Annotated in this window: 96 protein-coding genes (1 of these 96 cut by a window edge); 45 read left to right on the plus strand and 51 right to left on the minus strand. The window is 38.5% G+C overall.

Going from position 1 to position 107,189, the window contains the following annotated elements; translation table 11 throughout:
• From ABJQ32_05770 to ABJQ32_05780, 3 genes are all read right to left on the minus strand, one after another.
• Window positions 1-1,695, minus strand: the 5' portion of a protein-coding gene (locus ABJQ32_05770; protein ID MEP5289137.1) for a BspA family leucine-rich repeat surface protein. 726 nt of this gene lie to the left of the window's left edge; 1,695 of the gene's 2,421 nt are visible here — the first part of the coding sequence; its start codon is at window positions 1,693-1,695; its stop codon lies off the left edge, out of view.
• 355 nt (window positions 1,696-2,050) lie between these two features.
• Complete coding sequence (locus ABJQ32_05775) at window positions 2,051-4,354, minus strand: BspA family leucine-rich repeat surface protein (GenBank protein ID MEP5289138.1); 2,304 nt, start codon at window positions 4,352-4,354, stop codon at window positions 2,051-2,053.
• Between the two features lie 595 nt (window positions 4,355-4,949).
• The gene (locus ABJQ32_05780) at window positions 4,950-10,058 is read right to left on the minus strand and encodes a DUF5018 domain-containing protein (GenBank protein ID MEP5289139.1); all 5,109 of its coding nucleotides are present in this window, start codon (window positions 10,056-10,058) and stop codon (window positions 4,950-4,952) included.
• A 339-nt stretch (window positions 10,059-10,397) separates the two neighbouring features.
• Between ABJQ32_05780 and ABJQ32_05785 the strand changes: the two genes are divergently transcribed.
• On the plus strand, window positions 10,398-12,341 hold the full coding sequence (locus tag ABJQ32_05785; GenBank protein MEP5289140.1) for a hypothetical protein: 1,944 nt from the start codon (window positions 10,398-10,400) through the stop codon (window positions 12,339-12,341).
• A gap of 400 nt (window positions 12,342-12,741) precedes the next feature.
• Here the strand turns inward: ABJQ32_05785 and ABJQ32_05790 are convergent, their stop codons facing one another.
• Both ABJQ32_05790 and ABJQ32_05795 read right to left on the minus strand, forming a co-directional pair.
• On the minus strand, window positions 12,742-14,133 hold the full coding sequence (locus ABJQ32_05790; protein ID MEP5289141.1) for an aldehyde dehydrogenase family protein: 1,392 nt from the start codon (window positions 14,131-14,133) through the stop codon (window positions 12,742-12,744).
• 82 nt (window positions 14,134-14,215) lie between these two features.
• The gene (locus ABJQ32_05795) at window positions 14,216-15,871 is read right to left on the minus strand and encodes an acetolactate synthase large subunit (protein ID MEP5289142.1); all 1,656 of its coding nucleotides are present in this window, start codon (window positions 15,869-15,871) and stop codon (window positions 14,216-14,218) included.
• Window positions 15,872-16,055: 184 nt separating this feature from the next.
• On the opposite strand from ABJQ32_05795, the gene ABJQ32_05800 reads away from it, so the two are divergent.
• The 3 genes from ABJQ32_05800 to ABJQ32_05810 are packed head-to-tail and all read left to right on the plus strand — an operon-like array spanning window position 16,056 to window position 19,198.
• The gene (locus ABJQ32_05800; GenBank protein ID MEP5289143.1) at window positions 16,056-16,433 is read left to right on the plus strand and encodes a response regulator; all 378 of its coding nucleotides are present in this window, start codon (window positions 16,056-16,058) and stop codon (window positions 16,431-16,433) included.
• Window positions 16,411-17,772: a sigma-54 dependent transcriptional regulator gene (locus tag ABJQ32_05805; GenBank protein MEP5289144.1), complete on the plus strand. Its 1,362-nt coding sequence runs from the start codon at window positions 16,411-16,413 to the stop codon at window positions 17,770-17,772. Before ABJQ32_05800 ends, ABJQ32_05805 begins: the two co-directional genes overlap by 23 nt.
• On the plus strand, window positions 17,762-19,198 hold the full coding sequence (locus tag ABJQ32_05810; protein MEP5289145.1) for an ATP-binding protein: 1,437 nt from the start codon (window positions 17,762-17,764) through the stop codon (window positions 19,196-19,198). The genes ABJQ32_05805 and ABJQ32_05810 overlap by 11 nt, the downstream gene beginning before the upstream one ends.
• 167 nt (window positions 19,199-19,365) lie before the next feature.
• Here the strand turns inward: ABJQ32_05810 and ABJQ32_05815 are convergent, their stop codons facing one another.
• From ABJQ32_05815 to ABJQ32_05825, 3 genes are all read right to left on the minus strand, one after another.
• Window positions 19,366-19,524, minus strand: a complete 159-nt coding sequence (locus ABJQ32_05815) for a DUF1328 domain-containing protein (protein ID MEP5289146.1) — start codon at window positions 19,522-19,524, stop codon at window positions 19,366-19,368.
• 162 nt (window positions 19,525-19,686) lie between these two features.
• The gene (locus ABJQ32_05820) at window positions 19,687-19,965 is read right to left on the minus strand and encodes a hypothetical protein (protein MEP5289147.1); all 279 of its coding nucleotides are present in this window, start codon (window positions 19,963-19,965) and stop codon (window positions 19,687-19,689) included.
• 16 nt (window positions 19,966-19,981) lie between these two features.
• Window positions 19,982-20,590, minus strand: coding sequence for a porin family protein (locus tag ABJQ32_05825; GenBank protein MEP5289148.1), 609 nt, complete (start codon window positions 20,588-20,590; stop codon window positions 19,982-19,984).
• A gap of 226 nt (window positions 20,591-20,816) precedes the next feature.
• On the opposite strand from ABJQ32_05825, the gene ABJQ32_05830 reads away from it, so the two are divergent.
• Genes ABJQ32_05830 through ABJQ32_05855 form a run of 6 tightly spaced genes read left to right on the plus strand, consistent with a single transcriptional unit; the run spans window position 20,817 to window position 23,878 of the window.
• Window positions 20,817-21,212, plus strand: a complete 396-nt coding sequence (locus ABJQ32_05830) for a hypothetical protein (GenBank protein ID MEP5289149.1) — start codon at window positions 20,817-20,819, stop codon at window positions 21,210-21,212.
• A gap of 59 nt (window positions 21,213-21,271) precedes the next feature.
• Window positions 21,272-21,466 (plus strand): CsbD family protein, encoded by a 195-nt coding sequence (locus ABJQ32_05835; protein MEP5289150.1) that lies wholly within the window; start codon window positions 21,272-21,274, stop codon window positions 21,464-21,466.
• Window positions 21,467-21,470: 4 nt separating this feature from the next.
• Entirely contained in the window at window positions 21,471-22,379 is a 909-nt protein-coding gene (locus ABJQ32_05840; GenBank protein MEP5289151.1) for a mechanosensitive ion channel, read from the plus strand.
• 16 nt (window positions 22,380-22,395) lie between these two features.
• The gene (locus ABJQ32_05845; protein MEP5289152.1) at window positions 22,396-22,791 is read left to right on the plus strand and encodes a hypothetical protein; all 396 of its coding nucleotides are present in this window, start codon (window positions 22,396-22,398) and stop codon (window positions 22,789-22,791) included.
• 8 nt (window positions 22,792-22,799) lie between these two features.
• Window positions 22,800-23,198 (plus strand): AI-2E family transporter, encoded by a 399-nt coding sequence (locus tag ABJQ32_05850; protein ID MEP5289153.1) that lies wholly within the window; start codon window positions 22,800-22,802, stop codon window positions 23,196-23,198.
• A gap of 20 nt (window positions 23,199-23,218) precedes the next feature.
• On the plus strand, window positions 23,219-23,878 hold the full coding sequence (locus tag ABJQ32_05855) for an AI-2E family transporter (GenBank protein ID MEP5289154.1): 660 nt from the start codon (window positions 23,219-23,221) through the stop codon (window positions 23,876-23,878).
• Window positions 23,879-24,179: 301 nt separating this feature from the next.
• Here the strand turns inward: ABJQ32_05855 and ABJQ32_05860 are convergent, their stop codons facing one another.
• Window positions 24,180-25,250, minus strand: a complete 1,071-nt coding sequence (locus tag ABJQ32_05860) for a DUF748 domain-containing protein (protein MEP5289155.1) — start codon at window positions 25,248-25,250, stop codon at window positions 24,180-24,182.
• 10 nt (window positions 25,251-25,260) lie between these two features.
• A complete protein-coding gene (locus ABJQ32_05865; GenBank protein ID MEP5289156.1) occupies window positions 25,261-25,608 on the minus strand; it encodes a hypothetical protein in 348 nt (115 codons plus the stop codon).
• A gap of 349 nt (window positions 25,609-25,957) precedes the next feature.
• Here ABJQ32_05865 and ABJQ32_05870 point away from each other — a divergent pair, with 349 nt between their 5' ends.
• From ABJQ32_05870 to ABJQ32_05910, 9 genes are all read left to right on the plus strand, one after another.
• On the plus strand, window positions 25,958-28,318 hold the full coding sequence (locus ABJQ32_05870) for an FtsX-like permease family protein (protein MEP5289157.1): 2,361 nt from the start codon (window positions 25,958-25,960) through the stop codon (window positions 28,316-28,318).
• A 242-nt stretch (window positions 28,319-28,560) separates the two neighbouring features.
• The gene (locus ABJQ32_05875; protein MEP5289158.1) at window positions 28,561-29,121 is read left to right on the plus strand and encodes an AraC family transcriptional regulator; all 561 of its coding nucleotides are present in this window, start codon (window positions 28,561-28,563) and stop codon (window positions 29,119-29,121) included.
• Between the two features lie 626 nt (window positions 29,122-29,747).
• A complete protein-coding gene (locus tag ABJQ32_05880) occupies window positions 29,748-29,933 on the plus strand; it encodes a hypothetical protein (protein ID MEP5289159.1) in 186 nt (61 codons plus the stop codon).
• Between the two features lie 105 nt (window positions 29,934-30,038).
• On the plus strand, window positions 30,039-30,389 hold the full coding sequence (locus tag ABJQ32_05885; protein MEP5289160.1) for a cupin domain-containing protein: 351 nt from the start codon (window positions 30,039-30,041) through the stop codon (window positions 30,387-30,389).
• Window positions 30,390-31,093: 704 nt separating this feature from the next.
• Window positions 31,094-31,276: a hypothetical protein gene (locus tag ABJQ32_05890; GenBank protein ID MEP5289161.1), complete on the plus strand. Its 183-nt coding sequence runs from the start codon at window positions 31,094-31,096 to the stop codon at window positions 31,274-31,276.
• An 84-nt stretch (window positions 31,277-31,360) separates the two neighbouring features.
• A complete protein-coding gene (locus ABJQ32_05895; GenBank protein MEP5289162.1) occupies window positions 31,361-32,443 on the plus strand; it encodes a DUF1611 domain-containing protein in 1,083 nt (360 codons plus the stop codon).
• Window positions 32,430-33,569, plus strand: coding sequence for an alanine/ornithine racemase family PLP-dependent enzyme (locus ABJQ32_05900; protein ID MEP5289163.1), 1,140 nt, complete (start codon window positions 32,430-32,432; stop codon window positions 33,567-33,569). The genes ABJQ32_05895 and ABJQ32_05900 overlap by 14 nt, the downstream gene beginning before the upstream one ends.
• A 16-nt stretch (window positions 33,570-33,585) precedes the next feature.
• Window positions 33,586-34,185: a M15 family metallopeptidase gene (locus ABJQ32_05905; GenBank protein MEP5289164.1), complete on the plus strand. Its 600-nt coding sequence runs from the start codon at window positions 33,586-33,588 to the stop codon at window positions 34,183-34,185.
• Window positions 34,186-34,655: 470 nt separating this feature from the next.
• Window positions 34,656-36,440, plus strand: a complete 1,785-nt coding sequence (locus ABJQ32_05910; protein MEP5289165.1) for a glycoside hydrolase family 15 protein — start codon at window positions 34,656-34,658, stop codon at window positions 36,438-36,440.
• Here ABJQ32_05910 and ABJQ32_05915 read toward each other — a convergent pair.
• Window positions 36,434-38,614: a bifunctional alpha,alpha-trehalose-phosphate synthase (UDP-forming)/trehalose-phosphatase gene (locus ABJQ32_05915; protein ID MEP5289166.1), complete on the minus strand. Its 2,181-nt coding sequence runs from the start codon at window positions 38,612-38,614 to the stop codon at window positions 36,434-36,436. The two genes, ABJQ32_05910 and ABJQ32_05915, sit on opposite strands and share 7 nt — an antisense overlap.
• Window positions 38,615-38,793: 179 nt before the next feature.
• Here ABJQ32_05915 and ABJQ32_05920 point away from each other — a divergent pair, with 179 nt between their 5' ends.
• Window positions 38,794-39,396: a methyltransferase domain-containing protein gene (locus ABJQ32_05920; protein ID MEP5289167.1), complete on the plus strand. Its 603-nt coding sequence runs from the start codon at window positions 38,794-38,796 to the stop codon at window positions 39,394-39,396.
• Window positions 39,397-39,414: 18 nt separating this feature from the next.
• Here the strand turns inward: ABJQ32_05920 and ABJQ32_05925 are convergent, their stop codons facing one another.
• Both ABJQ32_05925 and ABJQ32_05930 read right to left on the minus strand, forming a co-directional pair.
• The gene (locus ABJQ32_05925; protein ID MEP5289168.1) at window positions 39,415-42,150 is read right to left on the minus strand and encodes an outer membrane beta-barrel protein; all 2,736 of its coding nucleotides are present in this window, start codon (window positions 42,148-42,150) and stop codon (window positions 39,415-39,417) included.
• A complete protein-coding gene (locus ABJQ32_05930) occupies window positions 42,147-42,557 on the minus strand; it encodes a hypothetical protein (GenBank protein MEP5289169.1) in 411 nt (136 codons plus the stop codon). Before ABJQ32_05930 ends, ABJQ32_05925 begins: the two co-directional genes overlap by 4 nt.
• 265 nt (window positions 42,558-42,822) lie before the next feature.
• On the opposite strand from ABJQ32_05930, the gene ABJQ32_05935 reads away from it, so the two are divergent.
• Complete coding sequence (locus ABJQ32_05935; GenBank protein ID MEP5289170.1) at window positions 42,823-45,432, plus strand: ABC transporter permease; 2,610 nt, start codon at window positions 42,823-42,825, stop codon at window positions 45,430-45,432.
• Between the two features lie 156 nt (window positions 45,433-45,588).
• Here the strand turns inward: ABJQ32_05935 and ABJQ32_05940 are convergent, their stop codons facing one another.
• A complete protein-coding gene (locus tag ABJQ32_05940; GenBank protein ID MEP5289171.1) occupies window positions 45,589-46,431 on the minus strand; it encodes a universal stress protein in 843 nt (280 codons plus the stop codon).
• Between the two features lie 14 nt (window positions 46,432-46,445).
• Window positions 46,446-47,360: a universal stress protein gene (locus ABJQ32_05945; protein ID MEP5289172.1), complete on the minus strand. Its 915-nt coding sequence runs from the start codon at window positions 47,358-47,360 to the stop codon at window positions 46,446-46,448.
• 175 nt (window positions 47,361-47,535) lie between these two features.
• On the opposite strand from ABJQ32_05945, the gene ABJQ32_05950 reads away from it, so the two are divergent.
• Window positions 47,536-48,066: a cysteine dioxygenase family protein gene (locus tag ABJQ32_05950; protein ID MEP5289173.1), complete on the plus strand. Its 531-nt coding sequence runs from the start codon at window positions 47,536-47,538 to the stop codon at window positions 48,064-48,066.
• On the opposite strand, the gene ABJQ32_05955 is transcribed toward ABJQ32_05950, so the two are convergent.
• The 18 genes from ABJQ32_05955 to ccoS all read right to left on the minus strand — a co-directional run bounded on the left by ABJQ32_05955 (window position 48,063) and on the right by ccoS (window position 64,972).
• Complete coding sequence (locus ABJQ32_05955) at window positions 48,063-48,395, minus strand: cupin domain-containing protein (GenBank protein MEP5289174.1); 333 nt, start codon at window positions 48,393-48,395, stop codon at window positions 48,063-48,065. The genes ABJQ32_05950 and ABJQ32_05955 overlap by 4 nt on opposite strands.
• Window positions 48,396-48,402: 7 nt before the next feature.
• Window positions 48,403-49,185: an ABC transporter permease subunit gene (locus tag ABJQ32_05960; GenBank protein MEP5289175.1), complete on the minus strand. Its 783-nt coding sequence runs from the start codon at window positions 49,183-49,185 to the stop codon at window positions 48,403-48,405.
• Entirely contained in the window at window positions 49,182-49,880 is a 699-nt protein-coding gene (locus ABJQ32_05965) for an ABC transporter ATP-binding protein (GenBank protein ID MEP5289176.1), read from the minus strand. Before ABJQ32_05965 ends, ABJQ32_05960 begins: the two co-directional genes overlap by 4 nt.
• Window positions 49,877-51,103 (minus strand): nitrous oxide reductase family maturation protein NosD, encoded by a 1,227-nt coding sequence (locus ABJQ32_05970; GenBank protein MEP5289177.1) that lies wholly within the window; start codon window positions 51,101-51,103, stop codon window positions 49,877-49,879. The genes ABJQ32_05965 and ABJQ32_05970 overlap by 4 nt, the downstream gene beginning before the upstream one ends.
• Before the next feature lies 1 nt (window position 51,104).
• Window positions 51,105-52,496, minus strand: coding sequence for a nitrous oxide reductase accessory protein NosL (locus ABJQ32_05975; protein MEP5289178.1), 1,392 nt, complete (start codon window positions 52,494-52,496; stop codon window positions 51,105-51,107).
• A gap of 13 nt (window positions 52,497-52,509) precedes the next feature.
• Complete coding sequence (locus ABJQ32_05980) at window positions 52,510-53,544, minus strand: nitrous oxide reductase accessory protein NosL (GenBank protein ID MEP5289179.1); 1,035 nt, start codon at window positions 53,542-53,544, stop codon at window positions 52,510-52,512.
• A gap of 69 nt (window positions 53,545-53,613) precedes the next feature.
• Window positions 53,614-55,575, minus strand: a complete 1,962-nt coding sequence (gene nosZ, locus ABJQ32_05985; protein MEP5289180.1) for a Sec-dependent nitrous-oxide reductase — start codon at window positions 55,573-55,575, stop codon at window positions 53,614-53,616.
• Between the two features lie 20 nt (window positions 55,576-55,595).
• On the minus strand, window positions 55,596-56,162 hold the full coding sequence (locus ABJQ32_05990) for a fasciclin domain-containing protein (GenBank protein MEP5289181.1): 567 nt from the start codon (window positions 56,160-56,162) through the stop codon (window positions 55,596-55,598).
• A gap of 18 nt (window positions 56,163-56,180) precedes the next feature.
• Entirely contained in the window at window positions 56,181-56,645 is a 465-nt protein-coding gene (locus ABJQ32_05995) for a cytochrome c (protein MEP5289182.1), read from the minus strand.
• A gap of 44 nt (window positions 56,646-56,689) precedes the next feature.
• The gene (locus ABJQ32_06000; protein MEP5289183.1) at window positions 56,690-57,112 is read right to left on the minus strand and encodes an Rrf2 family transcriptional regulator; all 423 of its coding nucleotides are present in this window, start codon (window positions 57,110-57,112) and stop codon (window positions 56,690-56,692) included.
• Window positions 57,113-57,208: 96 nt separating this feature from the next.
• On the minus strand, window positions 57,209-58,552 hold the full coding sequence (gene hemN / locus ABJQ32_06005) for an oxygen-independent coproporphyrinogen III oxidase (GenBank protein MEP5289184.1): 1,344 nt from the start codon (window positions 58,550-58,552) through the stop codon (window positions 57,209-57,211).
• A gap of 180 nt (window positions 58,553-58,732) precedes the next feature.
• Entirely contained in the window at window positions 58,733-59,413 is a 681-nt protein-coding gene (locus ABJQ32_06010; GenBank protein MEP5289185.1) for a sulfite exporter TauE/SafE family protein, read from the minus strand.
• Complete coding sequence (locus ABJQ32_06015; GenBank protein MEP5289186.1) at window positions 59,410-59,832, minus strand: FixH family protein; 423 nt, start codon at window positions 59,830-59,832, stop codon at window positions 59,410-59,412. The genes ABJQ32_06010 and ABJQ32_06015 overlap by 4 nt, the downstream gene beginning before the upstream one ends.
• A gap of 100 nt (window positions 59,833-59,932) precedes the next feature.
• Window positions 59,933-61,360, minus strand: a complete 1,428-nt coding sequence (ccoG, locus tag ABJQ32_06020; protein ID MEP5289187.1) for a cytochrome c oxidase accessory protein CcoG — start codon at window positions 61,358-61,360, stop codon at window positions 59,933-59,935.
• Window positions 61,361-61,451: 91 nt separating this feature from the next.
• Window positions 61,452-62,429: a cbb3-type cytochrome c oxidase N-terminal domain-containing protein gene (locus ABJQ32_06025; protein MEP5289188.1), complete on the minus strand. Its 978-nt coding sequence runs from the start codon at window positions 62,427-62,429 to the stop codon at window positions 61,452-61,454.
• Window positions 62,416-62,607 (minus strand): hypothetical protein, encoded by a 192-nt coding sequence (locus tag ABJQ32_06030; GenBank protein MEP5289189.1) that lies wholly within the window; start codon window positions 62,605-62,607, stop codon window positions 62,416-62,418. Before ABJQ32_06030 ends, ABJQ32_06025 begins: the two co-directional genes overlap by 14 nt.
• An 11-nt stretch (window positions 62,608-62,618) precedes the next feature.
• Window positions 62,619-64,787, minus strand: a complete 2,169-nt coding sequence (gene ccoN / locus ABJQ32_06035) for a cytochrome-c oxidase, cbb3-type subunit I (protein ID MEP5289190.1) — start codon at window positions 64,785-64,787, stop codon at window positions 62,619-62,621.
• Window positions 64,763-64,972 (minus strand): cbb3-type cytochrome oxidase assembly protein CcoS, encoded by a 210-nt coding sequence (gene ccoS, locus ABJQ32_06040; protein ID MEP5289191.1) that lies wholly within the window; start codon window positions 64,970-64,972, stop codon window positions 64,763-64,765. The genes ccoN and ccoS overlap by 25 nt, the downstream gene beginning before the upstream one ends.
• Window positions 64,973-65,185: 213 nt before the next feature.
• On the opposite strand from ccoS, the gene ABJQ32_06045 reads away from it, so the two are divergent.
• The 3 genes from ABJQ32_06045 to ABJQ32_06055 all read left to right on the plus strand — a co-directional run bounded on the left by ABJQ32_06045 (window position 65,186) and on the right by ABJQ32_06055 (window position 66,838).
• Complete coding sequence (locus ABJQ32_06045) at window positions 65,186-65,629, plus strand: hypothetical protein (GenBank protein ID MEP5289192.1); 444 nt, start codon at window positions 65,186-65,188, stop codon at window positions 65,627-65,629.
• A gap of 69 nt (window positions 65,630-65,698) precedes the next feature.
• Window positions 65,699-65,992: a thioredoxin gene (trxA, locus tag ABJQ32_06050; protein MEP5289193.1), complete on the plus strand. Its 294-nt coding sequence runs from the start codon at window positions 65,699-65,701 to the stop codon at window positions 65,990-65,992.
• 9 nt (window positions 65,993-66,001) lie between these two features.
• Window positions 66,002-66,838, plus strand: a complete 837-nt coding sequence (locus tag ABJQ32_06055; protein MEP5289194.1) for a sulfurtransferase — start codon at window positions 66,002-66,004, stop codon at window positions 66,836-66,838.
• On the opposite strand, the gene ABJQ32_06060 is transcribed toward ABJQ32_06055, so the two are convergent.
• Together ABJQ32_06060 and ABJQ32_06065 are read right to left on the minus strand one after the other, a co-directional pair.
• Window positions 66,831-69,203, minus strand: coding sequence for a heavy metal translocating P-type ATPase metal-binding domain-containing protein (locus tag ABJQ32_06060; GenBank protein MEP5289195.1), 2,373 nt, complete (start codon window positions 69,201-69,203; stop codon window positions 66,831-66,833). The two genes, ABJQ32_06055 and ABJQ32_06060, sit on opposite strands and share 8 nt — an antisense overlap.
• On the minus strand, window positions 69,184-69,630 hold the full coding sequence (locus ABJQ32_06065; GenBank protein ID MEP5289196.1) for a universal stress protein: 447 nt from the start codon (window positions 69,628-69,630) through the stop codon (window positions 69,184-69,186). The genes ABJQ32_06060 and ABJQ32_06065 overlap by 20 nt, the downstream gene beginning before the upstream one ends.
• 122 nt (window positions 69,631-69,752) lie before the next feature.
• Here ABJQ32_06065 and ABJQ32_06070 point away from each other — a divergent pair, with 122 nt between their 5' ends.
• Entirely contained in the window at window positions 69,753-71,033 is a 1,281-nt protein-coding gene (locus ABJQ32_06070) for a PAS domain-containing sensor histidine kinase (protein MEP5289197.1), read from the plus strand.
• On the opposite strand, the gene ABJQ32_06075 is transcribed toward ABJQ32_06070, so the two are convergent.
• Window positions 71,008-71,208 carry a PLD nuclease N-terminal domain-containing protein gene (locus ABJQ32_06075; GenBank protein ID MEP5289198.1) on the minus strand — a complete coding sequence of 67 codons (201 nt, stop codon included), beginning with the start codon at window positions 71,206-71,208 and terminating at the stop codon, window positions 71,008-71,010. The genes ABJQ32_06070 and ABJQ32_06075 overlap by 26 nt on opposite strands.
• Window positions 71,209-71,331: 123 nt before the next feature.
• Between ABJQ32_06075 and ABJQ32_06080 the strand changes: the two genes are divergently transcribed.
• Complete coding sequence (locus ABJQ32_06080; GenBank protein ID MEP5289199.1) at window positions 71,332-72,378, plus strand: response regulator; 1,047 nt, start codon at window positions 71,332-71,334, stop codon at window positions 72,376-72,378.
• A gap of 64 nt (window positions 72,379-72,442) precedes the next feature.
• Here the strand turns inward: ABJQ32_06080 and ABJQ32_06085 are convergent, their stop codons facing one another.
• Window positions 72,443-72,811 (minus strand): ester cyclase, encoded by a 369-nt coding sequence (locus ABJQ32_06085; protein ID MEP5289200.1) that lies wholly within the window; start codon window positions 72,809-72,811, stop codon window positions 72,443-72,445.
• 180 nt (window positions 72,812-72,991) lie between these two features.
• Between ABJQ32_06085 and ABJQ32_06090 the strand changes: the two genes are divergently transcribed.
• A complete protein-coding gene (locus tag ABJQ32_06090) occupies window positions 72,992-75,604 on the plus strand; it encodes a glycoside hydrolase family 2 protein (protein ID MEP5289201.1) in 2,613 nt (870 codons plus the stop codon).
• Between the two features lie 36 nt (window positions 75,605-75,640).
• Here ABJQ32_06090 and ABJQ32_06095 read toward each other — a convergent pair whose 3' ends face one another.
• Entirely contained in the window at window positions 75,641-76,387 is a 747-nt protein-coding gene (locus tag ABJQ32_06095; protein ID MEP5289202.1) for a copper homeostasis protein CutC, read from the minus strand.
• 2 nt (window positions 76,388-76,389) lie between these two features.
• Entirely contained in the window at window positions 76,390-78,588 is a 2,199-nt protein-coding gene (locus ABJQ32_06100; protein ID MEP5289203.1) for a family 20 glycosylhydrolase, read from the minus strand.
• An 82-nt stretch (window positions 78,589-78,670) separates the two neighbouring features.
• Between ABJQ32_06100 and ABJQ32_06105 the strand changes: the two genes are divergently transcribed.
• Entirely contained in the window at window positions 78,671-79,444 is a 774-nt protein-coding gene (locus ABJQ32_06105; protein MEP5289204.1) for an AMP nucleosidase, read from the plus strand.
• Between the two features lie 65 nt (window positions 79,445-79,509).
• On the plus strand, window positions 79,510-79,902 hold the full coding sequence (locus tag ABJQ32_06110; GenBank protein MEP5289205.1) for a hypothetical protein: 393 nt from the start codon (window positions 79,510-79,512) through the stop codon (window positions 79,900-79,902).
• 626 nt (window positions 79,903-80,528) lie between these two features.
• Here ABJQ32_06110 and ABJQ32_06115 read toward each other — a convergent pair.
• A complete protein-coding gene (locus ABJQ32_06115; protein MEP5289206.1) occupies window positions 80,529-81,410 on the minus strand; it encodes a DUF72 domain-containing protein in 882 nt (293 codons plus the stop codon).
• Window positions 81,407-82,270: an SDR family oxidoreductase gene (locus tag ABJQ32_06120; protein MEP5289207.1), complete on the minus strand. Its 864-nt coding sequence runs from the start codon at window positions 82,268-82,270 to the stop codon at window positions 81,407-81,409. The genes ABJQ32_06115 and ABJQ32_06120 overlap by 4 nt, the downstream gene beginning before the upstream one ends.
• Window positions 82,271-82,289: 19 nt before the next feature.
• On the opposite strand from ABJQ32_06120, the gene ABJQ32_06125 reads away from it, so the two are divergent.
• From ABJQ32_06125 to ABJQ32_06145, 5 genes are all read left to right on the plus strand, one after another.
• Window positions 82,290-82,850: a nitroreductase gene (locus ABJQ32_06125; GenBank protein MEP5289208.1), complete on the plus strand. Its 561-nt coding sequence runs from the start codon at window positions 82,290-82,292 to the stop codon at window positions 82,848-82,850.
• A 117-nt stretch (window positions 82,851-82,967) separates the two neighbouring features.
• On the plus strand, window positions 82,968-84,296 hold the full coding sequence (locus ABJQ32_06130) for an aminotransferase class I/II-fold pyridoxal phosphate-dependent enzyme (GenBank protein ID MEP5289209.1): 1,329 nt from the start codon (window positions 82,968-82,970) through the stop codon (window positions 84,294-84,296).
• A 137-nt stretch (window positions 84,297-84,433) separates the two neighbouring features.
• Window positions 84,434-85,165 (plus strand): hypothetical protein, encoded by a 732-nt coding sequence (locus ABJQ32_06135; protein MEP5289210.1) that lies wholly within the window; start codon window positions 84,434-84,436, stop codon window positions 85,163-85,165.
• The gene (locus tag ABJQ32_06140; protein MEP5289211.1) at window positions 85,162-86,937 is read left to right on the plus strand and encodes a CHASE domain-containing protein; all 1,776 of its coding nucleotides are present in this window, start codon (window positions 85,162-85,164) and stop codon (window positions 86,935-86,937) included. Before ABJQ32_06135 ends, ABJQ32_06140 begins: the two co-directional genes overlap by 4 nt.
• A 1-nt stretch (window position 86,938) precedes the next feature.
• Window positions 86,939-87,370, plus strand: a complete 432-nt coding sequence (locus ABJQ32_06145; GenBank protein ID MEP5289212.1) for a response regulator — start codon at window positions 86,939-86,941, stop codon at window positions 87,368-87,370.
• Between the two features lie 77 nt (window positions 87,371-87,447).
• On the opposite strand, the gene ABJQ32_06150 is transcribed toward ABJQ32_06145, so the two are convergent.
• From ABJQ32_06150 to ABJQ32_06165, 4 genes are all read right to left on the minus strand, one after another.
• Window positions 87,448-87,993 (minus strand): DUF2911 domain-containing protein, encoded by a 546-nt coding sequence (locus ABJQ32_06150; protein MEP5289213.1) that lies wholly within the window; start codon window positions 87,991-87,993, stop codon window positions 87,448-87,450.
• Window positions 87,994-88,187: 194 nt separating this feature from the next.
• On the minus strand, window positions 88,188-88,685 hold the full coding sequence (locus tag ABJQ32_06155) for an HD domain-containing protein (protein MEP5289214.1): 498 nt from the start codon (window positions 88,683-88,685) through the stop codon (window positions 88,188-88,190).
• A 63-nt stretch (window positions 88,686-88,748) separates the two neighbouring features.
• On the minus strand, window positions 88,749-91,370 hold the full coding sequence (locus tag ABJQ32_06160) for an FtsX-like permease family protein (GenBank protein MEP5289215.1): 2,622 nt from the start codon (window positions 91,368-91,370) through the stop codon (window positions 88,749-88,751).
• The gene (locus tag ABJQ32_06165) at window positions 91,367-91,702 is read right to left on the minus strand and encodes a helix-turn-helix transcriptional regulator (GenBank protein ID MEP5289216.1); all 336 of its coding nucleotides are present in this window, start codon (window positions 91,700-91,702) and stop codon (window positions 91,367-91,369) included. Before ABJQ32_06165 ends, ABJQ32_06160 begins: the two co-directional genes overlap by 4 nt.
• A gap of 153 nt (window positions 91,703-91,855) precedes the next feature.
• Between ABJQ32_06165 and ABJQ32_06170 the strand changes: the two genes are divergently transcribed.
• The 4 genes from ABJQ32_06170 (at window position 91,856) to ABJQ32_06185 (ending at window position 94,934) form a co-directional block, all read left to right on the plus strand.
• The gene (locus ABJQ32_06170) at window positions 91,856-92,551 is read left to right on the plus strand and encodes a hypothetical protein (GenBank protein MEP5289217.1); all 696 of its coding nucleotides are present in this window, start codon (window positions 91,856-91,858) and stop codon (window positions 92,549-92,551) included.
• Between the two features lie 179 nt (window positions 92,552-92,730).
• On the plus strand, window positions 92,731-93,144 hold the full coding sequence (locus ABJQ32_06175) for a hypothetical protein (protein ID MEP5289218.1): 414 nt from the start codon (window positions 92,731-92,733) through the stop codon (window positions 93,142-93,144).
• Window positions 93,145-93,153: 9 nt separating this feature from the next.
• A complete protein-coding gene (locus ABJQ32_06180) occupies window positions 93,154-94,191 on the plus strand; it encodes a sensor histidine kinase (GenBank protein MEP5289219.1) in 1,038 nt (345 codons plus the stop codon).
• A complete protein-coding gene (locus ABJQ32_06185) occupies window positions 94,188-94,934 on the plus strand; it encodes a LytTR family DNA-binding domain-containing protein (GenBank protein MEP5289220.1) in 747 nt (248 codons plus the stop codon). Before ABJQ32_06180 ends, ABJQ32_06185 begins: the two co-directional genes overlap by 4 nt.
• Before the next feature lie 7 nt (window positions 94,935-94,941).
• Here the strand turns inward: ABJQ32_06185 and ABJQ32_06190 are convergent, their stop codons facing one another.
• The 4 genes from ABJQ32_06190 to ABJQ32_06205 all read right to left on the minus strand — a co-directional run bounded on the left by ABJQ32_06190 (window position 94,942) and on the right by ABJQ32_06205 (window position 98,983).
• Window positions 94,942-95,328 carry a DUF4174 domain-containing protein gene (locus ABJQ32_06190; GenBank protein ID MEP5289221.1) on the minus strand — a complete coding sequence of 129 codons (387 nt, stop codon included), beginning with the start codon at window positions 95,326-95,328 and terminating at the stop codon, window positions 94,942-94,944.
• Window positions 95,329-95,520: 192 nt separating this feature from the next.
• Window positions 95,521-97,059: a hypothetical protein gene (locus tag ABJQ32_06195; GenBank protein MEP5289222.1), complete on the minus strand. Its 1,539-nt coding sequence runs from the start codon at window positions 97,057-97,059 to the stop codon at window positions 95,521-95,523.
• Between the two features lie 31 nt (window positions 97,060-97,090).
• Window positions 97,091-97,855: a LytTR family DNA-binding domain-containing protein gene (locus ABJQ32_06200; GenBank protein ID MEP5289223.1), complete on the minus strand. Its 765-nt coding sequence runs from the start codon at window positions 97,853-97,855 to the stop codon at window positions 97,091-97,093.
• Window positions 97,856-97,954: 99 nt separating this feature from the next.
• Window positions 97,955-98,983: a histidine kinase gene (locus ABJQ32_06205; protein ID MEP5289224.1), complete on the minus strand. Its 1,029-nt coding sequence runs from the start codon at window positions 98,981-98,983 to the stop codon at window positions 97,955-97,957.
• A 238-nt stretch (window positions 98,984-99,221) separates the two neighbouring features.
• Here ABJQ32_06205 and ABJQ32_06210 point away from each other — a divergent pair, with 238 nt between their 5' ends.
• Window positions 99,222-101,654: a TonB-dependent receptor gene (locus tag ABJQ32_06210; protein MEP5289225.1), complete on the plus strand. Its 2,433-nt coding sequence runs from the start codon at window positions 99,222-99,224 to the stop codon at window positions 101,652-101,654.
• A gap of 311 nt (window positions 101,655-101,965) precedes the next feature.
• Complete coding sequence (locus ABJQ32_06215) at window positions 101,966-103,108, plus strand: lycopene cyclase family protein (GenBank protein ID MEP5289226.1); 1,143 nt, start codon at window positions 101,966-101,968, stop codon at window positions 103,106-103,108.
• A 1-nt stretch (window position 103,109) separates the two neighbouring features.
• On the opposite strand, the gene ABJQ32_06220 is transcribed toward ABJQ32_06215, so the two are convergent.
• Complete coding sequence (locus ABJQ32_06220; GenBank protein ID MEP5289227.1) at window positions 103,110-104,090, minus strand: DUF6268 family outer membrane beta-barrel protein; 981 nt, start codon at window positions 104,088-104,090, stop codon at window positions 103,110-103,112.
• A gap of 24 nt (window positions 104,091-104,114) precedes the next feature.
• On the opposite strand from ABJQ32_06220, the gene ABJQ32_06225 reads away from it, so the two are divergent.
• From ABJQ32_06225 to ABJQ32_06240, 4 genes are all read left to right on the plus strand, one after another.
• Window positions 104,115-104,495 carry a nuclear transport factor 2 family protein gene (locus tag ABJQ32_06225; GenBank protein ID MEP5289228.1) on the plus strand — a complete coding sequence of 127 codons (381 nt, stop codon included), beginning with the start codon at window positions 104,115-104,117 and terminating at the stop codon, window positions 104,493-104,495.
• Window positions 104,496-104,570: 75 nt separating this feature from the next.
• Window positions 104,571-105,107, plus strand: coding sequence for a hypothetical protein (locus ABJQ32_06230; protein ID MEP5289229.1), 537 nt, complete (start codon window positions 104,571-104,573; stop codon window positions 105,105-105,107).
• Window positions 105,108-105,542 carry a DUF1801 domain-containing protein gene (locus ABJQ32_06235; protein MEP5289230.1) on the plus strand — a complete coding sequence of 145 codons (435 nt, stop codon included), beginning with the start codon at window positions 105,108-105,110 and terminating at the stop codon, window positions 105,540-105,542.
• A gap of 25 nt (window positions 105,543-105,567) precedes the next feature.
• Window positions 105,568-106,068, plus strand: coding sequence for a ClbS/DfsB family four-helix bundle protein (locus ABJQ32_06240; GenBank protein ID MEP5289231.1), 501 nt, complete (start codon window positions 105,568-105,570; stop codon window positions 106,066-106,068).
• Window positions 106,069-106,091: 23 nt separating this feature from the next.
• Here ABJQ32_06240 and xerA read toward each other — a convergent pair whose 3' ends face one another.
• Window positions 106,092-106,925: a site-specific tyrosine recombinase/integron integrase gene (gene xerA, locus ABJQ32_06245; GenBank protein ID MEP5289232.1), complete on the minus strand. Its 834-nt coding sequence runs from the start codon at window positions 106,923-106,925 to the stop codon at window positions 106,092-106,094.
• Between the last annotated feature and the right edge of the window lie 264 nt (window positions 106,926-107,189).

Below are 107,189 nucleotides of genomic sequence, written 5' to 3' on the forward strand. Positions count from 1 at the left end.
ATGAATTCCCTGTACTATGGTCCCGCCATTAAGGAACTTTTGGGCAAATAAAAACATCCCGCTCATGTCTCTTACTTGACTTACATTCCAGGCACTTAGGTCTTTATTGAATCTCTCAGTCAAAGCAAACATGTTACTCATGTCCGTAACATTACGCACGTTCCAATCTTTTATCTTTTTATTGAAAAGGCTAGCTGATTCGAACATGCTACTCATGTTGGTCACTTTGCTTACGTTCCATGTGTTTAGGTTAGAACCGCCACCGTTGAATTCGGATGCGCCCTTAAACATGGCACTCATATTGGTGACTTTGCTTACATTCCAGTTTTTGAGATTGCGATCGAAAGAGAAGGCTCCAGCAAACATGTTACTCATATCGGTAACCTTACCGACATTCCAATTCTTCACTTTCTGATTGAATGAGGAGGCTCCAGCAAACATGCGACTCATATTGGTAACCTTACTTACATTCCAGTCCTTTAAGTTGCCGTTATCATTATTACTATACGGGTTATCCTCATTATTGAACGAAGTAGCTCCTTCAAACATACTGCTCATATCGGTGACTTTTGCCGCATTCCAGGAGCCAATATTTCTGTTGAATTTGGATGCCCCAGCAAACATGCTACTCATATCTTTGACATTGCTCACATTCCACGTGTTTATCTTTCTGTTGAACGAGGACGCCCCTGCAAACATATGACTCATGTCCGTTACACTGCTTACATTCCATGATTTCAGGTCATGACCATCATTATTATATGCAGTAGCCTCTTCAAACATGCTACTCATGTTGACGACATTACTGACTTTCCATTCACTTATATCTTGATTGAAAGAAGTGGCTCCCTCAAACATGCTACTCATATCAGTGACGTTATGGACATTCCATTTATTTAGGTTGTAGTCGTTATTATTAAATGCAGTGGCTCCTTTGAACATCTTATTCATGCTGGTGACTTGACTTACATCCCAGTCACCTAGCAGACGATTGAAAGAAGTTGCTTCTTCAAACATGCTACTCATATCCTTGACATTGCTCACGTCCCAGGTGTCTATCCTTCTATTGAACGAGAACGCTCCAGCAAATAGGTAGCTCATGTTTGTTACGTTGCTTACGTCCCATGTGAATAGGTCAGCCCCGTTATTATCGTATGACTCGGCACCTATAAATGTGCCATACATGTTGGTGATGTTACTAACGTCCCAATGACTTAAGTCGCCATTAAAGTTGGTAGCGTCAGCAAATGTCAAAAACATATCTGTCGTCATACTTAGGTCAGGTGCATCCGTGGCACTAAATGATTCTCCTTTCCATAAAAAGAAGCTTAGTGCAAAATTCTTCCATTCAATATCTCCCCAATTGAGTACATCTACTAATTGTTTTTTATTGTGATCGCATCTAAAGTATGGGAAAATTCCACTGATAGCTAACGTGTACGTGTCAGCTGTTGGAAGTGTCGTGGTAAAATCTCCTCCTGCCGAGGTGTGTACACCAGATGTTAAGATGGAATCATTGGCACCTTTCCATTCATAACTGAAGTCATAGTCATAATCTGTAAACAGTTGGATGGTGACCTCTTCTCCATCAGATAAAGTGATCCACTCGGTGATAAAAGGGTTTGATTCTTGTGCACGCAGGGGCAGCAACGAAATGCAACCCAAGAAAAAAGTGAATAGATATTTCTTATCCATAGCTGATAATATTTAGTTTAAAAAAAGTTGAGATATAAGGTGAATAAATCCACCTGCTCTGGAGGGTGACATGCACCATGGGGCAGATGGATTTTAACCCGGATAATGTGGGTTTATTAAAAAAATCTGGTAACCTGAAACTCGATTTTAAAACTTATTAAAACCCTCCAAATTCTTGTCTTTTCGACGTTAGGAGAAATATTTATATTGTTTTAGCTGATACTTAAATGTTTAAATCGGTTCTTACATGAAAAAAGAAATCTCAATTCTTCGATTTGACCGGGTCACGTTGACAAAAATTTGGAGGTCTGTTTTCAAAAAAATAAATCGAGTTTCAGGTTTGTAGGCTACTTGCCTATTCTGGTTTAATGATTCTTCTCACCTCTACCTCTGCATCGTCTTGAATGTAGAGCAGATACGTTCCTGATTTGACAGTGCTCATGTCTAGGGTTAGGTTCTTGCCTTTTACTTCTGAAATAATGGTCTTACCCGCAAGATCTGTGAGATAAATACTCACCGCTTCGGCAGATTGGACTGACAAAACATCTGAGGTAGGGTTTGGATACACCAATAAGTATGCTGCATCAGCAACTTCACCTTCTACCTCGAGGGTCTCTACCGTATCTGTCTCTTCTGCTATTCTTGCGTTAGTGCTGGAATTGCATGACCCGCTGATTCCTCCATCGTCAATCCTCCAACCAAACTCATTGATGAGCTTGCTACGGGCTTCAGCTCCTGCACAAAACTTATGCTCTGTAGGGCCAAAGCTCACACCATTTTGTAAGACATCTAATTCTGCCCAGCCAATGAGTAACTGATTATAAAACTGGAAATCTTCAGTTTGTTCAAGCATCTGGGACATATTTGTAACACTACTCACGTCCCATTTACTTATGTTATTGTTAAATTTTCTGGCGCCAAAAAACATACTGCTCATGTCACTTACTTTACTGACATCCCAGTTTTTCAGACTTTCATCTTTTCCTTTAAAGTCAACTGCCTGAGCAAACATGCTTCGCATATTTATAACACTTCTTACTTCCCATTCGCTTAGATTCTTATTAAAATCAGTCGCTAACTCAAACATGCCTCCCATGTCTGTTACATTACTTACATCCCAGTCTTCTATTTTGGCATTAAAATCAGTGGATCTGAACATATTAGACATATCGGTTACATTACTGACATCCCATTCATTCAGGCTATTGGGGTTAATATCTATGATCCCAAGTCCAGTATCCCCTGTATTGAAAAAGAAGGCCTCTCTGAACATACTGGACATATTGGTAACATTACTTACATCCCAACGTGCTAAATTACGATTGAAGTTTCTTGCCAAATAGAACATACCGCTCATATTGGTCACACGGCCAACATCCCAATCATTTAATTTTTGATTGAATTTGGAGGCAAGAGCAAACATATTACTCATATTAGTTACTTTACTTACGTCCCACCTATTGAGCTTTTTGCCAGTACCTCTGAACTCTCCTGTGCCACCGGCGTTGAATTTGGATGCACCGAAGAACATGTGGTTCATATCTATCACATTTCCCACATCCCAACCTTTTATTCTTCTATTGAAACTCGTTGCATGTTCGAACATATGACTCATATCTGTGACTTTGCTCACATCCCAATTGTTCAGATTGTCACCGCCCCCATTGAAATCATAGGCGTTATAAAACATGTTATTCATATTTGTGACCTTGCCAACATCCCAGTTACTGATGTCTTGATCGAATTTTTGAGCGTTTCTAAACATGCGACTCATATCTGTGACTCTATCTACATCCCAGCCCTTTACTTTTTGGTCAAATGAAGTGGCTCCTTCAAACATGCTACTCATATTCCTGACCCTACTTACATTCCAGTCATTGAGGTCGTTACCGTATCCATCGAAATTAGAAGCACCTTCAAACATGCTACTCATATCTGTAACCCTGCTGACATCCCAGTCGGTTAGATTTCCATCAAAAGCTGTAGCGCCTTTGAACATGCTACTCATATCGGTGACCCTTCGCACATCCCAACCAGACAAGCGTTTTGCAAAAGAGGTGGCATCTTCAAACATGTGACTCATATTCGTCACCCTACCTACATCCCAAACGACCATGTTTTGGTTGAATTTGGCCGCTTCCTTGAACATACTGTTCATATTTCTAACATTACTAAAGTCCCAGTGGCTTAAATCACCATTAAAATTCCTTGCAGACTCAAACATGCTACTCATATCTGTAGCTTGTGAGAGATTGGGAGCATCTTGAGCGCTAAAGGTTGCTCCATTCCACCCTCTGAAACTACCAGCGAAACTCTCCCAAGCGATATCTCCCCAGTTTATCACATCCAATAATGCAATTTCTCGGTAGTCAAACAAGTGAGGGAAAGCCCCACTGATCAATAAGGTGTGAGAGCCTCCTCTTGATACTCTTGTGATAAAATCCCCATCTGATGAGGTGTGCCTACCCGATTCAACCACATCACCATTCTCATTTTTCCACACATAACTAAAGTTGTAATTGAGGTTTGGGTTTAGTTCAATCGTCAAGCTGCTTATTATTCTCCATTCGGTAATAAAAGGGTTTGATTCTTGTGCATAAATCAGTGTACTACCCAAAAGTATGAGGGAATACAAAATAATCGTTAGGTAATTTTTCATAATTATAATTTGTCCATAGTTGTAAATTCTTAAGTCGTCATCGTTTCCGATTTAAGTCCCTAAAAGGGGTTGTTTTATGATCAAGGAATGACCTTATTTGAGTTCCAAATTATTGGCATCCAAGTAAAATTTTAACACAGTAATTATGTTCGGTTTTGACTCTCTGAAGACTTTTTTGTAGCAAATCAAAAAGTGTCTTCTCCCCAAGTAGACTGCATTTCATTGCCATTTCAGCCTTCCTTTTTTTCTTGACAAAAAAAGGAATCGCAACGGCGAACCGTCAAAAAACTCAACAGGAACGCCTGCCCGGAAATTTGAAAGCTGCCTCCACAGTAGCCTTCCCGCGCCCGCCAAACTTTCATTCCCGCCCTCCTACATGCAATAAGGTCGGAGATATTTAGTTGGATTTTAATCATTTTCATATAGGTAATTGCCAAGATCAAAAAGTGTGTCTGTCGTCCTTTGTTATCACTTTTGACAATAAGGGACAATGAAAGGGGACTGATAACAGCCCCCTAGCTGCATTCCGCCTTAGTGAAATGCTTCCTTAGTTGCTTTTTAGCTGTTGGCAATTGGCCTTTGGCTATTTTGCTTTTTAGTTGGTTTTGATTATTCTGTGTGAGCTAACTTGACCATCAGATTTTATCATGAGGAGATACGTTCCGTTTCGCAGTTGGCTCAAGTCCATCTGGAACAGGCTTCCTTGTTTCTCCCCAATGATCACTCGCCCATTCAAATCTGTCAGACTGATGGATACTTCTTCCTTCGTTTTCACTTGAAGTACATCGCTCACTGGATTGGGATATATTCTGAGATCTATCTCATTATCCAGCCCTAAAGGACTGTCAACCACCGTGACTGTCACTGTCCAATCTTGTGTGGTAACTCCATCTTCTGCTGTAACGACGTAGGTCACTGGATCGGTAAAATCTTGTGCTACACCGCTTACTGGATTGCTCGTCGCGCCTTCCGACAAAGTGATCGTCGGAATAAGCGAACTTACTTCTGTGCCAAACTCCACTTCGATAGCCACCGTGTGGTCTATGGTATTGATCGCTGCATCTTCGGCTCTCTCTGCAAGTATGAATGTCAGGATATCCGTATCGGTATCTGGTTCCTCGCTATCTATGGTTACTGTAACTGTCCAGTCTTGGGTGGTCACTCCATCCTCTGCCATAACGACATAGGTCACCGGATTAGTAAAGTCTTGTGCTACACCGCTTGCTGGATTGCTCGTCGCGCCTTCCGATAAAGTAATCGTCGGAACAAGCGAACTTACCTCTGTGCCAAACTCCACTTCGATAGCCACCGTATGGTCTGTGGTGTTGATCACTGCATCACCAGTTCGTTCTGCGAGTATGAATGTCAGGATATCTGTATCGGTATCTAGATCCTCACTACCGATGGTTACCGTAACTGTCCATTCTTGTGAGGTAGTGCCGTCTTCTGCTGTAACGACATAGGTCACTGGGCTGGTAAAGTCTTGTGCTACACGGCTTGCCGGGTTGCTGGTAGCGCCTTCCGATAAGGTGATCGTCGGAACAAGCGAACTTACCTCTGTGCCAAACTCCACTTCGATAGCCACCGTATGGTCTGTGGTATTGATCGCTGCATCTTCGGTTCTCTCTGCAAGTATGAATGTCAGGATATCCGTATCGGTATCTGGTTCCTCGCTATCTATGGTTACTGTAACTGTCCAGTCTTGGGTGGTCACTCCATCCTCTGCCATAACGACATAGGTCACCGGATTGGTAAAGTCTTGTGCTACACCGCTTGCTGGGTCGCTGGTTGCCCCTTCCGATAAAGTAATCGTCGGAACAAGCGAACTTACATCTGTGCCAAACTCCACTTCGATAGCCACCGTATGGTCTGTGGTGTTGATCACTGCATCTTCGGTTCTCTCTGCAAGTATGAATGTCAAGATATCCGTATCGGTATCTAGCTCCTCACTATCAACGGTTACCATAACTGTCCAATCTTGTGTGGTAACGTCATCCTCTGCCGTAACGACATAGGTCACTGGACTGGTAAAGTCTTGTGCTACACCGCTTGCTGGATTGCTCGTCGCACCTTCTGATAAGGTGAACGTAGGAGTAAGGGCACTTACATCCGTACCGAAAGCTACTTCGATAGTCACTTCGTGATCGATTATGTTGATCATCGCAGCATCTGTTTGTTCTGCGAGTGTAAATGTCAGGATATCGGTATCGGTATCTGGTTCCTCACTATCTATGGTTACCATAACTGCCCAATCTTGTGTAGTAACTCCATCTTCTGCTGTAACAACATAGGTCACCGGACTGGTAAAGTCTTGTGCTACACCACTTGCCGGGTTGCTTGTTGCGCCTTCCGATAAAGTGATCGTCGGTGCCAATGCGGTTACATCTGTACCAAATTCTACTTCGATTGCTATCGTGTGATCTACTACATTAATTAAAGTAGCGCCTGTTTGTTCGGATAGTTCAAACGTTAAAATATTTGTCTCCATATTTGGAGCTACTGCTACTTCAACCGTCCATTCTTGTGTGGCAATACCATCTTGTGCTGTAATGGTGTAGACTACAGCATCGCTAAAGTCTGCTTCTTCACCACTTACTGGATTACTGGTAGCACCCAGCGATAAAATAAATGTCGGTACGAGCGCTGAGACATTTGTTCCGAATCCTACTTCGATAGCGATGGTGTTATCGACTGTGTTGATCACCGCAGCACCTGTCTGTTCTGCGAATTCAAAAGATAATATATCTGTTTCCTCACTAGGTGGAGCCACGCTAACAGAAATGATCCAATCTTGTGTGGTAGTACCATCTTCTGCGGTAACGATGTAAGTTACCGGACTGGTAAAATCCACTTCCTCACCGCTAGCTGGATCAATTGTAGCTCCTGGCGATAAGGTAATGATCGAGGTAAGGGTATCCAGTACATTCGTAAAAAGTACTTCGATGGATATGGTATGATCATCCGTATTGATCACCGCATCTCCTGTTTGATTCGTCAAAACAAATGAGAGGATGTCCGTCTCATCAGAGCAAGATTCATCTGCGTCAGTGATGCTCCACCCAAAATCATTAGAAAGCACTGACCTTGCAGCGGCAGCCTTGCAAAACGTAATGCCTCCTGCTCCTAAACTGACACCCTCTTGCAGGCTGGGTAAAGCTGCCCAGCCGATTAATATCTTATCGTAATTCTGTGAGGTAAGTGAAGTTCCATTAAACATGTTGTCCATCCTAGTTACTTTACTCACATCCCAAGTGCTTAAATCATCATTAAAATTGGTCGCACCTCGAAACATATCTCGCATTAACGTGACATTACTCACATTCCAGGAACTTAGACCACTATTGAAACTACTAGCGCCATTGAACATGCTAGTCATAGTGGTTACACTACTCACATCCCAAGAGCTAATATCAGAGGTAAAGCTTACAGCCCCAGAAAACATAAATCCCATAAGTTGTGCATTACTCGTATTCCACCGGCTCAGATCGGCATTAAAACTGCTTGCACTCCGAAACATTTCAATCATATCCGTTACATTACCAACGTCCCAAGAGCCTAAATCAGCATCAAAATTACTTGCACTCTGAAACATACTTCGCATAGACGTGACATTACTCACGTTCCAGGAACTCAGATCAGCATCAAAATTGCTTGCACCCCGAAACATATTTTGCATAGACGTGACGTCTGTGAGGTTAGGTGAATCGGGTGCGCTAAAACTTTCACCCGGCCAGTCCCGAAAACTTTCTCCAAAGCTTCCCCAGACTATATCTCCCCACTGCTGTACATCTAGCAGTTGATCTTTCGGGTAGTTTCTGAAATGCGGGTAGGTACCTGTGATTTCCAGTGTATAATTACCTGTTGTTGGCAATTCCGTATCGAACGAGCCATCGCTTGTCGTATGAGTACCCGATGTCACTTCATTCGCTAATTCGTCTTTCCATACGTAATTGAAATCGTACGTAAAACCTCCATTCAATGCAATGGAAATGGTCTCCTCATCTATGGTCGTGGACCAGGAGGTGATGAAAGGACGTTGATCGGATAGATTTACATTGATGGTCCAGTCTTGTTCGGTAATTCCATTCTCAGCTACTACTGTGTAGATTACCTCATTGGTAAAGTCTTGCTCCACGCCACTTTCTGGACTGATCGTGGCCCCTTCCGACACGGTCAGCGTTGGCACAAGGGATGTCACATCTGTATTTTCAGTTACAAGCAAGTCTACCGTATGATTGTCTGTATCTATGGTTGAAACTCCCACTTGCCCTGGTACACTAAAACTTAAAATATCTGTTTCGACGGGCTCTACAACTACCGTCACTTCCCAGTCTTGCACGGTAATCCCGTCTTGGGCTGTTACTGTATAAACAACCGGACTGGTTTCCGACTCGCTAAAGTCAACAGCATCACCACTGACAGGCGAAATAGTTGCCAATTCCGACACAGTGATCATCGGCACCAATGATTCAATGGGTGCATCAAAAGCTACTTCCGCACGTATCGTATGGTTTTCTTTATCAATCTCTGGGGTACTTATCTGCTCTTCTAAGGCAAAGGATAAAATATCTGTTTCATCATTGGCTTGTGCTTGAGCGGATACCGTCACTTCCCAGTCTTGAACGACCGTAGTTTCTGCACCGTCTACTTGGTAAGTGACCGTATAAGTAACAGCACCTGAAGAAAAGTCTACTTCTTCACCATCTGCTGGTGAACTAATAGCCCCAGCAGCTAGCTCAATAGCCGGAGAAAGTGCTGTAAGATCCGTACCAAGAAGCACCGTGGCAGCCACAGTAAAATCGTCCGAATCGATGGTAGTTTCGCCTACTTGCTCTTCGAGACTAAAGGATAAAATTCTGGTGAATTCTTCACAGGATTGACCTGCATCTGTGATCGTCCAGCCTAAGCCTTCCAATATATTTTTTGCTTCAGTTGCTATGCAAAAAGTGATGTCACTTGCTCCAAAGCTTACGTTTTCTTGCAAGCCTTCCAACGCAGACCAACTGATTAATATCTTGTCATAGTTAGCCGTAGACAGATTCGAAGCGTTAAGCATGTTACGCATACTTGTTGCCTGCCTAACATCCCAACCACTTATATCTTGATTAAAGGCCAATGTACTTTCAAATACACGCTCCATGTTGGTGACATTTTCCACATTCCAGTTACTAACATCACCGTTAAATAAATCCGCTTGTCTGAAAAGGGCCTGCATATTGGTGATATTGCTCACATCCCAGGAATTCAGGTCCTGATTGAAATTATCGGCATCACGAAACATTACAGACATATTTTTAACTTGACTCAAATCAGGTACATCTGTCGCACTAAAGCCTGTACCTGTCCAGTCTTGAAAACTTGCACTCATACTTCCCCAGACGATGTCTCCCCATTGCCGCACATCTAGCAGTTGATCTTTTGGGTAGCCTTGAAAATGTGGGAAGGCACCTGTGATTTCCAGCGTAACTGTACCTGTTAGACTAAATGGCTGTACTATATCTCCGGTCACTTCTATAGCGGAAGCGATCTCCGCCCCGGTATCGTCTTTCCAGACATAGCTAAAGTCGTAAGTGAGACTGTTATTTACTGGTATGGTAATTTCATCACCGTCAGTCACCGACCAGGAAGTGATGAACGGGCTTTGCGCCATGCCCTGAAAGGCTAGCATAACCATGAAAGATATGGTAAAGTAAAATTTTTTCACAGTGCTAAGGTTGAATTGACTCATCGTTGACTTAAATCTTTTTACAAAGGATTTTGAGATAACATCATCCGCACAATCACGGATTAGTTTAATTTATTCTGCAAATAAGTATATTTATGGACTGTAAAATGACAGGGTGGCTACCTACATATGCCCTACATGGCTATATACATATGCCCTACAAAAAGAACACTGCTTAATAAAAAAGCGTGGAATAGACCTGACTTAAGCATGTAAATGTTTTGTATTGTGGAGAGGGGAATAATCACATTATCTCTACTCTAAAAACAACCGTCAATTGAAATAATACGATTCTTAAGCTTGAAATGAGAAGACACCATGAAAAACCCATCTATTAATCTATTGTTATTGAGCTTAATCTTTTCTTTTGGGAATCTATATTCTCAAGAAAAGAACAAGATTGATGAATATAAGACACAGTTGTTATCTTCAAACGACTCTGTCAGGTATCATGCGCTAGTCAACCTAATCCAGAATTTTAATGGTAAAAATGTCGATGATACAACTGCAATGTATCTATCGGAACTAAAAAGACATATTGAGAAAACGAGCAATGATGAATATCGTGCTACGATGCACAAACTATATGGCTCCTTGTATGCCAGACTTAAGGAATTTGACTCAGCTAACTATCATTTTAGGAAGTCCATCGATTATGGTTTAATAACGAATAATGATATCAGTCTTGCAAATACCTATTCATCTATGGGTAATATGTTTTTACATTATGCAAGAAACAAAGATTCCGCACTACACTATTACCAAAAAGCAGAATTACTGTATCTCGGTAAAAATGATTCTTCCCTTTTGGATGGGATCTATAACAACCTGGGCACACTGTATTGCGACTACTTCGGTGATTATCCAAAAGCACTGGAATATTATAGACTAGCACTGAAATATCATAAAGAAGATATTGAAACTCGTTCCATACTCATTACAAATATTGCAAGTGTCTTACTTGACGTAGGACAACCAGAAGAAGCAGAAAAAGAGTTGATCAAAGCAATTGAACTACAAAAACAAACTGAATCATGGAGAATGCTAGCCAAAAACTACAAACGTTTAGCAAGGATCTACCAGATTTTTGGTGATACGAAAAAAGTTATTGAATCTTCAGAGCTAAGTTTCTCTTATAGTACAAAGATCGGCAGTATTGAGCAAAATTTTCAAGCAAGACAAAGCCTGGCATTAGCTTATGTTGCTTATGGTTACCTAGATAAAGCGATTTTACTACTTGAAGAAAATCTTCAATCTTTTGACCAAATTTCATTTAACGAAGCGAGAAAAATCTATCTAGGTAGGTATTTACACTTACTACTGGCTCTGTGTTACCATAAAACAAATAAACCAGCTACAGCAGCAGACCAGGTAAAGGTTGCAGATAGCTATGATATCTTTAACGCTACCCTCACTTCGATTGAATCTAACAACCTTATAACCATAAGCTATGAGGTATTTGAAGAGATGGGGCTGTATGAAAAGGCTGTTTTCTACTACAAAAAAAAGCTTGAATTGCAAGATAGCTTGTTTAGTAAGCAGAACAGGCGAATGATTTCTGAGTTGGAAACCAAATACAAAACAGAAAAGAAAGAACAGGAAATTTTAAACTTACAGCAAGCTGCAGAGATCCAGGCCTTAGCGATCACACGAAAAAACTACCAAATCATTTTAGCATTTTTAGTCATTCTCCTATCCATTGGAGCGGTGTATTACTACAAAAAACGTTTGAAATTCCAAAAGGAAAAGCTCAGGCTGGTAGAGGACAAGAAAGAAATTCTTGAAAAAGAACTAAATGAAAAAGCTCGGTTGCTTACCACTTCTTCGGTCCAGTGGATTAATATGACCGAAAACCTTGATAACTTAAAACGTGACTTAAAAGACGAGCTTGCGGAAATAGATCAAAAAAAGAAGAAGAGTCTTCTTAGACATGTTGATAAGGTTAAAGGCTTTGAAAGTCATTGGCAATCCTTCAAAGTACATTTTGAGAGTGTACATCCTGATTTTTTTGAAAAGCTGGAAAATGAATTTCCCGACCTGACTATGAAGGATCTAAAGATTTGTGCGTTTTTAAGAATGAAAATGCATAATGCAGAAATGGCTCAAATCATGGATGTCGCAAAATCTTCCATCCAACAAACCAAAAGGCGTATAAAAAAGAAAATGAATCTAGGCCCATATGCAGATCTGCATGTGTTTCTAGATGCATTTAGCAAAGGTGAAGCATATAAACCTGCCTTATCAGTAAATACGATTTCATAAGGTGAGTCGACTCACCTTTATAAAAGAATTTCAAACGGTGATTGGTGGTTGACGATATCAGTCATCTTCTTAAGGGTCTCCTCAGTGATACTTATGTCTAAATCTTTTAATACTCATTCAATCATTTCGTTAACAAAAAGAGGTTTAAAATGCATTTACGAGTAATGAGTCATTCACAAGAATGCAAATTGAATTAATATCACATTATTCATAAAGATGTTAAAAGATTACAGGCTAGCCGCATTAAAAGTTCAGCCTCTTTCTAAAGAAACAAATAACAAGCGATCATTACTCCCAGGAGAAGGGCCATAAATACATAAATAAAAAGATTACTTTCCTGATTTGATTTTTTGCTATTTTCCATTAGATATGTATCAATAAATACTCATTTCCTTTAAACTTAAAGAGCTGCACTCTTAATCACCATTAGCTTTTGTCTGGAAACATCGTGCATGGTATCCGGAATACTCCCAATTCCCAATCCGCTCTCGTCTCTTCCCGCAAAAGGCATCCAATCTACCCTAAATGCGGTGTGGTCGTTGACCATCACAGCTGCAGCATTCAATCGATGCACGGCATCTAGTGCCTGATCAATGTTCTTGGTAAAGACAGAAGCTTGAAAATGATAGGGTATATCATTGGCTCGCTTAATGGCCTCTTGCATGTCTGAATAGCTATATATACAAACTACCGGACCAAAAATTTCTTGTTGTGAAACTTTGGTATCTGTTGGTGGATTTAAAATCAACGTTGGCTCATAACACGTATCAGAGATTCGCTTGCCTCCACATAGCAGCTTAGCGCCTTTTTTAACTGCCTCATTTACCCACTCCTCTACCCGATCTACTTCTTTAGGTAAGATCAATGGGCCTGCTTCTGTATCTTCATTCAATGGATCGCCTGTCTTCACTTCTTTGACCTGCTTTGTCATTTCTTCGGTGAATTGATCCAAGATAGATTCATGTACAAATACACGCTGAACGGAAACACAAACCTGACCTGCATGATAATACCCTCCTTTTACTAAGGCAGGCATCATACTTTCAAAATCTGCATCGGGCTCTACGATTACTGGAGCAGCACCGCCATGCTCCAATGCACACCGGGTGCCGGGCGCAAGTTTCGACCTCAAATACCAACCCACCTTTGAAGAACCTATAAAAGAGAAAAAGTTGACTTTTGGATCTGTTACCAGTTCTTGTGCAACTTCATTGTCACAGATTAATGCCTCACACCAGCCCTCTGGCAACCCTGCTTCTTTGAAAATATCTGTGAGTAAAAGACACGTAAGAGGCGTAGTAGGTGCTGGCTTAATGATCACCGGACTGCCCACAGCAATCGCTGGAATGGTTTGGTGAATAATCAGATTGATGGGATGATTAAAAGCGCTGATAGAAGCTACTACACCAATAGGCTCACGGAAAGTAAATCCCATTCTACCAACAGAAGCCGCCGTTTGTCCCATGGGTACTTCTTCCCCCTTATGATGACCTATGTTCTCAATGGCTAATTTCACTCCATTGATCGCTCTGTCCATTTCTGCTTTGGTATCGTTCCAGGGTTTACCACCTTCTTGTGCTGAGGTCCTGATAATTTCCTCTGATCGCTCTTCCATCAATCTTGCAATCTTTTCTAAAATCGTAATGCGTTCATGCTTTTCGAGCCATTTGGACCGATCGAGAAATAGATTGTATGCTTTTTTCAATAATGCATGCATCTCTTCAGAAGATTGAAGTGGCAATTCTTTGATCAGCGATTGATCGTAGGGCGCGTATACTTTAAGAGTGCTCATTTTATTTGGTTGAAATTTACAAATGGTTTTGTTTTGATGAAAGAGTGTTTACCAACTAAAGTGCTGTTAACTATCCGTGGCTTTAAGGCATCAATTCTTTGGCTTTTTCTTTAATTCTTACATTAAGTATTTCGTGATTGAGTGAATAATCTACCGGACAATCGATCAGATGTACCCCTTTAGTAGAGGCCAGGCACTTTTCCAATGTCTCTGTAAAGTCTTGGCAGCTATCGATTCGATAGCCATTTGCACCGTAGCTTTCCGCATATTTTATGAAATCAGGATTGTTATAATCCAACCCAAAATTATCAAAGCCCATTCCTTCTTGTTTCCATTTGATCATGCCGTACGCATTGTCATTGAGGATGATAACCACCATATTCAGATTCATTCTCACAGCAGTTTCCAGTTCTTGGGAATTCATCATAAATCCTCCATCTCCGCAAACGACCACTACTTTTTTATCAGGATTAATTAGCTTGGCTGCCATACCAGATGGAAGTCCAGCACCCATGGTGGCTAGTGCATTATCCAAAAGCAAGGTATTTATCTGGTGTGCTTTATAATTCCGAGCGAACCATATCTTATAGATTCCATTGTCCAAAGCCACGATACCATCAGAAGGCATAGCTTTTCTTACTTCATTTACCAATCTCTGAGGTAAAAGAGGAAACCTCGTATCATCAAAATACTTCGTAATGTGTGTCTCTACTTCTTCTTTCACTCGATGGTAGAAACTAAAATCCCAATGAGATTGAGGCGATATGCTTTCATTGATTGCCAAGATGGAGGAAGCAATATCCCCTACTACGTTGAGGTCAGGAAAATATACCTCGTCAATTTCTGCTGAGAAGAAATTGACATGAATGACTTTCTTTCCTCCATGCTCCATGAAAAATGGAGGCTTTTCAATGACATCATGTCCTACATTAATGATCAAATCCGCTTTATCTATGGCGTAATGAATGTAATCGTCACTGGAAAGTGCTGCGGTACCAAGACATAGCTCATGAGCATCATCTACCACTCCTTTTCCCATTTGCGTATTGAAAAATGGAATTTTCGTTTCATCAATGAATTTTCTAAGTGCTTCACTTGTCCTGTTTCTATTGGCACCTGCGCCAACGAGAATCAGTGGCATTTTTGCTTCGGAGAGCATGTTCACCGCTTTTTCAATGGATCTTTGATCTGGAACAGAACGCCAGTGAGTGTCTACATCAAAAAGATGAGCATCGGTATCTTCAGCAGCAATATCCTCCGGGAGTTCCAGATGTACAGCTCCCGGTCTTTCCTCTATTGCTAACCTGAAAGACTCTCTGACGAGGGATGGAATATTGTTTCCACTGATAATCTGTTTTGTGAATTTGGTCAGCGATTGGAACATATCTACCACATCAATGATCTGAAAACGACCTTGCTTACTTGTTTTAATGGGTTTTTGCCCAGTAATCATCAGCATTGGCATGGCGCCCAGCTGAGCATAGGCCGCTGGTGTCACGAGATTCGTTGCTCCTGGCCCAAGTGTACTCAAGCATACGCCAGGTTTGCCGGTAAATCGACCATAAGTTGCTGCCATAAATCCCGCTCCTTGTTCGTGGCGGGTGATGATGAGCTTAATGCTTGACTTTCTCAATGACTCGAGTAGATCAAGGTTTTCTTCTCCTGGTACTCCAAAGATGTATTCTACACCTTCATTTTCCAGGGCTTCTACAAAGAGGTCGGATGCTTTTTTGGACATTTTTTTCGTTTAAATGAGACAAGAGAATAAGAGATTTAATATTAAATAAGTTTCAAGAATTCTAATTCTCTTAGTTTGGCACTTTGACATCAAAGTAATATGAAATTGTGGGGAAATAATCACACACTTGACATGTCCCCATCAATAGTTCTGGTAAATTGTAAAAAAAATAAACCACTTAAGAATGAGTGTTCTGATCGTTGATGATGAAGAAGACATTGGTTTAATGATTTCAGTTTTTCTCAAGAAACAAGGATTAAAAACCGATTTTTCTGCAAGAATTAATTCCGCGAAGGAAATGATTGAAAAAAATAACTATTCAATATTCTTTCTGGATTTGAACTTGCCAGACGGTACTGGATTTGACTTAATTCCATTGATTAAACAAAAAGATCCGAATTCTGGAATTATTGTAATCAGTGCATACGATAGTGCAGATGAAATGAAAAGAGCTACGGATTTAGGCTCTGATCTATTTATAAAAAAGCCATTCTCAAGAAATGAAATTATTGGCGCAGTAAACACCTTGTATAAAAAAGATGAGAAAAATCTTAATCATTGATGACGAACAAGATATTTGCACTTTACTGAAAAAGTTCTTTAGCAAACATGACTTTGAATCTTTTTCCGCTTCAACAGGGAAAGAGGGTATTAAGATAATTGAAGGTGATGAGATTGATCTTGCAATTTGTGATTTCAGGCTTCCTGATTATACAGGATTAGAAATTCTTCAAAAAATCAAAATAATTAATCCATCTATTCAGGTCATCATTATCACAGGCTATTCAGACGTTCGAATTGCTGTCGAGGCTTTAAAAAAAGGAGCATTCGATTATGTTACTAAACCAATTTACCCAGAAGAAATTCTTCTAACTGTAAAGCGAGCACTAGAGGTGGAGCATACAGATAAATTAGCCTCTGGCAAAAGAAAAAAGAAACCCTCTGAAAGAAAATTCATTTCTGGTACAAGTCAGCAATCTCACACTGTCCAAAAACACATTGAATTGATTGCACCTACAGATATGTCTGTGATTATTCTGGGAGAAACGGGAACGGGTAAGGAGTATGCGGCTAGAGCAATTCATCAAAAGAGCAAGCGAGCAAAAAGTCCTTTTGTAGCAGTCGATTGTGGGGCTTTGCCAAAAGAATTAGCTGCGAGTGAACTTTTCGGACATGTGAAGGGAGCATTTACCGGAGCATTGAATGACAAGAAAGGATACTTTGAAATAGCTTCTGGAGGAACATTATTTCTGGATGAGGTAGGTAACTTAAGCTATGAAAATCAAATTAAACTTTTGCGAGTGTTACAGGAACGAGTGGTGAAAAAAGTTGGCGGATCTTCAGACATATCTGTAGATGTGAGAGTAATTGCTGCTACAAATGAAGACCTCAAGAATGCGGTAAGGGAGGGTGATTTCAGGGAGGACCTATACCATCGGGTAAATGAATTTAGCATAAAGCTTTCTCCCTTGAGGGAACGTAAAGAGGACATTGTCTTGTTTGCTCGCTATTTCTTACAGGTCGCAAATGAGAAGCTAGAGAAGAATGTGATAGATTTCGAAAGAGATGCCTTAAACCTCCTAAAGTCCTATCATTGGCATGGAAATCTGCGGGAACTTGGAAATGTGATTAAGCGATCAGTCTTGTTATCTCAGAATGAAACTGTTTCAATTGGTCAGCTTCCGGAAGAAATCATACATCCTAATTTGCAAGTTACCAGCACTGATATAGATGCTTTATCAGGCACTTCATTGAAAGAGGTTGCAGAGATGGCTGAGAAACGGGCGATCTTGCAGGCATTAAAGAAAACGAATAACAATAAATCCAAAACAGCAGAAATGCTTGATGTGGATAGAAAGACATTATACAATAAATTAAAAAGTTACAACATTGATTTCTGATGGATCTAATGAACATCTTCTGAAGAGCATTTTAGATAGTGCTTTCAATGGTATCATGACTTTTAAGTCAGTGCGAAGTGAAACCGATGAAATTATAGATTTCGAATGGACTTTTACCAATGATATAGCTAGTGATATGGTGGGAATTCCATCAGATAAACTTATTGGATCAAGACTTTTGCAATTAATGCCTGGTAATGAAGAGGTAGGCCTGTTTGATAAATACAAAGAAGTAGTGAAAACTGGTAAGTTTTCAACTTTTGAGCAGTACTATCCAGGAGAGGAAGTTAACAAATGGTTTCGAGTTTCTGCCGTTAAATTAAACGATGGTTTCACTGTTACATTTCAAGATGTATCTGACCTGAAACAAGCTGTTATGGAAGTAGAAACCAGGGGAAAAAAGTACAGGAAGCTCTTTGAAGAATCTATAGATCCTATTTTCCTCGCGAACGATCAATTGGTATTTATTGATACTAATTTGGCGTTTCAAAGACTATTTGTCTATGCAGAAGATGAGTTAGTTTGTATGTCATTGGAAGGTTTGTTTGCTGACAGAGGTCATTTCAATTTATTTCAAAAGAAATTTCTCGAGCAAGGAAAAGTAGAAGAATTCGAAACTATTTTACTAGATAAAGAAGGACGAAAAAAGGATTGCTTGATCAACTGTGCTCGGCTAGAAGATGAGGAGACTCGTGAGAAATCATTCATAGGAGTAGTAAGAGACCTTACAAAAAGAAAGCGCGCAGATCGAGAACTCTTGGTTGCTGAAAAATTATCCATGACGGGCAAAATATCACGAACCATCGCTCATGAAGTGAGAAACCCACTCACCAATCTCACATTGGCTATGGAACAGCTCAAAGAAGAAATACCTGAAGACGTAGAAGATGCCGAATTGTATTTTGATATCATCAAACGGAATGCAAATCGCATTGGAAAACTCATTTCCGACTTGCTAGATTCCTCGAAACCCAAAGAACTGAAACTAGAGACACAACCTCTTAATCAAACGGTGAAGGATGCACTTAATCTCGTGAGAGATCGCATCAACCTACTCAATATGACTCTTAAAGAGGAGTACGAAGCGGACTTACCAGACATATCTCTCGACGCGGATCAATTAAAAGTAGCACTTCTCAATTTGATGATTAATGCTATTGAAGCAATGAAAAAGGGTAAGGGAATACTAACTATCAAAACCTATTCAGAGGATGGATATCTGCATCTGGAAATAATTGATAATGGAAAGGGCATATCGATAGAAAACCTTGAAAAGCTTTTCGAACCGTTCTATACCTCAAAAGAAGAAGGTACCGGTTTAGGACTTGTAACTGTTCAAAATATCATACAAAGTCACAAAGGGGAGATCAAAGCAGAAAGTGAGGATGGCAAAGGCACTACTTTCAAGATCAACTTTCCTGTATGACTGGATTACTGAAGAATGGAGTAATCCTGTGTTCAAATTTTTAGCAATAGAACCATTGTACATCATATGACCATGCTCTAAGTAATGAGTATAATTCCTCTTATCATTATGAATAAAAATGCCAGATGATCTACAACCACCTGGCATTTCCTCAATTGAGTAAAAGGCTATGAGAATACATCTGTCACCAAAGAAAGAATTAAGAGCACAATGAATATGAAAAAGAATATTCTCGCAACTCCTGCCGCTCCTCTTGCTACTTTAGTAAAGCCTAGAATTCCAGCAACGAATGCCACAATGATGAAAATAATTGTCCATGTTAACATAGTAATTGTGTTTAGTGATTAAATTAACTTTATTGATTTTAGAGCCTTAGAAAGAGCTAGTCTCTTATTCTGGTCAAATACTTCTATCCATTTCACTTCCATTGATTTCAAATATTCTTGACCAGCCAGAGGTGTACAAAAACCATAGATCTGAGCTATTTTTTACAGGAACTCTCTGTCTTGAGCACGATCTCCACGTACTGTCTTTTGTATGTCTTGAAGCACCGTATCAGATTCTTTTACAAATGAATGACTGTGATCATTAGTAGAGAAAACAAATAATCCTTTAAAGTCATAGAATCTTCCCGTTTCATTAAGGAGTGTCTTGATTCCGTTTCCTTTTCTAAAGAAAACCTTGACCGGATAACCTCTGTTTTTCATTTTATGCTTCAATAATTTGATTTCAGAAAGAACAGATTGTTTTGCATAAGGAAATGACATTCTTGATAGATTATAATTAAAATCCAAGTGCGATATACACCTGTCCTACAACATTTTTGGAATCCCCAAGAAGGTCTTGTGCTGAAGAGGATTTAGCTATTTCAGTCAAGCCAAGATTATACCTTAGCCCAATTTGCAGAGCGCTCAAATTAACTCCTACTCCTGCCGCCACTCCAAAATCTAAGGACTCAAAATTATCTCTATCTAATTCCTGAAAACTGGATCCGAAATCTCCTTCAGAAGAAGTATTTGCTCCTAGGAGTAGGGCAGCATAGCCACCGGCGTGTATCTCAAGGATATCAGCCACTTTAAAATTTAACAAGACGGGTAATTGCAGATAATTCAAATTAAAATCTACTTCGCCATCAAAAGGACCACTATTGTACGTTGTACGATTTCCTGCCGTGGTGTACAGTAACTCTGTTTGAAGAGCAGTTGCTTCACCTAATGGTGTTTGGCCAAATACCCCGATATGAAATCCTGGCCTAATTTTTCGGTCTTCAACATCATCTACATATAAACTGCTATAGTTAAATCCGCCCTTTATACCAGATCTAAAGTTTTGAGCATGTGCGCCGATCACTAGAACAAGGCAAGAAGTGAGTAAAAATAATTTTATTTTCATAACTAATTGTTTGGTTTTGCTAGTTGTATTGAGAAAACCATTCCAGAAGCTATATTCTCTCTCGGAGACCTATTTCAAGATCAATCTGTAGAGAATTCTACACACCTGTGTGGACAATTGACCTCAAAATATTTCAGATTAATGTGAATACTGCGAATTGGCAGTGTGGCATGAATATTCCACTGTACAAGAAGAATTTAATAATATTAATGCAACTAATAAAGCTATGATTTTGAATAGAATGACAACAAGTTTTTCAGTGATTATGATGATTTTCATCTTCTCATGCTCTACCCAAAAGAAAAGTGATTTATCTGAAGAATTTCGACAACAAAAAGAAGAGATGGTAGAGGAATTTGAAAAATTAGAAGCCAACATTGATGATGCTATCGATGACATTGAAGATAAAATGAATATCAATGAAGGTCCGGTTGAGAGAAATCTGGAAGAAGCCAAAGAAGATCTGGAAGAAAAGAAAAAAGATATTCAACGCTCCTTGTCTAAAGCAAAGAATGCGACGGAAGAAAATTGGAAAGAAATAAAGAAAGAGACAGGTGATATTTTTAATGATATAGAGTCAGAATTCAATGAATTGAAGAAAAATATTGATTCAAAACTTTAAGAAATCACTGAATAATTCTTGCCTGCAAGTAAAAATATTTATAACAAAAATTGATAAAAATGGATCTTACATTAAAAGGAAATTGGAACATTATACAGGGAAAATTGAAAGCTAAATATGGTGAACTCACCGATGATGATTTAGTTATGGTAAAGGGTGAAGAAGATCAAATGATTGGAAGACTACAAAAAAGACTCGGTAAAACCAAAGATGAAATTGTGAGAGAGTTGAGTAGTTTAATAGAAGTAAAATAATACCATGAAATTCGATTTAAAAGAAGCTTGGAATATAGCAGTAGGCAAAATCGAAAATTGGTTTGAATCTTTAGCTGCCATGGTACCTAATTTGGTGGTGGCAGCTATCATATTCATTCTCTTCTTTATTCTAGCGCGTTTTGCGAGAAGACTCTCAGGGAAAGTTATAAGAAAGTTTTCTAACAGGACGGCCGTCAATGCTCTTGCCACAACAATATTTCAGATACTAATTCTCGGAGCTGGGCTAATCATCGTCTTAAATGTTTTAGACTTGGAGCAAGCTGTCACCTCTTTGCTTGCAGGTGCCGGTATCATTGGATTAGCACTTGGTTTTGCTTTTCAGGACATTGCTGCAAACTTTATTTCAGGTATTCTAATGGCATTCAGGCAGCCCATTAAGGTTGGAGATATTGTGGAAACCAATGACTATATGGGTGAGGTGGAGAAGATTGATTTAAGGGTTACCACAATTCGTACTTTTCAGGGATTACATGTATTAATCCCCAATAAGGAAGTCTTTCAGAATCCATTAAAGAACTATACTAAAACTCATGAGAGACGAATTGACTTATCAGTTGGTGTTTCATACGCTGATGATTTGGAAAAGGTCAGGGACATAGCCGAAAAGACAATTAAAAAACTTCCTTTCCTATTGGATGGAAAAGAGGTTAATCTTTTTTATAATGAATTTGGAGATAGTTCTATAAATTTTGAAATCATGTTCTGGATAAAATATCCAGGGCAAGCTGGGTTTCTCAAGGCCAGGAGTGAAGCGATCATCGCCATTAAGAAAGCATTTGATGAAAATCAAATTACAATTCCATTCCCCATCCGCACATTAGATTTTGGAATTAAAGGAGGTGAGAGGCTCTCAGAGATGGAAATTTTAAAAGAAAATCAAGAATCTTCATAATTTCAATATTCGAGGTATGGGAGAAATAAAAAAGGGAATCTTTCGATTAATCCTTGGTTTGTTAATTGCTAAATCTAGGTATACTGAAGTGATGACTCAAAGCAACGAAAATGATGGATTAAAGCCACTTTTAGAAGAGGCGAAAGACCAGAAAGATCTTCAAGCCCTTGAAATATGTCGTCTTTTTAATATCGATCAGTCTAAAGCTATATCCCCTGAAATGATCAAGCACGAAATATCAAAAAAGGATAGTGAAGACTCTATAGAACAATTGATCATAGCGAATGAAGAGCTATTGAAAGATTTATATCAAGCTGCCTTAATGGATAACGAAATGAATGCATTCGAATCTTTTGTGCTTTCCAATCATTTAAAAACTGAAGAGATTCTTTTAAAGAAAATAATTTCTTAGAATAAGCTATGACTGTAGAAAAATCAAACAAAGAACAATCGATGGATCTGTCTTTTCAGCAGATTTTTCTAGGTATAGGATGTATGGTGGGCATTGTCACCATTCTGTATTTTGGTAGTGCTATTTTAATTCCCATTTCTATTGCTTTACTTATCTCTTTCATCTTGTATCCCATCTGTTTAAAAATAGAATCTTGGGGAATAAAGAGAATTTTGGCAACCACATTAACTATGGGCATTATCACTGCTGTGTTAGCAGGATTAGTATTTCTTCTGTCTTCTCAAATTGCCTCTATTGCTGAAGAACTCTCAAATTTTGAAGTGAAACTAAAAGAAGTTTTCAGTGCTACCGTCAAATATTTAAACAGAAATATTTCTCTTATTCCTGATATAAATCAAAAAAAATAATTGATCAGGGGGAGGATTTGATGAAAGAGTCTGAGGGATCTATTGTGACCAGTACGTTGAGTCAAACAAGTACTATTTTCTCGGGAGCATTAATGTCTTTTGTTTATACGTTCTTGCTACTCATCTATCGTGGCGGGCTCAAGCAAGTCGCACAGCGGTTTGCGAAAAAAAACAACAAAGAGTTGGTAGGAAAAATGCTAGGTGAGATGCAAAAGGTAGGTCAATCATACTTATTTGGAATGGGTATCATGATCTCGATTTTAGGTGTAGCCAATACGATCATTCTATTATTATTTGGCTTAGATAACGCTATCTTTTTTGGTTTCCTAGCTGCTCTTTTAGCAATTATTCCTTACGTAGGAACCACTATTGGTGCGGCCATCCCAATTATCTATGCGCTCATGACCAATGATTCTTTATGGACTCCTATAGGTATCATGATATCTTTTTGGGCGGTCCAGGTAGTAGAAAGTAATTACCTAAGTCCTAAAATTGTTGGTGGTAACTTAAATGTCAATGCATTAGCGGCAATTGTTAGCTTAATTATTGGAAATTCTCTATGGGGAGTTGCTGGTATGGCTCTATTTCTACCATTTACTGCCATATTTAGGGTTTTCTGTAGTTATCATCGCCCATTAAAATCCATTAGTCTTCTTCTAGATGAAAAATTGAAAGTTTAACAAAAGATATTGATATTTCTGCAGGCTGAATTTTTTTACATAAACTAAGATTACTTAGCATATTACAGAATATTCTTTCCCTTATAAATGTTACGTTTGTTTTCAAGTGACCTTGTTCTTCCAGATTGGCCCATATAATAAAATTATATTTGATGTAATCTGTAAAATTCACCAGGTCTTTTCCCATATTTTCACTATCCCCATCTTTTCTATTTTTGTCAAAACAATCGGACTGTTTATTCAAAGTTATCTTGCTGCAGAATAGTTGTTTGCTACTCATAGTGTTGTTAAAAGAAATGTTTCATACTTCTTCCTTTGCTTTTTCTTTCGAACCAAAATCAATTGTGCCATCAGTATTTTTCTTAAATGCTTCTATAAATGCATTGGAGAAAATATTCAATACAGTAGGAATAACTTTTGAATTGGGATTTTCAACACTTCCAGTCAATGGTACCTTTGTCGCAAATTGATTTTTCTTTTGATTTTCGAAAATTTCAATAATTAGTCCTGCAAATGATTCCCATATCAATTCAAGTGGTTGTTCCTTATCCTTTTGGAAATCAACCAGCTTAATGTCTCTAACGATTGGCTTTACGTATCCTTCTAGTTGACCATCGTTGACAACTATCTCACTATATAAATTGAACGTCCCTTCCTCTGCATCAATTTTTGCATAAGCCTTTAAGAAATCGTTTAAGTCCTTCAATTGTACATCTTCGAACTTTAATTCAATATCCATGTCAGGGGTCTGCTTTAATACATTCAAATCTCCAGAAAGACTCAGTCTACCATTTCCAATAGACACTGCTGAACCTTTAATCTTTGAAGGCAGTAATTTTTCTTCAGAATCAGTATTAGAGAGATTTGTTGCTTCGATATTTACACTTTGCATATATAGATTTATCTGAGGCTCACTTTGAAAGTTTTTGAAAAAAATGCGACTATCACTAACTGCCAATTTGTTAATCTGGAGAGGAATTAACTTCTTGAGCGGTACTGTCCAATCCACATCTTCACCGTATTGTGTTTCATTGGTATTTTCTGCCCCCACCATGGTGAGTGTACTTTTAATCAAATCTACTTCTCCTACAATAGCTCCATCAAGTAATGCATTCCATTGAAGGGATAGTTCAATCCGATGTGAAGAAAAAAGAGGTACATGAACACTGCTATCAGATTTAAATATTTGTAAACTGTCTATAGCATAAGCTCCTTTATAAAGTTGTAGGTCCACATCCTTTATTGAACCAGAATAGCCAGGCAAGTCATTCAAAACTTGATTAACATATCGTGTAAGGAAGTAAGGAAGAGAAATTCTAACCAGAATTAGAAAAATGAAAATACTGAGTGTTATTTTAAATACCTTCTTCATTTGTTCAAAATTATTGGGAATCTGAAGTTTCTAATTCTTGAAGTGATTTCATTAAGTCCTCACTTTTTTTAAGATTTCTTCTAAGGTCTCTAACAACCAATTTAAGTGAGTCAAGCTTTAGAGACTTTAAATCAAGTGCTTCTTCTTGCTTGTAAAGCAATCCATCTTTTTCAAATTCCGTATTGGTCAACTTGTATTCCTGAAACGTGCTGTCAACACTTAAACGAGCAATCTCTTGAAGTGCTGCATCATATTTTTTCTGGCTGACACACCCTATAACTAAAACCAATAGAAAAAGGATAATAGAAATCGAAAAAAAAGTCGAACCAAAGAATTTTTTATATGTGTATTTCATCATTCAAATGTTTTTAGCATCTAATGAAAAAAATAAGCCAAACAAAAATTGTCTTGAAATGAGATTATTTGTAGTTGAATTGGGGAATGAGTGTGTTCCTATTCCTCAATGTGTAGAATTATTGCTACACATTCTTTTCTGTATTTGTTCATTGAATGTTTTTCATTATTAGTATCCTTTTTTCTACTTAATAAGGTAGATAGAACAATTATGAAAAATCTATGTACGTATGAGTAATTCACTTTTTTCCGAAATAAGCAACCTTTCACTCGAAGATGTCATCTATTAGAGCGCAGCTCTATTTCAATTATCGAATAGAGATCAATCGTCAGGACTAAAAAAAGGAAACCCAATGTTCAAAAACTACCTCAAAACCTCCCTAAGAAGCCTATTAAAAAATCCATTAAGCTCATTCATTAATTTATTTGGACTAGCCGTAGCAATAGGCGTATGTTTAATCGTCTACTCATTCATGGAATTCGATTATACCATCGATGACTTCCATGAAAATAAGAATGAGGTTTATTTAACTACATTTTTTGTAGATCGAGATGGCACAGAGCGCCATTTGGGCTTATCTCCAACACCACTTGGCGCAATGCTTAAAGAAGACTTCACACATATCAAGAAAGTCTGCCGTGTTGAAGATTTTGGAACCGTCATAAAATATGAGGATAAAGTATTTAACCAAGGAGTTCGATTTGCCGATCCTGAGTTCTTGGAAATGTTCACTTTCCCGCTAAAATGGGGACAGGCTAGTTCCCTAGCTGATATGAACAGCATCATTTTCAGTGAGAAAATGTCTATCAAGTACTTTGGAGACGAAAACCCTTTGGGAAAAAATGTTCTCTTAAAATTTGGAGACATACGAAAAACATTCACCATATCTGGAGTCGCTGAACCTTTTCCTCTAGCGCATGCTATTGACTTCAATTTTCTGGTAAATTTTGAAAATATTAGTACCACCCACCCTGATTATGATTTGAACAACTGGCGAGGGTTCGTCAACGCCACCTTAATACAAGTAGAGCAGCCTTCTGATCTAGCTATCATCGAGAACGGCATGGAAAAATATCGTACGCTTCAGAATAGTGTGCGAGAAGACTGGGCTATTTCAAAGTTTGAGTTTATCAAGCTTGCTGATTTGCACAATAGGTCTGGAGATATCAGCAGTGATATTTCTTCGGGGGTTGAGGATGAGGCACGATTGATTCTACCCATCATCGGTTTGTTTATGCTTCTGTTGGCATGCTTCAATTATATCAATATCGCCATTGTCTCTGCATCTAAAAGGTTAAAGGAAATTGGTGTAAGAAAGGTAATAGGTGCTAACAGACGCTTGGTAATCATTCAATTTATTGCTGAAAATATCTTTATTACACTATTCGCTCTACTCTTTGGACTCCTCCTTGGTGCCTTTGTTTTTCTCCCTTGGTTTAACAACCTTTTTAACATCAACCTTGGTCTTCGACTCACCGATAGTAATCTCTGGTTATTCCTTGGATCAATACTTCTTTTTACTGGAGTTGCATCAGGGATCTACCCTGCTTTCTATATCGCCAAATTTGAAGTCGTCAGAATTTTCAAGGGATCTGTTCAGTTTGGAAAGAAAAATCCACTCACTAAGATATTCCTTGGCTTCCAGTTAATTCTGGCGTGCATCACAATCACTTGTGGAGTGATCTTCAGCCAAAACACGACCTACCAATCCAATCGAAGCTGGGGATATGATCCATTAAAATCGATGTACGTCAGGGTGCCGGATCAGTCTGCGTATGAAAAAATGAGTGCGGCTATGTCACAAAATCCTAACGTTCAACAAGTTTTTGGATCACGGAATCATCTTGGAGAAAGTTCACTTACAAGAGTCATTGAAACCCCCGAACGTCAATATGAGGTTACAGAATTAGCTGTAGATGCTAACTATGTTGAATCAATGGGCCTGGAATTGTTGGAAGGTAGGTTATTCAGGGATCGATTTGAAAGCGATAAAAAGGCTATTGTAGCAAATGAACTCATGGTTAAGAGTATGTCGCTTGAAGATCCAGTGGGTCAGTTCTTCAAAATAGATAGTGTCCAGTATGAAATCATCGGCGTGGTGAAAGACTTCCATATGTACAGCTTCTTCAATGAAATCAGACCTACCATGTTTAGAGTGGCAGAAAAAGAAGACTACCGCTATCTATCTATGAAAGTAATGGCTGGTACAGAAGAGGAGACGTATGACGCTCTTCAAGAAAAATGGGCTGAGTTATTCCCTGAAACACCTTTCAATGGTGGGCACCAGGAAGATGTATTTGGCAATTATTTCGAACAAATTGGAAATCATGCAAAATTCATGAAGGCGGTCGCTTTTATCGCCGTAATGTTGGCAGCTCTGGGCTTATATGGATTGGTCACGCTGAATGTAACAGGTAGAGTGAGAGAGTTTAGCATCAGGAAAGTCCTTGGTGCAGAGTTAAAGAACATTGCGTCTAATATCACGAAACAATATGTACTGTTGTTTGCAATTTCTTTAACAATCGGTGGCCCGATCAGCTATTTTTTGATGGGAGCCCTGATGGATGAAGTGTATGAATATCACATACCAATGACCGTATCGGGTGTAATGATTGCTGTTATACTTTTGATATTCGTGCTACTTGCCACCGTCTCAACTCAGGTCAGAAAGGTCTCAAAAGCCAATCCTGTAGTCGGCTTGAAGGTGGAATAGCTTTTGACATTGATGATTTAATATGAACTGAAGCTGCCTCGAGCAGCTTCAGTTGTTCCAACACAAACAAATGAACCTTCGGTGAGAGGTCTTTACAGTACTCATCTTTTAGCAAACCAATATCTGAGTAGCGGAGGCTAAAAGAGATACCTTTACTTTCTCGTATTCCTGTAAGACGTCACACTGTTCGAACGTCATCAATACTTGACATCACTAGTTAGGTGTGTTTTAAAAGATTCTCAATGAAGCTCTATATCAAATACATGGTCAGTCTGCGCTGCAAAATGATGGTGAGGGAAGAATTAAAAAAACTGGGACTTCAATATGTAACGGTGGATCTTGGCGTAGTAGAAATAATGGAAAACATTACATTGTCGCAGCGAGATCAATTGCGAAAAAATCTGCTTGTATCTGGATTAGAACTGCTTGATGACAAGAAGAGTATTTTAATTGAAAAAATCAAAAATGTAATTACGGAAATGATTCATTATTCAGATGAAATTCCAAAAGTGAATTATTCGGATTACATAAGTGAAAAACTAGGGTATGATTATACTTATTTAGCCAATACTTTTTCAGAAGTCAAAGGTATTACGATTCAACAGTTCATCATTATCAATAAAATTGAAAAGGTGAAAGAACTGTTGTTGTACGATGAATTAACTCTTTCAGAGATTGCCTTTAAACTTCATTATAGTAGCGTTGCTCATCTATCTAATCAGTTCAAAAAAATCACCGGACTAACACCAACCTTTTATAAGCAATTGAAGGAAAAACGAAAGGGAAACCTCGAAGATCTATAAATCTATTAAGGATCAACTCAATAGTGCCTGGATGTTTAGAAACATGAGATATATGTAATACTCTCTTGCGCTTATGTAACACAATTGAAGAGTGTGATTTCACCTTTGCAACTAAAGAAAATTTTCATGGATAATCAAGATATTGGCAATAATGCTCGTGCTCTGTCATCCTAACTGCTTTGATATTTTCAACGTTTTTAACATTTAGGTGGTCATGAGGTGGCTCTTATTCTATATGGGTTTGACCATGCTATGGACAATTGGCTTTCTAGATTATGGCGAGAGAGCTATTACTCATATTCTTATCGTTACAGGATCGATTATTATCATGTTAATTGTGATACTCATACGAATTACAATAAGAAATAAATTTTTATAGAAAAACGACCTTAACCAGATCAAGAAACCTTAGTTAGTGTTCTGGTGCTAGTTAATTATTGGATAGTCTTATCACAAGATTACCTGAATATCTTCGAGCAGTTGTTAGTATTTGACTTCCTTGAAAAAAGCCAAATATGTGGGATATATATAAATATTTATCATGGTTATGTAACGTACGATAATCACAACAGCTTCTCTTTTGTAACCACCGTTTCAAACAAAAGCATCATTGACATACCAAAAAAATGGAAATAACCAGAAGTTGGAGAGAACAAAAAGTAATGCTAAAACGAAGGTTCTCGATTTTGAGTGATGAGGATTTCGAATTTCAAGAAGGACAGAAGGAACATATGTTGGACAAACTTTCTCTCAAACTTGACAAAACCAGAGCAGAGTTGAATTTACTTTTAGCCAAGCTACAAACCTATTGAGCTCAGAAAATCGATCTCATCATTAAAATCATTCTATTCTAGAAAGCAATTGGCACTATACCTTAATCAAGTCCATTAGATAAGAATAGCAACTTGAATTAACAAATGAAAAATATTGAGGAACTAGAAAAATCCAAAGTGTTTAACGTCAATGAGATCATTGATTACAAACCGAGTTCTATCGGAATTAAAATTGTGATGAAGAAAAACACAGGAAGTGTAACCTTCGCCTCACTTGATTCAGGTGAAGCAATGTCTGAAAAAACTTCTCCATTTGATCATTTTATCCAAGTGATCAGTGGAAGTGCTGAAATCTTGATAGGGGATCAGAAATATACGATTGAAAGTGGTCAGTGTATTGTCCTACCTGCTTATACCAGAAACAGCATCAAAGGGATCAGCAAATTCAAAATGATATCAGTAATAATCAAGAGTGGATACGAAGAGGTGATCTAAGATCATGTGACTAAGGCATTCTCGTCTTAATTTTTAAACATGTGATATGTGTAACAATCTGTCAACTCAATGTAATGCTTCAAATCAGGAAAAACTCATCTTTACAAAGAATTCTAACAGGTTCGTATCTCTTTAGGTTTAGATGATACAGGGCAAGAATACTCAATCTTGCCCTTTTTAATTTTTACATTGTAAAGCAATTAGTAGAATGTCAAAAGAAAGAGAGGGGAAAAAGAAAACAGGAAAGAAAGCTCCTGAAAAAACCCTAAAAGAAAAAAGAGCTGCAAAAGCCGCTAAACGTAAGGAGAAGGGGGAAAACGATGTTTGATCTTTAACTTAAAAGCTAAAGATCAATCTCTTTATTGGAGTCATCTCTTCAGATCTATTTCGTATTACCATGGGGATTCTCGTAGGTAATACTCGCTTCTTATTCATGATTTAAGTTATGCCTTTGTAACCCAAGGTCTCACAAACCTGTGATTTATGTAATCCTTATCCCTAGATGTGTAACACGAAGCATTAAGAACTTCAGAACTTACAAGGTAGATAATAACCATAGTGAAATTTGAGGTACGCTGGATATTAAAAAATCCTCAATATACTGTTGTGTGATTCACTGTAGGCATCTCCTTTCTCCTAAGTTGATCAGGTTCTTTGATGCAGTTTCTTTCAAATTTAAAACTACCAGATTTTAATCGAAAATTATGGCCAGGATACTAAAACCAAACATTTACAAGGAAGGAGATACAGTATCCCCCAGATCAAATCTAGCATTAAGACTGATCATCAGAAGATACGTTGACAGAATTTACTATTGCCGGAATCCGGAGAATCCTTCAGGAAAAGAGTTTGCTTTTTTCGAAAGAGAGATCACTACTTCTCTCTAATTAAAGAACCACTTCCTTTAAAACCATCTCCTTCAAGAGTGGCTATATTTTTTTAATCCATAATTTAAAATCTGAGGCATGAAAATGACTGCATTAGTATACAGCGAAGATGAGTTGGGAAAGATCGATGGAAAAGTCGCGAATGGTCTTGTCAGGCATTCTGAAAAATATGACATTGTTGGTGTCATTGATAGCTCAAAAAAAGGACTTGATGCCGGTGAATATCTAGATGGCATAAAGAACAACATTCAGGTTTTTGGCAATATCGATGAAGCAGTAGAATCTTTGAGTGAGATTCCAGAATACTTCATTTATGGCATTGCGCCACTAGAATCTTTTTTGAACGAAAGACAAAGGGGAGCAATCATCCGCGCAATGAAAATGGGTATGAACATTGTCAACGGGTTGCCTGAGTTCTTCTCGGAAGACAAAGAGTTTGTTCAAACAGCTAATAAATATGGTGTTAGTATAAGCGATATACGGAAACCACCGGCCAGAAAAGACCTGCATATTTTCACAGGACATATCAATGACATTAAAACTCCAGTAATTACCGTTTTTGGAACCGATTGTGCCGTAGGAAAAAGAACAACTGCAGTAAAGTTGGTGGAGGCACTTAAACAAGAAGGAAGAAACGCAGTATTCATTTCCACAGGTCAAACAGGCCTTCTACAAGGTTCAAAATATGGTATCGCAATTGACGTATTAAGTTCAGGTTTTTCAACCGGTGAAGTGGAAAATGCCATTTTACAAGCTGTAGAAAAGGAAGATCCAGATATTATCGTTGTAGAAGGACAGGGTGCGTTGAGCCATCCTGCATTTACTTCTTCATCTGCTATCATTCGTGGAGCTATGCCCGATGCGTTCATTCTTCAACACCCACCTAAAAGAATCAATCATTGTGATTATCCACAAATACCTATGCCCTCGATTGAAAGTGAGATTAAATTGATCGAATCCTTTTCAAAATCGCGGGTCATTGCTATCACCCTTAATCATGAAGATATGACTGATGAAGAAGTGGACAATACGGTTTTAGAATATCAGAATAAATACATGCTTCCTACCTCAGATGTACTGAAGCATGGATGCGACAAGTTAGTAAAAGAGTTATTCAAAGTGTTTCCTGCACTTGCACAGCAAAAGAGGCAACATGCCGACTCCTGAAATAAGCATCGATCTCGAAAAGATCGCCCATAATGTCCGCACTCTTAAAAAAGGCTATGGTACTAAAGGAATCCATATCATGGGTGTCACTAAAGTTATTTGTGGAGATCCACATTTAGCTAACATACTGATAACGAATGGGCTGAATCATCTCGCAGATTCCAGGATCACCAATATCAAGAGAATGCAACGTGAAAATGTAGAAGCTAAATTTCTTCTGCTCAGAACACTATTAAGTGAAGTAGAGTCTGTGGTGAAATATGCAGACATAAGCTTAAACACAGAAATTTCGATCATTCAAGCACTTTCAAAGGCTGCAGAAAAAAATAACACTATTCATAAAATCATCTTAATGATTGAATTGGGTGATTTGCGAGAAGGGATAATGCCTATTGATCTCAACCGTACAGTTCGTAGTATTCTTAAGCTTCAAGGAATTCAATTGGCAGGGATTGGGACCAATTTAGCCTGTTTTGGTGGCATAAAGCCTAACGAACGAAAAATGAAACAGCTGTCTTCGATGGCAAATGATCTCGAAAAAAGATTCAAGATTTCACTGCCTATCGTTTCCGGAGGTAACTCTGCTAATTACAACTGGTTTGAGTCCACAGGTGACTTAGGAAGAATCAATAATCTACGTTTGGGGGAGTCTATATTTCTTGGGTGTGAACCATTGGAAAAAGAGCCAATACCTGACCTATTTACTGATGCATTTATCTTGTATGCTGAGGTAATGGAGTCTGGAATCAAACCTTCTGTACCATATGGTGAAATAGGACTGGATGCTTTTGGGAATGAGCCCGCATTTAAGGACTATGGTCAAATACAGAGAGTCATTTTAGGGATCGGGAAACAGGATGTGAGAATCGAAGGCTTAATTCCTCCTTTTGAGATGACCATACTCGGAGCAAGTAGCGATCACTTGGTACTTAAAACAAACAAAACAAATCTTAAAGTAGGTGACACAGTAGCATTTGGTCTAAATTATGGCTCGCTGCTGTCCGCTATGAATTCCAATACTGTATCCAAAAAATATGTCCAAACAAATATCCACCGAAGAATATTGCCAAATGGTAGAAGCGAAAGACCTTCAACACAAGGAGCTTTTCCCCACGGTGCAGATTAGAGAGAATAATGCTCCTATGAAGAGCCTCCGAGACACTGCATTTAATTTGATTTATGAGCCCTCCATCAAGAAAGATTACAGATATCTTGTGAGAGAGCCGATCTTCGAAAAGATAGGGAGAATAAGCAAGGCTTTGGATAAAGAAAGCAAAAGATTGATCATTCGATCAGTCTGGAGATCCTTTGATCATCAACGAATGTTATGGGATGACTGTGTAGATCTCCAAAGAAAGAAGCACCCTGAAATGCGAATGGATGAAATTCATAAAATTGTATCTTATTTCATTGCTCCCGAAAAGGAATCAACCCATACCACAGGAGGAGCAGTAGATGCGTTAATATTCGATATGAAGGCGAACCAAGTAATGGATTTTGGAACAAATGACGGGCTGAAAATTGATCTTAATAAGAAATGTTATCCCTATCACCCAGAGATATCCAGTGAGGCAAAAAAGAATAGAGCCCTACTTATGGGCTTGTTTGAAAAAGAAGATTTTGTGGTCGATCTAAAAGAATATTGGCATTTCGATTACGGAAATGCAGGGTGGGCACTGGAAAAGGGGAAAGATCATGCCATGTATGGAATTGTTGAAAATGAGCCTGTAATCATTCTATAACATTTCAGGTTCTCAAAATCAAGTTTTTTTCAGGTATCCTTTTACTTATGCCCCCCTTGTTCCGCTGGGGCTGATGTAGTATGCTTATTCAATGTGATCCAGTCTGTTCGCTTATTACAATCGTGACAGAGGGGGACGATACGCCAAGTATTATCCCCAGACTTACGCTTCACATGTGCACCAACTTTTGAGGGATTGGTACAGCTCTTCGTTCTACAGGTGCCCACATCTTCTTTGGTGATCTTTTCCCAATGCTTAAGCCAGGAACTGCAACACTCGCAAGCCCTAGCCGAATTTCTGTGTATAACTTTTACTTCCATAGCGAGACTAAGATACATTGGAAAGTGATATGTACCCACAATTATTCTTTCATTATTGCGGGTGGTATGTGATAGCTCTAAAACATTTTCTTTTATCCTTAATATCTTCCCTATTAGTCTCTATTTTGCTTTATTAAAATAGAGACTCGAGTGAATAAAAGACATACTTACGACTATGGTGTAATTGGCAATTGTGCCTTCACTGCTCATATCCATAAAAATTCATCTATCGACTGGATGTGCTGGCCAAGATTTGATAGTAGTTTCATCTTTGGAAATCTTTTGGATAATGATAAAGGCGGTGATTTTTCGATTTTACCCGTGGATGGAATAAAACATTCCAATCAATATTATCTCGAAAATACCAATGTGTTATGTACAGAAATTACAAGCGCATCGGGCACCTACAAAATCACTGACTTTGCTCCTCGCTTTTATCAACAAGATCGATACTTCAAGCCTCTAATGCTCATTAGAAAGGTGGAATGCATCTCTGGAACACCTAGACTGTCTGTCACATGCCAGCCCAAAGGGGATTACGGACAGGTTGTGCCTGAACCAAGTCTAGGAAGTAATCACATTCGATTTTTGGGACTGGATGCTTCTGTTCGTCTCACCACAAATATCTCGCTAACCAATGTTCTGAACTCACAAAGTTTCGTTTTAAACGAAACCAAATATCTGGTTTTGACATGGGGACCTCCACTAGAGGCTGCCCTGGAGGAAACCTGCGATATCTTCCTTTCCAAAACCACTAAATATTGGCAGAACTGGATCAAATCTGCCAACATTTCAAATTTCTACCAACGCGAAGCTATTAGATCGGCATTGATTTTAAAGATTCACCAATATGAAGATACTGGAGCTATCGTGGCTGCTACTACCACAAGTCTTCCTGAAAGCCCTGGGAGTACCAGAAATTGGGATTATCGCTTTTGTTGGATGAGGGATACATACTATACCCTCAATGCTTTTAATAACATTGGCCATTTTGAGGAGTCAGAAAAGTACTTTCATTACATTCTGAATACAACCATTGAAGAGTCCAAAAGGTATCAACCTCTTTATGGCATAGATGGCAAGAAAGCCCTTGTAGAAAAAGAATTAGATCTAAAAGGGTACCAGGATAATCAGCCCGTTCGGATTGGCAATGATGCCTACACTCATATTCAGAACGATGTGTATGGTCAAGTGCTGGTGTCACTGCTCCCTTTGTTCAATGATCAACGTATTATTTTCAATGAACGATTCGATGCTCCAGAATTGATTTTCAAAACGTTAAAAATGATTGAGCGAACTTTTGATGAGCAAGATGCCGGGTTGTGGGAGTTCAGGAATCTTGCGCAGCACCATTGCTATACTTATCTATTTCACTGGGCAGGAAGTAGTGCAGCCATCAAGATTGCAAAAACACTAAAAGATGAAAAAATTGGTGAATTGGCAACCACTTTGAAGGAAAAATCCAGAAAAGTTATTGAACAATGTTATGTGAGTTCCAAAAAAGGATATGCTCAAGCCAAAGGCGTAGATCGGATGGATGCGAGTAACCTACAGCTTATTCTGATGAATTATTTACCAGGGAATTCTGAACGAGCAAAAGATCACTTAAAAGCCATGGAAAAAGAACTTCACGCAGGTGATGGTCTATTCTATAGATATAAACATCAGGATGATTTTGGCACACCTGAAACTACATTTCTTATCTGTGCTTTTTGGTATGTGGAAGCGTTGGCTTGTGTAGGTCGAGTAGATGAAGCTGTTCGGCACTTTGAAAAAATTGCGAGTTACAGTAATCATGTCGGGTTGTTGAGTGAAGATATCCTCGCTACAGATGGAAGTATGTGGGGCAATTTCCCGCAAGCTTACAGTCATGTAGGACTGCTGAATGCTAGTAGCAGAATCTCCAGAAAACTAGACTTACCAGATTTCTATTGACCCGTAAGGTCTATTAAGATTTTTCGAACATCTCTGAAGCTTTCCACTCTGTATTTTGCTGTGGAAGATGAGGAACCAACTTTGATAGTATGAGCCTGATCAGGCATTGCTTTGAACGTATCCTCATCCGTCCAGTCATCCCCTGCAGCAAAGAAAAAATCATAAGGTTGTCTCTTCAGCCAAGAGGCTGCAGCCGTACCCTTGTTGACACTAGAGTTCTTGATTTCAATAACCATATCTCCTTCCTGCACTTGCAAGTCTCGCTCTGCAGAAAGGTACTTCAGATGGCTGGTTAGCTCTCTGGATCGCAAATCACCCAGCCCTGTTTCTACTTTTCGATAGTGCCATACCAACGAATAGTCTTTCTTTTCAATGAATGAACCTGGTGTTCTATCCACATACATTTCCAGCACCTTATGAAATTCATCTTGCCAGCTATTGTCAAGATCCACGAAGCGTTTCCATTCTTCTCCTCTCTGTTTGTGCCAAACTCCATGCTCAGCAATGAAGTCAATTTTAAACTTGGAAAGCCATTCTTCCAGTGTGTCTTTTCCTCTTCCACTTATCACGACGACATGGTTGCGTTCATCCTTCGTCAACTTTGTGAGTATTTGTTCCAGTTCTGCATCAGGCTTAGAGTCATTGGGATTGGCATGAAATCCGACCAAAGTACCATCATAGTCAAGGAGAATGATTCGCTTATTTGATTTTGAATATGCATCGAGGAGTTCCTCTCTCACATCCACAGTAAAAGGCTTAGTTTGTAAGTTTTCCTGCTCTTGTTTTACTGAATTTAATTGCTGCATGAACAAGCTTACCCATGAATGAATATTGTAACGCTTAATGGAGTTTTGCATGATATCCATTCTTGCTTGTTGCTCTTCGATTGGCATAGTCAATGCCTCTTTTAATGCAGAAACCAATTGATTTTTATCATTAGGGTTGATCAGGATAGCATCTGATAATTCTTTGGATGACCCGGCCATTTCACTCAAGATCAACACGCCTTTTTGATCAAGTTTACTTGCTATGAATTCTTTGCATACTAAATTCATCCCGTCCCTCATTGGTGTGACCAATGCCACATTAGCCATGCGATAAAAAGCACTTAGAGCGCTGAGCGGAAAGCTTCTGTAGAAGTAGTGAATGGGCGTCCAATTGATCCGACCAAACCGACCGTTAATACGGCCCACGAGTAGCTCTATCTCTGCTTTTAAAGAAGCATACATTGGTACTGTATCACGTGATGGAACTACGATCATCAATAGGGATACTTTACCAATAAACGATTTGTTTTCTTCGAAAAAAAGCTCGAATGCTTTGAGTCTTTCAGGTATTCCCTTTGAGTAATCAAGTCGATCGATAGAGAGTATCAACTTCACATCTCCTAAGGATGTTCTGTAACGAACTTCTCGATCTAATGTCTCTGGTGCCGATGCAGAACTTGCGTACTTGTCATAGTCTATTCCCATAGGTAAAGCATCAGCTTTGACCAATCGGTTGCCCACGTTCATTTGACCATTTGTATTTCCGATACCAGCAAGCCTATTTACCGAGGATAAGAAATGCCTCATATCATCGTAGGTATGGAAACCAATAAAATCAGCGCCAAGCATTCCATTCAAGAGCTCACGCCTCCACGGGAGCAAGCGAAATGATTCATAAGATGGAAATGGAATATGTAGGAAAAAACCAATACTACTATTGGGGTGCGTCTCCCGTACAAGCGCTGGCAGGAGTAATAGCTGATAGTCATGGATCCAAATGGTATCGCCATCTTCCATAACCCCCTCTAATTCTTTCGCGAATTTCTTATTTACCTTTTTATATGCGATCCAAAAATCTTCATTATAAACAGCATGCTGATTGAAGTAATGAAAATTTGGCCACAAGGTTTCGTTGCTAAATCCCTCGTAGTATTCTTCAATTTCATTTTTGGTGAGGAATACAGGTCGCATGTTCTCCTCTGACAGTTTAGAGGTGATTTCTTCTTTCGCTTCTATTTTATTTACTGCTAACCCAGGCCAACCTAGCCAAACGTTGTTCCCCTCCTTGTAGATTGATCCAAGGCCGGTTGCAAGGCCACCTTCGCTTGTCTTATATTCAAAAGTCCCAGAGGATGTCTTTTCTATTTTGACTGGAAGTCTATTGGATACAATAATGATTTTTGACATTGACAAGCGTGTTTAATAATTCCAGATGAATGTAAGGCAAATACTTACTTATTTGTTCTCGCAAGAAGTTAGTATGAAAGAAGTAATTTTCTAAGAGTTTTCTTGCAAAACCAAATGAGTATGAAAATCTCCAAGGTTAACTTCCAAACGATTTGGTAATCTTTCTTGTTGACTCGATAATGAATGAAGTTGAAAATCAGGAAGCATACTGGACTAACAGATATCGTGAGAATCTTACCGGGTGGGACATTGGTAACCCATCTTTCCCTTTGCAATCGTACATTGATCAATTGACAGATAAAGATCTCAAAATCTTAATTCCAGGTGCGGGAAATGCTTATGAAGCTGAGTATCTGTTTCATCAGGGGTTTACCAATGTTTTTGTACTGGATATATCCAACGTTCCGCTTCAACAATTCAAAGAACGAGTTACTGATTTTCCTGAATCACATTTGATTCATGGTGATTTTTTTGACTTAAATGACACCTACGATCTGATCTTTGAACAAACCTTTTTTTGTTCATTTGAACCTACTCCCAAGAACAGATCTGCTTATAGCAACCAAATGCATAAACTACTAAATCCGGAAGGAAAACTTGTGGGTGTATGGTTTAAACATCCATTGGCAAAAGATTCTAAGCGACCTTTTGGAGGAACCAAAGATGAATACCTCAGCTACCTCACTCCTCACTTTGAAATACACGTTTTTGAGGATTGCTATAACTCAATTCCTCCTCGCATGAGCAATGAACTTTTTGGGATTTTTAGAAGAAACTCGTAACTGAAAGCAAAAAGACTTCTAGTTAAAGTTTCGAATCTGATAGGTGAAGGTCAACATAAAATAACGTTGCAATACTTGTGTCTGGCTCTCCTGCACATACTGGGGTGTAACCGTTTGACTAAAGCTTTGATTTCTCCCTAACAGATCAAAAACAGACAACTCCAATTCTCCTCTATTCTTTTTTAAGAATTTCTTTGCTACCGCCATGTTCCAAAGTGTATAGCTAGTATCGAATGAATCATTAAGGCCAACGTATTTCTGAAAGTAGGTTTCGTTTCTGAACACAATTCCTTTCCCAAATATCAAGTTTAGTTTGGTTCCGATTGTCTGAGTATAATATTTATTGTTAGTCTCTGATTGGATGGAATTAGATACTCGACTCCCGTTTATCTGATAGTAGACATTATAATCCACCTTTTCACTAATGTTACTAACAAGGCCTAATTTCAAATTAGCCGAATACGTACTGGAGATGTTTAGAATATCATTTGTTAAACCTGGCAATCTTTGATAGGTCAATCCTAAAGAGGCATTCAAATTGTTTTTGATTGATGGAATCAGTATTCCATAGGTTGAGTTGTTTCTCACGGACCAAAATCCATCTAAATTAACAGGAGTATTTACCTGTGCTCCTTCTACAAAAGTGACACCTCCTTGTGCTACTGAGTCTGCTGCAATAATTGATGTCCCGGTGGTAATGTAATCACTACTGGCCTGCACACGCGTCAGGTTTGAAAATGTGATGTTTTTGTCAAGATTATTTTTCTGCAATCGCATGGTCAGTGAATGCGAGTACGTTTGGCCCAGATTGGGATTTCCTAGCGACAAAAAGAGTGGGTTACTATTATCAATCACATTCTGCAATTGACTAACGGATGGTTCTGTGGTTGATGCAGCATATCTAAAGAAAAAATTGCCGCTTTTAGATAATTCAAATCTTCCAGAAATAGAAGGAAGAAGGTTTCCGAAATTTCTATTAAAACTACCTGTTTCAGGAAGTACCTGATTATTATTCAACTGGGCATTTTGATATGCCATCGAAACGTCGAAATGATTTCCGAATTGATTATTAGAATAACGAATGGAAGGCGTGTGTTTGGTGTAGCCGCTTTCGAACGTATTGGATAAGGACTCATTCAGCGTCATTAGTCCATTAGTCCCCTCCAGTACAAATGTTTCCTTTTCTGATTCCCTAGCTGTGTGGCTTACTTCATATCGTACCGCAACTTGACCTGATATGCCAACAGGCTCGGTAAAGGTCGCTGTTGATCCTATAGTAAACTGATCTTCATTCGTATAATAATCAATCAACGAATCTAATTCAAGATCCTCATAGAAACTCTCTCTTGTAGTTGGGTTTATCCTTGTATTCAAGTCTAAAGAAAGTGTTCTCCCGACCTTTTCAAATTTGTGTTGAAAGATGAAATTATTACTAAAGTTCAGTGCTCGATTTAGGCTGTTGTATTGATTAAACGTGCTATTCAACACCTCATTAGTCGATCGAGTGGTTTGTCCTGTGGTTACTTCATCGCCTTGATTGTCTTGATAGCTTACTGACGTTCGCACCAAAAGATTGTTATTGTCATTGATTTTATAACCAATCCTCATGTTCAATCGATGGTTGAAATTATCCGTGGTTGATTGCTGATCTTCTTCGTATAACTGACTACCATTTGCTAAAAACGATTCTCTAGTAAGCAATTGATCGTTGTTGTTATTCGATTGATTGAAGAAATAGCTTCCTTCAAATGTTGCTTTGGTTCCCCATTCATCAGTAAAGTTGGTGCCTATTGAATTTGTCTTCGTGATTCCATCTTGTGTACCAGTAATAAAATTCTGATTTCCTCCTCTTCTAAATCCACCTCGACCACCCCCTCCACTTATACCGATTAGGTCCTCACTCCCAAAGTTTTGCTGATTTATGTTATTACTCATTCCTAGAACGGTGAGTCTCTTTTCTTTACTAAATGAGTTTAATGCGACACCAGATTTGTACAATTCATTTTCTCCAAGTCCGGCATAAACCTTCCCAAATTGCCCATTACGTTTGTCTTCTTTAGTGATCACGTTCATGGTTTTGGTTGTATTGCCATCATCAAAACCTGTAAATTGGGACTGATCACTTTCTTCGTCATAAACTTGCACTTTATCAACCACATCCGCAGGGATTGTATTTAAGGACAATAACGGATCTTGCCCGAAGAAACGCTTTCCATCAAGCAACACTTGCTCTACATTTTCTCCATTAGCAGTGACTCCATCGCTATCCACTACAATGCCTGGCATCTTACTTACTAAATCACTTGCTGAAGCATCTGGGTTAGTTTTAAATGCCGCTGCATTGTATTGAGTCGTATCTCCTATTTGCTGAACAGCTATCACTTCACCCTCTACTGTCACTTGCTCTAGCAGGGTTAGATCAGGCTTAATAGAAATAGTCCCTAGGTTGATTTCTGGAATACTAACTCTCATGAGTTTGGTGTACGAGATATATCCTACACTGGAAACTCTAAGCTTATAAAATGCACGTTCCAGCTTGTCAATGATGAATTTTCCATCTCCATCTGCTACGGCAAATTGTGAGCGGGTAGAATCCTTAATGTTTACCATAATCACAGTGGCACCTACTAAAGGAGACATATCTGAGTTGTCAATCAAAATTCCTTCTACTCTGTATACTGGCTCTTGCCCAAAAGAATAGAATGTGATAATTAAAAAGCTGAGTACTAAAAGAGTGCTTGCAATGTTTTTCATTGCCCATCTCCATTGGGATTGCCTTCTTGATTCCTTAGCCCCCTTCGTGGAGCACGAATACTTGTATAAATCTTGTACTGTTCCTCGTTGAGTACATCTTTGACTAAATCATCTTTTTCCTTTCTTAACGCCAGCATTTTTTCTCTTCGTCCCTCACGATCATTGCTTGCTCTCAGTTCTTCTATTGATTCCTTGAGCGTAATGGTGAACTCATCATAGATGCCATCTAACAACAGTTTTTGGTCTTCGCTTAAGTCTGTGATTTTTTTGTAGAGCGTTTGCTTTTCCCTTTTCACCATTTCTTCTGGACCTCCTCCATTTCTCCTCCCTCCTGGTGGCTGGCTAAATGAGATCAATGTGATCATGATTAAGGAAGCATAGAGTGAAATTCTAAATGTATTCTTCATAACAATTTTGATTTCCTCTTTAGACTCGGTTTCTCATTAAATCCCTCATTCATCATGAAATTTCTCTAAGTGATAGGGAACTACGCTATTGTAGATCTTGGGATCAATCCATTTAGGTAGTAATCAGAATGATTCCATCCATTTTACTTACAAAAGTGAAACTTTATCTTAGTAATTTCGATATAATACTTACAATTGTGAAATTTATAATAGAATTGACCTTTAAAGACATCTTTTCTTAGGTTGTTAAATCAAAAACCACTAGATGAGCATTAATTCGAAACCTCAGCCACCTGAATTGGCTGTCCGTGTATTCCGATGGTATTGCAATGCTGATAGACTGGAAGAACTGGAAGGCGATCTTGAGGAATTATTCTATTCAAGACTTAGAAAGGGCAATTCATCCTGGAACGCTAAACTCTTCTTTTGGTGGAATGTTCTGCGCTGCTATAGAGCATATTCCAAGTCACAAACTCAAAAAACACCAAACACTATGATCCCTCTTTTCAAATCATACTTCAAGCTAGCTTTGCGTCATTCATGGAAAAATAAAGGTCCTGTTGCAATCAACATCGTGGGACTTGGGGTAGCTCTTAGTATGTGCATGTTTGTATACATGCTTTATGCCTTCAATCTGGAATACGACTCATTCTACAAAGACACTGGTAATTCATATAGAGTACATGCTGTCACTTTACACAATGGAAAGGAAAAACGAAACGAATTTTCACCAATCGCATTAGATGATAAACTGCGAAATGAGATAAGTGGGATTAATCAGGTGAGCAGCTACTTTTCGGAAGGAATCACTATAAAAAAAGATTCAGAATTTTTCAAAGAAAGGTTGGGTGTCGCATCATCTGATTTTTCTGAAATGTTTGAGCTGCCTCTCTGGTATGGTTCATTTGCTGAATTTGGCAATAAGCCTGTCGTATATCTTACCAAACCACTTGCTATTAAATACTTCGGAGATAAAGTGGCCCTAGGTGAAAAGCTCACTTTGTATTTAACCGATGAAAATAAAATTGAGGTGACTGTAGGTGGAGTTTTCGAGAAAATTCCTTCTAATTCAAGTTTTAGATTTCAACTATTGATAAGTCAAGGTGATTATTTAAGAACACTAAAGATTGACCCAAATGATTGGTCAAGTGAAAGGCTAGTAGGTCATTACCTAAACCTCTCAGCTTTACAAAAAGATCGTATCACATCTGAGATTAATCGTCATATTGCTCGTCAAAATGAAAGCCGTAAGGAATTGCGAATTAAACGCTTTGAATTGGTTCCCTTCTCTTCTCCAATGCCAACGGACCTTATCATTGGTGCCACCTATGTTGGCCGACGTGCTGGTACTGAGGTATTGATCATTTTTACCACACTTGCTCTTATGGTATTTCTGATAGCATGTTTCAATCTTGCGAATACTTCAATGGCCTTAATTGCTCGCCGACTCAAAGAAATTGGCATTAGAAAAACACTAGGATCTGGAAAAAATCAGATCCTGATTCAATTCTTGTTCGAAATGAGTATCGTAAGTTTCTTTGCTTTCATCATTGCCATATCTACAGCTAACCTCACTTCGAAATCCATCATGGGTCTTTTCGGTTCCAGTTTCCTTTTGCAGGATATTGACCTTATCGGTATTATCCTTTTTGTTGCTGGATTTTTGGTTTTCACAACGCTTGTTGCGGGTTTGTTACCTGCTTTATATGCTTGGAAATTTCAGCCTGTAGCTATCATGCGCAAGTCTGTTAAATTGAAAGGAATAAACTGGCTCAATAAAGGGCTGACCATTGCTCAGTATAGCTTTTCAATAGTTGTATTGATGCTAGGAGTAACTTTTTCGCAAAATGCAGACTTCTTAAGTGAACTAGATCTGGGATATCAGGAAGAAGGAATTTTTGACATCCCGATAGAAAATGAATATTTCACTCAGGTGAAAGGAGAAGTAGATCAACTTCCCGGTGTAGTCACAGCAGGGGCAACAAATCATCTTGGAAATTTCGGTCAATATAGCAGGCAAGTTTCACTTCAGATTGATACTTCACTACATGAGGTAAGGTACTACGCCGTTGGAGAAAATTATTTGGATCTTATGGAAGTTAGAATTGTTGCTGGAAGGAATTTCCTCAAAGGAGGTGGTAACGAGAAAGGCACCATCCTGGTGAGTCAGTCATTTGCAAATCAATACTTTGAGGGTGAAAACCCCATAAACAAGGTGGTGAAAATTGAGGGGGAACGTAAAACCATCGTGGGGATTACAGTAGATGTAATCGACGATGTAGTCAAAGCAGCAGAACTTCTACCCACCGTCGTTGCGCTTTCTGCAGAAGAAGATTTTAGACATCTGATTGTCAGAACCTCTAATGAAGACCTGAATGAAGTAGAGGATCAAATAAAAACGATTTGGAAACAGTACATTGATCAACCTTACACTGGAGTGCTTCAAGCGGACTTTGCACTGGGGACGGCTGGACAGGAATCCAAGAATCTTCAGAAAGTGTTTCTTGTCATGGCAAGCTTGAGTGGATTACTCAGCATTATTGGAATTTTCTCTTTAGCCAAACTCAATGTAGCCAAACGAATCAAAGAGATCAGTATCCGAAAAGTTCTTGGTTCTTCTTTGAGCGATTTGTTACTCACAATCAATAAATCTTTCACGATTACACTAGTTCTCGCATTGACATTGGGAACGGGATTAGGCTACTTAATTACAAATGCTGTTTTAGATCTCATATATAAATATCATGTAGAAGCCTCTTTGCTGACTAGTTTATTGAGTGCCACTTTCATCATTGTGGTTTCATTGATTATGATCTCAAGTATTGCGCTGGTTCCTGCAAATTCGAATCCGATCAATGGATTGAAAGATGAATAGTGATGGTCTGTCTTGCAAAAAACAAAGGCTAGGGTATATACAAGATAATCATTAAGGAAAAGCAAAAAATGAGCCTTCAGGTTTAAAAATCGTTGAATGAAGAAGAACGGGGAACTAGTCAGAAGGCTCTAAAAATCACTAAAAGCTTGAAATCAATCAATCCCAAATTTTATATACCAGAATAGGGATCTTTGATTCGTTAACCACATCTTCTGCAATTGATCCTCCAATAAGATGAGCAATCCCCTTCTTTCCATGTGTTCCTAAAACGATTAGACCTGCTCCTACTCCTTCTGCAAACTTAATGGCTCCTTCATCTGCAAAGTCTGCTTCGATCGAATTGAGCGTAAAATCTTTTAGGTGGTTTCGTTCTGCAAAATGATCAAGCTGTTTTTTTACCTGAACTTCATCAAGCCAATTGTAAGGAGTTTTAACTTTCACAACATGCATATTCAACTCCAGCATGTCTTGCATATCTTTTACATGATCAGCTATCAAATCTTGTTCCTCGCTAAGGTCTGTTGCAAAGGCTAAGCTTTTCATATCATTTAAATGGGTCTCTCCTTTAACTATTATTACTGGACACTTTGCAAAGCGAATCATTCGTTCAGCATTAGACCCTATAAAAACCTCTCGTAAACCAGACGATCCTTTAGATCCCATGACGATCCAGTTTGCTTTTTCCTCGGAAATCAGTTTACTGATATTCGTAAATGCATTTCCGTACTTCATATGCATTGAAACTTTCTGACCTGCATCAATCACTCTTTTGGACCACTCATCGAGCTTATTGTGAGTCGCTTTCACAAACTCACCTGTATAGAAGGTCTCCATACTTGAAGTGTTTACCTCACCTGAAAAGCTTAGATGACCTACAGGTAGCTCAATTACATGTATGAGGACAATTTCGCCTTTCACTTTTTCATTAAACTCAACAGCGAAATTGAGTGCATCAGATGCTTGATCTGAAAAATCTACAGGAACTAATATTTTTTTCATCTTATTCTTTTTAGCTAATCAACCGTTAAAACTTCTATCTTTTTATATTCAGGTTTACCGTGTGCATTTCTCACACTATTCAGTACGATCGGTTTCTCTTTTTTATCCAGCTTAAATGTCCAAACAGGAATGTCTATATGATTGACAGTATCTTCGGTAAGGCTTCCTGAAAACCAATGTGAGAGTCCTCTTCTTGCATGTGTAGCCATCGCTATCATATCAGCCTTAATATCATCAGCATGCCAGATAATACCATCCGATGGAAACACACTATTTTCTATTGTCAGTGTTGATCTTTTTATGCCATAGGAAGCAATAATCTTTGACAATTCTTTTGACACAACTTCTTCATTTTCAATGTTATGTGGTGTTTTTACCCACAGGAAATCAAATGTCGCATCGAACTTCTCCTGGAGCTTGGCTACTTCTTTCAAGAAAGAATCTTTGATCTCTCTGATGTCAATTGGAACCATGATTTTTTCAATCTTTTTTAATGAAGATTCCTTAGGAACAGAAATCACAGGACATGGAGCGTGTCTCACAATCTTTTCCGTGTTAGAACCAATGAATACTTCTTCAAGTCCTGAGCAACCGCTGGTTCCTATCACCACAAGATCATACCCTTGATTATTCACCATCTCCTTAACAGCTGTAACCAGGTATATCGAATCGACTACTGTATTGATTTTTATTTTGGCATCTAAACTTTCTACAAGCTTCTCCATCTTTTCTTCCATGGCATCTTTCACATCTTCGAGTAGTGATTTTGCAGCAGAAAATGATGCAAATTGGTAATCCACGGAATAGTTAAAATGAACACTATTCAACAATGTTACTTCGGCATCATTCCTCTCGGCAATGTCAAGAGCAAACTGTGCTGCTTTCACACTTACATCTGAGAAATCAACGGGTACAAGAATCTTTTTCATGGCTTTATCTCCTTTTGGTTGAATATCTCAAAAGTATTTCTACCCTTTCATCAGTCTTATGACAAACGAAAGCTAGCCACTTGATTTTCATCATTCTACTGACTTAAATCAGTCTGATCACTGTTAACGATCAACATGAAGAATGGGTAGAGACGCTACCTTGAAATCAAAAATCATGGATATAATAGTTACAGTAAATCAGTTGGTATCTGCATTAGATGAGTGTACAAGAAACAAGTCGCATATACTTGATGTGATGAGTAAAACTGCAATTCAACGAACAGAATTTGAGCGCTACTATTCATGGAATGATGATAGATATACACGGAATGTACTTGCTAGAAATAAGGAATTTGAGGTTTTATTAGTTTGTTGGGAGAGAGGTCAATCTTCTCCTATCCATGATTTCAATGCACAGGAAGCATGGATTCATCCAATAGAAGGAATGCTGAGGGAAGAAAGGTACAAAATCAATTTTGACGATGAAAAATTAGAAAAAGTAAGCAGTGTACTACTTGGCACAAATGAGTTTTCCTATATGAAGCAAGTAGGCATTCATAAATATTCGAATGCCTATAGTAACAGATCAGTGACTTTGAATATTTACAGAAAGCCTGTAACTCAATGGCATGTATACAAAGAAACTAGCTCAGACAGTACTCTGATGAAAACATGGGAAGATAAAAATCATAATTTACTGGATTAAAATTCAGCATCCTTGACCATTATGAGCATCATCTTAAAAGCCTCAATGGCTTCTAAAGCATGAGGAATTGTTGCTGGCATAAGGATCATTTGTCCCTCTTCAAGCTCAAAATTTTTACCATCAATCGTAATGCGACACCTACCATCTACAATGGAAGCTATAGCATCATATGGTGAGGTGTGCTCGGCCAAACCTTGTCCCTTATCAAAAGCAAAAAGTGTGGTGCTCCCATTCTTATTTTTAGTTAGTGTTTTACTAACCACAGCATCATTTGCATAGCTGATGTACTCCTTGATAGTAAACACACTGGAAGGTTTGATTGAATCCATAATATTATTAAAAATCTTTCTGAGCAGCTTTTCTAAGTATTAATCCAAATGGGATAGCTATCCAAACCACAAGAATCCCAACAGATGCAAAAAAACCTAGATTTGTTCCAAAGAACTTCTGAAAAAGGGCACCAGTATAGCCTAACAGAGCTGAGATCTCAAGTTTCAATAGAATCATTATTCTACTGAGGTCAATTGGATTAAAAAGCGATGCGCCTAATGCAAACTTATCCAAAGGATAATCTCCAAATACTACCAAAGAAATCATAAACAAACCATCATAGATCACTGCGAAGAAAAGCCAGAGCAAAATGGCATAACCGAAACCCTTGATTTTGTTTGAATTGCTGAGGCCGATATTGAGCGACAATGCAACGAAAATGAAGGTTAGGAAGGTTCCTGACATGAGTAAGGTGACAAAGTTGCCAACAGCATCAGATTGACCAATACCATACACAAGGAATGGAATACCTAGTCCTACAATCAAGCTCATAGATAATGAAAGCGAGAGTCCTAGGTATTGTCCTGCAAAAATGGTCGACCGTTTAATTGGTTGTGAAAGAAGTAGTTCTGTAAACTCTCTGGAGTTGTAGAAATACATGATGCCGAAGATGGTACCGATCATAGGTGTGAGTACCACAATAATATTCATTAGGGTAATGGTCGCTTTGGATAAGTCTGAATTGAGGAAGAGTAAAACAAATCCTAAAAGCATATAGAAAGCGAGATAAACGTAGCTCCACCTACTCCTGATCAAATCATAAAAGCTATATTTTAGAATCTTAATCATTGCTTTAGCATTGCTGCGATTGCGTGTTCCAAATTTGTCTCGTTGGTCTGCTTAGTTAGCTCATCAATCGATCCCTGAAAATGGATTTTTCCGTCAAGCAAAAAAATTATCTGCTCGGAGAGCTCTTCCACTAAACTCATAATGTGAGTAGTGATTAGAATGACCTTTCCCTTCTGTCTTTCTTCCTCTATCAATTGCTTAAGTTCAATAAGAGCTACAGGATCTAATCCCGCTGTTGGCTCATCTAAGATGCAGATCTTTGCATCAAACATAAAAGCAAGTACAATATTTACTTTCTGTCTTGTACCTCCTGAAAGATCCGAGAGCTTTTTATCTAAAAATTTCTCCAGCCCAAAGCGTTTAATCAGTTCTGCCTCTCTTCCCTTCTGATTACGAATATCTAAGATCATGTTGATCAATTCATTCACTGTTAGGTTATCAGGAAAGCGTGCGATTTGCGGAAGGTATGCGATATCCTTCCGATACTCCCAGCTCTTTTTGATAGTCTCACCATTTACCATTAAATCACCACTATTAGGCATCACCATTCCAAGAATAATCTTTAGCATGGTAGTTTTACCTGAGCCATTGTGACCAAGTATGGCGAACACCCCAGGTCTGTCTACTGAAAAGCTTACTCCTTTAAGTACTTCAAGCTTTCCAAAGCTTTTATTCAGGTTGGCTACTTGTATCATTTAAAGGATTTCATTGATGGTGATTGATCCACCAGATTATCGGGTGTAAAAACTGGAGAGACCCTCTCTGAAAAATTCATGATATCTACAAACAAGCTTCTGAGTAAGATGATCGTCTCGGGCGTTTTATTGACTATGTATGAAAACAGTTTTACCGGACGATAAGGTACATCTCCTACTCCATCCTTGTCTAGGTCATAGCCTGTATAGTCTCCCCAGTAGTTTCCGTCAAACGTGTTGTCATTCATTTTTGAATTGTAGGATACATCGAAGGAATTACCTAAGAAATCATTACCATAAATACGATTGGCATAGCATCCACCTGATACTTTGATAGCCCAGCCATTTCGCTTGAAAACATTCTCAGTGTAGTTGATTCGTGTAGTGCCATCAATGAAAACGGCCATCGTGTTTTCAATAAATTCATTGTCGATTACCTCTGCATCATAAATTTCCTTTAAAAGCAACCCGTAACTAGCTGGCCCCCAGTTATTGACAAATTGATTCTGCTTCATCACAATGAACTTAGAAAACATCACTGCCACACCTGCCCCATTCCTCTCAAATCTATTGTTCAAGTATTGATCATGATTTGAAAACATGAAGTGCAGACCGTAGCGAATATTATTATGTGAGTGATTGCTTTTGATTTCGCTTTCATCTACAAACTCGAGGTAAATCCCATCTCGCATATTATAGATTTCATTGCTATATATCTGAAGGTCCGAGCAATGCCATCCATGAATGCCATTCCCGGTTTCATCTTCTTTAACAGAGGTACCATAGACCACATTATTCCTGACTATTCCATGTTTTGACTTCTCAATGAGCAAACCAAAGAATGGATCTACTATTACGTTATCTTCTATCAAGAAATGATTAGCTCTGAAAGTATAGATAGCAGCAAAATCTTTCGTATAGCTCCTTCCTGCATTAATGATTTTCACTCCGGAGATGGTAATGCTGTCAGCTAACAACTTTAGTACATAGCCAGTCATATTTCCATCCAACACAGCTCCTTCTTCACCAATGATTACCAGTTTTTTGGTCAGCTCTAGGTTTTCGCATAGATAGGTACCCTTTTCAATGAATATGGTATCTCCAGAAATTGTAGCAGCTACTGCTTGCTCTATGCTAAGATCACAGCTTTCACAAACACGAATGGTCTTTGCATTTCCTAAACTGAACCATACTAGCAATATAGAAACAAACAATAATCGCATGTCAAATAGAGTACCGTAACCCTGCAGTCAAAGTATTTTTTTGCTTCATTTGAATCCCTTCCATTTTTTGATAGATCGGCATTCCATATGATATGCCTGCCTTGAAAGCACGTAAGATTGGGCTATCTCCAAAAGAAAAGTTTAGCGCCAAATTAGAATTAATTGTTGTGAAACCCGTATTCCTTGCATCTGCTGTGGTTACCATCATTGGATTAAGCATTTCATCACTTCCTGTCATGATTGCTTGATTTTTTCCACTTATCTGAATTGCTGTACTTACCCAATCAGTGAGTTTGTAACCTACCCATGAATTTATTGTGAATTCATTACCCCATCTATAATCTTCTGAGGACTCTCCTGTTCGTATGGTAAAAAGTGGTTGTGCTCCCCAACTGACTGCTTCAAAGGTTCCTTTATAGGTTCCTCCTACAGTAAAGTCTATTGTCCCGCTACCAAGCTGCATTGGATAAGGTAATCTTATTCCTTCAGCCATAGGGGTATCGTCTTGACTCTTGATGCTCCCCGTTGGAAAACTCACTTTTGCATTCAAATGCAAAGAGGAATTTGATTCACTAATAATTCCATACAAAGCACTCACCTTTAGATCGCCTATGCCTTCGCTTTTCGTACTGAAATTCATCCCCATTCTGGTACGTAGATCCATTTCATTTCGCCTGAAATTTTGCATAATCATGAGTGTCAAGCGATCTGAAGGGGCGTACATCACACCAATCATCAACATGTCCATGCGCATTGCTTGGGGTGCCACCATATAGCTTTCGAAAATTGTAGCATTATCAATGTCATTCGATCCCTGAAGATTCCCTTCCATTTCCATTCGCATATATCTGGTAGAAAGCATGAATCCGCCCTTATGATGGAGGTGATCGCCCATAATACCAATAGGTGCATAAGCATCTGGTCGATTATGATGATGGGTTGGGTGATCGAGTAGTCCAAACTTTGAGTCTTTGAAAAGTTTTTTTAGTTCATCCCAATCATATAAATCACCACCTTGCGTTTTTTGGACTCTCTCTGCAACTTCTCTTGTAGAATAAGCAGACAGGTATGCCCCCATTGGACTAGCGATGTTCTTACTTTTTAGGTAGACTGCTGATTGAGCCTTTATCAGGGAACCATTTTTTTCATAATCCGCTACCAACAACTTGCTGAAAGTAGATTCATCTTCCTCTTTTAAATAATTAACCAAGCATTCAATGGCGTCAAACTTTTGAGATGAGTTATTTTGATCGACAGCTACTGCTACAAACTGTTGATCTTTGATATACATATTACAATGAGCGCAGGCATCCTTTCCAAGGTTTATAACATCTTGAGCCAAAACTGACCCACACATTACTAGACAGGTGATTAGAGAAATAAAAGATTTCATATCAATATTTTTTTTATTGTAATTCAAATTCAGACTTGAGTTCTGTCCAATCCAGTGATCGCCCTGAAACATCCTTCATTATTTTATTTCGTTCTTCATCGCTACTAAATGCTGTCAAGAACTCCCCCATTGGGCTGGGGATCGATTGAGATATGAGATATGAAGCAGCTGTTGCATCTGATAGTTGTCCTGGGTTCATATAGTCAGCCACCAAATAATGTCTCACTTCCGGATGCTCCCATTCTTTTAAGTCATTCAACATGCATTCGATGGCATCATACTTAAAAGCTTTTCCTGTTTCAGTGACCAATTGACCGGAATGCTGCTTGTCCACAATAGTCATCATACAAAAAGCACATGCATCTTGTCCATAATTGATCGGTTGCGGACCAGAGGAACAACCCGTAACTAACCCGACTATAAGTAATGCTGTAGCCATTTGTATGGTTGGTTGTTGTATGGCTATTCGCTCCTTTTTCGCCTGTATAAAGGCGAGTACCGATAGTCCCATTCCAAGAAACATCAAGTAAGCACCGAGTCTAGGCATAGAGATTGCCTTGAAATTCAGAATCATTTTAGCGCCAATCAACGGTGGTTGATACGCCATAGGTTGACCTTTATCGTCCGTGAATTTGATGGCCGCATTTTCTTTAAGGTCATGACCATAATCGTACTCCCATTGATAAAAATCATACATGGCAATAGTTCCTAAAACTAGCATTATTGCAAACCAACTTATGTATAGTGATCTCCTTCCAATAAAGGCGATAATTATCCCAAAGACTATCATACCTATTGCCACTTTGGGGAAGATGCTAAACTCAGGAATGGTCTCAGGGATATCTTTCATCCCCACATAGTGATTCATGATATTGATATTCTTAATATCATTAGGGTTGGCATCCTCAAACTTATTGATATGAATATCCATCCCTATTGCATCTGGATACTGCGGTGCTTCAAGTGTGATATTCCAAAGTGGCCACACAAAGAGCCCTCCAAGCAGGATCGCTCCCACCAACATATATAGTTGAGATCGTTTCATCATATTTTCTACTTTAATGGAAATGGTGGGCTGCCTTACGAATCGTAAGGCAGCCTCATTAAAACCTAACTGCTACTCTCCGTCCAGACTCCACTTCAATGGTACGTCTGCACCTTTTGCAGAAACCCTGACGTATCCCTGCATTTCCTGGTGCAGAGCAGAGCAGAAGTCAGTACAGTAGAAAGGCCAAACGCCTTCTTTTTTCGGCTCCCAGATAAACGTCTCTGTTTGCCCCGGCATAATTAGAAGCTCAGAAGTGTTCGCTCCAATCATACTCACCCCATGAGGTACATCATAATCTTGCTCTAGGTTGGTTACATGAAAGTAAACTTTATCTCCAGTTTTGATTCCCTCAATATTATCCGGAGCAAAGTGACTTCTAATCATTGTCATATAGATGTGTACTTCATCGCCATCTCTCTCTACACGTGCTTCTTTCTCATTCTTAGCTGCATATGGATGCATGTTTTCCTCCAGCTTGTAAAACTTGGTTTGATTTGGTTTGATCAAATCGGCCGGCGCGCCTGCTGCATAGTGAGGCTCTCCAATAGTTGGGAAATCAAGGATCAATTCCATTTTGTCCCCAGAGATGTCATAGAGCTGAGCTGAGTGTGCAAGCTCTGGTCCTGTTGGCAAGTATCTATCTTTTGTAATCTTGTTCATGGCTACCAAGTATTTACCAAAAGGCTCCTGAGAGTTTCCTCCAGGTATCATCAAGTGGCCTACTGAGTAATAGGTAGGTTGACGATCTAGTACTTCCCACGTACCTAATTTCCATTTCACTACCTCAGAACTAATAAAGAACGTGGTGTACGCATTTCCTTTGGCGTCAAATTCTGTATGCAATGGACCTAAACCAGCTCCTTGAACCACTCCAGCTACTACATCTTCATAGTTTAGTACTGGAATACCGTAAGCTTCACCATCAAATTTCTCATTCTCAATTGCATCCAACATTTTAGTAAATGAGTGAGCTGTCAATGCGGCAGCAAGCTTACCACTACCGATGATGTATTCTCCTGATGGGTCTACATCGCATCCATGAGGTGACTTTGGTGTAGGTAGAAAATAAACTAGTCCTGGATACTTAGAAGGGTCTAGAATCTTCACTTCCTTCTTCATGGTCGTTGTAGCCATGTGAGTAGACTCACTGTAGATGTTATGTGCATACTCTGTTTCCATTGTTTCGAATTGACCACTCGCGATTAGCTCCTCTGCTTTTTTCCAGTTAATCGCAGCGATGTAATCCTTATCATTTTGAGAGGCGTTTACTTCCAATAGTGAATTTGCTTCTTCCGTATTGTAGGTAGAGAAGAACATCCATCCATGAGATTTTTTTCTTCCAGGGTGAGCCAAATCAAAATTAAAACCAGGCATCATTACTTGAAATGCCAGATCCATTTCACCACTTTCCTGATCTACGCTCAAGAATGTTAATGCTCCTTTGAAATTGCCTTTATATTCATCGATCGGTAAATCTCGCTGAGGTACGGGAACAGAAAATCTAGTTCCTGCCACAACATATTCGGTATTTTCAGTTACAAAAGATGAACTGTGATTACCAGCACTATTCGGAATTTCAATGATCTCTTCTGTCTCAAAAGATGACAGACTAATCCGCGCGATACGTGGCGTGTTGTTGCCATTGATAAAACACCATCTACCGTCCACTTTACCTTTGGTTTGAGAAAGGTCAGGGTGATGGGCATCATCCCATGGCACAGGGCCAAAGGAAGTGTTTAGCATTGGCTTGGTTTCTTCATTGAAACCGTACCCTTTTTCTGCATCCACAGAGAATACAGGAACAACTCTGAAAAGTCGTCCTGATGGAAGTCCATATATGGAAAGTTGGCCGCTGTAACCACCAGAGATGAATGCATAAAACTCATCATGCTCACCTGGAGGGACAAAAGATCGCTCAGCCATGTTGCTACTTAGTGCTCCTGACTGATTACCACCCTGGCCACATGATGTGACAATAAACAGCGTGGCGATCACCAATGCTTTTAATAAAATATGCATCTTAATCTTCATGATTGATAATTGTTATTTGTTTAGTTAGGTAAAATCACTTTGTCCACTACATTGATCACTCCGTTGGAGGTTTGTATGGTGCCAATCACTTTGGCTCCTCCCACGGTAATCTCATCGCCATTAACGACTACTTCCAGATAGTCTCCGGTAGCCATATAGAGTTTCCTTCCTTTTCTTGCTTCCTTCTTCAGCCCTTCTACATCATATGATCCAGGAGCTGCATGACGGGTAATGATTGTGGCCAGATCGCTTTTATTCTCTGGCTTCAAAAGGTTCTCTAGTACACCTTCAGGTAGCGCATCGAAAGCATCGTTTGTTGGTGCAAAAACAGTTAGCGGTCCTGCATTAACCAGTACATTTTCTATCTCTGCTGCCTGAACACCTGCAACAAGTGTTGTATGTGCGTCTGACGACATGGCTACTTGTAAGATGTTTTTTGCTGATTCGTCATCCTGAACTGAAGCTTGCCCCATTGGGTGGCTAGATGGTTGTTCTTCGGTGCTCGCCGTATCGTCTGACGGTGTGGTACATGATCCTATCATGACTGTCATGAATAGAATCATCATTAGGTTATTGAAGTATTTCATATTCCTGGTGTTTGGTTGCTAAAGGGTTCGGAAGTATTCGAGAACTGCTCGTGCCTCATCCTCCGTTAAGTTCTGGTTGGCCATTGGTGATCCATTGAAATCTATCAAGAGCTGTTTAGCCATTGGATCATTCTTTACCATTTCTTCCGGGTTTAAGATCATATTCATCGTCCACGCAGGAGTCCTTCTTTCAAGAATTCCCTTTGGAGACGGTCCTATGAAACGCTTTTCTGCTTTATGACAAGCTGTACACTTGGCGTCATACACTTCTTGTCCTTTTAGGGCAAGGTCTTGATCAATTTCTGTCGGGAGAGTAAACGCTTTGATTGGTCCAACGCCATGGTTTTCCTTCCAGTTTTCATAGGGATCAGCAGGTTCCATTTTCGACTGTTCCTTGATTTGATCGATTTTACTTTTACCATCACCTCCCCCGCATGAAAACAGAAAAGATGAGATTATTGAGATATAAAGTAGTTTTTTCATATTAAAGATATTAAGATCATTTTATCCGTTATTAGTTTAAAAAATTAAGCTTTTAGCTTACTTATGTCCTTTAATAAATTCTCATCTCTCAAATCTGTTGATAGTAGGGTTTCTTTTAATTGGTTTCTTATTAAAAGAAACTTATCATGTACTGGGCAAGGATTTCTGCTCGAACATGAAGGCAATCCTAAAACACACTCTTCTAGCAATTTCTCTCCATCAACCGCAATGACAATATCTATCAATCGTATCTCCTGATTCTGCGCCAACTCAAAGCCTCCTGCAGGCCCTTTGAAAGAATTTAATAATTTACTTTTCACTAACTGCTGCAAAATTTTTGCTGTAAATGCCTCTGGTGAATCAATTGCCTCAGTGACTTCTTTAAGTCCTGTGCGCCTACCCTCCAGTTCTTTTGCTGCTATATAAATCATAATTTTTATAGCGTATTCGCAAGCTCTTGAAAACATTCCTACCCTTTAATTTCTGCTAATTTACTATTTAAATAATATCGGACAAAAATATCCTTTATTATTTATTATGATTTAAATCAGTCAAACACTCATTTACACAGCTTTGCTAAATTGATGTTCTCTCTTACTACTATTCATGCGAGCGTCTAGTGCAGAGCAAATCACTCGAATTACTTCTTTTCCTTCAGGTAGTACCATCATTCCTTCATCGCTATAAGTGATTAGCCCTTCATCTTGAAGTTGATCAAGCATTTCATAATTCAATAAGATGCCATACTCCAGAAACTCTGCCTCGTGCCATCTGGTCTTAAAATCACACATGAGATGGAGTATATGCTTCCTGAAAAATAAATCTGCTTTCGTGTGAATATGTCCTCTTTCAATTGGAAGTTGGCCTTTATCCAGAATCTCATAGTATTTAGGAATACTCTTTTCATTTTGAGCAAAACCAGACCAGCTATCGCTAATCGCGCTAACTCCCAAGCCGACCAAAAGCTTACTGGTGAATGGTGTATAGCCCATAAAGTTTCTATGTAACTCTCCTTCCTCTCGTGCTTCTAAAAGCTCGTCACCAGGCAATACATAATGATCCATACCTACTTCTTCGTATCCAGCTGCTTTAAAAGCTTCTTTACCCAGTTGCATAAACTCCCATTTTTCATCAGCGTTAGGCAGATGGGATTCATATGATTTTTGAGCAGGTCGTAATACTGGTACATGCGCATAACTATAATAAGCAATACGCTCTGGTTTTAGCTCAATGATTTGATCGAGTGTATTTTGAACAGACTCAGGTGTCTGACCAGGAAGGCCATAGACTACATCGTAATTCACAGACGTGTAACCAATTTCTCTAGCTTTTTCAGTAATTGCTTTTACCTGCTCAAAAGATTGCATACGATTGATGAGCTTTTGTACATTCAAGTCAAAATCCTGAATACCAAAACTTACGCGATTGAATCCAATGGCATGCAAAGTCTCCAGATGGCTGGTTCTGGTATTTGCAGGATGTCCTTCAAAACTCATTTGAAATTCTTTTGACAAAGTTGCTTTGCTGATGATGCCTGACAGCAGCTTATTCAAATTTTCAGAAGCAAAGAATGTGGGGGTTCCTCCTCCCAGGTGAATCTCCCGGATCAATGGTTTTTCCGGCAACATTTCAAGATACAGCTCCCATTCTTTCAATACATGATCCAAGTATGGACCTTCAACCTGATGGTTTTTGGTGATACGTGTATTGCAGGCACAATAGGTACACAAACTTTCGCAAAATGGAAGGTGTATGTAGATACTTACTTCTTTACTGCTCTCCCAATAGGCAGACTGAAGTGTTTTTTTGTAGGCTTCTATGGTGAAGCTTTCTGGCTCCCAAAAAGGAACTGTCGGGTAACTTGTATATCTAGGAACAGGCTGATTGTATTTCTTTAGGTCTTGCATTGATCGAAATTTGACCCAAAGCTAGAGGGATAAAGAAGGGTGTGGTTTGATGAATGGAAGGGGTGAAGATGACTTATGTCATGAAAACTTATTTATGTGTCATCCTGAGTGAACGAAGGATCTCTTACCCATCGCTCAAATGCTTCGATAGACTCAGCATGACAGCCAACTCACGAGCACCTACAATCCACATACGGTGATCAAACCTGCAGCATTGGCCTGCACCATCTGATTGAACTGAGGAAAAGTGGTCAGCAATCCTCTCATGATAAGCAGCGAACCAGAAAGAATAGCAATGATTGAAACCGATCGTGGGATTAGCGATTTTAGTTTTTGCGAAAATATGTTTCCTGCAAAAGATAAAGTAACGAGAGCCGGCAATGTACCCAAACCAAATAGTATCATGAATAAAGCCCCTTCCACAGGGTTAGCCAAAGCAACAGCTCCAGCAGCCGCAACATAGGTGAGGCCACATGGGAAAAAGCCATTTGCCACTCCACTTAAAAACCAGCGCTTTCTCATGGAAAGATTTCTGGACATGAATGATTTCAGGATTTGATAGAATCTGGATTCATAATAGAATTTCTCCAAACTATGGCGAACGGATGGAATTCCGTAAAGAAGTATAAGTCCAAAACCCAAAACAAAAGCCATGATCTTTTGAACTTGAAAGAGAGCTGCTGTAGCTCCGATTAATCCAAGTAAGGTTCCAATCAAAACGTAGGTTAGAATTCTCCCTAAATGATAAAGAGCAAACCCGGATTTGGGCTGTCTGGGTCCCATGAATGCCATCATCACCGGTCCACACATGCCAACGCAATGTAGACTACCGAACAACCCGATGATGAAAGCTCCAATCATTGGATATAAATACTTGACTGTTGATAGAAATCTTGCTCATCTGTTTGCCAGGTAATATTCACACGATAGTTACCTGCAACAAGCTCAGAACGATCTATTTTTTGTACTTGATCAGTCAGGGAGATTTCAAATGTGCGATCAAAAATCTTTCTTGAAGGGTGATAGAAATGGATATTACCTGTTGCTTCCTGATCCGGAAAAGTCAATAAAATTTCTCCCCCTTTTTGTTTCACGAGTACAATCTTTTCTGCTTCTACTGCATTTGAAAGCTTATTGAGCTTTTGTTGATAGTTGATTTCCTGTGCATAGTAGTCCTCTGCAACCAAATCAAAGTCTTCTTGAAATGCTCTGACTACCATATACCCAATGAATGTTGCAAAGAGTATAAATGCTATTACGATTTTATGTCCCCAGTTCATGTTTTAAGTATTTAGGAGTCAGGATTTTTGCTCTTGTTTCCAAATGCTAACCCTTTACTCATTTTGTCTTTTTAACTATTCATTGTCAATTGCCAATTGACTAGTTGGTTGGTCCTAAAAATTTAGTTTCTACAGTCTCTACCAATTCATCTCCTGAATACACACCAACGGAGATCATTGTACTCATTTTTGAAATATCAGATGGATCTATGATCACAAAAAAAGCGCCTTCTCCTATGCCCTGTTCAGCTAAATCAATTTCACCGCCTACCATTTCTATCTGCCCCTTAGGTTCCAAAAGCTCAAACCTTACATCCATAGCATTATTGGTCTTATTCACCATTTTCACCTGATATAGGTTAGTGATCATACCATCATCTCGCTCTTGATAGAGAATACCAGGAGTTCTCAATATGGTAGTTTCAAAATCTGAACGTACAAGTAATAGTGTAATAAGTACACCAACCAATACAATCAATACACCTGTATAAGCCTTCATCCTTGTTGTGAACTCAAAAGGCTTTTTCTCTGCAATATTTTCTTCTGAGGCGTAACGTACCAAGCCTCTGGGTTTACCAATCCGATCCATGATGGAATCACACGCATCTATACAAGCAGTACAGTTCACACATTCTAGCTGAGTTCCGTTTCGAATATCTATGCCGGTTGGACACACAAATACACATTGCTTACAGTCAATACAATCTCCTTTATCTAATGCCTCGCGATCTTCATCTTTTCTGAATTTACCACGCTCTTCTCCTCGCACGTGATCATAAGCCACAACCACACTTTGCTTATCTAGCAAAACACCCTGAAGCCTTCCATACGGGCAAATGGTTGTGCATACCTGCTCTCGCATCTTGCTGAATACACCATAAAAGAGACCTGTAAAAACGACCATGGCTATAAACCCACCCGTATTCTCCGCTGGACCGCCCTGAATAATACTCCAGACTTCATTAACCCCAACCAAATAAGCCATGAAGGTGTGCATGATAATTATGCTGACGAAAACAAAGAGTGTATGCTTGATTGTTTTCTTAGTCACCTTTTCTTTATTCCATGGCTGCTTATCTAGCTTTTTTTGAGCCATATAATCTCCCTCTATCCAATACTCAATTTGGCGAAAAACACCTTCCATGAAGATGGTCTGTGGACAAATCCACCCACAAAAAATGCGTCCAAAAACAACTGTAAATAGAATAATGAAAACCAAAGAGGTTAACATTCCTATTACGAACAGGAAGAAATCCTGAGGCCAGAATACCTGACCAAAGATGATGAACTTTCGTTCGAAAATATTGAATAATAAGAATGGTTGTCCATCAATCTTAATGAATGGTGCACCTAATAAAAATAAGAGCAGTAAGTAGCTCACAAGTGAGCGATAGTTGGTAAATCTACCTTTTGGTTTCTTAGGATACACCCACACCCGCTTTCCATCCTTATCTACTGTTGACAGGTGATCACGAAAGGTCTCCTCAGCACTTTCTTGCTCCTGATATATGTCTTTTACATCTGTCATGCTAAACATCAGCCATCTAAATTCTCATCAGAATTGGCATTAATGAATTTAGGTTAACTATTATCTCAACTATTTAATCCCAAATATGCAGTTAGCAACATTCACCATCTTCTAGTGCAGCTTCATCATCTACAAAATCAGGATTAGATTCTGCGTCTTCTTCACTATGTTCTTCATCTACTTCCACGCGTTCAAATAGCTCCCCTTGTGAATCCTTCGGATTTGCAGCTGTGTTGCCTTCCATCATGTAGATATAGCTAGCTACTTGCTGCATTTTCTTAGGCGAAAGTTGAGTTTCCCAGGCAATCATACCTTTTGCCGGAACACCATACTTAATAGTCTTAAAGATGGATGCCATATCGCCACCATGCAGCCAGTACTGATCGGTGAAGTTTGGGCCTACCCCGCCACCTCCATCTGCAGCATGACATACAGAGCAATTTGATTCATAAATAGCCTTTCCTGCATTTATATCTGCAGTTTCTGTTGCAAGCGTCACATTACTTTCATCAATTAGATCACCCAGAGATGCTAAGTATACTTTTACGTCTTCTTCAGCTTGCATCATCTCAGCTTGAAACTCCTCATCTTGATGTTGTCCTGTACCAAGAACTTCATAGTTAATCAGGTAGACAACACCGAATAAAATAGAAGCATAAAATCCATAAAGCCACCATGGAGGTAACCTATTATCAAGCTCACGAATACCATCATACTCATGATCAGTCGCAACTTCATGTTCTTTAGCAACGGGTACAGAATCATTAAATCTGTTCCAGAATTTCCTCCAGAACCCCATGCCTTCTTCACCTTCGATAGCAGGAATTAACTCTTTCTCTTCCTCCTCTATCCCCATTTCGGCACGTTTGAGCTTAAGCACTACTTTTAGTGCAATCAATAGCACGTACATCGCTGATACAGCAATAATGCTTATGAGAACAGTCAACCCCAATACAATCTCCACTTTGTATTGTTCAAAAAAACTCTGTTGTTCTGCTGCTTCTTGCCCGAATGAAAGTACAGGTAAAGCAACTATTAAGGCTATAATAATATACTTAAGCTTCGTCATGGTCAGTATCGTTTGAGTCTAGAGGAATGTTTGAAATGTCATTGAATAATTTCTTATCTACCTTAAGAACATACACTGTCAGTGCAATAAAGAAGACAAAGAATATGACAAAGGAGATCACAGGAAAGATTTCTATCCCTGCGATGGTCTCCATATGATGTTTAATAAATTTCAGCATAGTTGTATGTTTTAGTTCCCTTCGGCTACTCCTTCTACATTCTTAATATCAGTTCCAAGTCTTTGCAGGTAAGCAATCAAGGCTATGATTTCAGCATCACTCGCCATCTTGATTCCTTCCAGCTCTAGCCCTTTGGAAATCAATGCTGCCTGATTTTCCGCATCTGTTACGGCTTGTTCATCATATCCTTCTGGGTATGGCACACCTAGCGTCTGCATAGCTCGGATCTTCTTTGGAGTTCGTGCTTTATCCCACTCCTGCTCAAAGAGCCAAGGGTATGGTGGCATAATTGATCCTGGCGACATACTCGTTGGGTCAAGCATGTGATAGAAATGCCAGCTATCCGGGTACTTCTTACCTACTCTGTGAAGATCTGGCCCTGTTCTCTTAGATCCCCATTGAAATGGATGATCGTATACGAACTCGCCTGCCTTGGAGTATTCTAAATCCACAGGATCATATCTCATCACCTCTGATCTAAAAGGTCTAATCATTTGTGAGTGACAGGTATAACAGCCTTCTCTCACATAGATATCACGTCCGTTTAATTCAAGTGGTGTATAAGGTTTTACTGTTGAAATTGTAGGAACGTTGCTCTGAATAAGGAATGTAGGCACAATCTCAATGACGCCACCAATAGCTACCAGAACCAAACTCCAAACTAGCATTCGCATCGGTTTCCATTCAAATATTCTTCTATGCCAGTGTTCGCTCTTCTCTGGCTTGTAATCTTTCATCAACGGTGCTGCTTGAGCCTCAGTTGTTGGTTGGAAGCTACCAGCCCGTGCTGTTTTCACCAGGTTATATACCATTACAAACACACCAGATAAATATAACAGTCCACCAAATGCTCTCAATGCATACATTGGCATGATCTGAGTGACTGTTTCCAGGAAGTTGCTGTAAACAAGTGTCCCATCAGGATTGAATTGTTTCCACATTAAACTTTGAGTGAAACCAGCCCAATACAATGGAATCGCATAGAAAAGGATGCCCATGGTTCCGATCCAGAAGTGAACATTAGCGAGTTTCTGTGAGTGAAGCTTTGTTTTGTATAGCTTAGGAATAAGGTAGTAAAGCATCGCGAACGTCAGGAAGCCATTCCATCCCAATCCCCCTATGTGCACATGACCTACAATCCAATCCGTAAAGTGACCGATCGCATTTACGTTTTTAAGTGACAGCATCGGACCTTCAAATGTGGCCATACCATAACAAGTGATTGCCACTACCATGAATTTCAGGATAGCATCTTCTCTAACCTTGTCCCAAGCTCCTCTTAATGTCAATAATCCGTTCAGCATACCACCCCATGATGGAGCAATCAGCATTACAGAAAATACCACCCCTAAAGATTGCGCCCAATCCGGTAGTGAATTGTACAATAAGTGATGTGGACCTGCCCAGATGTAGATAAAGATTAGGGCCCAGAAATGAATGATTGAAAGCCTGTATGAATAAATGGGACGACCAGATGCCTTAGGGATGAAGTAGTACATCAAACCTAAGTATGGAGTGGTGAGAAAGAACGCTACTGCATTGTGTCCATACCACCATTGTACCAATGCGTCCTGCACTCCAGCATACCATGAGTAGCTTTTCATGAAGTCAATGGGAAGCTCAAATGAATTTACAATGTGTAGCATAGCTACCGTCACAAACGTGGCAATGTAGAACCAGATGGCTACATAAAGATGACGCTCTCGTCGTTTGATGATAGTCATGAACATGTTTAAGCCGAATACTACCCAGATCAAAGCGATCGCAATATCAATAGGCCATTCAAGCTCAGCATACTCTTTGCCGGATGTCATCCCCAATGGGAGTGTTATAGCAGCTGAAAGAATGATTAGCTGCCATCCCCAGAAGTGAATCTTACTGAGAAGGTCACTATACATACGCGTTTTACACAATCGCTGAAGAGAGTAGTATACTCCAGCAAAAATCCCGTTCCCTACAAATGCGAAAATCACTGCATTGGTATGCAATGGTCTCACACGCCCAAAGGTGGTATACTGTAATCCGAAATTGGCTTCTGGCCACACAAACTGACATGCAACAAGAAGCCCCACCGACATACCGATAATTCCAAAAATCGTGGTAGCGATCAGGAAGTTTCGGACCGTGGTGTTGTCATAATGAAAGGTCTCAAGACCTACTTTTTGGTTGTTTTCTGACATTGGTCACTAGGTTTAGTACTTGAATCGTTTGCAGAAATCTGCGCCTCTTCCTCGTCGAAGAGGATACGGACCGATGGTGTATAGTCATCCTCAAACTGCCCCGAACGAGACGCCCAAAGGAATGCTCCTAGGAAGCTGCCTGCTAGCAGTAAACTGCACGCGATAAGGATAAAAATGACACTCATAATCCGAAGACAAGATTAGTGGAGCATCGTAGGTTGGCTAATGAGAGGTGTTAGTGGGAAGGATGATTTTTGTCAGGTAATGATCTGTGGCAAGATCATGAATTGAGACATCTCTTATAAAAAGGACTACTTTGAAACCTTGGCAGAAAGAACATTAGTGTGGAACATAAACCTTAGTTTAAGGTCATCAAATATCAGCTGGTCTGCTGATGAATGTCATTCAAGGTTGAAATAGGAATTGAGACATTTGATACAATCAAAATTCACGTAATCATGGATGTCTCGATCATTATCGCACGAGTTATTTGCATTTTATACCTTTCACTAGGAACAGGTTTTGCCTTTAGCACTTCGTATTATAATTCTGCTTTTAAGAAAATTGTAAATGATACCACTTATCTTTTTTTAGGGGGATGGATTGCTACCTGCTTAGGTGCTCTACTTGTTCATATTCATAATTTGTGGGTTAATGATTGGCGGTTGATGATTACCTTAATTAGTTGGAGCATTTTATTAAAAGGTATCGCCCTTCTTGCATTTCCGCGAGTCATCAACGTTTTTGAAGAATGGTTTACTCCCAAAGGGATTCAGAATTATTTTTTACCCATGGTTATAGCCCTGGGGATGATTTTCGGATATTACGGATTCTTCGCTTAAAGACATAGAGCTATCCATTTACATATAAGAAACAAGAACTAAATAAGCTATCATTAGTGTTATATCGATATGTCTAAGTTCGATGAATTAATTAATAGTGATCAACCGGTTTTGGTTGATTTTCATGCTACCTGGTGTGGCCCATGTCATACAATGGCTCCTATTCTTGAAGAGTTAAAAGCAGAGATTGGGAGCAAGGCTCGGATCATTAAGGTAGATATCGATAAGAATCAAGCTGCAGCTCGAAAGTTCAATGTAAGAGGTGTGCCTACCTTTATTTTATTTAAGAACGGTCAGCAGCTTTGGAGGCAGTCGGGTGCTATTCCTAAGCATATGCTAGAGCAGGCTATTGAAAGTGCCTAATTTGCAGGTATGTCAATACCTTCCATCGTATCTCCAGAGTGGCTCCATGAAAACTTAGAAAAACCAAAGTTTATTGTTTTAGACGCTACACTTGCAAAACCTAAAGCTGCCGGTGAGGTACCCTATGAGAATGTGCAGATTCCAGGAGCTCAGTTTTTTGATATTGATGGTGCCTTCTCAGATGCCTCTATTGATCTTCCTCATATGATGTGTAACGCTGATCAGTTTGAAAGAGAAGCTCGAAAGCTTGGAATAAATCAAGATAGCCTGATCATTGTCTATGATAGCCACGGAGTGTATTCTGCTCCTCGTGCTTGGTGGATGCTGAAATCCATAGGTCTTGAAAATGTAGCCGTACTAAATGGTGGATTGCCGAAGTGGATTGAAAAGGGATTTCAAATAGAAAAGAAGAAGAAATCTCTCCTAAGAGAAGGTGAGTTCACATCCAACGTTGAATCAACTTGCTTTGTGGATTCAGCATATGTTTTAAATCACATCAATGATAACAAGGTTATTGTCTTGGATGCAAGATCTGAAGGACGATTTATGGCGACCGAACCTGAACCACGACATGGACTCAGAGGTGGACATATCCCGAATTCCATTAACCTTCCTTTTACAGAAGTGATTGATGGTCAACAGGTAAAAGATCATTCCGAGTTAAAAAAAGTCTTTGATCGACTCAACATAAAAGACAAAAAACTAGTCTTTTCTTGTGGCTCTGGGTTAACTGCATGCATCATTCTTTTTGCTGCACACTTGGCGGGTTATATAAACCATGCCGTGTATGACGGTTCCTGGAGTGAATGGGGACAGCCGTCTGATTTGCCTGTAGAAACTAATTAATTCTACGCCCTACCCATGCCACCATCAAGGTAACGAAACCAACGACGGTCACAGAGCTGATTGGCATCAGTATAGCCGAAATAAGTGGAGTAAGATGCCCGCTCATCGCAAAGGATAAACCCACAATGTTGTACAGAAACGAGATACCGAATGCGATGAAAACTATATTTATTACCCGCTTGGAAAACGAAAGGACCTTTGGAAGGTCCGTTACTTTATCCGAAGTAAGAATAGCATCACAAGCAGGAGAAAATTGATGTATATCCTCAGACACTGCAATACCTACAGATGCCTCTTTTAAAGCGCCTGCATCATTTAATCCATCTCCCACCATCAACTGATTCCAATCACTATTTTTGAGATAATCTAGTTTATCCATTGGTTTTTGCGCAAAGTGAACTTCATCAAAATGAGGCTCAAGCTTAGTTTTTTCAGCCGCGTTATCTCCCGACAATAGCGTCAATAGATAATTTACTTTCAAGCTTTTAAGCATTTCAAAAATGCCTTTTCTATAAGAAGACTTGATTGTAAATCGTCCAAGCTTACTACCTACTTTCACATAAACGTTAGATTCATTGATGGCTGAATTATTGTCAGTGATTTGAAGAAATTCAGCTGAACCTATTTTGAGCAAAATACTATTTATCTCTGCAGTAAATCCTCTTCCTGTCTCTTCTTGAAAATTGACAATCGGAAATTTTTCACACGCTGGAAGTTCATGGTGAATCATTCTACTTAAAGGGTGAGCCGAATTGCCAATAGCCGATTTAAGATATGATAGATCTATTTCACTTAAGACATCACCTTCATATCTAAGTCCAGCTTCAGTAGATGTAAGCGTTCCGGTTTTATCAAAAACGATGGAATCAACATGAGCCAATGATTCAATTACTTCAGCATTTTTTAGATATAGTCCCTCTTTGCCTAGCTTTCTCATTGCATGACCGTAGGTAAATGGAAGGACAAGTGCTAGTGCACATGGGCATGCAACGATTAAAACAGCGGTGACCGAATTCCATACGAGTGTTGGGTCATTGATCCACCAATAAAGTGCAGTATATCCTGCTAGTAGGATAATTGTCAGCGTAAAGTATTTGCTTATTTTATCAACCCAGGTGTGTAAGTCCGCATTTGTCTTTTTCTTGAATGAATCAGTATTCCAAAGTCTCGTAAGTTCACTATTATCAACAGTTTGTATAAGTTCAATTTCTAACTCCCCTCCTTTCTGTCTCCCTCCTGCATATACCTGCTGTCCTATCTCTCTATACTCTGGCTTAGATTCTCCGGTAACAAAACTGTAGTCAATGTTTCCTTTTCCTCCTCTAATGACGCCATCAGCAGGGATTAATTCATCATTATGAGTAAGCACTAAATCTCCTTTTTTCAATTCTTTTAGAGGTCTTTGGATTTCTTCACGCTCTACTTTACATGTCACAGAGACCGGAAAATACGAGGAGAAATCACGATCAAAAGAAAGCGCCTGATAAGTCTTGCTTTGATACCATTTTCCTATTAGAAGGAAGAAAACCAAACCAGCGAGTGAATCCACATATCCCATTCCCAATCCTGAAATAATCTCATAAACACTTCTCCCAAACAACGTAAGAATTCCTAAAGCAATGGGTACATCAATATTTAGATTTCCATACCTGATGCCTTTGCAGGCTTTTGTGAAATAATCGTTAGCTGAATAAAAAACCACTGGAAAAGCCAGTATAAGGTTTATCCAGTTAAATACTGTTTTGAAATCTTTGGTAAGCAGAAAATTCTGATCCAGATACTCAGGCATGCTCATCAGCATGGCATTACCAAAACAAAAACCAGCCACCGCTATTTTTGTCCCAATATTAGATTTAGAAATCTGTTTTTTGGTTTTATCTAAACTATCAAGCGAAATTCCAGGTGGGTAACCCAACTGAGACAGTAGGATTACAAGCTCTTTAAGTGACTTTTGCTTGTGATCAAATGTGATCACTACTTCTCTTTTCACAAAGTTTACTTCTGAACGAAGCGCTGCTTTCTCCAGTTTTGGTAGATGCTCAAGTAAATAAATACATGAACTACAGTGAATTCCTGGTAAAAACAATTTCACCACGGATACTTCTTCACTTTTGAATCTCAATAGCTGCTTTTGAATATCCTCATTATCCAGGAAAGCATATTTTCGCTCCGCCTTTATTTCAGATAATGATCTATTCTCTTGGGAAGTTTCAGAGTAGTATTGATTCAAATTGCTTTGATCCAAAAGCTCGTAAACAGCTCTGCAGCCATAGCAACAAAAAAGATGATCCTCGATAGCTATAGAGTCATCACATACATCACCACAATGATGGCATTTCAGTTCTTCAGCTTGCAATAGCTCCATTCTCAGAACGATTTGGGACAATCATGACTGGAACTCCGCTTTCTTTAATCACACTGACAGTATGACTTCCAAGCTCATTATTTCTTCCATTACTATTGATTCCTACAATGACTAAATCAAATTGATGTTCCTTGATAAACCGAAGTGTTGTATTTTCCACATTCCCTGATAAAACCACATTCCGGATTTTTTCTTCCGCACGATCCAATAAGTTCTGTGCCAATTGGTTCATACGATCTTCTACTTCCTTAATTTTTGAATCATGAGATATGAGTTCGTTTGTATATGCATATTTTGCTGATACGGGGAATACATGAAGAAATGATATGATAGCCTCATCATTTAATCTTGATATCTCCAACCCAAATTGGGCGGCACTCCAAGAGGCTGGGGAAAAATCTGTAGGGATAAGTATACTCGAGATCACAGGTATTCTAGTTTAAACATCAAAAGTAGATATGACCTACATGCTGTAAATTGACATTTGTCAATTGCGCTATTGAATTTTGTCACTATAGCTATGCTTGGCTTACTTTGAGCGATAATACTATGAACAAATCAGATTCAGTGGAAGGATTAGAGGTCCTTGAAAAACTATTCCAAAGCTCAGGTGAAGGAATCATGCTTTTTAACGGGCAGGGAGAAGTTGTAATGGTGAATCCTCGAGCACGAGAGATGTTTGGCTACTCAGATGGTGAGCTTTTGGGCCAAAAAGTAGAAAAATTTGTCCCTAAAGAGGTACAGCCTAATCATGAAAACTATCGAAACGAATACCTAAAAAAACCTGAACCGAGGCGTATGGGTATAGGACGAGATCTATCTGGTCTGAAGAAGGATGGAAGCACTTTTCCATTAGAGATTAGCTTAAGCTACATGCAGCATAACGATAAGAAACTCGTAGTTGCCTTTATCACAGATATCTCCGTAAGAAAGGAGAATGAGAAGAAACTTGAGGAGCAACGAAAAAAACTCGAAGAATACACATCTAAGCTTGAGAAGAATGTGAAAGCCAGAACGAGTGAGCTTGAACATATGAATCTTGGTCTTCAAAGTCAAATCCAAGAAAGAAAACTAGCAGAGGAAGCTCTCAAAAAAAGCTTGGAGGATCTAAAAAAAGCGGAACAAGAAATACTTAAGTCATTGGAGAAAGAAAAAGAACTTGGAGAACTGAAATCCAGATTTGTTTCTATGGCCAGCCATGAGTTCAGAACACCTCTAACAACTGTACTCTCCTCAGCAAACCTCATTGCGAAATATACAGAGTCTGAACAGCAAGGGGCGAGAGACAAACATATAGAGCGCATAAAAAATAGTGTTCAAAATCTAACCAACATTTTGAATGATTTCCTTTCTTTGGAGAAGCTGGAAAGCGGCGCAGAAAGGGTTAACTTGACCCAAGTCGACATTCAATCGCTTTTAGAGGAAGTCATTGAAGAAATGAGTCAGAGCCTAAAGAATGGTCAGAAAATCATGTTTGAAGGACAAGCACCTTCAGTTCGCACAGATGCTCATATCCTGAAGAATATTCTAATCAATTTGATTTCAAATGCAAGTAAATATTCCAATGAAAATGATCGAATAGAGATACTTGTAGACAGTCAAGATGCGCTAAACATTCATATTGTAGATCATGGAATAGGCATTCCAAAAGATGAGCAACAAAATCTATTTGAACGTTTCTTCAGGGCAGGTAACGCCATCAATATTCAAGGGACAGGTTTAGGGCTCAATATTGTAAGGAAGTATACTCAACTGCTTGAAGGGCAAATTCAATTTAAGAGTGAAGAAGGAATAGGAAGTACGTTTAGTCTTTCGCTTCCTTTGAATTAGCTTCGATAGCAGTCTTACTGAAAAGATATACCAAAGGTCCCAGAATAGGAATCAGGGCAACAATGGCAAACCATACCATCTTTTTATTAATAGAAAAACTTGCCATAAGAATGTTTATCATCGAATAAACAGCAATTGCAGCGGCAAAAACAGCCAAATATGTCCAGTTACTCATCATTGATATTTTTATCAAATTGACTCAGATTGACATTCATATCCGATGATATTCATTAGACTTAACAGTGATTATCATCATACATTTTTACTAATTTGGCCAAAACGAAGAACACCCATCAAAATGAATAAATATCAGATCTTAGTCATCGAGGATCAGGAAGATGTAAGAGAAAACATCGTCGAATTGCTGGAACTCTCCAACTATCAGGTAACATCAGCACCTAATGGGAAAGAAGGTGTGAAAAGTGCCTTAGCGTCTCCTCCACATCTTATTCTGTGTGACATCATGATGCCGGAGATGGATGGCTATGAAGTGCTCTATTTGATCTCAAAGAATCCAATGACAGCCTCACTTCCTTTTATATTTCTAACAGCAAAAGCTGAAAAAAGCGATTTCAGAAAGGGTATGAATATGGGAGCAGATGATTATATAACCAAGCCTTTTGAAGAAATGGAACTTTTAGGGGCCATAGAAAGAAGGTTGAAAAAGTACGACGAACTGTCAAAAGTATCTGAGGTAGATGAATTGATTCAACAAGCGGCTAAGTATCAAAACATTGAAGAACTTGAGGAAAAACGCAAGTCGCAGGTTTTTAAAAAGAAAGAGACTATTTACAGAGAAGGAGATCTGGGATCATTCGTCTATAAAATCAAAAAGGGCAAAGTAAAGACCTATCGAATCAATGAAGACGGAAAAGAATTTATACATGATGTGAAAAAACAAGGTGATTTTCTAGGAGAGCGAGCAATGATCCAAGATACCGCAAGAACAGAGTTTGCTGAAGCTATGGAAGATGCTGAGCTCATTCTAATTCCAAAAAGTGATTTTCAAGAGCTTATTTTCAAGAACAGAGAAGTATCAGGTCAGTTTATAAAGATGCTTTCAAATGATCTTTCTCAACGTGAGCATGAGTTAATGGAAATGGCTTACAATACCGTGAGAAAGCGAACCGCAGATTCACTAATCAAGCTTTATGAAACCTATCCAGAATCAGATCAAAAAGTTACCATTGATATTTCAAGAGCTGATTTGGCAGGGATGGTAGGAACCGCTACTGAATCTGTAATCAGAATTCTATCTGAGTTCAAGAAAGATCATTGGATTGAGATCAACGGCAGTGCTATCTCTATCCTCGAACCTGAAAAAATTAAGAAAGTAAGATTCTGATTTTAACTCATATAGTTAAAAAAACCTTCCGTCGGTATGTACGAACTGAAGGCTAATCAGCTTATCAAAACATACTGTTATTATGAGCAGAAGTGCCAGGCACTTGCTGAATGGAATCCCAATGCTCAACTATTCTTCCATTATCATCGAAACGGAAAAAGTCCATCGTCACATATTGGTCGTTTCCAGGCCAGGTTTGATGTGTGTGCAAGGCAACAAGGTCTTCCTCTTCAACTGATCTTAGAAATTCAATTTCCTTATTAGGATATTCTTTTTTCATTCTTTCAAAATATTCGATAAAGCCCTCCGGACCATCCTCTACATCAGGATTATGTTGAATGTATTGATCTCCCACGTAAAGCTCAACTGCTTTCCTGGGCTCACCCATGTACGCCATGCGATAAAATTCGATTGCAGATTTAGTTTTATTCATAACTACTGTCTATTTCATTTACTTTCGATTTCAAGCAGAAAAATATCAGTATTGAAGATGACATCAACTACCATATCTTCTTTGCTAAGATCGTCATTTCCAGACTCAGTAGCACAGTTGTCAGAGTACTTATTTAAAGTAATTGGTTTTAAATTACGATGATAAGAATCCTGACTACAAATGAAGTATCTGAAAAAAATATACGCCGTTATTTTTGTTGTTCTTTTATTTTCTTGTGACAAACAGACTCAAGTAGAGGTCACCGACTTAAATGATGGTTGGGAATATAGAAGTGTCAATGATTCAAGCTGGCGCTCAGCCTCAGTGCCCGGAACAGTCCACACAGATTTACTTCAGAATGGTGAAATTGAAGATCCATTTTACCGATTAAATGAGCATGACCTACAGTGGATAGACAAGCGTGATTGGGAGTATCGAACGGTGTTTGATGTGAAAAAAACCGACATGAATGCAGATCGTGTCGAACTGGAATTTTTAGGGTTGGACACCTACAGTAAGATATACTTGAATGATAGCCTGATCCTCGAAACCGACAACATGTTTCGAACCTACAAAATTGATGTAAAGTCTCTCCTGAAGAGCCGTGACAACTTGCTTGTAGTCACCTTGGAATCCCCAATCAAAAAAGGGATAGAAAAGTATGATGCGTTGGGTTTTACCATCCCAGTATCTAATAACGACCTGGCTGAGATTGGTCAAGTAGAAGAAAATAAGCAAGTCAGTATTTTCACCAGAAAAGCAGGGTACCACTTTGGTTGGGACTGGGGTCCTCGGCTGGTTTCCTCTGGAATTTGGAGACCTGTTCGTCTTAGAACATGGAATAATCATAAAATCAAGGATCTTTTTATTCAGCAGAAATCTCTTAATGAACAGTCTGCCAGTATGATGGCACAAATTGACCTAGAGGTGGAAGAATCTGATTCCGAGGTAGTTATCGATCTTTTGCTGGAAGATGAAATAATTCAATCAAAAACCTTAGAAGTAACACAAGCATCCAGCCTTATAACCATTCCTTTTACCATCGATAATCCCAAACGATGGTGGCCTAATGGCATGGGTGATCAGCACCTGTATGAGATTACAGCGAGAGTTTCGACGGAAAGCAGCAGTGATACAAAAACCCGCCGGGTAGGTTTACGGACCATTGAGGTAGTTCAGGAGAAAGACAGCATTGGAGCTTCTTTTTATTTCAAAGTGAATGGGATCCCCACTTTCATGAAAGGAGCGAATTACATTCCTCAAGATGTATTCCTTTCTCGAGTTGATGAGCAAGATTATGATCGTGTATTGAAAGCGGCGAAAGATGCGAATATGAATATGCTACGAGTATGGGGTGGTGGAATTTATGAAAATGATGAATTCTACGATAAATGCGATGAGCTTGGCCTTTTAGTTTGGCAGGATTTCATGTTTGCATGTGCGATGTTCCCAGGTGATCCTGCTTTTCTTGAAAATATTCGCCAGGAAGCGATCGACAATGTCATTCGAATTCGAAACCATCCTTCTGTAGCATTGTGGTGTGGAAACAATGAAGTCCTTTCTGCTTGGGAAAACTGGGGTTGGAAGAATCAGGTAATTTCAGAGCAGTCTGAAGAGGTAGCCAACACCATTTGGAAAGCATATGACGATATTTTTCATCAGATACTTCCTGAGGTGGTAAGCGAATATGATGGAGAAAGATTTTACTGGCCATCATCTCCCGGAAGCGAGTTTGGAAAAAAGGAAAACCTTGTGGCAGGTGATGCGCATTACTGGATGGTTTGGTGGGGGAAAGAGCCTTTTGACAATTACAATAAAGCTATCCCACGTTTCATGTCGGAGTTTGGGTTTCAATCCTTCCCAAATATGCCTACAATAAACAAGTACACCACATCCGAGGATCATGATATTTATTCAGAGGTAATGAAGTCACATCAGCGCTCAAGCATTGGTAATGTGACCATCGATGAATATATGAAGCGTCATTATCGTCAGCCCAAGAATTTTGAAAGTTTCATTTACGCCAGCCAGGTATTGCAAGCACACGGTATTCAAGTGGGCATTGAAGCTCATAGAAGAAATAGAGCAAGATGCATGGGAAGCTTATATTGGCAGATCAACGATTGCTGGCCGGTAGCTTCCTGGTCTAGCATTGATTACTTTGGTAATTGGAAAGCACTACATTATCAGGTGAAAAGATCATTTCAGAACGTTATCATGAGCTTTGAGCAAACAGATCAGAAACTGAATATTCATATCGTTTCTGATTCCTTAAAAAATCTGGATGCTGAATTGAAACTTGAATTGATTGATTTAAACGGAAATACACAAAAAACCTGGAATGAATCTCTAATTGTAAGAGCAAATACATCAGATGTTTATTATTCCATACCTGCCGATGAACTGGATATCAATACAAAAAATACCTTATTGACAGGTGAATTGAAAGTTGGGAATAAGATTTTGGCTTCTGGTAACTTGAACTTCATTCCTTTTAAAGAAATGGAATTAATAGACCCTGAGCTTACCTATAAAACTACGGTTACCAAAGATGAAATCATTATCGAACTGAGTACCAAAAACTTTGCTAAGAGTATTTATATGACTGATGGGACCGTCAACAATTTCTCTGATAACTACTTCGATCTGCTTCCAAATACCAACAAACGGGTAAGCATCCCAAATAATGAAAATTATGACCTTGCGAGCTTTGAGGAAAAATTCAAAGTAGTCACTCTTTTCGATTCCTATGAGACAGAGGTAGATTCATTGATTAATGATGAAGTTCAATAACAAATTTATGGAGAACTTGTGATTTTAAGGGGTGTGCTACCCAGTGCTGTTATCCAGTATTTTCTTTGCCCTCAAAATTTTCACAGGGTCTGAAACATAAATCTCACCTTCTGGGATGTCTTTTGATCCATTCATAGGAATTGTTGAATCAACTTTAGTCTGCCCTTTTGTTAAAGATTTTGCTGAAAAGTGAAATTCCCGACATCCTATCTCATACAACCTTGAGATATTCTTTTCATCCACACCTCCTCCGGGTAAGATTTGAATTCTTTCTTGCGCCAAGTCAATTAAACTTTTGATCGTCTCCAATCCCGCATTTACATTCATCTGCTGTCCAGAAGTGAGTATTCTCTTAACTCCACAATCAATAATTTCCTCTAAGGCTCTTCCGTAATCAGGAGTGAGATCAAAGGCTCTATGGAAGGTGAATGGTAATGGATCCGTAAGGTGGATCAATTCCTTCGTTCTATTAATATCGACATTTCCATCAGGTGTTAATACCCCTGAGACAATTCCTTTTGCACCTGCAATTTTAGCATGTTCAATGTCTCTTTTCATTACTTCGAACTCGTTCTCAGCGTATACAAAATCTCCTCCTCTTGGCCGGATCAATACAAAAACTGGGATACTAAGTTTATCACAAGCTAATTCGATAGCTCCCAAACTTGGTGTCGTGCCTCCCTCCCAGAGGTTATCGCATAGTTCAATTCTATCAGCTTCTCCTTTTTCCGCGTTCAAAGCCGACTGAATGTTACCTGCACAAATTTCTATCTGATAATCCATGGCTACTTCACACTAAATTCATCAATAAAGAGCCATGCCTTACTTCCAGCCGCATCATGCCAAGCTGGACATATACCAATGTTTTGGGCTTTGAGTTTAATATATCTAGTATTCAAAGGTTCTTCTAGCTTAAGGACAAACTCTTGTGTTTGTTGTTCTTTCTCCTTGATAGAATGTTGATTTAGGACTGTTCCAAGCTTCTCAAAAGTGACTCCATCATCGGACTTCAAGTATGACACTTCAGTCGGAAAGAAAATCCAGGCATTATTGTATTGTAAAAATCCTGAAGATAGCTCTGAAACTAATCGATCCTCTCCGAGATCAATCATTACCTCTACATCATCTCCCCAGTATCCTTGCCAGTTTCCGTCTCTAAATTGATTACTTCCTTTAAGTCCATTGGTAAGTCCAGTGTCACCTCCCGCAGCATAGTTCTCATTGTAATCAGAAGCAATCGTAGGTTCTATTCCATTTGCAAAATGAGGTTTAAACCGCTGAAAAATAGTATCGCTAAAGGTGGATTTACCGCTTTTAAAAGTGATTTTCCATACTGATTCCATACTTTGATGAACAGGTCTTTCGTATAATGCCCTTTCGCCTTTTGACGTGTAAAATACTTGAATGGATGAATCATAAGCCTCTAGATTCACCATCAATCGACCATCTTCATTTTTTGTAAAAACCTTTACTGGAACAGTTTCAAATCCATAATTAACACCCAACTCATCCAACACTTTATAATTCCCCCTCACTCTACCTTTAAACATTTCAAAATCTCGATCAGCCGGGTTATTCCATAAAACTTCCGCCATAGCAAGTAATCGAGGAAATACTTTGGAATCTATTTTTGACTGTGGCGCTTGCTCACTCCACATATTACACTCTCCACCAAGAATTAATTGTTCGGCTTCTTGTGATATACTCTCGGGAATGGGATTGAATGAATATACTTTTTCTAAATCAATGTCATTCAGACCATAATCAAAATAGGCGTGAGAGGTTGGTGATAAAATAGCTTCATTGCCTGATTTTACAGCCTCAATAGCTCCATCAAATCCTCTCCAACTTTGAACAATCGCTCCTTGTGGCAAGCCCCCTTCAAGAATCTCATCCCAGCCAATCATCCTCCTGTTTTTAGATTCCAGAAAATTTCCGATTCTAGTTATAAAATAACTTTGTAGCTCATGCTCATCAGTAAGTCCTTCTATTTCCATTCTTCTCTGACATTTATGACAGTGCTCCCAACGAAATTTAGGCACTTCGTCACCACCTATATGGATGTATTCCGAAGGGAATAATTCAATTACTTCGGATAAAACATCCTCTAAAAAAATGAAGGTTGAATCATTACCTGCACAATAGATTTCCTTAAAAACTCCCCATTCAGTCTCTACCTCAAATGGACCTCCCGTACAAGAGAGTTGAGGGTATGCGGCAAGTGCTGCTTGTGAATGTCCGGGAAGTTCAATTTCCGGCACTACAGTAACTCCTCTTTCAGTGGCATAGGCCACTATTTCACGAATATCTTCTTTCGAATAAAATCCTCCGTATCTCCCTCCCTCTCCATCATCACGCCAGGCCCCAATTTCAGTGAGCTTAGGATATTTATCTATTTCTATTCTCCACCCTTGGTCTTCAGTCAAATGCCAATGCAAAACATTCATTTTGTATAAAGCTAGAAGGTCAATGTAGCGTTTGACAAAATCTCTCTCCATGAAATGGCGGGAGCAATCCAGAAGTAATCCTCTCCATTCAAATTTTGACTGATCAATAATATGGACAGAAGGAATAGTCTTTCCATCTCCTAGTAATAGTACTTGTCTCAAAGATTGAAAAGCATAAAGAATGGCCTGATTGCTACCCCCCTTGACTTCTACTCGATCAGGGGAACTTCTGATTTCATATTCCTCCCCGGGTCTATCATCTAACATAAAAACGATCGTATTTCGATCACTTTCGTCACTTAAACCTAAGTTGAAACCCGTAATAGAATTCAGATAATCCTTGAAAAGGTCCGAGTTTAATTTAGTTTCAGAACCAAATGATAATTGAGTTCTTTCATTGATCAGAAACTTTCCCGATCCCTGTTTTAAAAATTTAGGTTTGGGAATAATAGAAATAGAAACTTTTTCAATATTGCTATCACAAGAAATCAAGCTGAATAATAACAGAATTGATACAACAAATATTTTTATTCTCACAACGCTAATTTAATCTGTCATTGAGATTTAGTAATGAATATCTCGATGATAGGCTCCACATGTTATCCTACCTTTGCATTCTATGAATACAAAAAACGAAATTGTAGAAAACTGGCTTCCACGATACACAGGAACTGAGCTTAACGAATTTGGTCAATATATACTCCTCACTAATTTCAAGAACTATGTAGAACTCTTTGCAAAGCGTTTTGGCGTAGAGACTAAAGGCAAGGCTGGCGCGATGCAAACCGCTACCCACAAAGATATTACGATTATCAATTTCGGTATGGGAAGTGCTATGGCAGCCACTATCATGGATTTACTTTCTGCAATCACTCCCAAAGCAGTGCTCTTCCTTGGAAAATGTGGCGGACTAAAATCTCAAAACAAGCTTGGTGATCTGATTCTTCCAATAGCTGCGATTCGTGGAGAAGGTGCTTCAGATGATTACATGCCCGCCGAGGTTCCTGCCTTACCTTCTTTCCGACTTCAAAGAGCAATCTCGCACGTTATCAAAGCAAAAGGATTCGATTATTGGACTGGCTCTGTATTCACCACCAATAGAAGAGTATGGGAACATGACGAAGATTTCAAAGAATACCTTCGATCCATTAGAGCTTCTGCCATAGATATGGAAACTGCCACTCTTTTCACTGTAGGTTTTGCTAATAAGATTCCAAGAGGAGCACTACTACTTGTATCAGATAATCCTATGGAGCCAGATGGAGTAAAAACCTCTAAGAGTGACAAAAAGGTAACTGCTCAATTTGTAGACAATCATTTAGATATAGGAATTGATGCACTATCCGAACTCATCAACTCAGGTGAATCTGTAAAGCACATGCGCTTCGAATAATTTTTTTTAACTACGATTAAACCTTTTGCAATCTGCATGATCTAAGAATAAACTAAATTTTTTAGATGATGAGAAAAACTGCATTAATAATCGGACTAATGGTAGCGGCTAATATTCTCTTTGCTCAAGGCAAAAGAGATGCTATGAAGGAAAAGGCGCAAGTGAAAATTGAGGAATATAAGGATCGTTTGAACCTCACACCTGATCAAGTAGCTGAGCTTAAAAAGATGAGAGAATCTACGAAACCAGAAATTGAAGCGATTCGCAATGATGAATCTAAATCAAGAAGTGAGAAAATGAGAGCTCATGCTGATGTCGTGGAGAAAAGAGAAATGGAAGTAGCCAAAATCCTCAATGAGGATCAAATGGCTGAATTGAAAGTGATAAAAAAAGAAGTAAAGGCAAAAAGAGGAGAGCGGAGAGATAAAAGAAAAGAACGCCGTGATGGTGGCCGATAGGCTTTCGGTAAAAACTTTACGCTAAAGAGAGTGTCTCAAAAGATCTTTCTGTTGCTAGAATGTCATTCGGACGAAGGGAGAATCCTTATTATATATTTAGTTAAACTCAAATTATTAGTATGAAATCCTTCATGAATTCAGGATGACAGGCCTTTTGAGACACCCTCTTTTGCTTTCTACGTGAAAAACGTATTCTTTCAAAATAGGCATCTCACTCATGCATGGCTACACCAAGCCCCCTAGCTTAGCATCATAATAAAACAAAAACATATAAAGTAAAATCCTCATAGTGTAAAATAAGTTAGGTTAATTAGGTTATCGAAAACTCCAGCTCATCCTGGAGTTTTTTTTGTTTAAAAAAGAGAAATGATTGTAAAGAATCTTATGCCGATGAACTTGATATGACTATTTTTTTTAAGAATAATAAACCATTCGTATCAAACTCAAACAACTATGTAAATAACGTAATCTTTTAAATACGTATCTCGCTCATGCATGAGTCTATCCATACCCCTAGCTTAGCATTATAATAAAACAAAAACATATGAAGTAAAATCCTCAAGTGTTAATAAAGTTAGGTTAATTAGGTTATCAAAAACTCCGACTCATCCCGGAGTTTTTTGTTTTTAGAACAGGCTAGCCTGATCCTGACCTACAGGAATGGTCAAGTTTAATCCTAATTCCTTATTTAGTTTTTGTGTGAAGTAAGCTGACAAGACTGGTGATTCCTTCTCCAGATTCTGATGAACGAAAAAATACAAGTTTTCCATTCCTCCATCAGTCCAATTTTTCACTCGTTTCATCCAGGTATCCAATCTTGAATAATCGCTTTCGTGATTTGCTCCCACATATCTTACAAATACATTGGGAGAAGTTAGTCTCATATGTAATAGATCCCTTCGTCCTGCTGTATCCGTCACAATGTTAGAGATCCCATTTTCTTCAAAAAGAGCATAGACTTCATTCGCAACTTCAGCATCATTAAACCACTCCGTATTTCTGAGTTCGATTCCCAAAGGAACGTCTTTTGGCCAATACTCAACTGCTGTTACCAGACGTTCCATATTTTGAGGTTTGAAGTTATCATGCAGCTGTAAAAAACACATACCTAGTTTATCTCCAAATGCCCGGATATTAGTTACATAGCGCTCGATTGGCTCTTCTACATTATTTAGGCGCTTTATGTGACTCACCATCTGATGAACTTTAGGAAAGAACTTGAAGTTGTCCGGCGTTTTTTCAACCCATTTTTCAATTTGTTCAATCTTGAAGTGGTTATAAAAAGTGGCATTGAGTTCAATAGAGTTGAACTGAGTTGAATAATACGCTAGTTCATCCTTTGTACCTCTAGGATAAAATTTCTTTAAATCCTGCTTGTTCCATTTCGCACATCCAACAAAAACATCCTTTAGACCACCTCCCTTCTTCAATACTCTTTCTGTATCATGGTGGTCATCTGGGAGACTAAAATCAATGGCCTCAGGGTTATCTACACTTCCAAATTTCATTTGATCAATTTTAATTTCTTGCCTATTGCTTTGTCAACTATGCGTGTAGAAAGAATTTTTGGTAAAGTCCAATTCTTAAAACGCTGTGGAACAAGAGCATATCGCGGTTTTGATTTCTTTGCTTCAAACGCTCCAAATATAATCTTTGCAGCTTTTTCTGAAGTCCAAGCATTCTTCACAGCATCTCGAATAATCGAATTCTGAAAAATATCCAGTGAATTTAAGTAGGCGGAATTTTTAAATTTTTCCTGATCACTCTCAGATACTCCCTTATTCCAGATAGGTGTCTTTATTGGTCCCGGCTCAATCAATACTACATCTACACCGTATTTAAGCAACTCTCTTCTCAAGCTGTCCGAAATTCCTTCTAGTGCATGCTTTGATCCTGCGTACGCAGACATAAAAGGCATTCCAAACTTACCTGCTACTGAAGAAATTTGAATAATTTTTCCAGGTTTCACGGGATGATTATGTTTCGCACCAAGTAAAGGAAGAAACGCTTGCGTTACCTTAATTAGTCCAAAAACATTTACTTCAAACTGATGACGGTAGTCATCTATAGACAAATCCATTAAAGGTCCTCCTATGGCTATTCCAGCGTTATTAACTAAACCACCAAGTCCCTCACTTCCAATTTTCTGACTCAATAATTCAGCAGCTGTATCTACAGATTTGTGGTCCGTCACATCAAATAGCAATGGCTCAAACTCCTCTCCTAAATCTTCTGAGAGCCTGTCTCCATCCTCTTTCTTCCTCACGCTCCCGTAAACCTTGTATCCATTTGTCACAAAGACTTTTGCCAGATCGTAACCTATACCGGTAGAGGCTCCAGTGATTAAAATATTCTTAGATTTAGTCATTAATTAAAATTATTGAAGTGTGAGTAAAATCAATGAAACAATACGAGCCCGAAGGTCGGTGTATCCATTGCAATTTATAGATAAGGACATACCAAATGAAATCATTCATGAGTTGCTTGTCAATGCAAACCATGCACCGACTCATAGACTTACGGAACCATGGCGTTTTAAAGTTTTCAAAGGAGCAGGAAAAACCAAGCTTGGTTCTTTTCTTGCTGACAAATACAAAGAGATCACTCCTGAATATTCTCCTGCTAAATATGAAAAGATCATAGGAAACTGCGAAAAAGCAGGTGCTGTCATTGCCATCATCTTGCATCGTGATCCAAAAGAGCGAGTACCTGAATGGGAGGAAGTTGCAGCCGTGGCATGTTCGGTTGAAAACATCTGGATTGCACTTCAACAGTACCAAATTGGAGGATATTGGAGTTCTCCCGCATTAACTAAATATCTAGGAGAAATGGCCTCTATGGAAGAGAATGAATCGTGTATTGGTTTTTTCTATCTGGGGTACTGTGAACCATCAGATCGCATCATTCAAAAAAAACCTATTGAAGATAAGGTTGAGTGGATTGAATAATAAGGTGAAATTTTATTACATCTTATAAATTCAAGACCTTTCTGTAAGATCCCGCAACAAGTGCGGGAATACTTGGATCATCCTAAGATTAAAGAAGCAACCATTTAATTGCATAATATGAAATTAGAAAAGGAATCAATACGGTTATTATCAAAAGCTATTGAAAAGTTGGAGTCTGGGTTCAATCTTCCCGATTTTAATCAACACCTGGATAGCTCAAGAATGGAAGAAGTAATGATGAAAGTTGCTGAAAAGATGCAAGACAACTACCCCTACTTTCATCCATTGTTTGCAGGGCAGATGCTCAAACCCCCGCACCCTATTGCCAAAGCAGCCTATATGATGGCTATGTGGATTAATCCAAACAATCATGCCATGGATGGCAGCAAGGCTAGCTCTCCCATGGAAAAAGAAGTGGTTGCTGACTTGGCAAAAATGTTTGGTTATAAACAACATTTGGGTCATTTGACAGGTGGTGGTACCATGGCTAATCTTGAGGCACTATGGGTGGCTGGTAAGAGTCATCCAGAAAAATGCATTGTTGCATCGGACCAATCGCACTATACACATGAGCGGATTTCTGATGTATTGAAACTGAAATTCCAAAAAATCAAAACTGATAAAGAAGGTAAAATGGATTTATCAGATCTGGAAGAGAAGTTAAAAGCCGGAGACGTGGGAACAGTTGTTTGCACCATGGCCACTACTGGACTCGGAGCTGTTGATCCTCTTGAAGGGCTATTGAAACTCCAAAAAACGTATGATTTCAGAATCCATGCAGACGCAGCTTATGGGGGCTACTTCAAGCTCATTGATAACCTTGAAGAAAACACAAGAAGAAAGTACCAACTTCTCCATGAAGTTGACAGCATTGTAATAGATCCGCACAAACAAGGATTACAGCCTTATGGTTGTGGATGCATTCTATTTAAAAATCCAGAAGTAGCAAAATTCTATATCCATGATTCTCCGTACACGTATTTCACTTCTGATGAATTGCATCTAGGAGAAATTAGCCTTGAGTGCTCACGTGCTGGTGCCTCTGCTGTTGGACTTTGGGCTACACATCAGCTATTGCCTCCTGTAAGAGATGGAGAGTTTGCAAAAGATCTTTCAAAATCGCGAAACGCTGCGATCCAGTTGTTTGAGAAACTGGATGCAAGCGACCAATTCTTAACACCCATGAAACCTGAAACTGATATTGTGGTGTGGGCCGTTAAAGGAGGCAGTGTAAGTGAAATGAATGAGAAGGCTAACCTCCTTTTCAAAAATGCGGAGAAAAATCAGCTCTACCTTTCCCTTTACAAATACCCAACATCAAAACTTATGGATCCTGATTTCGAAATTGATTCTGAATATCTTATTTGCTTAAGATCATCTTTGATGAAACCAGAACATGAGGAGTGGTTGGAAGAGATTTGGAAAAGACTGGAAATGAGTATCTAAGAGGAGTTAAGTACTATTATCACTAAACATTGATTCATTTTAATAAACCGTTTCTTGAAATAATCGTCCTAGTTGAACCACTAAATCATAAAAAAAGCTATCTTAGTTAGTAACGGTCTTAAGACTATTACTTGCCTATGCTCCACAAAGGATTAATTGCTGTTTTTTTTGTGTCTATTTTCTTTTCTGCCTCTAGTCAGGAAGTTGCCACTGATTATCGTAATACCGGATTCCTAGATTTTAATGGATACTATGATACCAGAGAGTTTAGCACGCTTACATTGAACATGCTTGCCAATCTCAAAAATAAATTCCAATATTTCTCCCTGACAAATTTCGAAGGGGCAAAACATAGTTCAGACCTAGGTCAATACTACACGGAACAAAATGTACGCTGGAGTATAAAAAAGAATGGACCGTTTATCCTATCAACCCAATGGGTATCTAAAAGTGGGGCTAAAAACGATAATTTAAAGTTTGGTCTAATGGTAAATACACACAAACTGAGTTTTGTCAAAGATCTTTTCACGAGGCTTAATTTTTCATACGCTCTAAGCCTCTATACTATACAGTTTAATGAAGGTAGCCCCACCAAGCTATTCACCCAATTAGAGCATGTGTATAAGTTTTACCCATTTTCAAAAAGACTTAAAAAAAGAGCTTACATCGCAGGGTTTGCAGACCAAAGTTTTGTCAAACGAGATGATGGGAGCGTCAACACAGAATGGGTAACTGAGCATCAGCTAGGAATAGAAATGCTAAAAAATTTTTATGCAATAGTTGAATATCGAATCAACGATTTTCTTTCTTCAGGTAATTATGGGCTTGGATATGGACTTGAGTATAAAATAAACTTTGCTGGTTTATGAAATCAAAAAAAGATATACACCAAATTTCTACTCCCTGGTTTGTCAAGATCTTTCACAATAGAGTAACTGCCTGGGCCATTCTTGCTATATCTCTTACACTTACTGTTTCAGCTGCTCTAATCTCAGTATACTATGCAGGAAAAGCTGCAGAAGAAAGGTTCAGTGCCAGAGCAAACGAAATCGAAGAAGGGATAAAAACAAGGATGATTTCTTATGAACAAGCTCTTCGCGGAGGAGTAGGATTATTTAATAGTCGCAAAGATGTAACTCGAGCTGAATTTCGAGAATACGTTGAAAGTTTAAGTATCAGTGAAAATTTGCCAGGTATTCAAGGTATAGGTTTTAGCATCCCAATAAAAGAAGAAGAAAAGGAAAGTCATACCGCATTAATACGATCAGAAGGATTTCCCGAATATGATATTAAACCAGATTTTGAAAGACAAGAGTATTCATCCATCATCTATCTAGAACCATTTGATTGGAGGAATAAGAGGGCATTTGGATATGATATGTGGTCTAATGAAATGAGAAAAGAGGCGATGACTCGCGCGCGAGACCAAGGAGTAGCTTCCAATTCAGGCATAATCACTCTAGTGCAAGAGACGAATGAGGATGTTCAGAAAGGATTTTTGATGTATCTGCCTGTTTATGAAAATGGTATAAGTCCTCAAACTATTGAAGATAGGAAATCAAAATTTAAAGGATGGGTTTATAGTCCATTTAGAGCTGGGGACCTAATTAACGGGATTACTGGCACGTCAGACATAGAATATGGCTTTGAGCTATATGATGGAGAAATCACCAATCAAGAATCTTTACTTTTCAATTCTGATTCAATCAATCATCTATTAGAAAAGAAGTCACCCAAACTATCCAAACTAGTCAAAATCAACTCACAAGGAAGAGAATGGACACTTTATATCCACACTACACCTAATGTTTTATCAAAACAAGAGAGTAGCCTCCCTCTATTAGTAGGTGTTTCAGGATTTGCCGTTGATATTATTCTATTCATTCTTATCTACTCTCTCAATTTGGAGCAAAGGGAAACAAAAAGACTAGCCAGACTTTTAGAAGATCAAAAATCAGACATTGAAATTATTAATAAGGATTTGTCTCAATTCGCTTATATCACTTCTCATGATCTTCAGGAGCCCTTGCGAACAGTATCTAACTGTGCTAAACTTTTAAAAGATGACTATGGCGAAAAGCTTGATGATGAGGCTAATTACTTAATTCAAACGATGACAAGAGCGACTACTCGAATGAGCAGTCTCATCCATGCCATTCTAGAGTATTCAAGATTGGGCAAAGAAGTGGATATGAATGAGTCTATCAACTGCAATAAGCTGATCAATGCGCTAAAAAGGGATATGAATATGCTCATGGAAGAAAATAGCGTAAAAGTGATCTATCAAAATTTACCTACTATAAAAGGAAATAAGATCATGATAAAACAGCTATTTCTTAACTTAATTACCAATTCAATAAAGTATAGAAAGAAAGATGTTACCCCAATAATCGAAATCGATGGGTTTACTCATCCCGAATTTCATGAATTCACCATAAAAGACAATGGAATTGGCATAGAGCCAGAATATCGGGAGCGAATCTTTGAAATCTTTCAGAGACTGCATAACTCCGCTGAATACACCGGTACTGGAATAGGACTGTCTTCTTGCAAAAAAATAGTAGAAGTTCACAATGGAACAATAGAGGTAAGTTCAAGTTTAGATATGGGTAGCATTTTTAAATTCACAATCTCAAAATGATATGGAAAAAATAGTTAACTGTGTACTACTAATTGATGACAACTTTGATGATAATTTTTTTCATAAAAAAGCTCTTGAAAGGAATGGAAAAGTGAATATCATCCGAGTAGCTGAAAATGGAATAGAAGGACTGGAATACTTAAACAATCAAGGAAAATTTGAGGACAAAGAAGCTAACCCCCGACCAAACATAATTTTTCTGGATATCAATATGCCTAAGATGAACGGATTTGAATTTTTGGAGAAATATAGAAACCTAAATGTGACCCAAAAGGCTGAGATATGCATAACAATGCTTTCGACTTCCAAAAATCCTGACGATATCGAAAAAGCAAAATCATTCGGTGTGATTGAAGAGTTTTTCACAAAGCCGTTAGAAAATGAAGCCATTGAAGTGGCGATAAAACGTTATACTGATAAGATAGGACAATAAAGAGAACTTCTCAAAACTCTATCATACAGCCATTCTCGCATGTATTTAAAACCAGAATTAGGTTGATTTACTCTTTTCTATTGCCTTTCTATCGGCAGTTCCCATTTGAAATTGCCCCATGTAAATACCAAGTTTACACCGTTTTTGATCTCGACTGCATCGATGGTAAATTGCTCTACATGTTCATTTCGAGACAATGGCACTACAACGGTTGCTAGGTCTTGCTCATAATCAGGTTCTGTGTATCCCCAAAAACGCAGATCTGAATTCAGTATGATCTCCATTTCTCCTTTACGCGGAAAGGCATAAATAACATACTTTCCTGCAGTAATTTTTTTTTCTCCAAACGTAAAACTCTCACTCACCTCCAACAATGTCGGTTCATTTGCTCCTAATCTCCAATATACACCGTAGGGCTGCAAAGCTTCTTCTTCCACTTCTCCAAAAATCATTCTATTGCGAACGGAAGGACGTGAATAGTTAACACTTACTTCCATTCCCTTTCCTGTAGCATTCGTGAGTCCAGGAGGACTCAACGTACGGTTGCGATTGTTCGCATAGATCATAAATGCAACTATTAATACCACAAGTATCCCAAAGCCAATTAGTAATTTCTTTTTCACAATCGCAGATAATTAGATTTTTAGTTCTTCCCTATTGTCTTTCAACACACTAATGATAAAGTTAACCTGGATTATTCATATCATGAATAACTGACGATAATCCCATTAAAAAAATTAATAATCAATGGATTATGTCAGGGTTAACCCTGACATTTATAAAACATTCGTTCCTCAAATTTGAGGAACGAGTTTTCCTAACAGATCTGACAGCTATTTCTGTAATTAATGAATTTTAATGTTTTATGATCTGTCATATCTACCTCAAGTAGATCTATTCCTTTGGCGATCTCATCTCGCTCCACCTTTGCTGCGAAACTTGCTTGCTTCAACTTCTTTTTCACTGATTTAGCTGTAAGCGTTTCAATACCTTCAGGTCTAACCTGCGAGCATGCCACTATAAATCCGGTTAGTTCGTCACAAGCCAAAAGAGCTTTATCCAATGTTGTTTCATACGGCACATTCCACTTTGTGTAATGCGCAGAGATAGCATGTGCTATTTTTTCTTCTCCCTTCTCTCGCAGCATTGCAACAATTTTATTAGGGTGTTCTTCGGGATATTTTTCATAATCAGCATCATGAAGCATTCCTGTAATAGCCCATTCCTCTGGATCCTCATCTAGCTTTTTGGCATATGCTTCCATGACTAATTCAACTGTACGAGCATGCCTAAGCAAGCTATCTCCTTCAGTCATAGAAGTAAGTATCTCTTTGGCTTCCTCTCTGTTTATATCAGCAAAATAGCAAGGTTTTAGAAATCATTCATTCCTCAACATATCAGCGGGATTGGTTTTTGATGCTCGCAATGTTTGCCATCCAATTGTTGCTAGCGCCACAAAAATGATTAATAATACCCCAGGCAAAAGCTCTGTAGGTCCAATAGTTATTCGCTCTCGAAATTCTACTAGGACATAAGTATCGAAAACATAATACGCTAGAGGAATGGCAATCAATGATGATATCGCCAGAATGATAATAAAGCCTTTGGATAAAATGTAAATAAGGTTTTTTTCTGAGGCTCCTAGAACCTTTCTGACGCTTATTTCCTTTGTGCGTGCCTCTGTTGTAAAAACCGCTATGCCAAGCAATCCCATTAAAGAAATACTAATAGCAATAAGGGAGAGAAAAGTAAATAACCTAAACATGGTCTTGTATTCAGCATAAGCTTGCTGAAGTTGATCATCATAAAACTCTGCTTCGAAAGGATGAACCTCATCTACACTTCTCCACGCTCCTTCAAGCTTATCCATCAGCTCAATCATATTGTCAGACTTTACCAAGATGTTTAAGTAATAGGCTTTGTCATCATAATTTTGAACTAAGGCTGTAGGACCCAACGTATTTTGAAGATCCGCATATTGATAATCTTTCATGACGCCACTGACTTGAAGCTTCCTCCCATCGTTTGCGTTCTTAAAAATTTCGCCAATGGCATCTTCAGGTTTTTCAAAACCGAATTTTTCACAAATTTTTTCATCTATTACAATGTATGCAAGGCTGTCTTTTCGCTCCAATGGAAACCCCCCTCCTACTAAGTAGGAAATTTCATGAAGTCTCAAATACTCCGCATCCACTCTATTATAATATATTCCCAAAGAGTCTTCCTGATAATGGACATCCAGCATATACATCGACTGTGTTCCAGGTAGCATTATTGCAGTTGAAATATCTAAAACTTCAGGAATCTTTTCCAGTTCCGTCTTAAGTAATTCAACATCCAAGTCCGTATCACGCAAACTAACGTTTAACACATTTTCTGATCGAAAACCTAAATCATAGTTGATAGAAAATTCATATTGACGGTAAGAAATGGTAGCTGAAATGATTAAAGCCATGGATACCGTAAACTGAAAAACAATCAGTACCTCCCTTAAGGTTAACCCCTTAAAAAGTTTGAGACGAGAAGCATCTTTTAAGATGGATATAGCTTTTAATCTTGACAAAATTATGGCAGGCAGCAAACCTGCAAACACTCCGATCAGAACAGCGAAAGTAAAATACCAAAGCACATGATTGATCCTAAAAGAAAGCTCGACACTTTCAGAATCAACGACTTCTCTGATAAACTCTGGCTTAATTAAAAGATAAAGACCAAATGCCAGGATCAGAGCTATTATTGAAATAAGTATAGCTTCGAGTAAAAATTGACTTAACACTTGTTTCTTACTAGCTCCCACTACCTTTCTTACACCAACTTCTTTCACTCTACGAAGTGAACGCGCTACTGAAAGGTTCGTGTAATTGAAGCAAGCGGTAATCAGTATAATGGCTGTTAGCACCAATAGTTTATTGATATCAGTCCAATTTATGTAAGGCCCTATATTATTTGATTTGCCAGTACCAGGAACAAGATGCGCCAAATTTACAAGGTCAAATGAAAGCGTATAATGATCTCTTTTTGCATTTTCCTCGCTGGAGATCTCTTTTAAGTAATTATCTACAGTTTCAATAGAAGTGTTTTCTTCTAGGAGAAGGTATACATGATAATTCCATACATTTCCCCAACTAACAAACCCCTTACTATCCTTAGCTTTTTGCCTACGAGTAGCAAAAGATTCAATCATTTCAAATGATGGAAGATGGGTATTGGATGGCATATCTTTCATCACTCCTGTAATTGTATAAAGGTCCTCTCCAGATTTAAAGACTTGACCTACAGGACTTTCATCATCAAAGAATTTTTCCACTGCTGATTCCGTCAATACGATTGTGTAAGGTTCAATAAGAGCCGTAGCTGGATCACCTTCAATCATTTCAAAGCTGAAAAGGTTATAAAAAGATTCCGACCCATAGATTCCATCTAATTGCAGTGTCTTATCATTAAAAGTGAAATCTTTGTCTGCCCACCCTTGAAGAGTCAGCACATCCTCTATTCCAGGATAATCTTTTTTTAGAAGGTCGCCTATGTAAACTGAGGTAGATGCAAGATCAATGACATCTCCATCATCCAGGTCTGTATAATGAGTGCCTATTTTATATACTAGTTCCTTTTTCTCATGAAATTCATCATAGTTAAATAGCTGAGATAAATACGTAATCATCAGAATACCTATTGACATGGATACAGCAAGCCCAACAATGTTGATTGATGAGAAGAGTTTGTTTCTTGCAATACTTCTAACAGACGTTTTGAAGTAATTTTGCATCAGGTTAAAAAAAGTCATTTGTCCTATTAATTTGGGTTTTCGAATCGTGTAAAGGCGGCAAAATTTTAGTATATCCAAAAAGAAAATCAGATTGGCTTTGCGTCTGCTTTTATCAAGGTTTCGCGCATAATACTCATGGAGATCACCTTGTAGATCTTCGAGTAAATCTTTGCGACAGTAGAATTCAATAATTCTATCCATCCAGCGAGGAGGGCCATGATCTCTCTCCTTCATCTGATTCCTTGAAAAACGAGTTCAGGAATATTATTCCAAAGCTTATCTCGTTGCTCTTTGGCTTTCATTAACGATACCTTACCGGTATGAGAGACTGTGAAAAATCGTTTTCGCCTCCCTCCTCTTTCCTTGGTAGGTTCACCGAGTTCAGAAGTAATTAGTCCTTTATCTTCTAAACGCTTAAGAACAGCGTGAACAACTCCCAGCTTAGTTTTTCTCCCAGTTATATCAGCTATTTCATCCACGATATTAACGCTATAAGCTTCGGTCAACAATGAAGCAATGGTTAGTAGCACGATCTCTTCAAACTCGCCAAGATTGGTTCCTTTCATCTTACAAATTTTTATTAATTCATTAAATGTATGAAAAATAAATACGAGTCTCTATTATTTAAAGTTTTATTTTTTCATGTTTTGTATAAAATATGTGCTAACTCATTTTAAAACTAAATGCTATAAATTCACCTCGAACAAATTTTTCTTAAAATGAGACATGCTTTTTTCGCCCTCATAATTCTTGGATTTTTCTATGCGCAAGCTCAAGAAGATTTCTTGGTCACGGTCAAAAAAGACACCATCTACGGTCAGATAGATTTTCGCCAAAGCACATTCTATGATGAGATAGAAGTTAAAAGTGATGACGGTAAGAAAACGTTTAAGGCTTACCAAATTGAGTTGGCAATACGCAAAGGAGAGATTTATAAACCGGTATCATATGGCAATAAAAAAGCAATAGGTAAACTCATAAAAGAAGGAAGATTAAGTCAGTATCTATTTCGCTCTGATGGTGAAAATGCATTTATCAATGAAGTTCTTGTAAAAAGTGATAATGAGACTCTACTTGTCTCAAATATTGGATTCAAAAAAAGATTAATAAAATTCTTAAGTGATTGCGAAGAGCTTTCTAGCAAAATTTCAAACAAAGAATTGGGGGCTTCAGATCTTGATAAGATCATTAATATCTACAATAATGACTGTGAAGAAGAAGTAAAAAAAATAGACATTGCTAAAAAGGATTTTAGTCAAATCACAGAATTAGCAGACCTACTTAAAGACATCACTGGCAAGCTCAATGCTGGAGAGCAAATACCTTCCTATATGGTAGAAGCCCTAGAAAGACATTCTAACACGAATGTTAACTTAAAAATCAAGGAGCTACTGGAGCATGTTAAAAATCAGTAATTCCAACCTGATTAAAAAAAGTAATCGTAGATCTGCTGAATTAAGGTTTTATTTCAGATACAATTCAGCTAGAAAAAATCACAATCCAATAGATTGATAGCACTCTCCAATAGAAACCATAGGTAGAAACACTACAAAGATCGTGTCTTTTGTATACCAAATCGAAAATAACACGACTTATGAAAAAGCTAATCTCATTGTTAACTCTACTTCTTATTGGAACAGTAGCGCTCTCTCAAAATTTTGAAGCTCCTAAAACAGGCGCAAAGGTCTACACCGATAATTACACCATTAACCTGGATGTAAATGGGGAAGAAACATTTGACTTATGGATAGTAAGATCTAAAAGAGCAAGGCGAGCAAAATTCATGACTCCAACAGTCTTAAATAGTAATGGAATTAAATTTCAGGTAACCCCTGATCCAAATAACCAAGACCACTTTATAGTAACTGCTAGCAGCGAAGATGTAGTCGAAGGGCAATACACAGCTACTGTTGCCGTAAGAAGTATTGGAACTCAAAAAGTAACTGGAACAACCCTATCTTTCCATATTAACTCGGCAAAAAATATTGCATCCACGGATGGGGAGTAAATTTGTTTTATGAACTACTATCGTTTCAGGTTTATCATTGCTGTCTTCGTTTTCATCTTTTTCAAACTAACAAATGTTGATAGTTGGGTAGATTTCATTACATGGAATTTTATTTCAACCATATCGCTCATTTACATAATTACTGTTGTTTTAACGCTGTGGGAGGTATTGTTCAGATACATCATAAAACAAAGAAGAACAACTGATCTTACTACGAACAAAGGGCTTTATATCATTTCAACCAAGGCAACACTTTTAGCGTTACCCTTGGTTTTTTTGTTTGCCTTTATCTATAATGAGATTTTAGTGAAATTCTTGATTGATTACGAATTGTGTACCGAAGATCAAAATGAAGGTGGTTTTCTTGTCAATAGCGCGCTTGGATTTGTCATATCTTTATTAATTATAGCATATGAAATTATCCTTTTGTACGTAAAGAATGCTATTAAAAATGCACGTGAAAAAGAACGAATACAGAAAGAACTAGCAGCTGCAAAACTTGAAGGGCTTAAGAATCAGATTAATCCTCACTTTCTTTTTAACAGTTTTAGTGTATTGACATCACTAGTTGAAGATGACTCAAAAGCCGCGGTAAAATTCATATCTAAGCTTTCTGACATGTACAGATATATACTGGAGAATGATGAGAAAACTGTAGTAACCTTAAGGGAAGAGCTCGATTTTGTGGACAGTTATATCTTTCTATTATCCATGCGTCATCAATCAGCAATTGTCATTGACAAAGTCTTAGACCTCCCAGATAATCAAATTCTAGTTCCTCCAATGTCCATTCAGATCCTTATTGAAAATGCTGTAAAGCATAATTCTTTTGCAATAGACGATCCGCTCCACATTACCATAAAAAATCACGGAAGTGGAGCCATCATTGTTGAAAATGAAAAGCGGAAGAAGGAACACCTTACAGAAAGCACTAAAATAGGTCTCAAAAATCTTTCTAACCGATTATTGCTTTCTGCTGGCAAGGCATTGGAAATTTTGGATAATGATAAAATATTTCAAGTGAGATTACCTCTGTCTAAAGCATGAATGCCATAATCATTGAAGATGAACAGTTAACTGCGGATAGATTACATAGTTTAATCAGTAAACACACTTCTATTGAAGTACTTGAAACATTTTATTCTGTTAAATCAGCCGTTTCCTGGCTACAAGATCATTCGATTCCTGACATCCTATTTCTTGATATCCAACTTGGGGATGGAACAGGTTTTGACGTTTTAGAATCTCTAGATGCTTATCCCCAGGTGATTTTCACTACGGCCTTTGATAAATATGTTCTAGATGCTTTTAAGTATAACAGCGTTGATTACCTACTCAAACCGGTAAAAGCAGAGGAGCTTATGAAGGCGGTAGGCAAGTTGGAGAAAATGAAAAGTCAAAATGAGATGAATGCCCTCATGCAATCACTCCAATCTCAAATTCAAACTTCATACAAACAAAAATTTCTTGTGAAAATTGGATTAAAGTATCAATCGATATCGATACAAGATGTAGCTTATTTCTACAGCGAATCAAGTTCCACCTATCTACGTACTTCAAAAGGAGATTCTTTAATCATTGATCAACCACTCGATGAAATTCAAACACTCATTGATCCAGCATGTTTTTTTAGAATAAACCGACATATGATCATATGTGATCAATTCATTGAGTCCATAGACTCGTTTTTCAATAACCGCTTGTTGATAGGTCTTAAACCTAAGTATGACCAACAAGTCATAGTGAGCAGAGACAAAGTAAAAGTCTTTAAAGAGTGGTTAGATAGATAATTTATCCCTAATACTGACTTCCATCCTGCTCTTTCATTTCTCTTTTTCGCATAGGCATGCTATCAATTAAAGCAAATAATTCTTTAGTGGATACGATATCATTCTTTCTCATCTTCACTCCACCATCCTTGCCAACAAGAATAACTGAGAATTCATTTTCCGAGATATTATATGCGTGTCTTATGCTTTCAGCTTCTGCCTCCGAAATAGGTTTCATCTGATGATCTAACCAATGATCATTGTAGAGACGATAGATAATTAAATCCCGATCTTTCATACCTCTTTTCTCACGCTTGAGCGACTGCTCCTGCTTCTTATATCCAATATTTGTAGGAGATTGAGCAGAAAATATAAGCACTCTTTTTTCCCATTTGTATTGTGTAATTGGATTCATTTGGAATACCATTAAAAGTGAAAATAAAAAGTATATGCGAGGCATATTTCTAAAACTAGAAAGAAGCAAAATTGATTTACAAAATTTAAAATACAGACATGTTATCGGTCATCATCAAAACCAATAACATTCATTCCAGAAGACTGCTAAGAGTCTAATTTAAGTCTTCAAGGACCAACTAAATCAAGAGGCTTAGAATCCCTCCTGAACTTTAGCTTTTACAGGCACATCAAAATAGCTTGAAAGAGTTTCTGGTAAGAATTCAACGTTACTTACCTCAATCTTAGTAATGTGCTCCGCAACTGAATCCCCTTTAAACCAATACGTATTATACCCTGTTGACATTTGAATACCCTCAACTTCTTGATAGTCTTGGATCCACATAAATTTCTCAGGGCTATGCCCTCCTGCTGGGAAAAATCCTGGATAAGAGACAATATATCTCAATCCTGCCATTTGCCTTGTCTCGGGATCAAGATAAATGACATAAAAATCATCCGAGGCATCTCCAGTACCTGCCTCATAAGTTGCTTTTACCAGATCATATGTCACTCCTTTGTATTCCTTTTGACCAAACTCTTCCAGCACTACGCCTTCATCAGCTAGCACAAACGGGAGTCCAATGAAATAATAAGGTGTCGTTGACCAAAAGCGAGGATTGACACCTACATCAACAGAGTCAGGCAAGCTCCAAGCATTTTCGCCATCCCAGCCGTATTTCCAATTTCTATTGCTAGATACTTCATGCGCTGCTCGTACTGACCAATTATCTACTAATTGATAGCTATCTCTTTGCTTGGTTCCGTCCAGCGGTTGATAGTTGAATCGAAAAGCAATTGGTCCATTTGAAAACCACTTTTCCAATCCTCCATGTGTTTCTATCGATTCCCAAATCTTCTTTCCTGCCGCATTCGTAATCAAACGTTCTTTTGATTTCACCACTCGATCACTGATCCAAGATGAATCGGCTAATGCAAGAGTCTCTGAAGATAATTTATCCATTCTAGCAGTTTCCAATTCATACCCCACAAAAATCCCAATTGCAAGTACCAATACAGATATGTAAACAAGTGTATTTACAATAAATAATAAAAGAGACTTGACAACAGAACCAAAATTTTTAACACTAAAAACGCGGATTATTAAATAGAAGAAATAGGCTGTAGAGAGTATTCCCCAGACATTGACCATCCCATTCACTCCAATGACCAAATGCAAAGGGAATGTGACAATGGCAATCACATTCAGCGCACAGATATAAAAACTCTGGATGACTAAGTGTTCAGCATAATTGTACCCTTTCTTTGGAAAAAAGAGGAACGTGAAGAAACCGTAAATAGGAATAGCGATCCAAAGAAATAGATTGTACCAATCAAAGAAAAGCTGCTGCATCAACCCAGATAAATATCCTATCTGTCCTTCTTCTTTCTCAGTAAGTCCCTTATTAAACCCTTTTTCAAACTCTAACAATAGATCATCAACACCTGCCAAATACATCACAAAGAGGCTTACTGCTGTCGTCAAGATGAGGAGTCTAAAGACGTTGAATATTCTAAATCTCCCTTCTCCCAGGTAGAATATCACAATTTTATCAGGATTTACAAAAAGAAGCTTCAGGGTATATATGAGCCCTCTTTCAATATTGAAAGCATTCAATAAGTCCAGCACTGATTGCTTTAATGTAATCCTATTGATCTTGCGTTTCTCTTCTACCTCTATGGGATACTTCATAAGGGGTGAATATAATAGGAATCAAGAAATTTTATTGATCCAACCACTGCTTAAATGAAGTGGCTTTCTCACTACTCACCAATATTTGTTCTTCTGAAGACAAATGATTTAGTTCCACCAGTAGCTTACCCTTGAAGTGCTTGTGTACCGTAGTGATATACTCCACATTGATAATGAATTGACGATTTGCCCTGTAAAAAAACTGTGGATCGAGTTGATTGATTAATTCATCAAGTGTAAAATCTGATAGGTAAGTCTTTTGATTTTTGGTGACAATATGAACCACTCCATGCTTGCTTTGAAAACAAACAATATCTTCTGACTTAATAGCTAGCATCTTGTCGCCTTGTTTCACTAAAAATCGCGATTTAAACTTTGTCTCTGTAAGATTAATCTGGCTTAGCAGTGCAGACATATCTACTCCACTTTGATTAAAGCTTTGGTGCAGCGTTTTATACTTTTCTATTGATCGTTCTAAATCCTCTTTCTTAATAGGTTTCAGCAAATAGTCAATGCTATTGACTTTAAATGCTCGAAGCAAATATTCATCAAAGGCCGTAGTGAAAATCACTGGACATTTCACGTCAATCTGATCAAAGATCTGAAAGCTGATTCCATCGCTAATTTGGATATCCATTAAAGCTAAGTCAGGAAGATCGTGATTCTTCATCCACTTCACAGTATCCTCTACCGTATCAAGCACCTCCAAAATTTCAATATCAGGATCTATATCCATAAGAATTTTCTCCAATCTTCGGAAAGCAGGTGCTTCATCTTCAACAATCAATACTTTCATGTGTATGTATAATTTTTAGCGGCCACATCGGTCCGCCGAAGCGGGAATTCGCATGAACAACATTCAACCTCGATTGGTATGTGCGCACTTATGCTCATTTCATACAAACTGTAAGTCTTTTTCCTCGACTAAGTCAATGAGAGGAACAGCTACCATGTAATTCGTCGCACTCGTAATAATATCAATTTCCTTTCCTCCTAAAATACTGTAGCGTTTTCTAATATTATCTAACCCTGTTTTTGTGGATTTGTCCAGCGCTTCCTTTCGCTGAAGATTGTTTTTCACAATCACTGATGTTCCACTCTCAATATAAATAGAGATATGAAGTGGCTTGGCTTTCGAGACCACATTATGTTTGATCGCATTCTCTACTAGCATTTGAAGTGTCAATGGTGGAATGGTCAACTCAAGGTATTTTTCATGTATATCAAATTCAAAGGAAAGATTATCTGGATATCTCATTCGCAATAGAAAAAGATACGACTTAACAAAGTCCAGCTCTTCATTTAAACTAACCAGTTCACGCTCTTTATTCTGAAGAATATATCGATATACTTCCGAGAGTTTTTCTGTAAAAGCTACAGCGGCATCAGCATCTTCAGGTATAATGGTTGTCAATGTATTTAGACTATTAAATAAAAAATGGGGACTCATTTGATTCTGTAAAACTTCGTATTGAGTTCTAATTTGCTGACTCTTCAATTGCTGATTAAGCGTGAATTGCTCTTTCCATTTCTCAAAAAAGTACGCAGCTTCATAGGACAAGGATATCACTGTAGCAGCAATAAAATTGAAAGGCAAAAATTCCGTATGCTCAGAGGGCTTAAGCAAATCCTGAAAAGAACTGATCTGAAATAGCAACTTTAGGGGTAGACCTCCGATGCTCATCCAGATAATGATGAACAAAGAAGTAAGAAGTAGACGTTTTTGAACCTTGCTTATCTCTGGGAGTTTTCTTCTGAAAAAGAAAATGACGATACAGGCTCCATTCCAATAAACAGCAGTGAAGCATACTCCTACAAGATAAGCAAACCAAAATGGCGAATCATGCATATGATCACCGTTGCTCAACGTAGCTGCAATGGCAACCAGAAGAATGCCTATCCAACGAATATGTATTTCTTTCAATTTCACTTTTTAAAGATAATCAAGAGGAAAGATCACCATAAGATGTAAAAAGTTAAGACCAGAATTATTTGGGATGAACCCCTAAAATATTCACTCAAAACCTAAACATCACTTCAATAGGGTTTTACTTCGATTCATTGCTGTTTTCTGCGGCTTCAATGGAATTTCCATATGTCTCACGCTCTTTTACGTTTTCACCTGTAGAACCTACGCTTAGGTTAGCTGAAAAATCAACATCATGAACGCTAACAAATCACTTAACATCATTATTCTAATGGGTTTATCCATCTTTTGGACAAGCAATGTGTTTGCACAAACCCAAACCGTAAAAGGAATAATTCTAGATGCTCAAGCAGAGTATCCTTTAATTGGCGCTACCATCAGCTTAGTTGGATCAGATCCTATTCAAGGGTCTATTACAGAAGTAGATGGGTCATTTAGAATCGATGAAGTGCCTATTGGTAGGCAAACTCTTTCAGTTCAATATATCGGATACAAGAGCATCACTATTCCGAATGTTTTAGTGACTTCTGGAAAAGAAGTCGTGCTTCGTTTACTCCTGGAAGAATCCGTAGAGCGACTGCAGGAAGTGGTCGTTACCGCAAATGCAGATAAGGACTTACCCATCAATGATCTGGCGAAAGTAAGTGCACGAACTTTCAGTATTGAAGAAGTGACTCGCTACTCAGGAGGTCGAAATGATGTAGCCAGACTTGCATCAAGTTTTGCGGGTGTGAGTACTCCGGATGACTCTAGAAATGATATCGTGGTTAGAGGCAACTCCCCTACCGCACTTCTCTGGAGAATTAATGGCATTCCAGTTAGCAATGTCAATCATTTTTCCACATTAGGAACTACCGGCGGTCCTGTAAGTGCTTTGAATACCAATATGTTAAGAACATCAGACTTTATTACTGGAGCTTTCCCTGCCGAGTATGGTAATACCTATGGAGCTGTTTTTGACATCAACTTCAGAGATGGAAACAAAGACGCATACGAATTTACCGCTCAGTTAGCCGCATTTTCTGGTTTGGAGTTTATGGCAGAAGGGCCCATCTCTAAAGCTAATAATTCTTCTTTCCTAATTTCTTATAGGTATGGCATAGCAGGTGCTGCAGCTCCTGGCACCTCAGGAATTCCAGCTTATCAAGATCTGGCCTTCAAAATAGATTTAGGAGACAGCCCTGTCGGCAATTTTGAATTGTTCGGGATGGGCGGAAATAGTAGCATCGATTTTCTGGGAAAGGATATCGATGACAATGATCTCTTTGCCAATCCAAATCAAGACGCATTTGTTGAAAGTCGATTAGGACTGATTGGGCTAAATCAAACATTGCGACTTGGAAAAAATAGCTTTCTGAAAAATACGGTTGGTTACTACACCAATCAGAATGACTATTTGCAAGACAATTTCATACGTGATAATGAAAACAACATAACTGCGGTTTATCGAGCTACCGAAGTAGAAAGTGTAGAAGATCGTATCAATGCATCTACCCAGTTCAACACCAAGCTAAGTGCTCGCACAAGTCTTAGAGCAGGTGTTCTAGCAGAATTTTTCAACATCAAGTCAGACGTAAGAGATAGAGACAATAGGCCAGCCGGGCAGATTCCTGATGATAATAATGACGGAATACCTGATGACTTTTTTCAGGTAAGAGATGCGGATGATCAATTGGCTTTGTGGCAACCATATGCTCAAGGTGAATACAAATTCACTGACGACATTAGCGTAACTGGCGGTCTTCATGCACAGTATCTAGACATCAATGAGAATTTTGTTTTGGAACCAAGAGTTGCGGCAAGCTGGCAGTTTACTCCAACTCAACGAATCAGTGTTGCCTATGGTAGACATTCTCAAAATGTTCCGTTCCCAATACTCTTTCTAAACGAGGAAACTTCTACTGATAATTTTGAGAAAACCAATCTGGATCTGACGTTCATTCGAAGTAACCATTTTGTGGTAGGATATGACAGGAAAATTGGGCAACAATTGAGGATAAAAGCTGAGGTCTACTACCAAAACTTGTTTGATGTACCGATAGAACAAGCGGACACAAGTTCCTACTCAGTGCTCAATGAAGGAGGTGATTTTGTATTTGATGAAAGAGGCTCATTGGTAAATGATGGTAAAGGAGTCAACTACGGTCTTGAACTGACATTAGAGAAGTTCTTCAGTAATAACTATTACGGTCTACTCACTACCTCGCTTTTTGAATCCACATATGAGGGGGCAGATGGAATTGAAAGAAATACAGCTTTCAACAATAACTATGTAATAAATCTGCTCTTTGGGAAAGAGTGGTTGGTGGGCAGCAATGAAAAGCGCGACTTCATGCTTACGTTTGACACCCGTTTTTCCAGATCAGGAGGCAGACCTTTTACTCCTATTGATCTACAAGGTTCAATTGACAATAATAATGACCAGGTGGAATTTGAAGACAGGGCTTTTGCAGAGAGCTTGGATGCTTACATGAGACTGGATTTGAAATTTGGATTCAGAATCAATAGCAAGCGTAAGAAAATATCACACCAATTCTTCTTAGACCTACAAAATGTAACGAATAGAACAAATCAGTTTACGAGAAGATACAATGAGGTGACTCAACAAATAAATACCGTGGAGCAGATTGGCTTCTTCCCAGATATCTTATATCGAATTCAATTTTAAGACCTATGTGGACACTTACCAAATCCAAGAAAGACCTAAACGTTCTGATTTTGAAAAGCAATATCAGAACCAAAAATGATGTTGAGAAAGTCAATCAGATATTCAGTCAGATCGAATGCATAAAACGTTGGATAGTAGATTTAGATGATTGGGAGCATGTTTTGAAAGTAGAGTGTTTTGTCCTCTCATGTGAGAATATCTCCGTTATACTGGAAAGGTTTGGGTACAAGTGTTCGGAATTAAATCATTAAGCCGACGTTAATGTCAATGAAAATAGCCCTTCGTAAGTAGGGCTATTTATATTTAAGCTCATGACCAAGCCATTCTCATATGACTTTGCAATTGTAGGTGCAGGAGCCGCAGGGCTTCAACTTACGTTGAAGATGATCAACGATGATTTCTTCAATGAAAAAAGCATACTCCTCCTTGACAAAGATGAAAAAAGCGCCAATGACAGAACATGGTGTTTCTGGGAAAAAGAAGAAAGCATTTGGGATCAACTGGCTATCCAAAAATGGAAAACGGGCTTATTCATCAATGATAAAAAGACCATTTCCTTTGATCTCGCTCCCTACCAGTATAAGATGGTAAGGTCAGCAGACTTTTATGCTTATGCTAAGGCCATCATTGAGAAAGCTAAAAATGTTGATTGGGTAAAAAGCGAGGTATCAGACATCAAAGAGCAAGAGATTCTAGGTGAGGAAAAAACATACCATTCACATCACATTTTTGACAGTAGAATTCCAGAAGCTTTCCATGAAAAAAAGTCATCCTACCATTCTTTAATCCAACATTTTAAAGGCTGGTTTATCGAAACTGAAAGTCCCGCTTTTGATCCAGAGGTATTCACAATGATGGATTACCGCCTTAAATGGAAGGAAAGCACCAGTTTTACGTATGTTCTGCCTCTTTCCCCTACTTCAGCACTTGTAGAGTTCACCCTATTCAATGATCAACTCCTACCTGATGATGAGTATGATCACTATCTCAAAAAATACATAGACACCTATCTAAGCCTTAAAAACTACACGATCAAAGAAGTCGAGCAAGGGTTGATTCCCATGTCTAACTATCCATTTCACAAACATCACTCAACATACACCACTAAAATTGGAACTGCTGGCGGTTGGGTTAGGCCTTCTTCAGGATATTCATTCAAAAATGCTGATAGGTATTCTTCCATGGTTATTGAAAACATTAAAAAAGGCCATCGCCCAGAAAAGGGCATAGCTACTTCTCGATTTAGAACATACGATTCTATCTTTCTAAATGTGCTTGCTTCCAGAAATGATTTAGGTGAAGATATCTTTACAAAACTGTATACCAAACCGGAGATACAATCAGTCTTTCGATTCCTCGATGAGGAAAGTAGTTTTTCAGAAGATTTAAAAGTTATGTTTTCGTTGAATCGTCCACAGTTTTGGAAAGCATTTCTAGATACATTCCGGAGTTAGATCAAATTTTGCACCTTAGCCCTATTCTGTAATGCATGAGGTTATCAATAGCGGGGACAAACACATTCTCCATATCGTCTCGAAGCTGTACATCAGAAAATACAGTTCGCGTTACGTTCAGATAAGATTCAATGTGTTTTGAAACCTTATATTCATACCTCAGTCCTGTCAGAATCAACAACATACGCAAACGATTTGCTCGATCCATTTCATTCACGATAACTCCATTTTGAATATGCGCATTAAACCCATCACCTTCTGCATAAACCTTAATCCGATGCTTTTCTGAAATATGATATTGAACATTGGAGACTGGAGCACCAACATTATAAGACCACTTCCGATGAAACTTTCTGTAATAACTAATAAACGGGAATGGAATTGGCCGACGACTATTTGTTGAATACGATAAGCCTGCAATGATTCGAAAAGGTTTCTTTGCTGAATCACTATTCTTTTTATCCTTAACAAATACAATGACACCTGACATCAATAAGTCCTGAGACATAAGTCCATCCTGTAAATTGCTATTGACAGATGGCGTAATTTGAACACCAAATCGCCAATCATTATTCATCATGGAGGTGTATGTAAGATTCAGATCTATTTCAGTGAAATTATCTGTATCACTCTTATCATAAGAGTCCATTTCCTCTCTCAAATTAATATTGGTAGCTGTATAGTCTACTCCTGCAAAAAAATAGGCTTTATCATGAATCCTGAATGGAACATTAAAAAGAATCCTTTTACTGTTGTAGGAGAAGTTAGCATCATCTCCCGGAGCTACGGTATACTCGACCTTAGCTAAATCCAGGTATTGACAATTGGCACCAGAATACAGGCAAAAAACGATGACTATAGAAAGAACTATTCGCATTGAAATAGCGAAGTTCGGTAAAAAAACAAGCCTAGCATTTAGATATTTTACTATTTCGATAAACGAATGACATAGGGCTGTCACTACAACCGATTTCTTTGACATATGTTCAATTTTAACACGTAAAACATGACAACTGAAGAAGTAGCAAATCAATTGGTAAAACTTTGCCGAGAAGGAAAATTTGAAGAGTGCATTCGTGAGCTCTACTCACCAGACATTATCAGTATCGAGCCAGAAGGAGGGCCATGGGAATCCAAAGTACAAGGTCTGGATGCCCTCGCTAAAAAAGGACAACAATGGAACGAAATGTTAGCTGAGTTTCATTCCAGTGAAATATCTGATCCTGTGGCAGCAGAGAATTTCTTCTCAATCACGATGAAATCGAAGGTGACACTAAAAGGAATGGATCATCAAATAGATATGGATGAAGTGTGTGTGTATCGGGTAGAGGATGGGAAAGTTGTTACAGAACAGTTTTTCTACACTCCTATGCCACAGCCAGCATAATCACTGAAATGGAATCATAAGGCAAAACCGTCCCAAAAGACGGTTTTTGTTTGAACACTCTAATTTTACATTGGAATGAGAAGTTTCGAAGAAAGACTAAAAGGTGGACATCCTAACTCCCTAGGTAATACTATCGAGGTAGTAGAGGAAGTGTTAAACGATAATCATCACTTCGATGAACTGTTCAATTGCTACTTCAGTGACGATGAACTCGTTCGACTGAGGGTTTCGAGTGCAGTGAAGAGGGTTTGTATCTCTAAAAAAGAGATGGTTATTCCGTATATCGATATTCTGCTTAAGAAAGTATCCAAAATAGATCAAGCCTCTACACAATGGACTTTAGCATTGCTCTTCCAAATGCTGGAAGACGATATGAATGAAGAACAACTGGCAGAGTCAAAGGCAATCCTTCGCAGAAATCTTGAAAATCACAAAGATTGGATTGTTTTGAATAACTCAATGGAAACACTTTATCATTGGTTGGAAAAAGATAGCCAATTGAAGCAATGGCTTCAAAAGCTTTTGAAAAAGCTTACTTCAGACTCTCGAAAATCTGTTTCAAAGCGAGCAATGAAGTTGTTGAAAAAACTTTCTGAACAAGAAAATACCTAAATGAAAAGCCTCCAAATATCCTCCAACCCAGAAGTTGAATCAAGATTCAATAACTATTCGGATGAAATTCGAGATAAAATCCTAAATCTAAGTCGCTTGATTATTGAAGTGGCAGAGGAGATAGAAGAAATCAATAATTTGGAAGAAACGCTTAAATGGGGCGAGCCCAGCTACATCACCAAGATTGGCAGTACGATTAGAATCGACTGGAAGGAGAAAAATCCGGATCAATATGCTATGTATTTTCAGTGCACAAGCAAACTTGTACCCGCTTTCAAAGCTGCATTCAAAGACTTGTTCCAATATGAAGGCAGTCGTGCAATTACTTTTCAGCTAGAGGAAGAGATCCCTGAAGCTGAATTAAAAAAGTGTATAAAAGCAGCTCTTACCTATCACCGAGTAAAAAAAGAGCCTTTATTAGGTCTCACCAATTAGAATACCAGTAGTAAATATTTAGCATATGCCTAGACCAACCTCAAAAGTAGAACTCATTTCTTTAAGCAACGAGAATCATCAAAAACTAATCAATTATATAGATCAGTTATCATCCGATCAACAAACTGCCGAATTTCCCAAAGGAACATTGAACAGAAATATCAGCGATGTGCTAGCTCATCTTCACGAATGGAATACGATGACATTGGGATGGTACGAGGTGGGCATGACAGGAGAAAAACCAGATATGCCTGCTCAGGGATATTCCTGGAAGGATCTCCCTGATCTGAATAAAAAGATTTGGGAGAAGTACCAAAGTATTACTATTTCAAAGGCTAAAGAGATGTTTAATGACTCCTTCAAGAAACTTCAAGAGGTCATCGAGAAACATACCGACGAAGAGCTATTCGAAAAGAAAAAATACAAATGGACTGGGACGACATCCCTTGGCTCGTACCTCATATCAGCAACATCCAGCCACAACGTTTGGGCGTTGAAACTGATAAAGAAGGCTACAAAATCTTAAGAATAGGCGTTGTGAGATACGTTTTATTCGAATTCAATCGAATCTAAAGGACTCTCAATTGCAAGTAGACGAGGCTCTGAGATATGGGTATAAATCATGGTTGTCTTTATACTATTATGTCCAAGCAATTTCTGAATAATTCTTATATCAGTCCCATTTTCGAGTAAATGGGAGGCATAACTATGTCTGAACGTATGAGAAGATACTTTTTTCTGGATTCCAGCTTTAGCAGCATATCGTTTTATGAACTGATTAATACTTGAAGAGCTATAATTGGACACTCCATCTTGTCCCTCAAAAAGATAGACACTAGGTTTATGTGAGATGTAATATCTCCTAAGCAATTCAAGGAGTTTGATCGATAATGGGACTAATCTATCCTTAGCTCCTTTGCCACCCTTCACAAAAATTGTCATTCTACTTGAATCCACCTCATTCACTTTCAGGTTGAGTAATTCTCCTACTCTCAACCCTGAACTATACAATAATCCAATAATCGCCTGATGCTTAATATTTTTAGGAATAGTCATTATGAGACGAACATCATTTTTACTTAAAACCACGGGTAATGTTTGAGCACCTTTCCGTGGTAAAAGGAACTGAAGGTTTACTTCAATATTCTGAACTTCGGCATAATAAAGTTTCAGCGCACTCACTAATTGTTTTTGATATGATCTGGAGATTTTTTTAGCGTGTATCTGATGGTAGATGTAGTCATGAAGTTCTGTTTCGCTGAGATCCTGAATTGATTTGCTCAATGCACTCTGAACAGAATTTAACACGAAAGCATAAGCATCAATCGTATTATCGCTGTAGCGTTTAACTTCCAATATTTTCTTAAAATCAGCTATTGCCATATAACCTCTAAATTAGTAGGTAAAATCAGAATAGCATTTATAACCTCTTTTTGAGGGTGGTTATAAATGTATTTGATATTATTGCGTATAAACAGATGTTGGGTTGAATGGCCTGCGGCTCATCCATCTACGCACGCGTAAACGCGCACTCTCGATGAATTCATTCAACCCAATGTGATCGAGTGTAGCTCGTCCCTCTTCAAATCCCATCTTTACCTGCTATATTTATCCTCTCTTGCAGGCAACTGCAAACCAACATAACTA

The organism is Marinobacter alexandrii (genome assembly GCA_039984955.1).
Classification (GTDB): domain Bacteria; phylum Bacteroidota; class Bacteroidia; order Cytophagales; family Cyclobacteriaceae; genus Ekhidna.

Excerpts from the sequence above, each read along its gene's own strand:
- ABJQ32_05775 (MEP5289138.1), bottom strand. The coding sequence starts at position 4,354 with ATGAAAAATTACCTAACGATTATTTTGTATTCCCTCATACTTTTGGGT.
- ABJQ32_05785 (MEP5289140.1), top strand. The coding sequence starts at position 10,398 with ATGAAAAACCCATCTATTAATCTATTGTTATTGAGCTTAATCTTTTCT.
- ABJQ32_05790 (MEP5289141.1), bottom strand. The coding sequence starts at position 14,133 with ATGAGCACTCTTAAAGTATACGCGCCCTACGATCAATCGCTGATCAAA.
- ABJQ32_05795 (MEP5289142.1), bottom strand. The coding sequence starts at position 15,871 with ATGTCCAAAAAAGCATCCGACCTCTTTGTAGAAGCCCTGGAAAATGAA.
- ABJQ32_05800 (MEP5289143.1), top strand. The coding sequence starts at position 16,056 with ATGAGTGTTCTGATCGTTGATGATGAAGAAGACATTGGTTTAATGATT.
- ABJQ32_05805 (MEP5289144.1), top strand. The coding sequence starts at position 16,411 with ATGAGAAAAATCTTAATCATTGATGACGAACAAGATATTTGCACTTTA.
- ABJQ32_05815 (MEP5289146.1), bottom strand. The coding sequence starts at position 19,524 with ATGTTAACATGGACAATTATTTTCATCATTGTGGCATTCGTTGCTGGA.
- ABJQ32_05820 (MEP5289147.1), bottom strand. The coding sequence starts at position 19,965 with ATGTCATTTCCTTATGCAAAACAATCTGTTCTTTCTGAAATCAAATTA.
- ABJQ32_05825 (MEP5289148.1), bottom strand. The coding sequence starts at position 20,590 with ATGAAAATAAAATTATTTTTACTCACTTCTTGCCTTGTTCTAGTGATC.
- ABJQ32_05830 (MEP5289149.1), top strand. The coding sequence starts at position 20,817 with ATGATTTTGAATAGAATGACAACAAGTTTTTCAGTGATTATGATGATT.
- ABJQ32_05835 (MEP5289150.1), top strand. The coding sequence starts at position 21,272 with ATGGATCTTACATTAAAAGGAAATTGGAACATTATACAGGGAAAATTG.
- ABJQ32_05840 (MEP5289151.1), top strand. The coding sequence starts at position 21,471 with ATGAAATTCGATTTAAAAGAAGCTTGGAATATAGCAGTAGGCAAAATC.
- ABJQ32_05845 (MEP5289152.1), top strand. The coding sequence starts at position 22,396 with ATGGGAGAAATAAAAAAGGGAATCTTTCGATTAATCCTTGGTTTGTTA.
- ABJQ32_05850 (MEP5289153.1), top strand. The coding sequence starts at position 22,800 with ATGACTGTAGAAAAATCAAACAAAGAACAATCGATGGATCTGTCTTTT.
- ABJQ32_05855 (MEP5289154.1), top strand. The coding sequence starts at position 23,219 with ATGAAAGAGTCTGAGGGATCTATTGTGACCAGTACGTTGAGTCAAACA.
- ABJQ32_05860 (MEP5289155.1), bottom strand. The coding sequence starts at position 25,250 with ATGAAGAAGGTATTTAAAATAACACTCAGTATTTTCATTTTTCTAATT.
- ABJQ32_05865 (MEP5289156.1), bottom strand. The coding sequence starts at position 25,608 with ATGATGAAATACACATATAAAAAATTCTTTGGTTCGACTTTTTTTTCG.
- ABJQ32_05870 (MEP5289157.1), top strand. The coding sequence starts at position 25,958 with ATGTTCAAAAACTACCTCAAAACCTCCCTAAGAAGCCTATTAAAAAAT.
- ABJQ32_05875 (MEP5289158.1), top strand. The coding sequence starts at position 28,561 with ATGAAGCTCTATATCAAATACATGGTCAGTCTGCGCTGCAAAATGATG.
- ABJQ32_05880 (MEP5289159.1), top strand. The coding sequence starts at position 29,748 with ATGGAAATAACCAGAAGTTGGAGAGAACAAAAAGTAATGCTAAAACGA.
- ABJQ32_05885 (MEP5289160.1), top strand. The coding sequence starts at position 30,039 with ATGAAAAATATTGAGGAACTAGAAAAATCCAAAGTGTTTAACGTCAAT.
- ABJQ32_05890 (MEP5289161.1), top strand. The coding sequence starts at position 31,094 with ATGGCCAGGATACTAAAACCAAACATTTACAAGGAAGGAGATACAGTA.
- ABJQ32_05895 (MEP5289162.1), top strand. The coding sequence starts at position 31,361 with ATGACTGCATTAGTATACAGCGAAGATGAGTTGGGAAAGATCGATGGA.
- ABJQ32_05900 (MEP5289163.1), top strand. The coding sequence starts at position 32,430 with ATGCCGACTCCTGAAATAAGCATCGATCTCGAAAAGATCGCCCATAAT.
- ABJQ32_05905 (MEP5289164.1), top strand. The coding sequence starts at position 33,586 with ATGAAGAGCCTCCGAGACACTGCATTTAATTTGATTTATGAGCCCTCC.
- ABJQ32_05915 (MEP5289166.1), bottom strand. The coding sequence starts at position 38,614 with ATGTCAAAAATCATTATTGTATCCAATAGACTTCCAGTCAAAATAGAA.
- ABJQ32_05920 (MEP5289167.1), top strand. The coding sequence starts at position 38,794 with ATGAATGAAGTTGAAAATCAGGAAGCATACTGGACTAACAGATATCGT.
- ABJQ32_05925 (MEP5289168.1), bottom strand. The coding sequence starts at position 42,150 with ATGAAAAACATTGCAAGCACTCTTTTAGTACTCAGCTTTTTAATTATC.
- ABJQ32_05930 (MEP5289169.1), bottom strand. The coding sequence starts at position 42,557 with ATGAAGAATACATTTAGAATTTCACTCTATGCTTCCTTAATCATGATC.
- ABJQ32_05935 (MEP5289170.1), top strand. The coding sequence starts at position 42,823 with ATGAGCATTAATTCGAAACCTCAGCCACCTGAATTGGCTGTCCGTGTA.
- ABJQ32_05940 (MEP5289171.1), bottom strand. The coding sequence starts at position 46,431 with ATGAAAAAAATATTAGTTCCTGTAGATTTTTCAGATCAAGCATCTGAT.
- ABJQ32_05945 (MEP5289172.1), bottom strand. The coding sequence starts at position 47,360 with ATGAAAAAGATTCTTGTACCCGTTGATTTCTCAGATGTAAGTGTGAAA.
- ABJQ32_05950 (MEP5289173.1), top strand. The coding sequence starts at position 47,536 with ATGGATATAATAGTTACAGTAAATCAGTTGGTATCTGCATTAGATGAG.
- ABJQ32_05955 (MEP5289174.1), bottom strand. The coding sequence starts at position 48,395 with ATGGATTCAATCAAACCTTCCAGTGTGTTTACTATCAAGGAGTACATC.
- ABJQ32_05960 (MEP5289175.1), bottom strand. The coding sequence starts at position 49,185 with ATGATTAAGATTCTAAAATATAGCTTTTATGATTTGATCAGGAGTAGG.
- ABJQ32_05965 (MEP5289176.1), bottom strand. The coding sequence starts at position 49,880 with ATGATACAAGTAGCCAACCTGAATAAAAGCTTTGGAAAGCTTGAAGTA.
- ABJQ32_05970 (MEP5289177.1), bottom strand. The coding sequence starts at position 51,103 with ATGCGATTATTGTTTGTTTCTATATTGCTAGTATGGTTCAGTTTAGGA.
- ABJQ32_05975 (MEP5289178.1), bottom strand. The coding sequence starts at position 52,496 with ATGAAATCTTTTATTTCTCTAATCACCTGTCTAGTAATGTGTGGGTCA.
- ABJQ32_05980 (MEP5289179.1), bottom strand. The coding sequence starts at position 53,544 with ATGATGAAACGATCTCAACTATATATGTTGGTGGGAGCGATCCTGCTT.
- nosZ (MEP5289180.1), bottom strand. The coding sequence starts at position 55,575 with ATGAAGATTAAGATGCATATTTTATTAAAAGCATTGGTGATCGCCACG.
- ABJQ32_05990 (MEP5289181.1), bottom strand. The coding sequence starts at position 56,162 with ATGAAATACTTCAATAACCTAATGATGATTCTATTCATGACAGTCATG.
- ABJQ32_05995 (MEP5289182.1), bottom strand. The coding sequence starts at position 56,645 with ATGAAAAAACTACTTTATATCTCAATAATCTCATCTTTTCTGTTTTCA.
- ABJQ32_06000 (MEP5289183.1), bottom strand. The coding sequence starts at position 57,112 with ATGTTTTCAAGAGCTTGCGAATACGCTATAAAAATTATGATTTATATA.
- hemN (MEP5289184.1), bottom strand. The coding sequence starts at position 58,552 with ATGCAAGACCTAAAGAAATACAATCAGCCTGTTCCTAGATATACAAGT.
- ABJQ32_06010 (MEP5289185.1), bottom strand. The coding sequence starts at position 59,413 with ATGATTGGAGCTTTCATCATCGGGTTGTTCGGTAGTCTACATTGCGTT.
- ABJQ32_06015 (MEP5289186.1), bottom strand. The coding sequence starts at position 59,832 with ATGAACTGGGGACATAAAATCGTAATAGCATTTATACTCTTTGCAACA.
- ccoG (MEP5289187.1), bottom strand. The coding sequence starts at position 61,360 with ATGACAGATGTAAAAGACATATATCAGGAGCAAGAAAGTGCTGAGGAG.
- ABJQ32_06025 (MEP5289188.1), bottom strand. The coding sequence starts at position 62,429 with ATGACGAAGCTTAAGTATATTATTATAGCCTTAATAGTTGCTTTACCT.
- ABJQ32_06030 (MEP5289189.1), bottom strand. The coding sequence starts at position 62,607 with ATGCTGAAATTTATTAAACATCATATGGAGACCATCGCAGGGATAGAA.
- ccoN (MEP5289190.1), bottom strand. The coding sequence starts at position 64,787 with ATGTCAGAAAACAACCAAAAAGTAGGTCTTGAGACCTTTCATTATGAC.
- ccoS (MEP5289191.1), bottom strand. The coding sequence starts at position 64,972 with ATGAGTGTCATTTTTATCCTTATCGCGTGCAGTTTACTGCTAGCAGGC.
- ABJQ32_06045 (MEP5289192.1), top strand. The coding sequence starts at position 65,186 with ATGTCATTCAAGGTTGAAATAGGAATTGAGACATTTGATACAATCAAA.
- trxA (MEP5289193.1), top strand. The coding sequence starts at position 65,699 with ATGTCTAAGTTCGATGAATTAATTAATAGTGATCAACCGGTTTTGGTT.
- ABJQ32_06055 (MEP5289194.1), top strand. The coding sequence starts at position 66,002 with ATGTCAATACCTTCCATCGTATCTCCAGAGTGGCTCCATGAAAACTTA.
- ABJQ32_06060 (MEP5289195.1), bottom strand. The coding sequence starts at position 69,203 with ATGGAGCTATTGCAAGCTGAAGAACTGAAATGCCATCATTGTGGTGAT.
- ABJQ32_06070 (MEP5289197.1), top strand. The coding sequence starts at position 69,753 with ATGAACAAATCAGATTCAGTGGAAGGATTAGAGGTCCTTGAAAAACTA.
- ABJQ32_06075 (MEP5289198.1), bottom strand. The coding sequence starts at position 71,208 with ATGAGTAACTGGACATATTTGGCTGTTTTTGCCGCTGCAATTGCTGTT.
- ABJQ32_06080 (MEP5289199.1), top strand. The coding sequence starts at position 71,332 with ATGAATAAATATCAGATCTTAGTCATCGAGGATCAGGAAGATGTAAGA.
- ABJQ32_06085 (MEP5289200.1), bottom strand. The coding sequence starts at position 72,811 with ATGAATAAAACTAAATCTGCAATCGAATTTTATCGCATGGCGTACATG.
- ABJQ32_06090 (MEP5289201.1), top strand. The coding sequence starts at position 72,992 with ATGAAGTATCTGAAAAAAATATACGCCGTTATTTTTGTTGTTCTTTTA.
- ABJQ32_06095 (MEP5289202.1), bottom strand. The coding sequence starts at position 76,387 with ATGGATTATCAGATAGAAATTTGTGCAGGTAACATTCAGTCGGCTTTG.
- ABJQ32_06105 (MEP5289204.1), top strand. The coding sequence starts at position 78,671 with ATGAATACAAAAAACGAAATTGTAGAAAACTGGCTTCCACGATACACA.
- ABJQ32_06110 (MEP5289205.1), top strand. The coding sequence starts at position 79,510 with ATGATGAGAAAAACTGCATTAATAATCGGACTAATGGTAGCGGCTAAT.
- ABJQ32_06115 (MEP5289206.1), bottom strand. The coding sequence starts at position 81,410 with ATGAAATTTGGAAGTGTAGATAACCCTGAGGCCATTGATTTTAGTCTC.
- ABJQ32_06120 (MEP5289207.1), bottom strand. The coding sequence starts at position 82,270 with ATGACTAAATCTAAGAATATTTTAATCACTGGAGCCTCTACCGGTATA.
- ABJQ32_06130 (MEP5289209.1), top strand. The coding sequence starts at position 82,968 with ATGAAATTAGAAAAGGAATCAATACGGTTATTATCAAAAGCTATTGAA.
- ABJQ32_06135 (MEP5289210.1), top strand. The coding sequence starts at position 84,434 with ATGCTCCACAAAGGATTAATTGCTGTTTTTTTTGTGTCTATTTTCTTT.
- ABJQ32_06140 (MEP5289211.1), top strand. The coding sequence starts at position 85,162 with ATGAAATCAAAAAAAGATATACACCAAATTTCTACTCCCTGGTTTGTC.
- ABJQ32_06145 (MEP5289212.1), top strand. The coding sequence starts at position 86,939 with ATGGAAAAAATAGTTAACTGTGTACTACTAATTGATGACAACTTTGAT.
- ABJQ32_06155 (MEP5289214.1), bottom strand. The coding sequence starts at position 88,685 with ATGACTGAAGGAGATAGCTTGCTTAGGCATGCTCGTACAGTTGAATTA.
- ABJQ32_06160 (MEP5289215.1), bottom strand. The coding sequence starts at position 91,370 with ATGAAGGAGAGAGATCATGGCCCTCCTCGCTGGATGGATAGAATTATT.
- ABJQ32_06165 (MEP5289216.1), bottom strand. The coding sequence starts at position 91,702 with ATGAAAGGAACCAATCTTGGCGAGTTTGAAGAGATCGTGCTACTAACC.
- ABJQ32_06170 (MEP5289217.1), top strand. The coding sequence starts at position 91,856 with ATGAGACATGCTTTTTTCGCCCTCATAATTCTTGGATTTTTCTATGCG.
- ABJQ32_06175 (MEP5289218.1), top strand. The coding sequence starts at position 92,731 with ATGAAAAAGCTAATCTCATTGTTAACTCTACTTCTTATTGGAACAGTA.
- ABJQ32_06180 (MEP5289219.1), top strand. The coding sequence starts at position 93,154 with ATGAACTACTATCGTTTCAGGTTTATCATTGCTGTCTTCGTTTTCATC.
- ABJQ32_06185 (MEP5289220.1), top strand. The coding sequence starts at position 94,188 with ATGAATGCCATAATCATTGAAGATGAACAGTTAACTGCGGATAGATTA.
- ABJQ32_06190 (MEP5289221.1), bottom strand. The coding sequence starts at position 95,328 with ATGAATCCAATTACACAATACAAATGGGAAAAAAGAGTGCTTATATTT.
- ABJQ32_06195 (MEP5289222.1), bottom strand. The coding sequence starts at position 97,059 with ATGAAGTATCCCATAGAGGTAGAAGAGAAACGCAAGATCAATAGGATT.
- ABJQ32_06200 (MEP5289223.1), bottom strand. The coding sequence starts at position 97,855 with ATGAAAGTATTGATTGTTGAAGATGAAGCACCTGCTTTCCGAAGATTG.
- ABJQ32_06210 (MEP5289225.1), top strand. The coding sequence starts at position 99,222 with ATGAACGCTAACAAATCACTTAACATCATTATTCTAATGGGTTTATCC.
- ABJQ32_06215 (MEP5289226.1), top strand. The coding sequence starts at position 101,966 with ATGACCAAGCCATTCTCATATGACTTTGCAATTGTAGGTGCAGGAGCC.
- ABJQ32_06220 (MEP5289227.1), bottom strand. The coding sequence starts at position 104,090 with ATGTCAAAGAAATCGGTTGTAGTGACAGCCCTATGTCATTCGTTTATC.
- ABJQ32_06225 (MEP5289228.1), top strand. The coding sequence starts at position 104,115 with ATGACAACTGAAGAAGTAGCAAATCAATTGGTAAAACTTTGCCGAGAA.
- ABJQ32_06230 (MEP5289229.1), top strand. The coding sequence starts at position 104,571 with ATGAGAAGTTTCGAAGAAAGACTAAAAGGTGGACATCCTAACTCCCTA.
- ABJQ32_06235 (MEP5289230.1), top strand. The coding sequence starts at position 105,108 with ATGAAAAGCCTCCAAATATCCTCCAACCCAGAAGTTGAATCAAGATTC.
- ABJQ32_06240 (MEP5289231.1), top strand. The coding sequence starts at position 105,568 with ATGCCTAGACCAACCTCAAAAGTAGAACTCATTTCTTTAAGCAACGAG.
- xerA (MEP5289232.1), bottom strand. The coding sequence starts at position 106,925 with ATGGCAATAGCTGATTTTAAGAAAATATTGGAAGTTAAACGCTACAGC.